Here is a 115,343-nt window from a genome sequence, read left to right as displayed (position 1 = left end):
GCTGGCCCACACCGCGTCGCTGACCTCCACGATCGCCGCCAAGGACAAGGTGATCGGCGAGGTGGTCGACAACCTCAATGCCGTCCTCAAGACCGTCAACGACCGCGGTGACCGTCTGTCCACGTTGGTCACAACTACGCAGCAGCTGGTCAGCGGCCTCGCCAAGGACCGCAAGCCGATCGGCGACGCGATCAGCGCGCTCGCGGACCTCACCGATGCCACGTCGGGATTGCTGGGCCAGGCACGTGAACCGCTGCGCAAGGACCTCGACGGGCTGCGCAAGCTGTCGGCGAACCTGACCGAGAACTCCGACGTGCTGGACGGCTTCCTCAAGCGCCTGCCGATGAAGTACGAGAACCTGGGACGGATCGCCTCCTACGGCTCTTGGTTCAACTTCTTCCTGTGCTCGGCGGACGCACCCGGCGTGCAACCCGCGCCCGGCGGTCCTCCGGTCGGCATTCCCCTGACCGCCGCGAGGTGTGGCGGATGAGACGCCGCGATCCTGTTGTCGTAGGCGCGATCGGGCTCGTCCTGATCGTCGCGGCGATGCTCGTCGCGTTCTTCGCTGAGGGGATCTTCGGTGGATCGAGGCACACTGCGGAGTTCACGGAGTCCGCGGGCCTCAAAGCGGACGATGAGGTCCGGGTTTCCGGGCTGCGCGTGGGAAGAGTGGTCGCGGTCGAGCTGGCAGGGGACCGCGTGCGGGTGATCTTCCGTGCTGGCGATGTCCGCCTCGGCGACCGGACTGCGGCGTCGATCCGGATCAAGAACCTGCTCGGGCAGAAGTACCTCGCGGTCGAGCCACGCGGCGAGGGCGTTCTCGCCGGACCGATTCCCCGTGATCGTACGTACTCGCCCTACGACGTGACCGAGGCGTTCTCCGGGCTGTCGAAGACGGTTAACCAGCTCGACACCAAGCAGCTCGCGAACGGTTTCCGGGCGCTGTCCGAGGCGTTCAAGGACACCCCGGAGGAGGTGCGAAAGGCCCTCGCCGGACTGTCCGCGCTGGCCACGACGATCTCTTCGCGTGACGCGCAGCTGGCGACTTTGCTGAGCAACACCGAACGGATCACCCGCACGCTCGCCGACCGCGACGGCGAGGTCGAGCGGTTGCTGAAGGACGGCAACCTGTTGCTGGCCGAGATCAGCAAGCGCAGGCAGGCGATCCGCGCTCTGCTGACCGGAGTGCGGGCGATGTCGAAGGAGCTGTCCGGGTTCGTCGACGACAACACGAAGCAGCTCGGACCTGCTTTGCAGGAGCTGGAGAAGCTCGCGGATGTGTTGCAGCGCAACCAGAACAACCTCGACAAAGGACTGTCGCTGTCCGGGCCGTTCTATCGGTTGATCGCCAACGCCACCGGTAACGGCAGGTGGATCGACAGCTATGTGTGCGGGCTCGTCCAGGCCCAGAACGGTTGTGTCCCACCGAAACCCACGGGAGGCACGCGATGAGGCGAATCCTGGTTCTCTCCGTCGTGGTCCTCCTCGTCGCGGCCACAGGAGCCTTGTGGGTGCTCAGTCCGCCGAGCACCCGGATCACCGCGTACTTCAGCGCAGCGGTCGGGGTGCACGAAGGAACGGACGTGCGCGTTCTCGGCGTCAAGGTCGGCAAAGTGCTCTCCGTCCACCCAGAACCGCAGCAGGTCAAGGTGATTCTCGTGGTGGACCACGATGTCGAGCTGCCCGCCGACGCGCATGGGGTCGTCGTGACGCCGACCGTGGTCAGCGATCGCTATGTCCAGTTGACGCCCGCGTACACCGGCGGGCCTCGCATAGCGCACGGCGCGGTGATTCCTGTGGAGCGCACTGCGACGCCGGTGGAGCTCGACCAGCTCTACGCGAGCCTGGACCGGATGACCACGGACCTCGGGCCGGGTGGAGCGAACAAGGACGGCGCGCTGTCGGAGCTGCTGGACACCGGTGCGGCCAACCTCAAGGGCAACGGAGCCGCGATGAACGAGATGATCAGCAAGCTCGGTCAGGCGGCGAAGACGCTGAACGACTCGCAGAAGGACCTGTTCGGCACGGTGAGCCACCTCCAGAAGTTCACGTCGATGCTTGCCCGCAACGACAGCCAGGTGCGGGCGGCCGAACGCCAACTCGCTGAGGTCACCGGGTTTCTGGCAGCTGACAAGGAAGATCTCGGTGCCGCGTTGGCCGAGCTCCCCGGCGCGCTGGCGAAGGTCCAGGGCTTCATCAAGGACAACCGGGTCCGCATCAAGTCCTCTGTGGACAAGCTGGCCGAGATCACGAAGGTGCTGGTGGCGCAGAAAGCGTCTCTGGCTGAAGCGCTCGACAGCGCGCCGCTCGCGGTGACCAACTTGATGAACGCCTACGACCCTGCGCGCAAGGTCCTGGACGGCCGGGTCAACATCAACGAGTTGTCTCCGTTGTTCCCGTTGCCGCCGGTAGGGGAGACGCGATGAGGAGAACACCGGCGTTGCTGGCAGTCCTGTTGCTGACCGCAGGATGCGTTGGCGCATATGACATTCCGCTTCCTGGTGGGGCAGACGTCGGCAGCAAGCCGTATCGGGTCACCGCGCAGTTCCGGGATGTGCTCGACCTCGTGCCACAGGCTGCGGTGAAGGTGAACGACGTCGCGGTCGGCCGGGTGGAGAGCATCGACCTCGCCGAGAACGAGTGGACCGCCGATGTGCGCCTCGTGCTCAACGGTGATGTGCGGCTGCCCGCCAACGCGGTGGCACAGCTGCGGCAGACCAGTTTGCTGGGCGAGAAGTACGTTGAGCTGGCCCACCCGAAGGAAGCACCGACCGGCACGCTCGCAGACGGAGCGGTGGTCCCCGTTGAGCGCAGCGGTCGCAACCCGGAGGTCGAAGAGGTCTTCGGCGCACTGGCGATGGTGCTCAACGGCGGCGGCGTGGCTCAGCTGAGGGACATCACCAGAGAGCTGAACGCGGCGCTCGGCGGGAACGAGAAGGAGGTCCGCTCGCTTCTGTCCACTGTGGAGTCATTCGTGCGCGGCCTCGACCAGAACCGAGGCAAGATCACCGCCGCGCTGGAAGGCGTGAGGAAGCTCTCCGCGACCCTGGACGCACGGCGCGAGCCGATCGGTGTCGCGCTGGACAAGCTGGAACCGGGCCTCAAAGTCTTCGCTGAGCAACGGGAATCGTTGACCACGATGGTGAAGGCGCTCGACCGGCTCTCCGGCGTCGCGGTCCGGACGATCAACGCGAGCAAGGACGACATGGTGGCCGGGTTGCGTGCACTCGAACCCACGCTGCGCAAGCTCGCCGAGTCCGGGCAGAAGCTCCCGCAGGCCCTCGAAGTGCTGCTGACCTACCCGTTCCCCGACTCCGCACTGGACGCGATCAAGGGCGATTACCTCAACGTCTTCCTGACCCTGGTGGTGCCGCGATGAGGACCAAGATCACGGCCTTCGTGCTGATCGCGCTGCTCGGCATCAGCTACGTCGGCGCGCGCTACGCCGGGCTGTTCGGGAGCAGCGGCTATGTGGTCCACGTGCGGCTCGCGGACTCGGGCGGGCTGTTCACCAACGCCGAGGTCACCTATCGCGGCGTGGCGGTCGGACGGGTCGGGCCGATGCGGCTCATCGCCGGAGGCGTCGAGGCGGACCTGGACATCCGGCCGGACACGCCGCCGATCCCCAGCGATGTGGCCGCGGTGGTGGCCAACCGATCCGCCGTGGGGGAGCAGTACATCGACTTGCGCCCCAAGGCTTCCGTCGGGCCGTTCCTCGCGGCGGGCTGGGTGATCACGGACACCAGTACGCCGAAGCCCGTCGAAGCACTTCTGACCAATTTGGACAGTTTCGTGCGGTCCGTGCCGAATGAGTCGCTGCGCACGGTGATCGATGAGCTGGGCACGGCTTTCCAGGGCTCCGCGACGAACTTGCAGGCCCTGCTCGACGCTGCGGGTGGCTTCACCGGCGCGGCCATCGAGAACCTGCCGCAGACCACGAGGCTGCTCATCGACGCGCCGACCGTGCTGCAAACGCAGATAGAGGAGAGCGAAGCGCTGAAGTCCTTCAGCGCCAATGCAAAGCTCTTCGCCCAGCAGCTGCGCTCCTCGGACGGTGATCTCCGCAAGCTGATCACCGCGGCGCCATTGGTGTCCGAGCAGGTCAGCGCGGTGATCAAGGAGAGCGGCCCCGGGCTCGGCACACTGATCGGCAACCTGCTGACCACCTCGGAGCTGTTGCTGGTGCGGCAGAACGGACTGGAGCAGCTGCTGGTCAAGGTTCCGCAGGCGGCGGCTGCCGGGTCCACTGTGGTCGGTGATGACGGACTCCACTTAGGACTCGCGGTCACGTTCTTCTCGCCGCTGCCCTGTGTCGCGGGCTATCAGGGCACGGAGTACCGCAATGGCCTGGACATCACGCCAGGCAAGCCGCTCAACACTGCGGCGAGCTGCAAAGCCCCGGCGAGCAGCGGTACCAATGTGCGCGGTGCGCAGAACGCGCCGAAGGGGGCGAGATGAGGGTCCTCATCGTGGTTCTGCTGCTCCTCGCCGGTTGCGCCGCGCCGGAGCCTCGCGAAGACGTGCTGCGAGCCGGGCAACGCGCGCTGGCGGTGTTCAACACGCTCGACCACCGCAACCTGGGCGAGGGACTGCGGCGCTGGCTGGACGAATCCACGGACGGGCTGCACGAGGAGTTCCGCCGGATCGACAAGGAACGGATCCGCCGGGCGGCGACGATCACCGAAGGCCGAGCGACCGACACAGCGCTGCTCCACCTGGACGATCGCACGGCCAAGCTGATCGCGGCCGTCGAGGTCACGGTCACCCCGGCAGACGGTGCGCCGGTCACCAAACGCGGCCGCTACCAGGCTGATCTCCGGCGTACACCCGCCGGTTGGAAGGCGTCCGCAGTCGCGCCCGTGCCGATCTCCGCCGACCAGGTGATCACCCATGAGGGCACCGACGAGATCGTGGAGGCGATGACGACGCTGTTCTCCCATCGCTTCGACGAGCCCGACCGCGGTCGGGACCTGTTGCGCGGCAAGGCGATTGAACAGCACAGGCGGATGTTCGAGCAAATCCGGGCACAGCGGCTCGTACTGGCGTCGAAGGTCGTGCGCGCCGGAGTCCGCGTGCGCGAAGGAGATCGCGCGGTCCTGCTGGTTTTCCTGGACCAGGCGCTGGAGCGCGCCGGTCAGACGAGCCTGGCCGCCGCCCAGGTCACGGTCACCACCGAACGCATCGACGGAAGGTGGCGCGTCACCGACCTGCAACCCCGATGAGGAGACCACAATGCGACGAGTCATCACGGTGCTCGCCACCGTGCCCCTGCTGCTCGGACTGCTCGGCACAGGCCCGGCCGCGGCCGCTGTCAAGATCGACTACGAGGTGACCGGGACCGACACCATCAAGAAGACCGGCTCCGCGCTGCACCTCGGCCCCGGCAGGCTGAACACGGAACTGGAGGCGTCGACCGGCTCGATCACCGGCACGTTGAGCCTGCCGCCGGTGCGCACCACGTTCACCGCGCTCGGATTCCTCCCCGTCGCGGCGAAGGTCGAGTTCCTCACCGTCGGCCAGACCACCGGCAAGATCGTCGCGGGCGTGGTCACCTCGCGCTCGGAGCTGCGGGTGAGGCTCAGCGACGTCACCGTGGGCGGAATCCCCGCGCTCGTCGGGGATTCCTGCCAGAGCCGCACGCCGATGGTGGTGGCGCTGACCTCCGAGCCCGGCTTCAACCCGATCCGCGGCGGCAAGCTCTCCGGTACGCACGAGCTTCCGCCGTTCGGCGGCTGCTTCCTCGCCGAACCGCTCATCAACCTCCTCGTGCCCGGCCCGGACAACGTGCTTTCGTTGGAACTGAAGCGAATCACCGGTTAGGCGGCTGGTTCCGGCGGCACTGGTGGAAATAACCTTCCCATGCCGCCGTCGTCGAGACTCCTTCACCGTTGGAAGGCAGCCGTGACAAGGTTGATCGACGCGGGCAGCCCGTGGGCCAAGCTGCCGAGCGAACTCGCACCCCTGATGCGCGCCCAGGTACCCGGTGTCACCGAGCAGATCCTCAGCCGGATCCAGGAGGAGATACCCGAGTACTCCAGGCCGCTGGACGGGCCGTTCGGGCACGCGATCACCAACGGCATCGAGCACGCGCTGATCCAGTTCGTGCACCGCGTCGCCGACCCGCGGACCCCGCTCGACCCGTGCGCGGAGATGTACCGGCGGCTCGGCTGCGGCGAGTTCCGCGAGGGCCGCAGCCTGGACACGTTGCAGGCCGCCTACCGGCTCGGCGCGCGGATCGCCTGGCGCAGCATGTCGGAGTTCGGCGAGCAGGTGCAGCTGTCCACCGCGACCATGCGGGCGCTCGGCGAGGCCGTTTTCGAGCACATCGACGACCTCGCCGCGCTCGCCGTCGAGGGCTACCTCGCGGCGCAGGCGAAGGCCAGCGGTTCGCGGGAACGCCGCCGCCGCAGGCTGTTGGAGCTGATCCTGGCGGAGCCGCCGACGCCCCGGCAGGTGATCTCGGAGCTGGCCGACGCGGTCGACTGGCCGCTGCCCGCGCGCGTGCACGTGGTCGCGCTGGACCCGTCCGGGGTACCCGAACCGTGGCTGGACGGCCCGATCCTCGCCGACCTGGAGGGTCCGGCGCCGCACCTGCTCGTGCCCGAGGGGATCGACTTCGACGAGCACCTCGGCGAGCTCCTGCGCGGCGGGCGTGCCGCTGTCGGGCCGCTCGCGGGGCTGGAGGAGGCGGCGGAGTCGCTGCGCTGGGCGCGGCGCGCGTTGCAGCTGGTCCGCGACGGGGTGCTGCCGGACGAGCCGATCCTGCGCTGTTCGGACCACCTGGCCAGCCTGTGGTTGGTGAGCGAGGCTTTCCTGCGCGACGCGCTGATCCGGAAGCGGCTGGCGCCCCTCGATCCCTTGACGCCTCGGCAATGGGAACGCCTGGCCGAGACGCTGCTCGCGTGGCTGGAGACCCGCAGCGGCGCGCCCGGCGTGGCGTCCCGGCTCGGCATCCACCCGCAGACCGTGCGCTACCGGTTGCACCAGCTGGAGGACCTGTTCGGGTCTGCGCTCAACGATCCCGGCGCGCGTTTCGAACTGGAAGTGGCGTTGCGCGCAGACCGGCTGGCCCGCGGTGACAAGGACATATAGTCGTCTCACGTGGACCTGCTAGCTGATCAGACCCCGCTCCCGGACGTCATCGACGAACGGCTGCGCGCGCAGTTGACCTTCGTGATCGAAGTGGACCGGCTCAAGACGATCCTGCGCCAGTCACCGTTGGCCGCCGCCGATCGCCGCGAGAACGACGCCGAGCACTCGTGGCACCTCGCGCTGATGGTGGTGCTGCTCGCGGAGCACTCCGATTCGCCGATCGACGTCGGGCACACCGTGAAGCTGGTGCTGCTGCACGATCTCGTCGAGATCTACGCGGGGGACACGCCGCTGTACTCGGATTCCTCTGACCAGCAGGAGCGAGAGGAGGCCGCCGCCGATCGGCTCTTCGGCCTGCTGCCCGCGGACCAGGCCGCATCGATGCGGGCGCTGTGGGACGAGTTCGAGGCTCGGGCCACCCCGGAGGCGCGGTTCGCGAAGGCCATGGATCGCCTGCAGCCGTTGCTGTTGAACTGGATGGCTCGCGGTGGCACGTGGAAGTCCCCCGGCGTCACCGCCGACACCGTGCGTTCCCGGAAGGCCGTGATCGGCGAGGCGTCCTCCGCGCTGTGGACTGCCGGTCAGGCGCTCATCGACGAGGGTGAGCGTCGCGGTTGGTCCGCCCCCGGCTCTGCCCCAACCCCCACCCCAACCTGACGCTTTTCCCGTTTCGTACTCATAGCGGGAAAGAGAGCGCTCCCAAATCCCGCTAAGAGTACGAAACGGGGTTCTTTAGACGGCCTCAGCCCGGGGGTGGGGGAAGGTCACGAGAAGGCGCATTGGGCTCAGTGTAAGGGATTCGGTGTGTGCTGTGCGCTCATCGCGGCCGTGCGGTTTGACTGAAAATTTAGTCAGGATTAGGGTTCGGGTGTGTTGTGACGGCGGTTCGTGAAGTCCGGGCTGATGGCGGCGGGTGGGTTGGTGCTGACGGAGGAGGGGCAGCCGCACAAGCGGACCTGGATGGCCTTCGGGCCCAGCGAGCGGGTCTGGGGTGCGCGCCTGCTGCCGCGGGTGCGGGAGGACCTGGCCAGGATCGCCACCACCATCGCGCGTGGTCGGCCGTTGCGGGTGGAGACCCTCGATGGGCCGGAAGTGTTGCGCGCCAACGACCCCGAGTTCGGTGATCCCAAGACCGATCCGGCCACCCGCGCCACCCTGGAGCGGCTGTTCCCCGGCAGGGAGGTCGTGCAGATCAACATCGACGCCCTCGCCGCGGGCGGCGGCGGAATCCACTGCACCACCCAGCAGGAGCCGGTCGACTGATGTCGAAGCGCCGAACCCAGATCCTGCGGGCCGCCGTCCGCGTCATCGCCCAGGACGGCGTCCGCGGGCTGCGCGTGGACAAGCTCGCCACCGAGGCGGGCGTGTCGACCGCGCTCATCTACTACCACTTCAAAGATCGTTCGGGCGTACTGCACAGCGCACTCGACCACATCAACCACAACGCATTGAGCTACACCGCGATCACCCTCGCCGCCGACCCCCTGGAACAACTCCAGGAAATGCTGCTGCTCGAACTCCAGGACACCGACGACGTTCGGGAGAACAGCATCGCCTGGGGCGAACTCCGGGCCAGCGCGGTGTTCGACCACGACCTGCGCGAGGCGTTGCGCGCCACCACGCGCCAGCGGAACGCCGATGTCGAAGCGCTGCTCCACCAGGCAGGCGTCACCGACGACCCGGCGCTCACCGCCGAACACCTCACCGTTCTCGTCGAAGGACTCAGCGAACGCTGGCACAGCGGCTCGATCACGGTGGAGCGCGCTCGCGAAATCCTCACCCGGGCCGTGCGGACTCTCGCGGGTCAATAGCAGAGGGCGACGGCGTTCGACTGTTCTTTTCCGGGTAGCGGAAGGCGCACTGCTGAAAAATTTCTTTCCCGATATTCACGTCGTCTTTACGCTCGGTCGAACAACGTTTCGGGAATGTTCATCCCTGCTCAGTTCCCGCTGACTTCCGCACAACGGGATATCTGGGTTGCCAGTTCGCTGTTCCCGCATCTCCCGCAGTACAACGTGTTCATCCGCGACAGGTTCACCGGTGCGCTGGACGTCGATGTGCTGGCGGAGTGCATGGCTGCGGCGGCGCGGCGCAACGACGTCTTCCGGTTGCGGTTCGGCGAGGTGGACGGTGTCCCGTGCCAGTGGCTGGCCGACGAGGACCAGGTCACGGTGCGGCGCGTGGACTTGTCCGGGCACCGCGATCCCGCCGCCGCGGTGGCCGGGTGGATGCGGGACTCGTTCGCGGCCGTCTACGACCTCGCGGCGGGTCCGGTCCACGACCTGGTCCTGCTCAAGGAGAGCGAAACGGTCACGCACGCCTATGTTCAGGCGCATCACATTATTTCGGATGCATGGGGACTGCATCTGTTTATTTCACAGGTGCGTGCGGACTATGCGCGGCGGGTGAGTGCGAGTGCGGTCGAAGAGTTCGTGTCGCCGTCGTTCCTGGATGCGATAGCCGAGGACGAGCGCTATCGGCGTTCGAACGAGTACGCGGATGCCAAAGCGTTCTTCGGTGAAGTCCTCGCCAAGACGAATCCGGTGTTGTTCGCCAGAAAAGCGCCGGTCGGCGCGCGTTCGATGGCACGGCACGAGTTCACCGTGGAGCGGGCGCTGATCAGCAAGGGCAAGGAAGCGGGCGTTTCGCCGTTCGTGCTCTTCGCGGCCGCGGTCGCCCTCTACCTGGGGCGGGTGCACCAATCCGAAGAAGTGTCGTTGGGTGTGCTGGTGCTGAACAGGCCCGGCCCGATGGCGAAGCGGACGGTCGGGCAGTTCGCGAACGCCCTGCCGCTGCGGGTGGTGACGGCTCCGCACGTGGCGGCGGGTGAGTTGCTCGCCGAGGTCCGCGGGGCGACCAGGGCTCTGCTGCGGCACCAGCGCCTGCCGCTCAGCGAAGCGCTGCGTGAGCTGCCTCGGGCGGGGAACGCGCCGCAGCTGTTCGACACGGTGATCTCGTATCTGCGCTGGCCCAGCGCCGCGCCGACGCCCGGCGTGCGGCGGGAGACCGTTGCGCAGGCGCGGGCCCACGACCAGAACGCGCTGTCGATCTGGATCTACGAGCTGGACGATACGAGCGATCTCCTGGTGAGCATCGAATACGCCCAGGACATCTTCGACATCGACTTCCCCATCGAGTCCGCCGCCGAACACATCGTCACCGCGCTGCGTGCCTTGGTGGACGAGCCGGGACAGCGCCTCGCCGATGTGCCGCTGCTGTCCGAGGCCGAGCACGAAGCCCTGGTCCACGGCCGAAACGCCACCGAGGCGGAGTTCCCGGCCGACAAGACCTTGCCCGAGCTGTTCGCCGAACAGGTGGCGCGCACCCCGCACGAGGTGGCGGTGATCGGCCCGGATGAGGACGAAGTCACCTTCGCGGAGCTGGACGCGCGGGCGAACGGGATCGCGAAAGCGTTGCGGGATAACGGGATTTCACCCGGAGACCGAGTGGTCGTGCTCAGCAAGCGCGGGATTGACCTCATGGTCGCGATCCTCGGCACGCTGAAGGCCGGTGGAGCCTACGTGCCGATCGATCCGGGCTATCCCGCCGAGCGCGTCCGTTTCATGATCGAGGACAGTGGCGCGAAGGTCGTGCTCCTGGGAACCCGTGTGGCCGAGCCGGAAGTTGCCGTACCGGTGTGGGAAATCGCCGCTGTGCAAGAGAATCGGGAGCCGGTCGAGCCTGTCGCGGGTTCGGGTGATCTCGCGTACGTGATCTACACATCGGGCTCGACGGGGCGACCCAAGGGCGTCATGGTCGAGCACCGATCGGTGGTGAACCGGCTGTGGTGGATGCAGCGGACCTACCCGATCGGTCAGTCGGATGTGTTGCTGCAGAAGACATCCATCTCGTTCGACGTGTCAGTGTGGGAGTTGTTCTGGTGGACCTTCACCGGCGCTCGCCTCGCGCTGCCGCCTACTGGAGCGGAGCGCGATCCACGGGAGATCCTGCGCGCGATCGAGCGGAACCGGGTCACGGTGGTGCACTTCGTTCCGTCGATGCTCGGGCCGTTCCTCGATGTGCTGGAGAGCTCGCCGGGCGCGGCGGAAACGTTGCGACTGGTGGTGTGCAGCGGTGAGGAACTGCCGCCCGCGCGGGTCGCCCAGTTCTCGGCAGTGCTCGGGTCCCGGGCGCGCTTGGCGAACCTGTACGGGCCGACCGAGGCGACGGTGGACGTCTCGTTCTACGACTGCCCGCCGGGAAGCCCCGCGCGGGTGCCGATCGGGCGGCCGATCGACAACACGCGCCTGTACGTGCTCGGCGCGCACGGTGGGCCGCAAACGATGGGCGCTCCTGGCGAGCTGTGCATCGGCGGTGTCGGTGTCGCCCGTGGGTACTTGGGGCGGCCGGAGTTGACGGCGGAGAAGTTCGTCGACGACCCGTTCGTCCCTGGCGCGCGGATGTATCGGACCGGCGATCTCGCACGGTGGCTGGCTGACGGCAGCTTGGAGTACCTGGGACGGATGGACGGCCAGGTCAAGATCCGGGGGAACCGGGTGGAACTCGGTGAGGTCCGCGCGCGGCTCGCCGTGGTGCCCGGAGTCCGGGACGCCATCGTGGTCGCTCGGACGTCGGAGACGCACGGGCGTCATCTGGTGGGCTACTACGTCAGCGACGCCGAGCTGGACGTGCGGGCGGCGCTGGTGACGTCGTTGCCGGAGTTCATGATTCCCGCGTACTTCGTGCGGATCGATGAGATCCCGTTGTCCCCGAACGGCAAAGCAGATGCTCGGCGACTGCCGGAGCCCGTGGTGGACCGCGCGGCCGGTGTGGCTCCGCGCGACGCGGTGGAAGCCGAGCTGGTCGCGATCATCGCGCAGGTTCTCGGCCTGGAATCCGTTGGCGTGCACGACAACTACTTCGCGCTCGGTGGCGATTCGATCCTGTTGCTGCGGATCAGGGCGTTGGCCGAGCAGCGTGGCGTGCGGTTCGCGTTGACCGATGTGCTGGCCAATCCGACTGTGGCGCAGCTGGCCGAGCGATCTCGTTCCGCCACAACAGAATTCGATCCGCTGGTGCCCTTCTGCACGCGAGGCGGTCGCACGCCGGTCTTCCTCGTGCATCCCGTTGGCGGGCAAGTCCTGTGCTACAGGACGCTCGCGGAACAGTTGGCGCTCCTGGACATTCCGGTCTACGCGCTTCAGTCCGGTTCGGAACCGCCCGTCTCGGTGCCGGAGATGGCCGCGCGGTACGTCGCGGCGATCAAGCGGGTTCGCCCCGAAGGGCCTTACCTGCTTGGCGGGTGGTCGTTCGGCGGACTCGTCGCGGCGGAGATGGCTCGGCAGTTGCCCGATGTCGCACAGGTGTTCGCCATCGACTCCGCCGTCTCGGGACACGAGGTGGATGACGATGTGCTGCTGGCGTACTTCCTCTGGGAGTTAACGGGAATCGAGCGTGACGCCGTGACGCTCGACGACGTCGCCGAGCACGCGATCAACGCGCGCGTGTTCCCCGAGGAGACCGCGCACGACGAGGTTCGCCGCCTGTTCCACATGTTCACCGCGAACCGGCGGGCGCTGACGAGCTACCGGCCCGGAGTCATCGACCAGGACGTGACCCTGTTGCGCGCCACGGCTTCCCCACAGCGATTCGCACAGTCGGACGCCACCTACGGCTGGGCGGAATGGACCACCGGGCGGGTCGAGGTGATCGACGTGCCCGCCGACCATCTGACGATCATCGAAGAACCCCACGTCGGCGTTGTGGCAAAGCACCTCGCCGAACTCGTAGATCTCGTAAAGGACTGACCACGTGAGAAAGACCATGGGGCGCGGCGCCGTACTGGCCGGGCTCGGTGTCCACCTGCCACCGGGCGTGGTGACCAACGACATGCTCGCCGAGGCCCTGGACACCTCCGACGAATGGATCAGGACGCGCACCGGAATCCGGCAGCGGCACATCGCCGATCCCGGTGTCGGCACCGGTGATCTCGCGGTCGAGGCGGGCAGGCGCGCACTCGCGTCCGCCGGTTTGTCCACTGTGGACGCCGTGCTGCTCGCGACGACCACGCCCGACCAGTCGTGCCCGGCGACCGCGCCTCAGGTGGCCGACCGACTAGGGCTGCGCGGTTGCCCCGCCTACGACGTTTCCGCGGCGTGCAGCGGATTTCTCTACCTCCTGACGACCGGTGCCGCGCTGATCTCCTCCGGGCTGTTCGAGACCGTGCTGCTGATCGGCGCCGACACGTTCTCCACCACCCTCGACCCCACCGACCGCACCACCAGGGCGCTCATCGGCGACGGCGCGGGCGCGGTGGTGCTGCGCGCCGGGCGCGAGGGCGAGGACGGCGCGCTGCTGGGCTTCGACCTCGGCAGCGACGGCAGCCAGGTGGACCTGCTGGTCGTTCCGCCGCGCGGCCACTTCCAGATGCGGGGCAAGCAGGTCTTCACCAACGCCGTGATCCGGATGACGGAGTCCGTTGAGCGCGTCCTGTCCGGCCTCGGCTGGTCCGTCGAGTCCGTCAACCACCTGGTGCCGCACCAGGCCAACGCCCGCATCCTCGCCGCCGTGGCCGACCAGCTCGGGCTCGACCCGGCCAGGACGATCACCAACATCGGCGACGTCGGCAACACCGTGGCCGCGTCCATCCCGCTCGCCCTCGCCCACGGGGTGCGCGAGGAACGGCTGCGCCCCGGTGACCGCGTCGTGCTCACCGGGTTCGGCGCGGGCCTCACCTGGGGCGCCATCGCGCTCACCTGGCCCGGCATCAGCATCACCGCCTGAGCCAGCATCCCGTCTGAGAAGGAGAAAACACCGTGGACGCCACCATCAAGACCGTGTTCCTGAACATGATCAGCGACCAGTGCGAGGTTCCCGCCGAGGACCTCACACCCGCGACCGCCCTGGAGGAGCTCGGGTTCGACTCGCTGGTCATCGTCGAGCTCACGATGAAGCTGCGCAAGGAGTTCGGCATCGTCCCCGATGACGACGACCTCACCTTCGCCGAGACCGTCGGTGACCTCCTGGACGCCGTCTCCAAAGCCGCCGTCTCCAAAGCCGAGGCCCAGCAGTGACCGATGTGCTCGCCGAGGTGCGCGAGTTCGTCCGCACCGACGCCGACTTCCGATCCAGCGGCCTGGCGAACTGGTGGCTGCCCAAGGACGTCGGCGGTCACGGAGTGTCCCTTGAGGACAGTGTCGAGATCGCCGCGACGCTGGCCTACCGCGACGCGGGACTCGCGTTCACCTCGCTGGTGTCGACCATCGGCACCAGCCTGATCTCGCTCTACGGCGACGCGCGGTTCCGCTCGGCCAGCCTGGGCGAGTTGGCGCGCAACGGCGGGTACTGCGCGACCCTCGGCAGTGAGCTCGCCGCGGGCAGCGAGCTGGAGCGCATGGGCACCACCGCGGTCAAGCGCGGCGACGACCTCGTCCTCAACGGAGACAAGATGTTCTCCACCAACGCCGCGGAGGCCGACTTCCTCGTGGTGTTCGCCAAAGCCGAGGGGGACGTGCCCTACGTGGCGGCGGCGTTGCCCCGCTCGACACCGGGTGTCGTCATCGGGCGGCGGTGGAACACGTTGGGGCTGAACACCTCGCCGGTCTACCAAGTGTCCTTTGTGGACTGTGTCGTACCCTCGGTGCTTGCAGGACACGGGTTGCGGTTGCTGGAGGTCGGGCTCAACGCCAGCCGGGTGCTGATCGCCGCGACCGCGCTCGGCATGGCGCGTCGCATCCGGGACCTCTGCATGTCGTACGCGAAGACCAAGCAGCTGAAGGGATCGGTGCTGGCGCGGAATCCCGTGTTCGCGGCGAAGCTCGCTCAGATGGAAGTCGGTATCTTGGCGATGCGTGGCGTTTGTTTGGAGGCCGCACGGGAGTATGACGCGGTCATGGCTGGGGACGATCCGGCTGGGGAGTTCGTGCGGCGAGGAGCTTTGAAGTCGGCTTTGCTGGCGAAGGTTTTTTGTGGGCAGACTGGGTGGGGGATCGCGTCTGTGGGGTCGGAGTGTTTTGGGGGGATGGGGTATACGGATGCGAGTGCTATTGGGGGGTTGATGAGGGATATGCGGTATGTGGCTATTGTGGAGGGTGGGGAGGATGTGATGTTGGAGTTGATTTACAAGCGGTTTGTTGTGCCTGAGGGGAGGAGGGGGTGAGGTTGTTTGTGGCTTCCTGCTGGATTTCCGGCGGGGCTGGGCTTCCAGCGTGGGTCGCTGGACTTCCAGCCCGCGTCGGTACCAGCGGTGGGGTCGGCTTGACCTGGGGCCCCTTGCGCGTGCCCTTGGGCCTCCCGGGGGCACGGGATGAAACCCCGGCCCTCGCGACAAGCGTATGGCACGCGCACCCCAGGTAAAGCCGACCCATTTCCAGCCCACCCTCACCTTTTCGCTGGGGTTACGTTTTCGGGCTTTCGGGCGCCTGGCAATTCACCCTGTAGGGCCATGATCGTCTATTTTTCTGCGATAGAATGGGGATATGTTCCCTGTAGATCCCGACCACTATTTGAGGGTCATGTTCACCGCGATGGGGAAAGCTGCGGCGGACTTCGCGGTCGCGTTGATCGACTACGTGTCTCGGCTTGAGTTGTGTGATCGTGAGTTCGCCGAAGAAATCCTCATGCGACTACTCGCCATCTCCAAGACCAAAGCCGCCCGGCTATTGCAACGCGCAGAGGATTTGACCGGTCGCCCGGTGGTGTTGCGGGCGCTGGCCGAAGGCCGCGTCGACGAGGGGAAAGCGTTGATGATCGTCGACCTCCTCAGCACTCTCTCGGCTGTGCACGCAGCGATCGCCGAGCAGGACTTCCTCGCCTTCGCTGAAACCCACAACTACACCGCGACTCGCAGGCATGCGGTGCGGTTCATCACCAAGCTCGACCCCAAGGCCGCCGAACGCCGCCACAAGGAGAAGCGGAAGCAGAGGTTGGTGGAGAAGATCCCTCAAGACGACGGCATGTGCCTACTCCGGATGTTCTTCCCGGCCTTGCAGGCGTCCCTGATCTATGACCGGATCGACCGCATCGCCAGAGCCCTACCCAAGGATCACCGGACGTTGGATCAGAAACGGGCCGATGTCACCATGGATCTGTTGATGGGCAAGGAAACCGGCGCACCCCAAGGCCAGGTCACCGTCTACCTCACCATGCCAATCGGTTCGTTCCTCGGTCTCGACAACGAGCCCGCCATGCTCCACGGATACGGACCGTTGCCTGCGAAGATCGCCAGGGATGTGGCAGCGAACGGGATCTGGAAGCGCATCCTCACCGACCCGGTCACCGGCATCGCCGAGGACGTCACCACCTACCGACCGTCAGCGAAGCAGCGGGAGCTGATCCACGCCCGCTACCCCACCTGCACCGCCATCGGCTGCAACCGACCCGCACACCGCTGCGACCTGGACCACTGCTGCCCCTTCGACGGCACCAACACCACCATCGACAACCTCCGGCCGAAGTGCCGCAGGCACCACCGGATGAAGCACGAATCCAACTGGAGCTGCGAGAACCTGCCCGATGGTCGGCATGTGTGGACGACACCGAACGGGAAGACCGCCGAGACAGAAGCAGAGCCGATCGCGGAACCGGCACCGTTCTAGACGCGCGGGAAGCGAGGAGAGACCCAGGTCACTTCCGGGGCTGTCACATCGTGGTGAGCCGTCTCGTCATACCTGTGTACCCACCAAGAACAACGCTAGGGAGTGCACCAATGGACGCTCGGCTGAACCTCTTCGGCAACGCGGTCGCGGGGAAGTTCCTGAAGCACATCGTCGCCTCGGGCAAGGCGGTCTCGGACTCGGCGTTGCCCGCCGCGACGCAGGAGCTGGTGAAGATCCGCGCCAGCCAGATCAACGGGTGCGGCTTCTGCACCGACATGCACACCAAGGAAGCGACGCACGCGGGGGAGACCTCGGTGCGCCTCAACCTGATCGCGGCCTGGCGTGAGGCCACGGTGTTCACCGAGGCGGAGCGCGCGGCGCTGGAACTGACCGAACAGGGCACCCGGATCGCGGACGCGGCCGGTGGTGTCACGGACGAGGCTTGGGCCAACGCCGCCAAGCACTACGACGAGGACCAGCTCGCCGCGCTGGTGTCGCTGATCGCCCTCATCAACGCCTTCAACCGGGTCAACGTCCTCGTGCAGCAGCCCGCAGGTGGTTACGAGGTCGGCCAGTTCGGCTAGCCCGGGTAGGGTTGACCGCATGAGGTCGCACAGCTGCCCCGCACCCTCGGAGATCACTCCGGAGCGGGTGTTCCACGCGCTGAGCGACCCGGTCCGGCTGGAGATCGTCAGGGACCTGGCCAGGCTCGGCGCGGCCACCTGCGCCGAGGTCACCTACGACCGGCCGAAGTCGAGCATGTCGCACCACTTCCGGGTGTTGCGCGAAGCGGGGCTGGTGCACAGCAGGGGCGAAGGCGTGCACCTCATCAACTCCCTGCGGCGCGAGGACCTCGACGAGCGCTTCCCGGGGTTGCTCGACGCGGTCCTCGGCGCCATCGGCTGACCGGAAGAAATCAGGAAGCGTCGTAGCGCGCCAGCCAGTGCGCGTACTGCGCGGGCAGGGTCGTCGCGGCCGGAGCCTCGACACCCAGCTCGCGCGCGGCGCGGAACGGCCAGTGCGGATCGGCGAGCAGCGCGGTGCCGATCGCGACGAGGTCGACCTGCTCGTTGGCGACGAGATCGTTGGCCTGGCGGGGAGTCCGGATCTTCCAGCTGGTCGAGGTGGGCAGCTCGGCCTCCTTCCGCACGCGCTCCGCGTACGGCGCGAGCAGAGCCGGGCCCCACGGGATCTCAGCGTCCACAGTGGAGAATCCCATGCTGACGTCGACGAGGTCGAGGCCGTCCGCCTTCATCAGGCGGATGGTCTCGATGGCGTCGACGAGCGTCTCCTCGTCGTGGCCGTCGAACTCGATCACCCCCAGGCGGGCGGTGAGCGGCCGGTCCTCTGGCCACACCGCACGCACCGCGCGCAGCGTCTCGACCAGGAACCGGCTCCGGTTCTCCAGGCTGCCGCCGTACTCGTCGGTGCGGTGGTTGGCGTGCCGGGACAGGAAACTCTGCCCGAGGTAGCCGTGGGCGAAGTGCAGGTTCAACCACTCGAAGCCGAGCTCACGGGCCCGTTCGGCGGCGGAGACGAAGTCGGCGCGGACCCTGGCGATGTCCTCGACGGTCATCTCCCGCGGCACCTTGCCGAGGCCGCCGCCGAACGCGATCGCGGACGGCGACAGCGTCGGCCAACCACGCGGGTCGTTATCGGGGATGTGGTCATCGCCCTCCCACGGGCGGTTGGCGCTGGCCTTGCGCCCGGCGTGGGCGAGCTGGATACCGGCGACGGCACCGGCGGACCTGATCAGGCCGACCATCGGCGCCAGGGCCTCGGCCTGCGCGTCGTTCCACAGCCCGAGGTCCCCGGGGGAGATCCGGCCCTCGGGCGAGACGGCGGTCGCCTCCACGGTGACCAGCCCGGCCCCGCCCCTGGCCAGCCCGGCCAGGTGGGCGCGGTGCCACTCGTCGGCCACCCCGTCCACCGCCGAGTACTGGCACATCGGCGAGACGGTGATCCGGTTCCGCAGCGTGACGCCCTTGAGCGAGAACGGGTCGAACAGCGTCGGCACGAGAATCCCCTTTGTTCGAGAGTTCTCGTACATTAGAACAAGAGGGGCTCAGGCGCCAGCGACCAGTTCCAGGTACCTCCCGCGCACGCCGCCGAGGCCGGTGATAACGGCTCCGTCGCAGGTCAGCTCGCCGACGTAGCCGCCACCGGCGGAGTCCCACAGCATCAGGCCGCAGTCCATGCCCTCGCCCAGCGGCGCCGAGGGCAGATCCAGCAACCGCGCTCCCAGCAGGTCGGGCGCGAGCCGCGAACCGAAGCCCTGGAGAGCGAACTGGACGCCGAACACGGGATGCCGCCCAGGAGCGCGCGGCGGTGCGACATCGGCGGGCAGCGCCTCGAACGGCAGGCGGCCGTGATCCATCGCGTTGACCCGCTCCCGGTGCACGACACCCACGGGATCACCGGAATCGAGCTGCAAGCGCAGCAACAGCAGGTCTCGTGCGCCGCTCACGGTCAGCTCGTCTTCGGCATGCCAGCGATGAGCGACGGGCACGGCAACCGTCATGTCCGTGGCGCCGGTGGCCTCCGCCAACACCTGTCCGAAGGCCGCGAGCAGCACGGTGAACGGGGTCGTCCCGGCGGCGGCGGCCCGAGCGCGGACGGTGCGCGCCAACTCGGGCGGCACGGTGACGGGAACGCTTTCCGGCTTGCCGGGAGTGGATAGCAAGGGCAGCCCAACGGAGTCAGCCAGCCGTTGACGCCAATAGCGTTGAGCCGCTTGGGCTTCCGGGCTGGCGAGGTAGGCGCGCTCGCGGCGGACCTGGTGTTGCGCGGACGGTGGCTGGGGGAGTGACGCGCCCTTGTAGAGCGGGCCCAGCTCCTCCATCAGCAGTGCCAACGACATGCCGTCGACCGCGGTGCCGTGCACGGTCAGCGTGAGCACGTGGTCATCCGAGAGCGCGGCGGTGAGCAGCGGCGGGCGGCTCGCGTGCGGGCGCGGCGGCTGCGAGCCCGGTACGAGCGGGACCGGGCACGGCGGATGGATCAGACGGGCGAAGCCGTGCAGCCGGACGTAGGCCGTGCGGAGCACCTCGTGCCGCGCGACCAGTTCGGTCAGGGCGGCTTCGAGCGCGGCGCGATCAGGGGGACCGTGCAACGCGAACGACAACGTCCGGACCCCGGCGGGAGCCTCGGCGAAGCGCTCGTCGACGCGGCCGCGCTCGATCAACAACGCCGGAGCGAGCCGTTTTCCGCCTTCCAGCAAGGAAATCAGCTCAGCTCGCGCGGCGCGCAGGACCGTGCGCGCGGAGTCGGTGAAGACCCCGGGCGGCGCGAGGAAGCACAGCTCGCCGTCCTCGGTCCACAGCTCGACCCCGCGGTCGACCAGCTCGCCGACTGCGGTCAGGTCAGACACGGCCCGCCTGCATGGTGTCGTCGTCCACTCGGTGTCCGTCCGCGGTCAGGGCGTGCGCCAGGTCGCTCGCCAAGGTCGCCACGCTCGCACCGTCGAGCACCTGGCGCAACGCCAGCGACACCCCGAACCGGGTGGAGATCACGTTCCGCAGCTGCGTCGCCATGATCGAGTCGACGCCGACCGCGGTCAACGGCTCCTCCTCACCGAGGTCGTTGCTGGTCACGCCGACCACGCGGGTCAGGGAGGCCCACACCTCCGGGACGATTCGCAGCCGCGCGTCCTCGGTCGACATGCCCCGCACGCCGTCGAACACCGCACCGGTGACTTCGCGCCCGAGGACCGCGAGCACTTCGGGACGCGTGCGCCGCATCTCCACGTCCTCGGCGCATCCCACCAGCTCGCCGTCGGCCGCGAACACCTCGACCCGGCCGCGCAGCCCGGCGGAGTCCCTGTGCGTGATCTCCGCGCGTGCCCACAGCCGCCCGGCACTGCCCGCCGCCACGTCGAGGGAACCCATGCGCATGAACAACATCAGGCCCTCAGCGGCGGGCACCATCGCGTTGAACAGCTGCATGCACGCGTCGAGCACGCCGATCTCGAAGCCGGTCGCCGACGACGGATCGGGCTCCGAGTGGAGCCGGGCGAGGACCACGCGGTCGGACACGTGCCAGAGCCTGTCGATCAGCGCCACGCTCGGGCCGAGGTCGAGGCGGCGTTCGTCGCGCATCGCCTGGTAGAACTCCGAACCCGGGCGCGAGTCGCCGTCGAGCTCGGCCAGGTCGAGCCGCCCGGCCAAGGGCGCTCCACGAGAGGCGGAAGCGCGGGCGTGCTCGCACCAGTCACCGGCCTGCGCGTACACGCGGACCTCGGAGCCGTCGACGATCGTGTGCACCGTCCGCTCCTCGGAGACGACCAGGGCTTCGCTGATTTCCAAGTCCACCAAGCGAGAACCACCGGTCGCAGCCATGGCCAGCTCCGCGTAGACGCCCACGTGCACGAGCCCCGCGCTGTCGGCCATGTCCTGCGGCGCGAGCACAGTCTCGTACTGGGTCTGCGGCAGCGGCGAGGAAACCTTGCGCCCCAACAAGCCGTGGGTTGAACTCTGCGGACGCGCGGCGCGGTGCAGCCCGTCGAGCCACAGCTTGCGGCGCTCGAAAGGATAGGTCGGCAGGGCACACGGCCGCCCCTTGCCGGGAGTGGTGACGCCGACGCCCATGGCGTACAAGGAACCGAGGCTGCTCAGCAGCTGACGAGTGTCGGATTGCTTGCGCTTCAACGATGACAGCCATGTCACGGCGTTGGGCGCGCCGCGCTGACCGAGATCGGTGAGCGTGCTGTCCGCTCCGATCTCCACGAAACACGTGATTCCGTTGTCCAGCAACGCCTGCACGCCGTCCCAGTACCGCACCGGCTCACGCATGTGCCGACGCCAGCGGTGGGAATCGGTCAGCTCGCCGGGGGCGGCGACCGCGCCGGTGAGGTTGCTCGCGAAGGGCAGCACGGGGTTGGTGATCGCGACCTGCTCGGCGACCGCCTCGAACCGGTCCAACACGGGGTCGAGCAGCCGCGAGTGGAACGCGTGCGACACGGGCAGCCGCCGCGACGTGATTCCCAGGCGCCCCAACACCGAAGCCAGTTCGGTGATCGCGTCCACGGTTCCGGAGAGCACGATCTCGGCGGGGCCGTTGCGCGCGGCGACCTCCACCCGGCCGATCAGGTGCTCGATCTCGTCGGGGGCCGCGAACACCGCGAGCATCGCGCCCTCGTCGGCGGGTAGCTCCGCCATCAGCCTGCCGCGCTCCACGCACAACCGCAGTCCCTCGCGCCAGCTCATCGCACCCGCCGCGCAGGCGGCGGCGTACTCGCCGAGGCTGTGCCCGGCCACGGCCGCCGGAGTGACACCGAAAGAGGCCCACAAACGGGTCAAAGCGGCCTGAATGGCGAACAACGCGGGCTGGGCCACGGCCGTGTCGCTGATCGGCGAACCGTCGTTGTCGGTGCTCGACGGGTAGAGCAGGGCGATCAGCGAACCTCCGGACGCGGCGTCGATCTCCTCGATGGCCTCGCGGAAAACGGGCCGCGTCTCGAACAGCTCGCGGCCCATGCCGACCGACGCCGTTCCCTGACCGGAGTACAGGAAAGCCACAGACGGAGCCGCATCGCGCGGAACCCGCTGAACCGAACCGCCGCCCGAGGCGACTTCAGCCAGCAACGCAGCCATTTCCGCCGCATCGGAAGCCACGACAGAGGTGCGCCAGGCCAAGCGCGCCCGGCCGGTGTTCGCGGTGTGGCACACATCGGCCAGCGGAGCTGAGGGGCCACGCAGGTAATCCGCATAGCGTCCGGCGAGCGCCCGCAGCGCGGACTCCGTGCTCGCCGACACGGTCAGAACCTGTTCTGAAGCAACAGAAACCGTCTCCTCGGGAGCGGCAGCCTCCACCAGGACATGCACATTGGTACCGCTGAAGCCGAAAGCGCTCACGCCCGCGACACGACGCCCCGTCCATTCCACAGTGGACAGTGGAATGTCCGCGTCCAGAGCGGGGTTCAGCTCGCGAACCGGCTGGCCCGGCACGACGCCGTGCTGAACGCACAGCACAGCCTTGATCAACCCGGCAACGCCCGCCGCCGCCTCCGCGTGCCCGATGACGGCCTTCGCCGAGCCCAGTAGCGGCGAGCCGAGCACCGAAGTCACCGCGGCGACCTCGATCGGATCGCCGACAGCGGTGCCGGTGCCGTGGCACTCGACGTAGCCGACGTCCTCGGGCGCGAGCCGCGCGTCCGCGAGCGCGGCCGTGATCACCTCGGACTGCGCGCGCCCGCTCGGCACCGTGATCCCGTTGGAGCGCCCGTCCTGGTTGACCGCGCTGCCGCGGATCACCGCGAGCACGGTGTCCCCGGCGGCCTCGGCGTCGGAGAGCCGCTTGAGCACGACCATCCCGCAGCCCTCGGCGCGACCGTAGCCGTCCGCGTCCGCCTCGAACGTGCGGCTGCGGCCGTCGGAGGAGAGAGCGCCCATCTTGTCGAGGACCGCGGTCAGCTCCGGCAGCAGCACCAGGTTCGCGCCACCGGCCAGCGCGAGGTCGGACTCGCCGCCGCGCAGCTGCCGCACGGCGTGGTGCACCGCGAGCAGCGACGAGGAGCACGCCGATTCCACGGCCAGCGCCGGGCCGCGCAGGTCGAGCAGGTAGGACAGCCGCCCAGGGGCCATGCTGAGCATGTTGCCGGTGAACGCGTACGGGCTCAGCCGCTCGGGGTCGGCCTGGAACTGCCGGTGCAGGTAATCGGGGCTGATCAGGCCGAGGTAGACGGCGGTGTCGCTCCCGGCGAGCCGGTCGGGCGCCTGGCCCGCGCGCTCCAGCGCCTCCCAGGCGACTTCGAGGAACAGCCGGTGCTGCGGGTCCATCGCCGCGGCCTCGGTCGGGGTGAGCCCGAAGAACGCCGCGTCGAAACCGTCGACGTCGTCGAGCAGCAGGCCCTCGCCCGCCCGGCCGGAGCGCACCGGCTCGCCGTCGAGGAGGGCCGTCCAGTAGGACTCGGGGGTGGTGATCCCGCCGGGGAACCGGCAGGCCATGCCGACGACCGCGATCGGCTCGTGCGCGTGCGCCATGCTGATCCGTTCTGGGGGTGTGGGTTGGGATGGTCGGGGTGCTCTGCGACCCGAGTCGCAAATGTTTTTCGCGATTTCGGGTGCGGCACTCGCTCGGCTTCCGGAGTGAAACGGTAGCGCCCGTGTGTCCGCTCCGACAGTGCAGGTTACGGACAATGGCGCAGGTCACAGGGAAACCTCAACGGCGTGTGAAGCCCTTATTACGGTTTGCCCGGAAGGCCCTTTCCGCTTGACCGATCAAGCGGTGGCGGTGTTACCTTCCTTTTGGCTTCCGGCGAAGGTTTTGTTCCGCCCGGGTCCGGCCCTGCCTCAAAGACTGAGCGGGCTGGGCGTGCGATCCCCTGTCATGTACCTGGAGCGACGTAGCTCACTCCTGCTGTGAGGAAGAGAATGTCCCTGACCGTTCCCGAGATCACCGAGCTGCTGCTTGCCCGTGGCGAGGCGCAGGACCAGCTGTTTTCCGAGGCCCGTCGCTGTCGCGCCGCCGCGCGCGGCGACGCGGCGGTGCTGCGCGGTGTTGTCGAGGTCACCAATCTCTGCCGGGTCAACTGCGACTACTGCCCGATGCGGCGCGATAACACGGTGTCGAACTCGATCTATGTGCTCGATGTCGATCAGATCGTCGAGCGGGCACGGGAGATCCACGCCGCCGGGATCGATGTCGTCTTCCTTCAGGCGGGCGAGATCCCGAAGACCACGAAGATCGTCGGCGAGGCCATTCCGCGCATTCGCGAACTCTTTGACGACAAGGTTGAGATCTTGCTCAACCTCGGTAACAAGAAGCGCTCCGAGTACGCCTATCTGAAGGACCAGGGCGCGACGAGCTACATCCTGAAGCACGAGACGAGCGATCCCGCGCTTTACGCGAAACTCCGTCACGAAACCTTCGCGTCCCGCATGCGGTGCATGGAGGACCTGCTCGACCTCGGGTACAAGGTCGGCACCGGCGCGATGGTCGGGCTGCCCGGCCAGAGCCTGGAGAGCATCGCCGAGGACATCCTGCTGGCCAAGCGGCTCGGCGTGCACATGTCCAGCATCGCGCCGTTCATCCCGGCCCCGGGCACGCCGCTGGAGAACCACGGCTACGGCGATGTCGACGTGGCGCTGAACGCGATCGCCGTGATGCGGATCGTGCAGCCGAACTGGCTGATCCCGTCGGTCAGCGCGCTGGCCAAGACGCGGGAGGACGGGCAGCTGCGCGGATTCCAGGCGGGCGCCAACGTCATGACGATCAACTTCTCCGACCCGAAGCACGCCGGGAAGTACCTCATCTACGGCAAGGACCGCTTCGTCGTCCGGCGCGAGCACGCCACCCGCGCGCTCACCGGCTCCGGGATGTCGGTCACCGGTTCGCTGTTCCTGCGCGAGCTGACAGGTGCGTCATGAGGGCCGACAAGACCGCGATCGTCATGGACGACCAGCGGATGACCTACGGCGAGCTGGACGAGCAGGTCACGCGCATGGCGCACCTGCTGCGGTCCGCGCTCGGCGAGGGTGAGCGCGTCGCCGTGCTGCTCGACACCTGCCCGGAGTACCTGGTCACCTGCCTCGCGGCGGAGCTGGCCGGGGTGGACTTCACGCCGGTGAACGTGCACCTGACCCCGGACGAGGCCGCCTACATCGTCAACGACAGCGACGCTCACGTCGTCGTGACCTCGGTCGGCGCCGCCGGTCTGGCCAGCATGCTGGTCGACCTCACGCCGTCCGTCCGCAGGCGCCTGGTGGTCGGCGGTGCGCTGGCCGGCCACCAGGACTTCGGCCACGCCCTCGCGGCCCAGCCCACCGAGCCGCTGCCCGCGTGCGAGCCGGGTCGCGTGGTCGTCTACACATCGGGAACCACGGGGCGCCCCAAGGGAATCCACGCCGAGCGGCCGACGACGGGCGGGCCCGGCGACTGGTTCGTGCCGATGATGACCGAGCTGCTCGACGGCGACCAGGACAGCGTCAGCCTCACCCCGGGGCCGTTGCACCACGGCGCCCCGCTGCGGTGGTCGCGCGCCACGCTGAAGCTCGGCGCCACGCTCGTGCTGCTGTCCCGGTTCGACCGGCGCGGGCTGCTGGAGACGATCCAGCGGCACCGCGTCACGCACCTCCAGCTCGTCCCCGCGATGATGCAGCGGGTCCTCAAGCTCTCGCCCGAGGCGCGCGCGGCCTACGACGTGTCCAGCCTGCGCGCCGTGATGCACACCGCCGCGCCGTGCCCGCCGCAGGTCCGCGCCGAGTGGATCTCCTGGGTCGGGGAGAAGGTCTGGGACGTCTACACCAGCTCGGAGGGCTTCGGCCGGGCGATCATCAGCGCCCGGGAGACCGCGACGCGGCCCGGTTCGGTCGGCCGCCCGATCGGCTGCGAGATCCACGCGTGCGACGAGGCGGGCAACGAGCTGCCGCCCGGCCGGACCGGGGTGCTGTGGTTCTCCGGGCTCGGTGGGGCGCCGACGCCGAACCGCGTCAGCTACCACAAGGCGCCGGAGAAGACCGCTGCCCTGTACAACCAGCGCGGCTGGGCCACGGTCGGCGATATCGGCCACGTGGACGAGGAAGGCTACGTCTACCTCACCGACCGCAGGGCCGACACCGTGATCATCAACGGCGTCAACGTGTATCCGCGCGAGGCCGAGGACGCGTTGCTCGCGCACCCGGCCGTCGCGGACGTCGCGGTGATCGGCGTGCCGGACTCGATGATGGGCGAGCGACTGCTCGCGGTCGTCGAACCGGTCGACTCGGCGGTGCCGGGCTCCGACCTGGCCGCGGAGCTGATCTCCTTCTGCCGCACCAAGATCGCCGCGTTCAAGTGCCCGAGGAACGTCGAGTTCGTCGACGATCTGCCGCGCGGGGCCGAAGGAAAGCTCCGCCGCCGTCAGGTCCGCGACGCCCACCGCGCCAAAGGTGCTCTCTCCATGGTGATAAGCCGTGACGAGGCGTGCGGCCTCCGCAAGCGCAAGAGGTCGTTCGCGAAGTGATGTTCCTGGGGCAGGTCAAGGACAAGGTCGTCGAACTGCTCGCCGACGGCCGTTTCGGGGAGGCCCGCGAGCTGGCGTTGCGGGCCCGTGGCGCCTACCCCAAGCAGCGCGCGCTGACCGAGATCTGGGTCGCGGAGACGTTGTGCCGCACCGGGGACGAGGACGCCGCGCTCGCCGTGCTGCGGGACGCGCTGGACGAGGGCGTGTGGTGGTGGCACGAGCTCTTGATGATCAACCCGCCGCTGCGCTCGATCCAGGGGCGCCCGGAGTTCGCCGAGATCGTGCGGCGGTCGGAGGGATGCCGCGACCGGGCTCCGCGCGAGACGACGCCCATCGTGTTCGAACCGGAGGGAAAGCCGCGCGGAGTGCTGGTCGCGCTGCACGCCCGAGCCGACCGCCATGTTGGCTTCGCGCGCCGGTGGAAACCCTTCAGCACGGCCGGGTTCCGCGTCGTGGTGCCGCAGAGCAGCGAAGTGTCCACTTCGGACGGTGACCTCGGCTGGATCGACGACGGGCTCGCCCGCGGCCAGGTCGCCGAGCTGTGCGCGGGCGTCGCGGACGGACTGCCGCTCGTGCTCGCGGGGTATTCCCAGGGCGCTCGGTTCGCCGCGGAGTGGAGCCTGAGCGGCGTGATCCCCGAGGCCACCGGGTTCATCGCGCTGTGCCCGCCCGAGCACAACATGCCAGTGGTCACCGACGCCGCGCGGCCCTCACGCGGCGTCGTGCTCACCGGCGAGCACGACGACGACCGCCCCGCGGCGGAGCGCTTCGCCGCCGAGTTGGCCCGGCACGGTTTCGATGTGAAGCTCGACGTCATGGCGGAGACCGGGCACACCTACCCGAAGGACTTCGCCGACCGGATTCACGGTGCGCTGGCGCACGTGTGCGTGAGCAGGACGTGAACCAGGAACTCCTCCTGCGCCATCGGAATCTCGTGACCGACGCCGGGCAACGGGATGAACCGCGCGTCCGGGATCAGCCGCGCGGTCTCCTCGCCGTGGGCGAACGGGACGACCGGGTCGTCCGTGCCGTGCAGGACCAGCGTCGGCAGGCTGAGCCCGGGGAGCAGGTGGAAGCGCTCGCGGGACCGCGCGATCGCCAGGACCTGGTTCAGCGTGCCGTCCTTCTCGGAGCGGTCCAGCCCCGCCTCGACCCACTTCCGCAGCGCGACCTCGTCCAGCTTCGTCGCGCTCCCGGCGCACACCTCAACCAGCCCGACGGCGACGTCGACCCGCTCCGCCCTCGTGGTCGGCGGGTTCGCGGCCACTCGGTCGAAGAACTCGACCACCTTCGCGTTCCTGCCCGGCAAGCTCTTCCAGTCGAAGCTGACCGGGTCGAGGACGTCCGGGGTGGACATCCAGGAGGTCAGCGACAGCATCCGGTCCGGGTGTTCGATCGCCATCTCCTGGCCGATCATGCCGCCCATGGAGAGTCCGATCACGTGCGCGCGCTCGATGCCCAGCGCGTCCAGCACCCCGATCGCGTCGGCGGCCAGATCGCCGACCGTGTAGGGCGATGTGGCGAAGTCCACGCTGTCGGACAGACCGACGTCGCGGTTGTCGAAGCGCACGACGCGCCGCCCGCCCGCGGCCAGCGCCTCGCAGAAGGAGTCCGGCCACGCGGTGCCCTGGCCGCCGTGGCCCATCACCAGCAGCACGGCGGGGTCGGCCGGGTCCCCGAAGTCCTCGCACCACAGGGTGAGACCGTTGCTCGTGATCATGTGCTCCATGTGGCCAGTGTGCGGGCGGGAACGCCCTGGCCGCCGCCTACTCGGCCCCTAGGGGCAGCGGGCACACACGCATGTGTGGCCGGGTGTGTGGCGCGGCGGACCAAGATGCCGCGTTCGGGGAACAAACCTGGGGGCAGGTAGATATGTTGCGCATCCATTTCGAAGCGGACGACCTCGCGCGCGTGCGAGTGCTCGACGCGCCCGACCCGCTGTGGGAGACGCTGCTCAGCGTCCACATGCTGCAGAAGAGCGACGGTGAGATCCCGTTCGGCCAGTGGCGGTCCAGGGTGCGCAGCCAGGCCACCCCGTCCGTGCGGCTGCTCACCACGCTGGCGCCCGCGCGCGGGTACTCCGCGGACTTCCTCACGCCCACCGTCGGGGCGAAGGACCTGACCACCGCGCTGGACCGGCTGCTCAACACCTCGGGGCGGTTCCTGCACGAGGACGTCTCCGAACTGGCATCGGAGCAGCCGCTGCCGACGCCGGTCAAGCGCCTGGCGACCGGTGACTCGGAGGTGCTGGGCCTGCTCGACCGCACCGTGCGGCACTACTTCTCCTACGCGCTCCAGCCGTACTGGAACACCATGACCGCGCAGATCAACGCCGACCGGCAGACCCGGTTCCAGGCGATGCTGGGCTCCGGCGTCGAGGGCGTGCTCAACCACCTGCACCCCAGCGTGCGGTGGCGGTCCCCGACGCTGGAGGTCGACTACCCCGTCGAGCAGGACCTGCACCTCGGCGGGCGCGGCCTGACCCTGGTGCCGTCGTTCTTCTGCTGGAAGACCCCGGTCACGCTCAAGGACGCCAACCGGGACCCGGTGCTGGTCTACCCGGTCGAGCGCACCCCCGGCTGGTCGGACCCGGCGCTGCGGAAGATGTCGGGCACCCGGTCCCTGGTCGCGCTGCTGGGCAAGACCCGCGCCGTGGTGCTGGAGGCCATCGCCGCCCGGCCCGGGGTGAGCACGACCGAGCTGGCCGTGCGCCTGGCCATCTCGCCAGCGGGCGCCAGCCAGCACGCCACCGTGCTGCGCGACGCGGGCCTGATCGTCACGCAGCGCCGCGGCGGGTCGGCGTTGCACAGCATCACCGGCTGCGGCCTGTCCTTGCTGGAAGCCGCGTCACGCTAAGCTCGGGCTGTGCTCCTCGACCCCGCGCCCACCCACCCGTCGGCCGCAGTGGTCCAAACCAATCCCGTTTCGTACTCATAGCGGGATTTGGGAGCGCTCTCTTCCCGGCTATGAGTACGAAACGGGCGAAAGAGGGCTGGGCGGGGGCGGGCTTAGGGTGGGGGGATGAGTGCAGCCATGTCCCGTTATGAGCGCGTCGAGTCCCACGACGGTCAGAACTTCGACGCGTACTGCGCCGTTCCGGCCACCACGCCCGCCGCGGGGATCCTGCTGTTCCAGGAGATCTTCGGGATCAACGACAACATGCGCGGTCTGGCGGAGCAGCTGGCCGGGCAGGGCTACGTGGTGCTCGTCCCGGACGTGTTCTGGCGGGTGCAGCGGCGGTTCGAGAGCAAGGACGAGTCCGGGCTCGCCGAGGGGATGAACCTGTCGCAGCAGCTCGACCACGCCTTGGTGGCCGAGGACATCACCTCGACCTTCGCGCACCTCCTGGCGATGCCGGAGTGCGACGGGAAGGTCGGCGGGGTCGGGTTCTGCCTCGGCGGGACGTTGGCGTACCTGTTCGCGACGCAGTCCCGTGTGGATGGTCGCGGGCCGAACGCCGTGGTGTCCTACTACGGTTCGGCGATCAGCGATGTCGCGGCGGGCAGCGAGAAGGTCGACTTCCCGATGCTGTTCCACTACGGCGCCAACGACCCCTACATCCCCCAGGAGCGGGTGGACGAGGTCGAGGCCGCCTTCGCGGGGCACGCGGACGTCGAGGTGCTGCGCTACGACGCGGGCCACGCGTTCTCCAACTGGGACGCGCCGTCCCTCTACGACAAGCCCGCCGCCGACCTGGCGTGGAGCCGGACCCTGGAGTTCTTCGCCAAGCACCTGTGAACGCTGTGCGTGGGGTTTGTAGCGGTTTGCGACCGTTTTGGGTGGGGTCGGGGGTACTTGAAGACACCCGTACTCGCGGGGCGGAGTGCTGACGCGGTCATGGGGGCGGTGACTTGTGCATGATGGAGGGCGTGGACGGACAGACGGTGTTCCAGCCCTGGGTCAAGCCTGCCGAGGTCTACGCGCGCGGGCGTGATCTGCGCGGGGACGTTCGGCCGAAGCTGCACGACCACGACGCGCTCGGTGCCGGTCGGCCGACGGCGGTGGAGTTCGTCCGCGCCACCAACGCGCCACGGCTGCCGGAGCTGACGCCGCTGCGCGTGGGGCGGATGCTGGCCTCGCCGTTCGCGTTCTTCCGCGGATCGGCCGGGCTGATGGCCGCCGACCTCGCGGGCACACCGGCCAGCGGGGTGACCGCGCAGATCTGCGGTGACGCGCACGCGGCGAACTTCGGGCTCTTCGGCACCAACGAGGGCCGGATCATCATGGACATCAACGACTTCGACGAGACCGTGCCCGGTCCGTGGGAGTGGGACCTCAAGCGGCTCGCGGCGAGCCTCGTCCTCGCCGGGCGCGAGGGCGGGGTGTCCGAGGACGGCTGCGCGAGGGCCGCCGAGGACGCCGTGCGCGCGTACCGCGGGACCATGGCGCGGCTGGCCGAGATGCCGTTCCTGGAGGCGTGGAACGCGCTCGCCGACGCCGCCACGATCAGCACGCTGAAGGCGGACGAACTGCTTGACGACTTCGAGAAGGCGTCGAAGAAGGCGCGGAAGAACACCAGCGCCAAGGTCGCGGCGAAGTGGACCGCGGACGGTGGCTTCGTCGAGGACCTGCCGGTGCTGCGGCACGTCACCAGCGAGACCGCGCGGATGGTCGCGGACGGATTGTCGGACTACGTGGGCACACTGCGCGAGTCGCGGCGCGGGCTGATCACCCGCTACGCGATCGCCGATATCGCGTTCCGCGTTGTCGGCACCGGGAGCGTCGGACTGCGCAACTACCTGGTCCTGTTGCACGGCAACGAAAACGACGCTCTGGTGCTCCAGGTGAAGCAGGTGACACCGTCAAGCCTTGAGCGGTACCTGGACGTGCCGCCGCACGCGCACGAGGGCAAGCGCGTCGTGGACGGCGCCCGCCTGGTCCAGGCCGAGTCCGATCTCCTGCTCGGATGGACCACAGTGGACGGTCGGCACTACATCGTGCGCCAGTTCCGCAACATGAAGGGCGACATCGACCCGACCGCGCTGCGCGAGGACCACCTCGACGACTACGGCAGGCTCGCGGGCGCGTTGCTGGCGCGGGCCCACTGCCGCTCCGCCGACCCCCGCGTGCTCGCGGGCTACTGCGGGGAGGACGCCGAACTCGACGAGGCCGTTGGCGGCTACGCGGTCCGCTACGCCGACGCCGTCGAAGCCGACCACGCGGAGCTGGTGGCCGCCGTGCGGCGCGGTGAACTCGACGCCGAGATCGAGGACCGCGACTGAGTCAGCTGTCGGCGAGGTGGTCCTGGAACGTCGCGTGCCGGAACTGGTACGTCGAGCCGACCGCCCGCAGCAGGTGCCGCTCCCGGCTGTCTTCGAGGAACCGCATCAGGCGCGGCGGCGTGCGGTAGCGCACCGCGAACCAGACCTGGGTCACGGTCGTCATCCAGGCGCGCCCGAGGATGACGCCGATGACCAGCCCGTGGCACACCCCGCCGACCAGGACGTCCGCGAGCGTGCCGATCCCCTCGCCACCGAAGCCGTACACGGGTGCCTGGTAAGCCAGCCCCGCGTTGATCCCGCTGATGACACCGCTCGCGACCCCCACCACCGACCACAGCCGGAAATCGCCGCGCCACGACTGGACGGGGTCGGCCGGGTGCGTGCTCGCCGAGGCGGGGTCGTCGACGAACGCGCCGGTCGACCAGAGCACGGGCGTGACGATGAGCAGGCACGCGAGCAGGCCGTTGAGCCCGAACCCGAGGGCGGTCGACAGGTCGTGGACACCGCGGACCAGGTAGGCGACGGTGCCGAACGCGCCGTCCGCGAGCCCGAAGGCGAGCCCGAGCAGAACCGCCGATCGCACCCGGCGCGCGGAGGTCAGACCGCGACCGACGTTGAGCGATTTCATCGCGGCTGCGCCCCGGTTCCTGGCGGTGACGCCGTAAGCGACCGCGAACGTCAACCCGAACGTGGACACGCTCAGCGCCCAGCCGCCGAGGACGAGACCGAGCACCAGTGACACGCCGACCCCGGACGCCGCGGCCGTGACCACTCCGCGTCGGCGCTGGGTGAGGTTGAAGGCGAGCGCCACCGCGAGACTGGCCGGTGCTCCGAGGATGAGCGCGAACCAGTACGTGCTCCTGAACCAGACGCCAGGCCAGGTCTGGAATCCGCTCAGCAGCAGGCCGGCCGTGCCGAAGACGAGCCCGCTGAGCAGCATTCCGCCGAGCACGCTCAGCGCGATGCGCCGCCAGGCGGGCAGCCACGACGCGACGGTCCACCACGTGAGGTCGCGGTTGTCGTCCTGAGCGCGGAGACAACGCGCGATGTGGGTGAGCGTGCGGCGCGCGGTGTCCACTGTGTACGGAGCGGGTGGTCTTCCCGGACGCGACGTGTAGGCGGCGGGAACGGTGTGCTCCAACAGGTGCCGGGAGATGGCGTCCACGTCGCGGAAGCGGTCGGTGTCCATGAGCTCGTCGACCGGACCGGGCGCGGCCGAGGAGCCGTAGACGTCGCGGACCAGGGTGACGCGCAGCGGACTGGTCAGCGCCTGGGCCAACGGGCTGTCCGGCTGGTCGGTCAGGGTGTCGGCGAGGTCCCGCCACGCGCGCGGCGGGCGATCGGTGAAGGGCCGCAGCAGGTAGCGGGCCGCCTCCGCCGCCGCGAGCGGTCGCAGTTCGACGGCGACGGCGCTGGTCAGCGTGTGGCGCCGCGCGGAGTCGGCCAGCTCGGCCGTGCGCGAGAGCAGGACCAGCCGGAACGTGGCCTGTTCGCTGAGCGCCTGGAGCGCGGGGGCGCGGGCGGCCTCGGGCATCTCGTCCAGGCCGTCGAGGAACACCGCGACCCGGCCCCGCTCCACCAGGCTCCTGGCGAAGCGGCCTCCTCGCCGCCCGCGCAGCAGCGGGGTCTGTTCGCTGAGCTTGGCGCTGATCCAGTCGGAGACCGGGGTGGTGACCGGGTCCCAGTCCCGCAGCGTGAACAGCGTCGGGACGGGAACGCGCCGCCGCGCCTCGGGGTGGCCCGCTCGCGTTGCCGCAGCGCGTCGAGCAGGAGCAGCACCGCGGCCGAGCTCTTGCCGGAGCCCGGGCCGCCGACGATGACCAGCCGTCCCGAGACGAGCCCGCCGTAGACCTTGAGCAGGCCCGCGCGGTCGCCGTGCCGGAGCTGGCCGGGGGTGAGCCGCTTCGTGCCGGGCAGCGGCTCGAAGGAGGAGCCGTCGGAGCGGACCGCGGTGGCGTCGGCGACCGGACCGACGACGGGTTCGCCGCAGCGCCGCCACTCCACCGCCATCGGCGACGGCTCGCGGAGCAACCGGTCGGTCGCCGCCTTGGCCCACTGCGCGGACATCGTCTCGGCCAGCCGGTCGGCGATCTCGTCCAACTCGTCCAGCCTGTCCAGCTCGTCGGCGGGTGGCCCGGCGGGCCGGTGCCGCTGGTCGGCCCGCGCCGCGCGCCAGAGCACCGCCGCGCGCACGCCCTCCTCCGCACCGCCACCCAGGGCCCGCGCCAGCCGCTCGGCCTGCTCCTCGTCGGCGGGCAGCGCCTTGCCGGTCAGGATGACGTTGATCCGGTCACGGCTGTCCAGCCCGAGCTGCTTCGCCCGGCCCGCCTCGATGATCTCGGCTAGGGACGGCAGCCGGTGCGCCGCGTGGATCTCGTCGTAGTGCTCCAGCAGGGCGCGGTGCGCGCCTTCCGCGGGCCACCAGGTGCGGGTGATCGGACGGCCCCTGCCCACGACGCCCTCCAGATTTGTCCGCTCGGTGTCCGGTGATCACCGCTCTCCAAGATCTATCACAGCAGGTGGCGGGCCGGGTGACGTCCTGTCGGCAGCCGAGCGGACGTCTTGCCCCGCGGTGCGCCGGTTCACTCGGAGCCCTCATCCACTCAAGGGGGATCGCTGGGGTGAACGACGACCGGAGCTGGCTGATCCTGGCCGCGGTGGCGCGGGCGATCCTGCCCCTCGGCTGGGGCGCGGTGTCCGGCTGCGTCCAGCCGCCGGTCACCGCGCAACCGACTGAGGTTCGGGTTCTCGCCGACCCCGGAGTGGCGAACTCTTCCTGATTCGCCATAGAAGTTCTTCTTGTGCGGCAATGCGCAGTGAAATCGAACGTCGATCGATTCGTGCTATACCCGCTTTCCGGCCGCTGATGGCGGGCGTCGAACACACCGACTCGTGGGCCCTACATCGTGGAACCCGCGGACGGGCTGCGCAACGGCATGGACACCGTGCCGGAGTGCTCGCGCCGGGCACGGGCCTTTCCCCTGTGGGCCCCAGCTCGCCCGCCGCTTCGCCGACGGGCTCCGGGCGCGTGGCGCGCGGATCGGCAACGAGGTCGTGCTCAACCAGGTGCTCGTGCGGTTCGGCGGGACCGTGTGGCGGGGCCGCCGGTGGATGCGGATCTCGGTGTCGAACTGGTCCACCGCCGAGGCCGACGTCGACCGCTCGGTTGAGGCGGTCCTGCACGCCGCCGCCCGGCACGCGTAACCGGCCCGACCCGTTCAAGTGGCCAGCGCGGAGGTTTGGACGCCGATTGTGTGAGACTAGTGTTTCCGATACCTCTATTATAAAATGTGTTGAATCTTCAGTTCGAGCTTTCTGCCAATGTTCACCCGTCGGTCTTCCGTTATTCGGTGGAATGGGGTGGACTCCTGGTACCCGTTTCCGGGTGTTTTAGGAGGTGGCTCGATGCGATTCAACGTGCTCGGGGCGCTCGAAGTGGTCAGTGGCCGTTCCACTGTTTCGCTGAAGGGGATGCGGCAGCGCGCCGTCCTCGGGTTCCTGCTCTTGCACGCGAACGAGGCGGTCCCGCTGAGCAGGCTGGTCAAGGCGCTCTGGCCGGACGAGGTGCCGGCCAGCGGGCGCAAGATGGTGCAGAACGCCGTTTCCGGGCTGCGCTTCGCGCTGGCGCCGAAGAAGGATTCGTCGAGCTTTCCTGTGCTGCTCACCCGGTCGCCCGGTTATGTGTTGCGGATCGACCCCGTTCACATTGATCTGTTCCGTTTCCAGGAATTTGCAAACATTGGCAGGGCGGCGCTGGAGAATGATCCGGACCGGGCGGCCCGGGTATTGCGCGAGGCAGCGGCGCTGTGGCGCGGCCCGGCGCTGGCCGATCTGGTCGAGGCGGGTGTGGCCTGGCCGGAGCTGGAACAGCTGGAGGATGCGCGGGTCTCCGTCATGGAGGACCGCTTCGAGGCCGAGCTGTCCACCGGCAAGCACGCGGAGGTACTGGGCGAGCTGGAGGCGCTCTTCGAGGCCGAGCCGCACCGCGAACGCCTGTGCGGGCAGCTGATGACCGCGTTGTACCGCTGTGGCAGGCACGTCGAAGCCCTCCAGGTCTACCGGCGCACGCGGTCCGCGCTGATCGAGGGCCTCGGGCTCGAACCAGGTCGTGAGCTGCGGGACCTGGAGCAGGCGATCCTGGTGCACGACGTGGCGCTGCGGCTGCCCGCGCGCGACGGCGGCACGGCGTCGGCGGTGCCCAAGCTGGTGCTCGCCGAGATGCGTCCGGCCGAGAACATGGCCGAGCGCCGGTTGGTCAGCGTGCTGGCGGTCGCGGCTGTGCAGCGGGCCGACGCCGACCCCGAGGACGTCGGCCGCGCATCGCTGGACGTCACCGCGGCCGTGCACGCCGAGGTCGAACGAGCGGGCGGGGTCGTGTTCGGCTCCGCCGGGTCGATCGTGCTGGCGGCCTTCGGGGTGCCCCGCACCCACTGCGACGACCCCGCGCGGGCGGTGCGCACGGCGCTGGCCATCAAGGACCGGCTCACTCGCGAGCGGCGCGCCGATCTCCGCATCGCCGTCACCACCGGTGAAGCGCTGGTCGGGAACCAGTCCTTGGTGGGAGCGGTCGTGGACACCGGCGTACTGCGGATCTCGGCCGTGCGAGGCGGTTCGGTCTGGATGTGCGACGCGACCGCGGAGGCGGTGCGCGAACAGCCGGTGCCGGGCGCGCTGCCCTTTCTCGACCGCGAGCACGATCTCGACCAGCTCCGTGGCGTGCTGAGCCGGACCGTGCGCAGCCGCCGCCCGCACCTGGTCACCGTGCTGGGCGAGGCAGGTATGGGAAAGGACCGCCTGATCGGTGAGTTCGCCAGGTCCCTCGCGTCGGCCGATGTGGGTGCCCGCCTGCTGACGGTCGAGCTTCCGCGCCTCAGCGAGCAGGGCTTTCCTCATGCGCTCGCCCAGCTGGTGCGGGGCTGCGCGGGCATCGTCGGCACCGATTCGGTTGTCCAGGCCCGGACCAAGCTCGTGGCGACCGTGCGCGAGCTGGTCGGCGCCGGCGGCCTCGCCGACCGGATGATCGACGGACTGCTGGCGCCCGCGGTGTTCCACACCGGGACGCCCACGTGGGCCGGCGGTGGCGAAAGCGTGGCGATGCTGCGACGCCTGGTCAGAGAACTCGCCGCCCATGCCCCGCTGGTCGTGGTCATGCCCGATCTGCATCGCGCGGACGACCGGCTGCTGGACTTCGTGAGCGGCCTCGTCCGCGACGTGGGTTCGGTGCCGTTGCTGGTGATCGCGACGGCTCGGCCCGAACTGCCGCAACGGCGGCCGGGGTGGTCCGACGGCGGTCGCGACAGCACGACGATGACGCTGGCGCCGCTGTCGGACGAGGCGATGACGACGGTGCTGGACTCGATGCTGGACGGCCGGTGGACGCCCGAACGCCGTGCGGCGCTGGCGGTCCGGCTCGGGGGAAACCCGCTGTTCGCGATCGAGTACGCGCGGGCGATCCGCAACGGCGGCGAAGTGGCGCTGCCGAGCGTCGTCCGCAGAACGGTGGCGGCGCGGGTCGACACGTTGCCCCCGGCCGACAAAGCCGTGCTGCGGGACGCCGCGGTGCTCGGCGACACCGTGCGGGCCTCCGGAGTCGCGGAGGTCGGCGGGCGCGGGGCCGACGAGGTGGCGCTGAGCCTGGAACGCCTGGAACGACAGGAGTTCCTGCGCCGGGCCAGGACTCGCGCCATCAACGGTGAGCTGGTCTACGTCTTCAGCCCGGAGCTGGTCCGCGACGTGGTCCGGGCCCAGCTCCCCAAGGCCGGGCAGCCGCACCAGCAGCACCGTCATCGCCCGGCCACGCGGACCGCCGAGGCCGTGGCCGCGGTCTGAACCCTCTTCCGAGAAACGCCGAGAAGGCAGGTGGACAGTGAACGACGATCGATCCCGTTTGCCGTCGGACAACCGCGGACGGCCCCGCATCACCTTCATCTACCCGTCGCGCCCGCGGATCGTCGCCACCACTCTGGAGAGCTCGGTCGCGCGGCTGCGCCGGCTGTCGCCGGACCGCGAGTGGTTCCTGTGGAAGGAGATGCCGACCCAGGGCGTCGAGATCTTCCCGCACATCGCCGAGGAGATCGCGGGCTCGGCCACCGTCGTCGCCGAGGTGACCTCGTTCAACACCAACGTCCTCTTCGAGATCGGCTACGCGCTCGGCCGCGGGGTCGCCGTGGTGCCGATCCGGGACGGCACCTTCGACGTGAACGGGGCGAGCTGCCTGAAGATGGTCGGCTGGCTCAACTCTTTGGGCTGTGTCGAGTTCCGCAACTCCGACGAGCTGGTCGCGAAGCTGCGCGACAGCGTCCCGGTGGCGCGTCCGCTGCCGCCGGTCCGGGAGGCTGCGCCGGGACGGCGGCCGGAGCTGATCCTGCTGGACAGCCCGCACGCCGTCGAGGGACGGGTCCAACTGGGCCGGGCGCTGCGGCGGGCCGATGTCACCGCGGAGTCACTCGATCACGTCTCTTCGCTGAGGTCGCTGTTGACGAAGGTCGCGGACAGCTGCGGCGTCGCGGTGCACATGATCGACGAACGACGCGCGGGCGCGCACGAGCACAACGCGCGCTGCGTGTTCCTGGCCGGCGTGGCCACGGGTGCCGGGTTGCCCACCCTGCTGCTCCAGGAGGGGAGGCGGTGGCATCCGGTCGACTACAGCGACCTCGTTCTCGAGTACGACAACCCCTTCCTGGTGCCGGAGCTGATCTCGCCGTTCCTGCGGGCCGTCGCGGACCTCCGCCGCGAGCCCGTCGTCGACGAGGCCACCGAGAGCAGAGCCGAGGACCTCAAGGACTTCTTCCTGGTGGACGAGGACCCCGCGGAAGGCGCACTGCAAACGCAGCTCGCCGCGCACCTGGGGGTCAGCACGGCGGACCTGCCGCGCATGTGGACCGCGTTCTCCGACTCCTCCGTGGCCGGTGAGCCGATCTTCACCTTCCTGCGCAACCGGTGCCTGCCCGGCCGGAGCACCGCCTCCTCGATCATCCGGGAGACCGCGATGCGGGCGGTCGCCGACGGCCGCGAACGCATGCTGGAGACCGATTTCCTGGCGGCCGAGCGATCGGTCTCCCGGGCGGTTCTGCGCGAGTTCTCGACGTCCTGGAGCACGGAGAGCAGTTCGGCGGACGTCCAGGCGTTCGTCAACTCGCTCAACGGCTCCGACAGCATGGTCAGCCCGAGGGCCGTGGTCGAGCGCGCCGCCTCCCTCGGGGCGCCGGAGGCCGCGACCGTGGCGCTGCTCGTGCGCGCCGCCGCCGATGGCGCACTGTTCGTGTGGGACTGGCGATCCGCGAGCAGCGTCGAGGAAGCACGGCAGGTCGACGTCGAGAGCCGGAGCCCCGGCGACTGGTTGCTTGACCCGGGCTGGGTCGTGTCCGTGCACCCGGCCCTGTGGAGCGCGCTCGCGGTGCGCCGGGAAAAGGCTGGAATCGCCGCTCCGATCTGGTCGATCGGCTAGCGAGTCATGGGAGGAATGAGATGACCACACGGGTCTCGCACGTCCAAGAGGCGTGGCAGAGCGTCACCGGCCGCTCGATCGACGTCGACACCGACATCTTCGACGTCGGGGCCTCCTCGGTGTCCGTCGCGCACTTCATCGCCGTCGTGGCGAAGCGGCACGGAGTCTTCCTCACCTACGAGGAGGTGATGCGCAGCCGCACGGTGCGGAAGATGGAAGAGATCTTCCTGGAGCGGGTCGGCGACACGTCGTCGCCGAACGCGAGTCCCGGCCACATCGCGGCGAAAGGGCCGCGTTCCGAGGCGCGGACGTCGCTGCTGCAACGCCGGCGGCTGCAACGTGATCAGCGCGAGCTGCGGCGTTCCGGGCGCCGTTCGATCAAGCACGTGTCCAACATGTACGTCGCATCGGGCTCGCTGGAGCTGGCTCACGTCAGAACCGCGATGGAGGCGCTCAGCGCGCGTCACGACGTCTTGCGTTCCGCTTTTCCCTCACCGAACAAGGTGCGCGTCCTCGAGTCCGTCGAGGTCGAGCTGATCGAGACAGTTCTGCCGGACGCGCGGGACGTCAGTGACCCGGTGGCCCGCGAGGTGATCCACGAGCTCCGGACCCGCCCGTTCGCGCTCGACCGGGGGCCGTGCTGGCGGATCGGCGTCGTCCGGTTCGCGCAGGGGACGAGCGCCCTCGTGTTCGTCCTCGACCACCTGCTGGCCGACGGCCTGTCGACGAACCTGTTCGAGCAGGAGTTCGCCGCCGCGTACAACGACCTCGCGGCCGGGCGGACGCCGGACACCGATCGGCGGGAGCCCACCTTCTACGACTGGTCGGACTGGCAGTGGGAGCTGATCGACAACGGTGAGCACAAGGACCTGCTGACCGAGTGGCGTGATCATCTCGACCCCGCCGCGCCGCTGCCCGCTCTGGTTCCCTCGGGGGAGTACGACGCGCCGTGCCCGGCCGAGGTCGTCGACGAGGAATGGCACGAGGTCGTTCCCCGGGACGTGATCGGCCCCGCGCTCGCGCACGCCGTCCAAGCCGCGGAGGCGACGCCGTACTCCTGTGTGCTCGCCGCCTACGTCAAGGCGCTGGCCGAGAGCATCGGGTTCCTCGGCGGGGCGGTGAACAGCGTGCTGGTGTCGGTGGCCAACCGGCCGTATCCGCAGTCGTTCGACATCGTGGGGTGGCTCGCGAACACCTCGCTCGTGCGCTGCGGCGCCGCAGCGGACGTGCCTTACCTTGAGCTGGTGCGGCGGGTGCAGCAGGAGGTGCGTGCCTTGGCGCGCCGTGGTTCGCTGCCGTTCTGGGCCCTGACCGAGGAGCTGGAGCCGAGCCGTCATCTCGACGGTTACGCCCGGCCCAGTGCCTACTTCGACATGTTCGACAACCGGCTGGAGAGGGACTTCCGGCTCGACGGGCTCGCGGTGGAGCACGCCGACGAGCTCTACGTCTATCCGGCTCCCGGGTTCTGCTTGCAGGCCATCGTCACCCATGCCGGAGATCTCTCGCTGCACGCGCGTTCCCAGTTCGGCGACGCGACGCGCTCCGGTGTGGCGGACGTCGTCCCGGCCATGGTGCGAATCCTGACCGCGGTAAAGGGAAGCTAGCTGCCGGCCCGGTGTCGCGGCGAAGGAACGGGACGCGTCGCCTCGTCCGGGCCCGCCGGGATGAGCTCGAAGTTCGCGCGCAGCGAGCTGAGCCGGTGCACGAGGTGGTCGGGCCCCGCGACGCAGATCGTAGTGATTCCCCGCTCCAGCAACGTCTTCGTCACCCGGCCCCAGTGGACCGGCCGGGTCACCGAGTCCACCAGCGTGGATCGCATCCGATCCGCGGTCTCGATGAGGGCGCCGTCCAGGTCGGAGATCGTCGGAATTCTTGGCGCGCCAATGCTGAACCGTGCGTAGACAGTGTTTCGGTAGTGTTCCCGCAACGGTTCGAGAACATGGGAGTGCACGGCGGGCTGAAACGTGGTCAGCGCATAACCGCCATGCGCGCGAATTTCCTTCTTGAACGACTCCAAGCAGTTTTCGTGCATGCTGACCAGATGGACGTCGTGGTCGAAGTAGCCGGAGATCTCCTGCCATTCGCCGCGTTCGGTCATCTTGCCGAGCACGTCGTTCAGCGCCTCTTCCGGTGTGCGGACGATGAGCTGGCTGACGCTGGTCGTCGCCGCGCTCGGCCCGGCGGCGAAGTGGTCCAGCTCCTCCCGGGCCAGTTCGGCGGTGAGCCGGATGACGTCCTCGAAGGGCAGGGCCCCGGAGTAGGCGGCCAGCGCCCGCCCGCCGAAGCTCGGGCCGACGCAGATCTCCGGGGTGATGCCGAGCGCCGCCTCCGCCCAGTCGGCCGCCGCGAGTGAGTTGATCACGAACGCGACCTGGGAGATCTCGGTGTAGCCGTCCTCCGTGCGCTGGAAGGCGCTGAGCACGGGGTAGCCGAGCGCCGCACTGGCCAGTGCCACGCGGCGCCGGGCGAACGGGTTGATCGCCATGAACCGGCCGACCTCGGCGAAGCTCGTCGGCCCGATCATCGGGAACGCGATCGCCACACGCTGTTCAGTCATCGGACTACCTTTCCGGCACATTTCGCAGAAGCGAACACTAAAGAGCTGTGTGCTTCCGGGCAACCGTCTCCATCCATTCCTCGTCCATTGCCGATTCATTTCGTCCCGCTTTCGTGGTTCCGTGGCGGTGGAGCGTTCGAGGACGGTTGATGGAATTACCTGAAGTACGCTCGCGGGCACGTTTTCGGTGAACTTGTGCTGATTGGAGGAGTGCGGGATGAGCGAGTTCGGTGACCTTTCCGCCGACGGACCCACGCGGGTGCTGGACCTCGTGCTCGCCACGACGGCCGCCGTGCTCCGCGACCTGGCCCGGAACGCGCCGCCGAGCATCGACGCCGACCGGCCGTTCCGTGAGCTGGGGTTCGACTCGATGGCCTCGGTCGAGCTGCACGCCAGGCTGTGCGCCGCGACCGGCCTGGCCCTGCCGGTCACGATCGTGTTCGACCACCCGTCCCCGGCGCTGCTGGCCCGCCATCTGCACACCGGCTCGGCAGAGGAGTTCGCCGAGCCCGAGCCCGCGCATGCCGGCGCGGACGCCGACATCGCGGTCGTGGGCATCGGCTGTCGTTTCCCCGGGGGCGCGAACTCTCCCGAGCAGCTCTGGCGCCTGGTATCCGCCGAGATCGACGCCATCACCGGGTTCCCGGCCGATCGTGGCTGGGACCTGGACGACCTGTACGACCCCGATCCGGACAAGACCGGCAAGAGCTACGTCCGGGCGGGCGGATTCCTGCGCGAGGCGGCGCTGTTCGACGCGGAGTTCTTCGGCATCTCCCCGCGCGAGGCGACCGCGATGGACCCGCAGCAGCGACTGGTGCTGGAGGTGGCCTGGGAGGCCGTGGAACGGGCCGGGATCGACCCGATCTCGTTGCGGGGCAGTCGTTGCGGCGTGTTCATCGGGGTGAGCCACCAGGACTACGGCCCGCCGCTGCCCGAGTCGCCGGAAGGCTTCGAGGGACACCTGATGACCGGCACCTCGGAGTCGGTGGTGGCGGGTCGCGTCGCCTACGCGTTCGGCCTGGAGGGGCCCGCGCTGAGCGTGGACACCGCGTGCTCCGGTTCGCTGGTGGCGCTGCACGTCGCCGCCCAGTCGCTGCGTTCGCGGGAATGCGACCTCGCGCTGACCGGCGGCGTCGCGGTGATCAGCTCGCCGGGCGCGTTCACCACCTTCTCCCGGCAGCGGGGGCTGGCGCCGGACGGCCGGTGCAAGCCCTTCGCCGACGCGGCCGACGGCACCGGCTGGGGTGAGGGCGCCGGGATTTTCGTCGTCGAGCGGCTGTCCGACGCGCGCCGCAACGGCCATCCGGTGCTGGCGATCGTCCGGGGCACCGCGGTCAACTCCGACGGTGCCTCCAGCGGCCTCACCGCCCCGAACGGGCTGGCCCAGCAGCGGGTGATCCGGCAGGCGCTCGCCAACGCCCGTCTGTCCACTTCGGACATCGACGTGGTGGAGGCGCACGGCACCGGCACCAGGCTGGGCGACCCGATCGAGGCGCAGGCGCTGCTGGCGACCTACGGGCGGGACCGTCCGGCGCCGCTGTGGCTGGGCTCGATCAAGTCCAACATCGGGCACACCCAGGCCGCGGCGGGCGCGGCGGGCATGATCAAGATGATCATGGCGATGCGCGGCGGGGTGCTGCCGAGGACGCTCAACGTGGACCGGCCGAGCACGTACGTGGACTGGTCCGCCGGGGAGGTCGCCCTGCTGACCGAAGCGCGGCCTTGGCCCGAGACCGATCGCCCGCGCCGGGCCGCGGTCTCCTCCTTCGGCATCTCCGGCACGAACGCCCACGTGATCCTGGAACACGTCGCCGGTTCGGAGCCGGAGCGACCGTCGGCCGCGACCGCGGTCACTCCGTGGCTGGTGTCGGGAAGGACCGAGGAGGCGGTGCGGGAACAGGCCGCGCGGTTGCGGTCCTTCGTGACCGCCGATCCCGCGTTGCGGCCGATCGACGTCGGGTTCTCGCTGGCGACCTCGCGCGCGGCACTGCGCCACCGGGCCGGCGTGGTCGGGCGGAACCGGGAGGAACTGCTCGCCGGACTGGACGCGGTGGCGGCGGGCGATACCGAGATCACGGTCGCCGGGGGTGGCCGGAGCGCGTTCCTGTTCACCGGCCAGGGCGCTCAGCGTCCGTCGATGGGACTCGAGCTGTATCGGCGGTTCCCCGTCTTCGCCGGCGCCGTCCACGAGGCGTGCGGGTATCTTGATCTCCAGCTCGACCGGCCGTTGCTGGAAGTGCTTTTCGCACAAGGGGACTCGCTGCTCGATCAGACCGCGTACGCGCAGCCCGCGCTGTTCGCCATGGAGGTCGGGCTGTTCCGCCTCCTGGAGTCCTGGGACGTGCGGCCGGACTTCGTCTGCGGTCACTCCGTCGGCGAGATCGCCGCGGCCCACGTGGCCGGGGTGTTCTCGCTGGAGGATGCGGCGATGCTGGTCGCCGCCCGCGGCCGGTTGATGCAGGAGCTGCCCGCGGGTGGGGCGATGGTGTCCCTGTCGGCCACCGAGGAGGAGGCGCGAACCCTGCTGCTCGGGCACGAGGACCGGGCGAGCATCGCCGCGATCAACGGGCCTTCCTCGGTGGTGATCTCGGGCGCGGAGGACGTGGTGCTCGCGATCGCGTCGCGCCGGCAGGAGAAGGGCGGCAAGGCCACCCGGCTCAACGTCAGTCATGCGTTCCACTCGCCGCTGATGGCGGACATGCTGGCCGAGTTCGACACCGTCGCCAACCTCGTGAAGTTCTCCCCGCCGCGCATTCCGATCATGTCCTGCATGACCGGTGAACTCGCCACGGCGGAGCAGATCTGCTCGCCGGAGTACTGGCTGCGGCACGTCAGCGCGACCGTGCGCTTCTGCGACGGCATTCGTGGCCTGGCCGCGCAGAACGTCACCACGTTCCTCGAACTGGGGCCGGACGGTGTGCTGTCCGCGATGGGCCGGGACTGCCTCCCAGCCGAGGCCGACGTGGTGTTCCGCCCGGCAACGCGCAAGGGGCGCGCGGAGGAGCCGGAGCTGGTCGCGGCGGTGCTGCGGGCTCAGGAACGCGGGTCCACAGTGGACTGGACAGCGTTCTTCGGTGACGACGCGTTCCTGGTCGATCTGCCCACGTATGCCTTTCAGCACCAGCATTTCTGGCTCACCGGCTCGGCCGCGGCGGGCAGTCTCCCCGCTGCGGGGCTCGGTGCGGCCGGGCACGCGCTGCTCGGCGCGACGGTGCCGCTCGCCGGCGCTCAGGGCTTCCTGCTCACCGGGCAGATCTCCCTGGCGACGCACGCGTGGCTGGCTGATCACGTTGTGCTGGACCGAATCGTGGTGCCGGGCGCGGTGCTGGTCGAGCTGGCCGTGCGCGCCGCCGACGAAGCGGGCTGCGCGCAGCTGGAGGAGCTGACCCTGCATGCTCCGCTGACGCTGCCGGAGACGGGCGCGGTCCAGCTCCAGCTCCGGGTCGGCCCGGCCGACGAGTCCGGCAGGCGTTCGCTGCACCTGCACTCCCGCGAACAGGGCGTTCAGGACTGGGCCCAGCACGCCACCGGAGCACTGGCACCGAACGCGGTCGCGCCTTCGTTCACGCCGACCGAGTGGCCGCCCACGGGTGCTCAAGAGCTGTCCCTGGAGAGCTTGTACGACAGCCTTACCGGGGACGGGCTCGTCTACGGCGGGCTCTTCCGCGGGCTGCGTTCCGCTTGGCGCCATGGAGATGACGTCTTCGCCGAGGTCGCACTCCCGGAGCAGTTGCGCGGGAGCGTGTCCGGTTTCGGCCTGCACCCCGTGCTCCTCGACTCCGCACTGCACCCGACGAGCTTGACCGGGGCGTTGCTGCCGTTCGCGTGGAACGGCGTCTCCCTGCACGCCTCCGGCGCGACGTCACTGCGGGTTCGCGTGCGGCCCAGCGGCACCGGCGCGGTGTCGCTGGAGATCGCCGACGGTGCCGGAGCGCCGGTGATGTCGGTGAGGTCATTGGTACTGCGAGAGACTTCCGCCGAGCGGCTCCAGACGAGAACCGGCCGGAACCCACTGTTCCGCATCGAGTGGACGCCGTTGCCGGTCTCGGCCGCCACCGCGTCCGACATCGTGCTGATCGAGGCGGGCACGGACGGCGCACGCGATCCGGTCGACGCCGCGCACACGACCGTCAAGGAGGTCATGCGGACCGTCCAAGACTTCCTTGCCGACGAGCGTTCCACAGACACGAAGCTGGTCGTGCGCACGACGGGCGCGGTCGCCCTGGAGTCCGATGTGGACATTTCCGACCTCGCCGGTGCAGCGGTGTGGGGCCTGCTGCGCGTCGCACAGGCGGAGCACCCGGGCCGGTTCGTGCTCGTGGACGGCAGTGGTCCCGGTGAGCTGGTCGCCTCCGCGGTCGCTTCCGGGGAGCCGCAGCTCGCGCTCCGCGACGGCGAGGTCTTCGTGCCGCGCCTGGCATCGGCCACGGCCGGTGGGATGTCACTGCCGTCGGCCGGTGCTTGGCGGCTGGGGATGTCGGGCAAGGGGACCCTCGACCACCTGCGTCTGGAACCTGCCCCTGACGCGATGGAACCGTTGTCCCCCAAACAGGTCAGGGTCTCCGTGCGCGCGGCGGGGCTGAACTTCCGCGATGTGCTCAACGTGCTGGGCATGTATCCCGGGGATGCCGGTGCGCTCGGCAACGAGGCCGCCGGGGTGGTGATCGAGGTCGGCTCCGAGGTCGCCGACCTGGCGGTCGGGGACCGGGTCATGGGCTTGGCGCCCGGCGGCATCGGGTCGGTCGCGGTCATCGATCGGCCGCTGCTCACCAGGGTGCCCGCCGAGTGGTCCTTCGAAGAGGCCGCGTCGGTGCCGATGGTGTTCCTCACCGCCTACTACGCGCTCAGGGATCTCGGTGAGCTGACCGCGGGTGAGTCGGTGCTGATCCACGCCGCGGCCGGGGGCGTCGGCATGGCGGCCGTCCAGATCGCCCAGTACCTCGGAACGGAGGTCTTCGGTACGGCCAGCCAAGGGAAACAGGACGTGCTGCGCGCGGCCGGGCTGGACGACGCGCACATCGCCTCCTCCCGCACCGTCGACTTCGAGCGGACCTTCATGTCCACTTCGGACGGTCGCGGCGTCGATGTCGTGCTGAACGCCCTCGCCGGCGAGTTCGTCGACGCGTCGCTGCGGCTGCTGCCCCGTGGCGGCCGGTTCCTGGAGATGGGCAAGACCGACATCCGCTCGCGGGATGAGCTGCCTGCCGGCATCGAGTACCGGGCTTTCGACCTGGTGGAAGCCGCTCAGGACCGCGTCGCGGGCATGTGGGCCGAGCTGGTCGAGCTGTTCGAACAAGGCGTCCTGCGACCGTTGCCCATCACCACGTGGGAGGTGCGCAGCGCCCCCGAGGCCTTCCGTTTTGTCAGCCAGGCCAAGCACATCGGCAAGGTCGTGCTCACCATCGACAAGCCGCTGGACCCGGCGGGGACCGTGTTGGTCACCGGTGGCACCGGAGGACTGGGGAGCATCGTCGCGAAGCACCTGGTCGCTGGGCGCGGTGTGCGGAACCTGCTGCTGACCAGTCGGCGCGGGCCCGGAGCACCGGGCACGGCCGAGCTTGTCGCGGAACTCGCCGAACTCGGCGCCAGTGCCACCGTCCTCGCCTGTGACGCCGCCGATCGGGCGGAGCTTTCCGCTGTGCTGCGGGCGATTCCCGCCGAGCATCCGCTGACGGGGGTGGTCCACGCCGCCGGTGTGCTCGACGACGGGGTGATCACCGCATTGACCCCGGAACGGGTCGATCGGGTGCTCCGGCCGAAGATCGACGCCGCGTGGCACCTGCACGAGCTGACCGAAGGCTTCGACCTGTCACTGTTCGTGCTGTTCTCCTCGGCGGCCGGGTTGCTCGGGAGCCCCGGCCAGGCCAACTACGCCGCGGCGAACGGCTTTCTGGACGCACTCGCGCAGCATCGCCGCGCGCGCGGTCTCGTCGGTCAGTCGCTGGCCTGGGGGCTGTGGGCCGAAGGCATGGGCAGCGCGCTGACCGAAGCCGATCTGGCCAGGACGAGCGAGTCCGGGGTCGCCGTGCTCACCGCCGAGGAGGGGACCGAGCTTTTCGATCTGGCACACGCCGTGGGCGAGGCCGTGGCCGTCCCGGTCAAGCTGGACATCCCGCGGCTGCGCGCGCTTTCCCCGTTGCTGCACGGACTGGCCCGCCCCGCCCGGCCCACCGCTCGTCCTACCGCCCGGGACGCCGAGGTCCAGGGCCTCTCGCTCAGCCGAGAACTTTCCGCGCTGGCCGGGCCCGAGCAGGACCGGTCGCTGCTGGACCTGGTGCGGACGCACGTCTCCGTCGTGCTCGGGCACCTCACGCCGGCGAACGTGACGGCCGACCGGGGCTTCCTGGACATCGGGTTCGACTCGTTGACGGCGGTCGAGCTGCGCAACCGCCTGAGCACCGCGACAGGGCTGCGCCTGCCGTCGACGCTGCTGTTCGACTACCCCACACCGATCGCGCTGGTCGGTTACCTCCGTGCGGAACTGCTCGACGGCTCGGCCGATCCGCGGCCGCCGGAGCCCGCCGGTGACCCGCGGCCCGCGGACGAGCCGATCGCGATCGTGGCGATGAGCTGCCGGTACCCCGGCGGGGTCGGCTCGCCGGAGGACCTGTGGCGCCTGGTCACCGCGGGCGAGCACGCGATCTCGGGGTTCCCGGCCGATCGCGGCTGGGACCTGGAGTCGTTGTTCCACCCCGATCCGGACCGGCCGGGCACCTCCTACGTCAGCGCGGGCGGTTTCCTGCACGACGCCGGGGAGTTCGACGCCGGCTTCTTCGGCATCTCGCCACGGGAAGCGCTGGCCATGGACCCGCAGCAGCGGGTGCTGCTGGAGGTCTGCTGGGAGGCGATGGAGCGGGCCGGGATCGACCCGGCCTCGTTGCGCGGCAGCTCGACCGGTGTGTTCGCCGGGGTCTCCTACAGCGACTACTCCTCGGGTCCGGCCGGTGCCCCCACGGACGTCGAGGGCTTCCTCGCCACGGGCACCTCCAGCAGCGTTCTCTCCGGCCGGGTGTCCTACACGTTCGGCTTGGAAGGGCCCGCGATCTCCGTCGACACCGCCTGCTCGTCGTCGTTGGTGGCACTGCACCTCGCCGCGCGGTCGCTGCTGACGGGTGAGTGTTCGCTCGCGCTGGCGGGTGGCGTCACGGTCATGTCCAACCCGCACTCGTTCGTCGTGTTCAGCAGGCAGCGCGGGCTGGCCCCGGACGGCCACTGCAAGGCGTTCTCCGCGACGGCGGACGGCACGGCGTGGGGGGAGGGGGCCGGAATGCTGGTGCTGGAACGCCTTTCCGACGCCGAGCGCAACGGTCACCCGGTCCTCGCCGTCCTTCGTGGCAGCGCGGTGAACCAGGACGGCGCGTCGAGCGGCCTGACCGCCCCGAACGGCCCGTCGCAGCAACGAGTGATCAAGCAGGCGCTGGCGAGCGCGCGGCTCATCCCGCGGGAGGTCGACGCCGTCGAGGCGCACGGCACCGGGACGAGGCTGGGCGACCCGATCGAGGCGCAGGCGTTGCTGGCGACCTACGGACAGGATCGTTCGACGCCGTTGTGGCTGGGCTCGGTGAAGTCCAACATCGGCCACACCCAGGCCGCGTCCGGGGTGGCGGGCGTGATCAAGATGGTGCAGGCCATGCGGCACGGCGTGCTGCCGAAGAGCCTGCACATCACCGAGCCGTCCCCGCAGGTCGACTGGTCCACCGGCGCGGTCTCGCTGTTGACCGAGGCCGTGGGCTGGCCGGAGACGGGCCGCCCGCGCCGCGCCGGTGTCTCCTCCTTCGGCATCTCCGGCACCAACGCCCACGTGATCATCGAGCAGGCTCCGGCCCAGGACGCGGTGCCGGAGAGCGAGGTCGACGCGGTGCCCTGGGTGCTCTCGGGCAGGACCGCGAACGCGTTGCGGGAACAGGCGCGGAAGCTTCTGTCCTTTGTGGACGGTGATGCGGCGGTGCGCCTCGCCGACGTCGGGTACTCGCTGGCCACCGGGCGCGCGTTGTTCGACCACCGCGCGGTCGTCCTGGGCGCCGATCCGCTCGCTGGGGTTCGCGCGCTCGCGGCCGGTGACGCCGCCCCGGGAGTTGTGCGCGGGCAGGCGGGCGATGGTCGGCTCGCCGTGCTGTTCACCGGCCAGGGATCGCAGCGCCTGGCCATGGGACGCGGGCTATACGAGGCGCATCCGGTGTTCGCGAGCGCCTTCGACGAGGTCTGCGCGCACCTGCCGGGCACCCGCGAGATCGTCTTCGGCGTCGACGCCGACGCGCTGAACCAGACCGGCAACGCCCAGCCCGCGCTCTTCGCCGTCGAGGTCGCGCTGTACCGGCTCCTCGAATCCTTCGGTGTACGACCGGATTTCGTGGCCGGGCACTCCATCGGCGAGCTGGCCGCCGCGCACGTCGCGGGGCTGTGGTCGCTGCCGGACGCGGCCCGCGTGGTGTCGGCCCGGGCCCGGTTGATGCAGGAGCTGCCCACCGGCGGCGCGATGATCGTGGTCCAGGCGAGCGAGGACGAGGTCCTGCCGCACCTCACCGCGCGCGTGGGCATCGGCGCGGTCAACGGCCCGGCCTCGGTGGTGGTCTCGGGGGACGAGGCCGCGGCCGTGCGGATCGCCGAGCACTTCCGGGAGAGGGGCCGCGGAACCAAGCGGCTCAGCGTCTCGCACGCCTTCCACTCGGTGCTCATGGACGACATGCTCGCGGAGTTCGGGGAGTTCGTCGGCGGGGTCGCCGCATCGGCTCCGACCATCCCGATCGTGTCCACCCTGACCGGGACGGCCGCCACCTTCGCCGAACTGTCCTCCGCGGACCATTGGGTGCGGCAGGTACGCGAGCCGGTACGCTTCGCGCGGGCGGTCGGCACCCTGGAAGCCGCCGGTGTCACCAAGTTCGTCGAAGCGGGGCCGGACGGTGCGCTCACGGCGGCCGTCGCGGACTGCGTCGCCGAACCGGCCCTGCTCACCGCCACCCTGCGCAAGGACCGCGAAGACGCGCAGACCTTCGCGAACGCCTTGGCGGAGCTGCACGTCCACGACGGTTCCGTCGACTGGACCCCGATGCTCGCCGGGGCGCGCAGAACCGACCTGCCCACCTACGCCTTCGAGCGCAGCCACTACTGGTTGACCGCCCGTGCGGGCGCCGACTTCGGTCCGGGAGTCCTCGAACACCCGTTGCTGCGCGCGGGCGTGCCCCTGGCGGACAGCGACGGTTTCCTGTTCACCGGGCGGATTTCGCTGGCCACGCACTCCTGGCTGGCCGACCACGTGATCATGGGCGCGGTCCTGATGCCCGGCGCCGGACTCGCGGAGTTGGCGATCCGGGCCGGTGACGAGGTCGGATGCGGTGTCGTCGAGGAACTCGTGCTGCACACGCCGATGGTGCTGCCCGAGAAGGGCTCGGTGGCCGTGCAGCTCACGGTCGGTGGCCCGGGGGAGGACGGGCGCCGTTCGGTGTCGATCCACTCGCGAGGCGGCTCGGAGCCGTGGACCCAGCACGGCGCCGGTGTGCTCGCCCCGGCTCGTCCGGCCCCGGTCGCCGACCTGGCGCAGTGGCCGCCGACGGGCGCCGCACCCGTTGCGGTGGAAGGGTTGTATGAAGACCTGGCGGACTCCGGATTCGACTACGGCCCGGCTTTCCGAGGTCTCGTGGCGGCTTGGCGCCGTGACGAGGAGATCTTCACCGAGCTGGTGTTGCCGGAGGGGGAGGGCTTCGGGATCCACCCGGCCTTGCTGGACGCGGCTTTGCACGGCATGTTCCTGGGCGCCGAGCGGCAGGGCGCGATCCCGTTCGAGTGGAACGGGGTGGCGCTGTACGCCACCGGCGCGCGAAAACTGCGGGCGCGGCTGACGCCGGTCGGCACCGGCGCCATGAGCCTCGTCGCGGTCGACGACGACGGCGCTGTGGTGATCTCGGTGGATTCGCTTGCCATGCGGGCGGTTTCGGCCGAGCAGCTGGCCGTGCGGCGAACGGAGTCGCTGTTCCGGCTGAGTTGGTCGCCGATCCCCGCGGGCACGCCCGTGCCGTGGGTGCACCACGACGACGTCTCAGCCGAAGCGCCTCCGGTGGTGGTGCTGCCGGTCGACGCGGTGAGCGACGGCGAGGTGGTGGCCGCGACGCATCGGGAGACGGCCAGAGTGCTTGCCGTTCTTCAGGATTGGCTGATGCGGGAGAACTCGAAGCTGGTCGTGCTCACAACCGGCGAGGACCTCGTCGGTGCGGCGGTGCGGGGCCTGGTGCGATCGGCACAGTCGGAGGCTCCTGGCCGATTCGTGCTTGTACACAGCCACAACGCCGATGGCGACCTCGATGTGCTCGGCGCTGTGCTCGGTGCTGTGCTCGGTTCCGGTGAGCCAGAGGTGATCATTCGCGACGGTGAGCCCTTCGCACCACGCCTCGCCGCGGAGCCGACACCGCGCCATGAGGACACCGCGCCGCTGAACCCGGACGGCACCGTGGTGATCACGGGCGGCACCGGCTGGCTGGGCGTCCGGCTCGCGAAGCACCTGGTATCCGCGCACGGCGTGCGCAACCTGTTGCTGCTCAGCCGTCGTGGGCCCGCGGCAGCGGAAGCGGCCGAGCTCGCCGAGCTGGGCGCGAGCGTGACGATCACGGCATGCGATGTGGCCGATCGCGAGGACCTCGCCAAAGCCCTTGCCGGGCACGCGATCACCGGTGTCGTGCATGCCGCGGGCGTTCTCGACGACGGCCTGATCGGTTCGCTCACCCCGGAACGGCTGGCGAAGGTCCTGCGGCCCAAGGTCGACGCCGCCTGGCACCTGCACGAGCTGACCAAGGACCTCGACCTGGGGATGTTCGTGCTGTTCTCCTCCGCGGCGGGCCTGTTCGGCAACGCGGGCCAGGGGAGCTACGCGGCGGCCAACGCCTTCCTGAACGCGTTGGCCGAACACCGCCGCGCGCGCGGACTCGTGGCGCAGTCGCAGGCATGGGGCCGCTGGGCGGAAGGCATGACGGCAGGGCTCGACCAGTCCCACAAGGACAGGATGAGCCGGAGTGGCTTCGGCGCGTTGACCGAGAACGAGGGGATGGAGCTGTTCGACGCCGCGCGCGCCTCCGATGCCACGATCGCCGTTCCGATCAAGATGGACCTGGCCGGAATGCGTTCGAACGGCCCGGTACCGCCGCTGCTGCGTGGGCTGGTCCGCACGCCGAACCGGCGCATGGCGCGCAGCAACACCGACGAGGACCAGGGTTCGGCGTTGCGGCAACGCCTGGCAGGGATGGCCGGGAGCGCCCGGGAACGCCACCTCGTCGAGCTTGTCCGCGCCCAGACGGCGATCGTGCTCGGGCACCCCTCCGCGGCGGCGGTGGACGCCGGCAAGGGTTTCTCGGAGATGGGCCTGGACTCGCTGACGAGCGTCGAGCTGCGCAACGCTCTCCGCGCCGCCACCGGCCTTCGCCTGCCGTCGTCGCTGACCTTCGACCACCCGACACCCGCCGAGCTGGCCGCGTACCTGGGCGCCGAGCTGACCCCGGCCGCTACCCCAGCCGGGGTGTCGGTCGCTGACGCGATCTCCCGGCTCACCAAGGTGCTCTCGGCGGTCGGTCCGGCCGAGCGCGAAGGCATCGACGCCGGGATGCGCAGGCTGTTCTCCCTGTGGAACGAACGGACAGCGCCGACCGGCACCGACGAGTCCGACCAGGACCTGACCGCGGCGACCGCGGAAGACATCTTCGCCCTCATCGACGATGAGCTCGGGCAGTGAGGAATTGGGGCGCACGTGGCGACCGAAGAGCAGTACCTCGACTATCTGAAGCGGCTGACCGCGGAGCTGCGCGAGACCCGGCGCCGCCTGGACGACGCGCGGCAGCGGGACTTCGAGCCGATCGCGATCGTCGGCATGGGTTGCCGCTACCCCGGCGGCGTCCGGTCCCCGGAGGACCTGTGGCGCCTGGTCGCCGACGGCACCGACGCGATCTCGGAGTTCCCGGCCGACCGGGACTGGGACGTGGAGTCGCTGTACCACCCGGATCCCGACCACCGGGGCACTTCCTACGTGCGGCACGGCGGGTTCCTGCACGACGCCGCGGACTTCGACCCGGCGCCCTTCGGCATCCCCCCGCACGAGGCGCAGGCGATCGACCCGCAGCAACGGTTGCTGCTGGAGGTCACCTGGGAGGTCTTCGAGCGCGCCGGCCTCGACCCGATGTCGTTGAAGGGCAGCGAGATCGGCGTGTTCACCGGGATCTTCTACAACGACTACGCCTCAAGGCTCTCGCGGGCACCGGAGGGGTTCGAGGGCATGCTCGGCGCCGCGAGCACCGGAAGCGTCGCCTCCGGCCGCGTCGCGTACACCTTCGGCCTGAAGGGACCCGTGGCTTCCATCGACGCGGCGTGCGCCTCCTCGCTTGTCGCGATCCACCTCGCCATGCGCGCGCTGCGCTCCGGTGAGTGCCCGCTCGCGTTGGCGGGCGGGGTCACGGTGATGGCCACGCCGGGCCCGTTCGTCGAGTCCTCCCGGCAGCGCGGGCTGGCCACGGACGGCCGGTGCAAGGCGTTCTCCGCCTCCGCCGATGGCATGGGCTGGGGCGAAGGTGCCGGCATGGTGCTGCTGGAGCGACTGTCCGACGCACGGCGTAACGGGCACGAGGTGCTCGCGGTGATCCGCGGCAGCGCGGTGAACCACGATGGCGCGAGCAGTTCCCTTTTCGCACCGAACGGGCCGTCGCAACAGCGGTTGATCCGGCAGGCATTGACCAGCGCTGGACTGTCCACATCAGACATCGACGTGGTCGAAGCGCACGGTACCGGCACGGTGCTCGGCGATTCCATTGAGGCGCAGGCGTTGCTGGCGACCTACGGGCAGGACCGTTCGGCACCGCTGTGGCTTGGTTCGGTGAAGTCCAACATCAGTCACACCCAGGCGGCGGCGGGCGTGGCGGGCGTGATCAAGACTGTGCAGGCCATGCGGTACGGCGTGCTGCCGAAGACGCTGCACGCCACGGCTCCTTCCGAGCTGGTCGACTGGTCCTCCGGTGCGGTCTCGGTGCTGACCGAGCCGATCGCCTGGCCGGATACGGGAAAGCCGCGCCGCGCTGCCGTTTCGGCCTTCGCGGTCAGCGGAACCAACGCCCACGTGATCCTTGAAGGGGCCGAGCCCGGGGATCGCCGAGCCCTTGCGGCCGGCGGCGCGGACCGGGTGCTGCCGTACGTGTTGTCCGGTCAGACCGAGGACGCGCTGCGCGCACAGGCGACGAAGCTGGCGTCGCTGACGGAGAGCGACCCGGCCGACCTCGCGTTCTCGCTAGCGACAACGCGTGCTTCGCTGAGGCATCGCGCCGTGGTCGTCGCCTCGAACCGCGATCAGGTGCGCGCCGGGCTCCAGCTCCTCGCGGCGGGCGAAACCGGTGCGGATGTCGTGCGCGACGAGATAACCCAAGGCGCGCTTGCGTTCCTGATCAGCGGGCAGACGAGTTCGACCGTGGGGCGCGAACTCTGTGCGACGTTCCCGGTCTTCGCCTCGGCCTTCACCGAGGTCCGCGCGCACCTGCCGGAGGACACCGGGTTCGCGGTCGAGGTCGCGCTGTACCGGCTGCTGGAGTCCTGGGGTGTGCGGCCGGACTTCCTGCTCGGCCACTCGAAGGGAGAACTGGCCGCCGCGCACGTGGCGGGTGTCTGGTCGTTGGAAGACGCGGCGAAGCTCGTCCTCGCCCGCGAGAACCTGGCGCGGGCGTTGCCCCGCAACGGCGTGATGATCACCGTCCAGGCCACCGAGTCCGAGGTCGTCGCGCAGCTCGCCGATGGCGTCGGCATCGCCGCGATCAACGGCCCCGACGCGGTGGTGATCGCCGGCGATGACGCCGCCACGCGACGCGTCGCCGAGCACTTCGCCGCTCTGGGACGGAAAACGGAGCCGCTCCGGGTCACCCACGCCTTCCACTCGGTGATGGTCGACGGGATGCTGGCGGAGTTCGGCGCGGTCGCTCGCAGCGTTTCCTATGCCGAGCCGACAACGCAGATCGTCTCGGCCGTCACCGGTGAGATGGCGACGGCGGCGCAGCTCATGTCGCCGGCGTACTGGGTGCGACAGCTTCGGGACACGGTCCTGTTCGCCGACGGCGTTCAGGCTCTGGAAGCGGAAGGTGTCACGAAGTTCGTCCACATCGGACACGGCGATGTGCTGTCCCGGGCCGCCGCGGACAGCGTGACCGTGAACGCCACGTTCGTCCCGGTCCTGCGTGAGGACTGCGCCGAGGTGCACTCGGCGACTCTCGCGATTGCGTTGCTGCACAACAACGGTGTCGCCATCGACTGGCCCGCGTTCTTCGACGGGACCGGCGCGCGTCGGGTCGATCTGCCGACGTATCCCTTCCAGCGCGCGCGTTTCTGGCTGCGTGATCCTGCCGTCTAGTTCAACTCACGACAGCGGACGGTCGAACTTCCCTGGCACGGCCGACCCGGATCGCCAGGAGCACGCCCAGCGCGGAAAGGGCACTGCCGGCCCCGACCGCGACGGCCGGACCGGACAGGTCGAGCAGGTATCCGGACAGCGGCGACGCGAGTGCTCCCGCCGCGGTGGCCGCCGTGGCCTGCCAGCCGAACGCCTCGGCCAGCCTGCCCTCCGGCACCAGGTCACCGAGCCAGGCGTTCCCGGTCGCGATGGCCGGCGCCACGGCCAGCCCGGTGATCGCCAGCAACCCGCCGAGCAACCACGGCGACGGGTCCAGCAACGGCGGCATGACGAGCGCGATGCCGATCATGCCCGCGGTGAACAGCCCGGCGCGGCGGGCCAGGCTCGGCTCCCCCTTGAGCGCGCCCGCCGTCAGGCCACCGACCAACGAGCCGATCCCCAGCACCGTCACCATCACCCCGGCCAGCGCGGGAGTGCCGCGTTCACCGGCCCAGCTGATGATCGCGACGTCGGTGACCGTGAACGCGCCGAGCATGACCGTGGCGTTTCCGAGCAGCGGCACCACTCCCGGGCTGCGCAGGATCGAGGTCTTCGCGCGGTGGCTGGCCTGCGCGGACTCCTGGGCGGGCAGGCCGTGGCCGGACCGGTGCACGGCCCAGGCGAACCCGGACACGCCGACCGCCGAGATCGCCGCACCGAGCACCAAGGCGACCCGCCCACCGCCCACCGCGGCGGTGATCGCCATCAGCGAGGGCCCGACCAGGTAGGAGAACTCCTGGAAGATGGCCTCGACCGAGAACACCGCGTCGCGCTTGTCGCGATCCACCGCCCTGGTGCACACCGCCCGCGCGATCTGGCCGACCGGTGGCATGAACAGGCCCGTCACCACCGCGATGACCGGCGCGATCGGCCACCAGGTCCCGGGCAAGGCCGCGAGCGCGAGCAGTCCCGCGGTGTGCGGAATCCCGCTCAGCACAAGCAGTCTTGACGCCGATCCGCGGTCGGCGGCCCGGCCGCGCAACGGTCCCGCGATGCCCTGCCCGAGAGTGACCGCGCCGACCACGAGCCCCGCGCTGAAGTAGGAGCCGGTCCACTCCACCGTGAGGAACGTGATCGCGATCGAGACACCCGTCATGTGCAGGCGGCCAAGGACCGACCAGCCCAGCAGCGCCCGAAGATGCGGTATCCCGGCGAGTTCCCGGTAGCGGCTGATCACCCCCATAGTGTTGCCGCGCACCGTGTTCGTGACAACGCGGCGAACGGCGCACGCGCACACCGGCGATCCACTGGCGCGGATGTGTGAAACTGGGCAGGTGCGGAAGGATCTCGCGGCAGCCCTGGAGCGCGTCGGCCACGCCTTCGCGTCGTACCCGCGGCGCGCGGTGCTCGACGGGTGCCCGCATTGCGCGGGCGAGACGCCGGTCGACGAGCACGACCTCTTCTCGCTGTCGATCCGGCTCGGCAACACCGTCGGTGACCGGGACGACGTGAAGAGCCTGCTGCCGGTGCTGTTCCGGTCCTTGGTCGAGGCGGACGACCTCGATCCGGGCATCGTGCTGGGCAAGCTCGCGCACGAGGAATGGCGCACCTGGCCCCCGGCCGAGCAGCAGGCCGTCGATCAGTACCTCGACGCGGTGTGGCTCGCGCTGCTGAGCGATTTCCCTTCGCGGACAGGCGTTTTCGGCGGCGCGGCGGACTTTCTGGACGCTGTCGCGCACACCGGCGAAGGCATCGAGCGGTTCCTCACCGCCTGGGACGCCACGGGCGGGGTCGCGGCGGATCGGCAGCTCGCCTCGCTGGTCAACGACTTCGCCTTCCGCGCTCGTCGGCAGAACGAAGCGCTCGCCGCGTGGTTGTGCCGCGAGTCCACTCGGGACCGGTTGTTGGCGGCGTTCGAGCGCGACTGCGACAGCCCGTGGGCGGACGAGCTGGCCGACGCCCACGACCAGATCAGCCGTTAGCCCAGCAACGCCTCCACTGCGACGGCCGTCTCCGGATGACGGCCGACCAGCTCGGCGCCCGTCGGTGTTCCGGCCAGCCCGAGCAGGCTCGCCACCGCGTCGCAGGTCGCGGGGTGGGCGGCGAGCAGCGTGGCGCGCTGCGCGGACCGGCGCGCGGACCGGTTCACCAGGGGGGCGGGCTGCGCCAGCCACGGCGGCACCCACTCGTCCAGCGCCGCGAGCCGTCCGGGAAAGATCCGCCCGGCCTCCCGGATGAGCAGCGGGGCCAGCTCGTCACCACCGGAGCGCAGCGTGCTGATCAGCGTCGGCAGCCAGGGCAGCAGCACCGGGTCGGGCAGCGTCCGGAACGCGGTGGACACCGCCTCCACGACGAAGTCGGCCAGTCCCGGAACCGCCTCCAGCGCGTGCACGAAGCCGCTGAGGTAGCGCGGATACGCGGGCAACACCAACGGATTGCCGAGCAGCTCGGCACACCGCGCCCGCAGCTCCGCACGGGAAAGCGTGCCGAGGTGCACCTGCGCGCCCCACAAAAGCGCCACCTTCTGCGGCTCCCGAGGGTGCGACTGCGCGAACGCCAACTCCAGCTGCGTGCGATCGCATCCCAGTGACAGCGCCAAATTCTCCATGCTGAACAGGAAGCCGAGCATCGCCGCCACCTGGTGCACGGTCGCGTCCTCGTCGGCGAACGCGGTCGGCAGCAGCGTGCAGTAGTGCGCGTAACCGGCCTTGACGAAGGACTCGATCCATTGGGGCAGAACGGGTTCGTTCGTCCGGTAGTACGCGAGCAACCGCCGCGCCCGCCGCAGCACCTCCGGGGCGCCGTCGACGCTGCGTTCGGTGGAGAGCACTTCCAGGGCCCGCGTGCCCAGCTCGTCGGCGAGGCGTTGACCGCGCAGGTACAGCGTCGCGTCCTCGACCGCCTTCAGAACGGTCGCGGCGGTCGCCTGCGGGTCGTACGCGGTGCGGCGGAGTCGTTGCTCCAGCACCTGTTCGATGCTGACGCCCTCGTAGCCGAGCTCGATCAGCGCCCGTTGGTGAGTGCCGAGCGCCAGGTCCCACGACTCCTGGATCGGCCGTTCACCGAGCCGCCGTTCGCCCATGATCGGCCGCGCCGCGCCGTGCGGCATCAGGTACCGCAGCACCCACAGCACGTCGGAGCACGCCTTCAGCTCCGGCTCGGCGGTGATGTCCAGCAGTGCCCGCCGCACCCCGCGCTGGTCGAGCTTGAGGTTCAGCGGCGCGAGCCGGTCGTGCACGTCGCGGGCCAGCGGCGGCAGCGCGTCGTAGCCGACCCGGCCGATCCGGTCGCCGCCCATCATGATCTCCACGATGCGGCCGACGTCGCGGCGGCCGGGGACGCCGTCCTTCTCGATGCAGGTGATCGCCGCGTCCTGGAAGTCGTACGGCGTCGGCTTCGCCCGGTCACGCATCCCGGCCAGCAGGATCGAGGTCTCGTAGACCGCGATCGCGTCGGCGGTGGAGGCGAGGTAGCCGTTGCGCCGCGCGGCCCGCACGATCTCCACCGACCAGCCCAGCAACTCGGCCTCGTCCAGCCGGTCGAGGACCGGGGGCCGTCGCAGGAAGCCGGAGAGCTTGTCGCCCGGCTCGGTCGCCGGTGCGGGCGCGGGCAGCTTCGGGGGTTTCTTCGCCCCTGCCTGCCCGGCGAGCCGGAACGGTTGGACGCGCGTGCGCTTGACGTTCTTCGCCCACTCCGTCGCGGCGATCGACACCGAGCCGGAGGCGAGCCCGAACTGCGCCTCGATCGCCGCGTGGCTGGACGGGATCAGGCCGTACTGCCACGTGCTCGCGCTCCGCGGGCTGATCTCGAAGGTGTCGCTGCCGCGAACGCCGAACTCCGCGACCCGGCTGACCGCGTGGAACGCGCCACAGACGTAGAGCGCGTCGGTGGCGTCAATCCCTTGCGCGGCAAGGTGTTCACGCATCCGGGTCCACATGTAGCGCTCGCGGTCCTCATCCATCCGCACGCGCCGCGGGTCTCCCGGGGCGAGCCGCCGGAACAGGCTGCCGATCAACAGCATCACCTGCCGGTAGGTGTCGTGGTCGCTGTCGCCGAGCGGCAGCTCGACGTACTGGTGCCACCACTCCGACCAGTGCCGCACGCGGCCGTGGTGCAGCAGGTGCTCCTCCAGCTCGGCGAACCGCGGCCGCAGGTCGCCGATCTCCACCCCGACCGCGTCGCCGTGCAGTGCCGATTCTTCTTCTGCGTCAACAGGGTTCTGCTTGGGTCCGTCCCACTGGAACACGTGGTCGGAGGACCGGTCGACGAGGACCAGTTCGACGCCGGGAGTGTCCAGCGCGTACGCGATCGCCTGGTACTCGGCCGACGCCTCGGTGATCGGCGCGACCACCGACAGCGGCGCCCACTCGGCCGGGAACCCGTCGACCTCGGTCGCGAACGCCTGCACCGCAACGGGAAGACGGCAGTTGCGCAGTTCGGTCAACAGCGGAGCCATGTCCTCGCACAGCTCCAGGTAGACGACCTTCGGCTGCTTCTGCCGCAGCCGCCGCGCCATCGCCACGGCCGAGGCGGGGGAGTGGTGGCAGACCGGGAAGATCTCCAGCGGCTCCCGCTCGGCGTGGTCGACGTCGTCCACGATGCCCAGGAGGATGCCCTCCAGCGCGTCGGGCCCGTCGGCGAGCGCCGCCGCGGCCTCCCGCAGCTGGGCGCGCAGCGCGTCGAAACTCATGACAGGGTGGCGATCGCGTCGCGCCCGCCGTCCAGGAACTCCGGCCAGGCCCCGCCCTCCTCCTTGCTGCGCGGCTCGACCACGCCGTGCAGGTACTTGTTGAGGATCGCCAGGTCCTCCGGTTCGCGCCGGGCCAGCGAGCCGACGAGCGAGGACGCGAGCGCGCGGGCGGTCAGCGTGCGATCACCGAAGAAGTCCCCGTGCAGGATCGCGTCCTCCAGCACACCGATCTGTTCGGCGGTGGACAGCGCGGACTCCAGCTTCTCGTCGTCGCTGCCCGCAGCGGCCGCCGAGGCGCGCAGATCGCCGAAGCTGCGCAACAGCACGTCCAGCAGCGTCGGCGGCACGTCCAGCTCGATCTGGTGGCGGCGCAGCAGTTCCTCGGTGCGGAAGCGGACGATCTCCGCCTCGGCCTTCTTGTTCGTCACCACCGGGACGCGGACGAAGTTGAAGCGCCGCTTCAGCGCGGAGGACAGGTCGTTGACCCCGCGGTCGCGGCTGTTCGCCGTGGCGATCACGGAGAAGCCGGGCTTGGCGAAGACGATGTTGTCCCTGTCCGGGTTGTCACTGTCCAGCTCCGGCACGGAGATGTACTTCTCGGACAGGATGGAGATCAGCGCGTCCTGCACGTCGGAGGTGGAGCGGGTCAGCTCCTCGAACCGGCCGATCGTCCCGGTCTCCATCGCGGTCATGATCGGCGACGGGATCATCGACTCCCGCGACTGGCCCTTGGCGATCACCATGGACACGTTCCACGAGTACTTGATGTGGTCCTCGGTGGTGCCCGCGGTGCCCTGCACGACCAGCGTGGAGTTGCGGGAGATCGCCGCGGCCAGCAGCTCGGCCAGCCAGCTCTTGCCGGTCCCCGGGTCACCGATGAGCAGCAGGCCGCGGTCGGAGGCCAGCGTGACGATGGAGCGCTCGACGAAACTCCGGTCGCCGAACCACTTCTGCGGGATCTCCCGGTCGAGGCCGTCGGAGCGCTCCGAGCCCAGGACGAACAGCCGCACCATCTTCGGGGACAGCCGCCAGGCGAACGGCTTGGGGTTGTCGTCGATGGACTCCAGCCAGTCCAGCTCCTCGGCGTACTTGAGCTCGGCGGGGGCGCGCAACAGGTCGGACATGTCGGCCTTTCTCAGGTGAGCAACGTCTTGAGTTCGTGGACGAGCTTGTCGATCTGGCCGGAGATCACCGGGGTGCCCAGGGCCTTGAACCGCTCCCGGAACCAGGGGTTGACCTCCTGGCGGCCGGAGCTGGTCACCGAGCCGACCGGGATGAACTTGACCCCGGAGCGGTGCACCGCCTCGATGCCCTCGAACAGCGGCTGCGAGCGGTCGAACTCGTAGAAGTCCGAGATCCACACCATCACGGTGTTCCGCGGCTCGGTGATCTTCGGGCGTGCCATGGCCATGGCGACCGGGCCGTCGTTGCCGCCGCCGAGGTTGGTGCGCAACAGGGTCTCGAACGGATCGCGCACCCACGGCGTGAGGTCCAGCGCCCGGGTGTCGTAGGCGATCAGGTGCACGTCCACCCTGGGCAGCCCGGCGAAGATCGATGCCAGGATGGTGCAGTTCACCATCGAGTCGACCATCGAACCCGACTGGTCGACGACCACGATCAGCCGCTGCGGCGTGGTCTTGCGGGAGGTGTGCCGGTAGTAGAGGCGGTCGACGTAGAGCCGCTCCTCCTCCGGGCTCCAGTTGGTGAGGTTCTTCCAGATCGTGCGGTCGAGGTCGAGGTTGCGGAACACGCGCTTGGGCGGGACGGAGCGGTCCAGTTCGCCCACGCTCGCCTTCGCCACCTGCGTGCGCAGCACCTCGGCGACCTCGTCGACGAAGCGGCGGATCAGGTTCTTGGCGTTGGTCAGCGCCACACCGGAGAGATTGTCCTTGTCCCGCAACAGTTGTTCGATCAGCGACATGCTCGGGGTGAGCTGCGCGGCGAGCGAGGGGTCGGCCAGCACCTCGCGCAGCCGCATGCGCTTGACGAGGTCGGCCTCCAGGGAACCGAGGTCCAGCCCGGGGGAGGAGCCGCGACCGGCGCGCAGGTCCCCCGGCTCGTGGCCGAGCGCGCGCTCCAGCCAGCCCGCGTCGGCCTGCCAGCGCGCCAGCTGCCCCGCCGTGACCGAGCCGGAACCGGCGGTGAAGACGTTCAGCAGCACCTTCGACACCAGCGCGGCGCGGCGTACTTCCGTTGCGCGGTCCCGGTTCTCGTCGGGGTCCGGGGTCATCAGGTCGTCGAGCTCGGCGGCCAGTTCGGGGTGCCGCTGCACCACCGAGTCCACCGACACCTGCGGGTCCAGCAGGGTGGACGGCAGCCCGATGTCCTCGACGACGGCGAGGCTCGACGACTCCAGCGCCGCCTGTTCCTCGTGGTCGAAGAGCCGGGCCAGCAGCCGCCAGTACAGGACCTGGCGGCGGTTGTCGTGATGGGTCATCTCCGCAGCAACCTTCCGGCCCGCTCGCGCAGCAGGGCCGCGGCGTCGGTGGCGGCTTTCTCCGCCTTGGCACCGGCTTTGTCGGTCGTGCCCCCGGCCCACGCGCCGGCGTGGACGGCGACCGCCTTCTTCCGCACGGTGGTCTCGACGGCGAGCGGCTGGACGCTGAACACCCCGGCGTCCCAGCGGAGCAGGCCGATGCAGGCGCTCGACGCCGCCACCGCCTCCGGGGTGAGCGGTCCGGCGACCGGCACGCGATCGGTGTCCACGGCCAGGTTCTGACCGGCCAGCGTGAATGTGTCCTTTGTGGACGAATAGCCTTCGAGGAAGACGGGCACGGCGATGCGCGCCGGGTGCCGGTCGAGTGCGGCCGTGACCGGAGTCGTCGCCGTGGGCAGTGCGACCCTGGCGGTGGTGAAGGCGTCCGCGGGCTCGCCCTGGCGCGCCTGCTCGTCGTTCCAGATGAGGTCGCCCTCCGCGGTGATCGGCATCTGGGTCAGCGTCATCGAGCGCCCCTCGCTGATCGCCGCCAGCAGCGACATGTGCGGGCGGAGCAGCTGCCAGATGCCCGCCCCGAGGATCGTGTCCGGCTTGGGTACCGAGACGCTCGCCCGCACCAGCCGGGGCGTGCTCCCGTCCTCGGGCTCGAACACCGCGTGGACCTGGGCCTGCGCGGCGGTGGGGTGTTCGTGCACGTCGACGCCGAGCGGCAGCAGGCGCCCCGTGGCCGTCGCGGTCGGCGACACGTCTGCGGCACCCGGCTGCGTCAGCAGCATCGCGCGCGACCACAGGTCCGCCCAGCGGCGCTCCGGCACGCGGTCCAGGGACGCGCCGGGGCAGGACGCCGCGAGTTCGGCCACGAAACCGTCGAGAAGCGTTGCCAGACGGCGTAATCCGGGCTCCTTCAGCATCGCGGAGATCACCTGGTCCGCTCCGGAGACCACGTCGTGGTCGATGCCCCGCCACCCCGACCGCGCCAGGTCGGCGAGCCAGGATCGTGCCGCGGCAAGCAGATTCACCGCCGACCGGTCACCGACGACCTGGGGCGGCTCCTCGCCGCGAGCCCTCCCGGTCGCTTCCTCGACGCGGAGCACCAGCGCGTCGTGCACGGAGCCGAGCAGCGCGGTGCGGGCGGCGGCCAGCGCGACGAAGTGCTCCTCACCCGCGGCTCCGGCGGCGGCTTTCTCAGCGGCCTCGGCGACCCGCGCGGCCAGCGGTGTGCCCGCGACGGCGTCCGCGAGTTCGAACAGGCCGTCGGCTTGGGGACGGAGGAGCCCGGCGACGAGCGCCCGGTCGAACGCATCGACCACACCGAGGGCTTCGTCAAGTCCCGCAACGGTTTCAACGAGCAGGTCGGCGCGCATCACACCACCGCCCTGGTCGGCGGGAACCACTGCATTTCCGGCAGCGGCGCCGTTGTCGGGGCGAGTTCGAGGTAGGCGAGGTGGTGCAGGAACCGGCTGAAGACCGGTGCCGCCGCCGTGTTTCCGCCCTGCGCAGGGCTCGTCAGGTCCATCGCGGCGGTGATGCTCTGCGCGTCCTCGCCGTCGACTTTCAGGTAACGCCCGACGCGCTCGGCGCCGTACTGCACCACCGCTTCGCTGATCAGCGACCGGATGTGCTTGCAGAACGCGCCGTACGCTCCGCCGCAGGGGCGATTGTTGTTGGTACTGCACGCGAACTCGTAGTTGCCCGCCGCGACCGACGAGACGTAGACGCGTTCGACGTCCGAGCCGCTGGACACCACGCCTTGCAGGCGCCCGTCGGCCAGCTCGACGAACGGGACCTTCGCGAGCTTGCGCGGTCGTGCGGGCGGGATGACCCGCGCCGTGCTCGACCTCTCCCGATGTTCTGACAACACACCATCTCCCGTGCACCGGCTTCCACGCCTTGTCGGTGGAACGCCGGTGACAGTACGGGCGACCCCTGACAACGCCGTTCAAGATCACGTCGGCGCTGGTGGGACGGGTGTGCAGTCGGATGCCCGCGAGTCGAACGCGGTGACTCCTGATCCCAAATCAGGTGGGGTCGCCATGCCCCTCGCACCCGGGAGGGCCTGGAGCGCCCGAGGCGCGCTCCGGCCCAGCACCCCCGCCAGGACTCGAACCTGGGACCTCCGCGTTCGTAGCGCGGCGCTCTGTCCAGCTGAGCTACGGGGGTAGAGCACCGATGGAGGGATTCGAACCCCCGGGAAACGGCTTTGGAGGCCGCTCCGCTTCCGAAAGCTCATCGGCAGGAAAAGGAATTCCGGGCGTGCTCAATAGAGAAAGCCGCCCGGATCGGTTTCCCGATGGGCGGCTCCCGTGTCATGACCAGGTCAGGTCATGGTGGGGAGTAGGCGCAGGTCAGAGGCCAGAGCGCGGACGGTCGCCAGTCGCGCTGCCCTCGCTCCCGCATGCCAGTCATGTCCGCTCCTCGGTTCGGTTCGTTGATTTCATCTTGGCCCACGGTTCCGGGCGCGTCAATCATTTATCTCCCTATTCGGGGACAACACGGTTCTGGACATGCCGTTGTCGGACTGGGACGCGGTCGTGGCCACTCACCTGCGGGGAAGCTTCCTCGCTCGGTGATGACAACCGGGCCAACCACGTCGCCGCGAAGGCCGGTCTGGAAGGGCGGATGACGGCGGTGAGCGCCGCCCGGGCGGGCAGAACGGTGGAACAACACCTTGTGGCACAAGCGAAGCCCATCCCGCGCGGCCGCGTCGGCACGCCACACGACATCGCCCGCGCCGTCCTACGTTCGAGCCCTTCGGAGTTCCAAGGGGGAGAACATGAAGCACGTCATCGTCGCCGGGGTCGCGGTACTCGGTGCGCTGGTCGCGCCCGGCGCCGCAGGGGCAGCACCCGTTCCCGCCGCACAGCTGACGATCGAGTCCTACTGCGGCGGCACCGGGGTCATCAACGACCAGTCCCGCCAGATGGCATTCCACATGATCTTCACCGGTTCGGGGCCGGGCAGTCGCACGTACAACGCCCACTACCTCAGTGGCCAGTTCTTCAAAACCACGCACAATCCCTGCTAGGCACGATCTAGTCCTCCGAACACTCCGCACACCAAGTAAACTCAGCCCATGCACTCCACCCGCCCGTCCACCCCATCCCCGGCGCGCGTGGTCTAGAGAACCCCGTTTCGTACTCATAACGGGAAAAAGAGCGCTCCAAAATCCCGACAAGAGTACGAAACGGGCGCTTTGGGCTGCGCTGCTGATGTTCCGTGGGTGTCACGATCGCTACTGACCACGCGCACGACACAGCCTGGTCAGAACGGTGCGGGTTCGGCGATGGGTTCCAGTTCGGTTTCGTAGACGTCCCCGCTGGGCGTGGTCCACATGTGCCGTCCGTCCGGCAGGTTCTCGCAGCGCCAGGTCGACTCGTGCTTCATGCGGTGGTGATGACGACACTTCGGCCGGAGGTTCTTCACCGTCGTGTTGGTCCCGTCGTAGCGGCAGCAATGGTCCAAGTCGCAACGGTGCGCGGGCTGCTGACACCCGATGGCCGTGCACCTGGGGAACCGGGCCGCGATGAGTTCCCGCTGCTTCGCGGTCGGCCGGTACACATCACTGACCTCCTCCGCCATCCCCGTCACCGGGTCAGTCAGGATGCGCTTCCAGATCCCACCAGCGACGACATCCCGCGCGACCTCCGCCGGGAGCGGCCCGTACCCATGCAGCATCGCCGGGTCATCGTTCATGCCGATGACACTCGTGACGGGCATCGTGAGGTAGACCCGTACTTCGCCTTGGGGAGCGCCGGTGTCCTTGCCCAGCAACACATCCATCGCGACGTCGGCGCGCTTCTGGTCCAGGGTCCGGTCATCCTTGGGCAGAGCGCGGGCGATCCTGTCGATCCGGTCATAGATCAACACACCCTCCAACGCGGGCACCACGAACCGGAGCGAGGACATGCCATCGTCAAGGTCACGTTTCTCCACCACGCGTTCCTTGGTGGCCTTCTTGTGGCGACGCAGGGCGGCGTCGGGGTCCAGCTTGTGGATCATCGTCTGGGCGTGCCGCCGCACCGAGGTGTAGGTGCGGGTCTGCGCGTACGCCAGCAGATCCTCCTCGACGATCGCCTTGTGGATCTCGGAGAGGACGCTGATCTGGTCCAGGATCAGTAGGGCCTTCCCTTCGTCGATCCGGCCTTCGGCCATCGCCTGCAAGACAGCCGGACGCTCAGTCAACTCGAAGCCGCGCGACAGCATCCGATCGGCTTTCCGACGCGACATCGCCAACCGGGGACCGACCTCTGAACCCATGTACTGGTAATCCCATTCCGGGACCTGATCCATGTACTTCCGGCACGCGGAGGCGAGAGCGGCATCCTCGACCCCATCAAGATATTTCCCAAGGGGCATAACCACATTCTATCGCAAACAAATAGTCGATCATGGCTTTAAAGCGTGAATTCCCAGGCGCCCCAAGCGAATCCGCAAGCCAGGCACCAGCCGCTCAGCGAGGTGGAAGCGCGAGCGCGATGACGCGACTTGGCTCAGTGGCGCTGAAGTTGTTGTCGCTGACCAACAACAGGCTCCGCTCGCCGGCGGACAGGCGCGGACCCCACGTCATGCCCTCGAAGTTGTCGAGCGCGGCCAAACCACGGAGGTCGACGAGGAGCTTCTTGCGCACGGGCCGCACCGCGTGCCCGGCGAGCGCGGGAATGTCCTTGACGTCGGTCGCGCCCAGGGTGTCGATTTCGTAGACGCGGATGTCGTAACCGTGACCGGTCGCGTAGGACCGTTGCAGCACAAGGAAACGAGTGGCGGAGACGGCGAGGATCTCGGCGACGCCGGTGAGTCCGCCGATCCGGCCGGGCGGGCCGGTGGGGGTGGCGAAGAGCGGATCGAGCGCATAGGCGTACTGGGCCAGAACGTGGCCACCACGGGTTTGCAGGGTCATCCGGGTCAACGCGCCCTGCGTCGGCGTGGGGACCGCGCCGTCCTGCCCGAGCGGACCTTCGAGCGCGCTGGCGATCAGGGCACCGCCCATCGTGTAGCTCAAGGACTCCAGGGTCTGGTTGCCGCGCGGACCGATGCCCGGCGTGGAGCTGAAGCGCTCGTTCTCCGGCAGGGGAAGCTGGTCGAGGTAGCCGCCGTCGGGGCGAGCACGCCGGATCGAGGGATTGAGCGGGTGCACGCCTTCCTGGGCCCACGTGATGGCCCCGGAACGGGGATCGAACCGGATCGCTTCGGGATTGACCGGCCCCAGGTCGTCGCACGCGTGCTCGCAGCGCGCCGGATAGGTCTGTCCATCCATGCGGCGCAGAGGATGTGCCGCGATGAGGCGAACGCCCTGAGCGTCGATGTTCGCAGTGTAGAAACGCGCGGGTCCGTGTTCGGAGCGGTCATCGCTGATCAACACGTACTGGCCGGTGCGGGGATCGCGGTCGATTCCCGACAGCCCGCCGACTGTCGTCCCGGAGACCTGGACGCCCGCGGGCACCAGGTGTTCACCGAGCAACCGCGCCGGGCCGCGTTCGTGTGCCGCCGCTGAAACAGACGAACCCAGAAGTGCCGCGACAACGAGAGCTGTACGTCGCATCATGGCCGAATCGGCCCGATTCGCTTGTACCGCCCGTGAATCCAGTCGTTCATCTCCGAGTAGTACCACCGCGAGAAGCGCCGATCAGAGGGGCCGCCCGCGAGGCAGCTCTCCCAGCCGGGCACCGCGAAGTCGGTCACCATCCGATACGACGGGGCGAACGTCGTCAACCGCCCGGCGGAGCGGTAGATCTGCCCCTGGTGCGGGGTGGCGCGCCCACCGACCAGGGTGACCGGGCCGCGGTCGAACCCGGCCAGTCGCGGCAGTTTTCCACCGAACAGCATGTGGCTCAGTACAACGCCGCGCCGCTGGCCCCACGGCACTGGCCTTCCGGTCAGCGCCGCGGAGGCCGCCGCCGCGAACACCTCTTCCCGGGTCTTCCCGCCGAACCAGGGCGAGCGCTCGGAGAGCAGGACGCGGTCGAAGTTCGCGTAGAAGTCGGTGAGGATTCCGGTCTGCGCAAGGAGGAAGTCGACCGTCTCAGCGCCGAGGACGGGACCGAACACCAGCTCGACGAGCTTCGCGTAGAACCGCTCGAAGGCTTCGGCGCCTTCGGAACGGGCGTCGTACTCGAAGTTCCAGTCACCGATCGCCCGGCCGTCCGCCGTGTCGGGCAGGAACGGCCGCGCGATCTCCACGAAACGCTGTGCCTGCTTGGAGTACACGTCGTGCTGGATGCGCTTCATGTCCTCTGCGTCGAGCTGGTCGGCCGTGCCCAGCAGCTCGCTGATCCGGTCCGCGCGGTAGGAGGCCATGGGCGCGTTGATGGGGGAGACCACGCCCAGGTGGTTGAGGTCGTCGTTGGCGGTGACGATGAAGCCGCTCTCCGGGTTCTCCACCCGAGGCAGGTCCGCCGACGCGTGGAAGCCCTGCCAGTCGTTGCGGGAATCCCACCCCGGCAAGGGAATCAAGCCGCTCAGGCCGGGACGGCGGACGGGAATTCGGCCGGACATCTGGTAGCCGATGCCGCCCGAGGAGTCGGCGAGGACGAAGTTGAACGACACTTCGAGATCGCCGAGGTGCCGCATCCCCTCCGCGACGGTTTTCGCGTTCCACAGTGCGAACATCGCCTCGATGGACCGCGCGCCGCCGTGCGCGCCCGCCCACCGCGTGGCCAGCTGGTACTCACCGTCCTCCGGGGCACCGTCGAGCACGCCGTGGTTATCGGTGTCCCAGAACGTGACTGTGAGGGGCTCTTTTCCTTTGCGCCGCACCACTTCGACGCGCTGGCGCAACGGAGCCCACTGCTTCTCGCGGAGCACGCTGCCGTCCTTGACGCGCTCCACCCAAGAGTCAGTGGCGTCGGCGAAGCTGTACGTGGCGCCCCACGCCAGATCGTTGGTACGGGCCAGAAGCAGCCCGCACAGCCCGGGAATCGTCGCGCTGACCGCGTAGCGCTCGGGGGTCTCGACGACGACCTCGTACCACACGGCGGGCAGCCGGTTGATCTCCAGATGCGGGTCGTTGGCCAGCAGCGGCTGCCCGGACCGGGTGCGCCGCCCCGCCACCACCCAGTTGTTGGAGGACATCAGCCGCGTGTGCGAGGCGAGCGTCCGCACGGCGTCGGGCACGAGCCGGTCGGTGAGCCGCGTCTTCTTCAGCAGCTCCGGGTCGAGCCCGGCCAGCTGCCCCGGGAACAGGGCCTCCAGGTGCTCGGCGCCGACACCGGCGTGCACGCACTCGACGATCCAGCGCTCCAGCTCGCCCTGCGACTGGGCCAGGGTGACGTAGCCGATCATCCGCGAGACGAGCACGATGTCCTCGATCGTCCACGGCTCCGGCCGGTACCCGAGGACGCGCAGCTCCCACGGCACCGACCGGGACAGCACCAGGTTCACGCCGACCACGTAGGCGTCGAGCCGGTCCCGCGCGTCCGCGCTCAGCCCGGCGGTCTCCCGCTTCAGGTCGCTGTGCCAGTTCATCTTGCGGAAGAACAGGTCCACGTCGACCAGCTTCGGGTCGAGCAGCTCCGCGCACCGCCCGCGGGCGAGGATGCGCGTCATGAGCATCTGGAGCGCCCGGTCGGTGGCGTGCGCGATGCCCAGCCCCCGGTAGATCCCCAGCTCGCCGTCGGCCTTCACGGTGATCACGCCGCGCTCGCCGCGGTGCAGCGAGACCAGGTGATCGGAGTGGATCTCGCGGCTCATCGGATCGACCTCAGGCTCGTGACGATGTGGTGCAACTGCGATTCGGGGACCTCGTCGGCAACACCGCGGTCGGTGGAGATCACCAAGGTCGCCGCGATCCGGCCGGTGCGCACCACGACGGTCCGGATGTCGCCCTTCGCGGGAGTGCACGAGTTCGGCTGGGGAACGGTCGCGCGCGCCGTCGCCTGCGTCAGCTCCAGGTCGTTGGCGGTGAAGGTGACCGGCGCGTCCACCGTGACGGCGGGCGCCTGCCCCGAAGCCCGGAACGCGAGCTCGGCCCAGCGCTTGGCGGAGTTCGTGGCCTCGGAGACCAGGGGCCCCGGGTCCAGCTTGGACAGGCCGACCATGCCGCGCATGCCGTCGGCCTTGCCGTTCGCGTCGACACAGTGGCCCTCGCGGTACGTCGCGACCGCTCGCGCGGCGACCAGGTCGCCGCTGTCCTCGTTCTGGAAGCCGATGGCCGTCTCGGTGGCGAGGACCTTCCAGCCGGGTGGCACGTCGTAGGCGAGACCGTGGCCCTCCGAGATCACCGCCGTCCACCCCGCGACGACCGGGAGCAGCGCGGACGGCCGGATCGTCGGGGTCGGAGCCGGAGCCGCCTGGCCCGGGATGGTCGTCGTGCACCCCGTCGCCGCCAGCAGCACGAGTGCGAGCGCGGCCAGGTGATCGTGCGGCTTCGCCATGCGCCGTACCGTAGTGCCCCGCACGATGTTTGACTCTGACACCGTGTCATGGGCTGAGGTCTGATCGTCATGTTGAGCATCGGAGAACTCGCCGACCGCACCGGGGTCTCGGTCCGGATGCTGCGCCACTACGACGCCCTCGGACTGGTGGTCCCGGAGCGGGTCGACCCCGCGACGGCCTACCGCTGGTACTCGGCGTCGCAGGTCGGCCGGGTGAACAGCCTCGTCGCGCTGAAGCGGCTGGGTTTCACCCTGGACCAGTGCCGCGCCGCCCTGGACGACCAGGTCGGAGCCGAGCGGCTGACCGCGATGTTGCGCCTGCGCCAGGAAGAGCTCGAGGCGCGGATCGAGGCGGACTCGCGCAGGCTCGCCGAGGTGCGGCGGCGGCTCCGGGCCATCGAGGAAGGACAGGCCATGACCGACGACACGCTGTGCTTGGGGCCGTTGCCCGCGCTACGCCTGGCCGGGCTGAGCGCCGAGGTCAACGACACCAGCGAGATCAGCGCGATGATCGACCACCTGGAGTCCCGGCTGACCGCGGCCGGGCCCACGATCCGCACCTTCTACGGGCGCCCGGACGGCTCCAAGATCGAGGTGGTGGTCGGCGTCCGGCTCGCTCCTGAAGCCCGCCCCGGACCCGGGCTGGAGCTGGTGGAGCTGCCCGGCGAGCCTCGAGGAGCGATCGTCACGCACACGCGGTCCGAAGAGGACACCAGCGATCCGTGGCTCACCGTCGACGTCGCGCTGGGCGATCGCGGCCTGGAGTCCTACGGCCGCTACCGCCAGATCCCGTTGGGGGACCGAGTCGTCGAACTTCACTGCCCCGTGCGCGAGATCGGCTGCAATGCGCCCCACAGCGCGCCGAGGCAGACATCGCGCAGCTCCTCGCGCGAGTAAGCCTGGTTGGCCAGCCAGTCCACGCACAGCGTGCGAACGAACACCAGCCAGCTCGTCAGCACGGCTGACACGACCTCCCTTGCCGAGTCGTCGAAGCCCGCGACGTCGAGTACGCGTTGCCGCAACGTGGCCAGCTCGTCGTCGATGATCGCCTGGATGACCAGGTCGCCCGCGAGCACCCGGTTCGCGGCGAGGACGGAGTGCCGGTTGGCGGCGAAGTACTCGATGTGCGCGTCGAGGGCGGCCGTGACCTGAGCGGTGAGGGGGAGGTCGGGGTCGAACTCCGACGCCGCCAGCAACCGGTCGGCGGCCTGCTGGTAGATCGCGGCGAACAGGTCGCGCTTGTTCGGGAAGTAGCGGTACAGCAGCGCGCGCGAGATCCCGGCGGCCCCGGCGATGTCCTCCATGAGGACGTCCTCGTAGGGCTGCGCCGCGAACAGCTTCGCGCCGACGTCGAGCAGTTCGGCGCGGCGCTCGGCCGGGTCGAGCCTGCGGCGTGTGGTCACACCCGCACTGTAGTTGACATGTGTCTACTAGTGGCGTCACTGTTAGTAGACACATGTCAACTAAGGCGGTGGGTCGAGTGGTCAAGCTCCTCAGGTGGCTGTCGTGGGCCATGGGCCTCGCGTGCGTGGCGATCGGGGTCTACCACCTCGCGCTCGGGATCGACTCGGTGCCGGGCGAGGCCGCCGCCGGGGCCACTGTGGACAGTCGGGAACGCTTCTACAACGCCATTTTCCTCGGCTACGGGCTCGCCTGGATCTGGGCGGTCCGGCAGTCGCCGATCCCGTCGAAGGCCGTGCGCTGGCTCGCCGGGATCATGCTCCTCGGCGGGGTCGGCCGGGTCCTGTCGATGCTCGTCCACGGCCAGCCGCACTGGTTCCAGGTCCCGTTGACCGCGATCGAGCTGGTCCTGCCACCGGTCTACTTCTGGCTGGCCACCGCCGACGAGCGCCGGAACGTCGCGCGGTAGTGGCTCGGGCGCCGTCCCGTGTGCTTCGCGAAGAGCGCGGCGAAGGTCCCGGCGTCCCGGTAACCGACCGCGGCGGCGATGCCCGCGACCGTGCGATCCGTCGTCTCCAAGAGGTGGCGTGCGCGCCGGATGCGTGCTGCCTGAAGGTACTCGAGCGGGCTTTGCCCCGTCTCGTCGGCGAAGCGCCGCAGCAACGTCCGCGTGCTGACCGCGAAGGTCTCCGCGAGTGCACCGAGGTCGTAGCGCGAGGCTAGTTCTGGTCGAGCTGCCGCATGACCCTGCGGGAGAACTCGTTGCCAGGCTGAGGAAGCAGCCGCGCGTCGACGTAGGGCGTCTGGGACGATCGCGCGTCGTCGAGGAGCGCGATGCGGGCAGTCGTCCGAGCCACGCCGGCGCCGCTGTGTTCGTGGATCAGTTGGAGCGCGAAGTCGTACATGGCACTGAGCGCCGCCGTCGTCGTCACACCGGTGTCGGTGACGACCAGGTGCTCGGCCCGCACATCGGTGTCCGGACAGCGTTGAGCCAACTCATCGGCGAACAGCCACGCCGTCGTCGCACGCCGCTGGTGCAGGAGCCCGGCCGCAGCGAGCAGGAACGCGCCGACGCAGATCGAGACGACCGCGTTGCCCGTGGCCGCGTGCGCGCGGATCGCCGCGACCTCGGGGGAGAGCGCCGCGAGCCTCGCGTCCACGTCGATGCCCGGCACCACCTCAAACCCTGGCACCACAAGGACATCCACGTCGCGCAGCGCGGAGACTGCCAGCGCCACACCGCCCGAGGCGATGACGCGGCGCCGCGGAGACACGATCGCCACCTCGTAGCCGGCGTGGTCCGGACCCGCGACGTGCCCGGCGATCGTCAACAGGTCGGGAACGCCGAACACCTCGGACGCGAAACAGCCCGGATAGGCCAGGACACCTACGCGCAGTGCACCCACGTTGGCGAGATTACCCTGCTATACGGCGATCCCGCCCATGGCTCGCGCGCGCATCGCGGACCACGCTGTCGGCATGAGAAACCTTGACGACCCGATCACCGACTTCAGCCATCGGGCCGTGGACGTGGACGGAGTGGTGAAGACGGTGTACGTGGCGGGCTCCGGACCGGCCGTGGTGCTGATGCCGGAGATGCCCGGCATCAGCCCCGATGTCCTTCGGCTGGCGCGGTGGGTGCGCGACGCGGGCTTCACCGTCCACGTCCCCTCGCTCTTCGGCGTCGACGGCGCCTACCCCACGGCGGACGGCGGCATGGAGATCGCCAAGCGCGCGTGCGTCAGCGCTGAGTTCCGCGCGTTCGCCGGAGGCGGCACGAGCCCCGTCACGGCGTGGCTGCGGGGTCTCGCACGCTTGGCGCACAAGGAATGCGGCGGTCCGGGAGTCGGCGCCATCGGGCTGTGCTTCACCGGAAACTTCGCCCTCACCATGACGTTGGAGCCCGCCGTCATCGCTCCGGTGGTCAACCACCCGTCACTGCCGTTGGACGACCCCGCCGGGCTTGAGATCAGCGACGAGGACGCGCGCGCGGTCCGTGACCGCATCGCGCGCGACGGCCTGAAGGTTCTCGCTTACCGCTTCGAAAACGACCGCTGGTGCACCGGGCAGCGCTTCGCCGCCTACCAAGCACTTCTCGGTGATGCGTTCGACGGCCGCGTCCTCCCGGACAGCGCCGGGAACACCAATCCGCCCCCGTTCGCCCGCGAGGTCGTCGGCACTCCGCACAGCGTCGTCACCGCACATCTCGTTGATGCGCAAGGACATCCCACTGTGCAGGCGCGCGACGAGATCCTCGCCTTCCTCAAGGACCGCCTGCACTAGCCCCGCACACCACGTACACTCTGCCCATGCGTCCCACCCGCCCCCAGACCCAACGTGAGGCGGCCGCAACCTAGAGATCTCCCGTTTCGTACTCATAACGGGGAAGAGAGCGCTCCCAAATCCCGGCAAGAGTACGAAACGGAAAAAGGACGCTGGGTCAGGCGCGGGGTGGCACTACCGATTTGCCGCCGCCGCGGTGGCGACGGCCGCGGCGAAGGCGGCCATGCCCTTGGCGTTGGGGTGCAACGGGGCCGCGACGTTCACCGGGATCAGACCTTCGAGGTACCGGTCCCACGGCGCGGCGCAGATGTCGTGCCCGACCGACACCGCGGCGAAGTCCACGAAGCGCATGCCGCGGGCGCCCGCCAGCTCCCGCGCCGTGGAGCTGATCCTGTCCATGGTGCTTTGCAGGTAGTCGGCATCGCGCGCCCACACCGGCTGGACGGGATGGCAACCGCCGGGCCGGAGGTAGGTCCCGTAGCCGGTCACCAGGACCTTGGCCTTGGGCGCCCGGCGCCGGATCTCGTCGAGCGCGGCGCCGAACACCGGCCCCCACGCGTCGACCGAGGCGGCGATCGGGTCGGTGCCGCCCGCCCTGATCCGGTCCGAGCACGACACCCCGACCGGCTCCGGCAACGCGTTGACGCACGACAGCGCCCGGTCGAAGAGCCCGGAGTCGTTCGCCCCGATCGTCACCGACACGAGCCCGGTCGTCGCCGAGAGCGCGTCCAGCTGCGGAGCGGGGGCGTTCTTGCTCGGACTGGTCAGATCGGCCGTGACCGCGCCGGAACAGGTGACGTCGGTCAACCGCGCGCCGAGGGTCTTCGCCGCGATCGCGGGGTAGTTGTGGTCGGACCGCCTGCACGCCGCGTCGACCTGGAGCGGGATCCACGGCCCGGCCGCCGCCGAGTCACCCAGCGCCACGTACTCCAGCTGTTCGGCCGCCCGCGCGGGAACGGCCGTCCCCAGCACCAGCACGACGAGCCCGGTCCACAAAACGATCTTCACCTGCACATCGTGCGGGGCGCGGATCGGCCGCGCCCCCGAAAACCGGCGAGACCACCCTCACGGGACCCTCTGAGCGCGGATCGCGCTCAGAGGGCTTCACCGTCAGTGCTTGGTCAGGAATGTGCCAAGCGTGGCCCACCCGGTACCGAAGTGGGTGTACGGGGCGAGGCTGGTCCGCCCGTCGGCGCTGGTGTTGCGCCACGCGAGCAGGGCGTCTCCGGCGCGGCCGAGGATGTCGGTCTTGCCGTCCCCGTCCCAATCACCCAACAGGTGCCCGGAGACGTTCGACCACCCGTCGGAGACGTGATAGCTCCCGCCGCGGGTGAGGTTCCCTGGTGTGCTGGTGTTGGGGGTGACCCAGAAATGGTGACCCGTGGCCCGGTCGAACCCGCCGATATCGGGTTTGCCGTCCCCGGTGAAATCCGCCACTACCAGGACACCGATGGCGTTCCACCCCGACCCCAGACGCGACAACGGCGCGAACGACGGACGACCACCACTACCGGTGTTGCGCCAGGCGACCAGGTCATCCCCGCCCCGACCCAGCAGATCGGCCTTCCCGTCACCGTCGTAATCGGCCACCAGGTAGGTGTCGATGGTGTGCCAGCCGTTGCTGACATGGATACTCGGCCCCCGACCCGGGACCCCCGGACGGGAGTTGTTCGGCACCACCCAGAACTGGTCACGACTGCCGGTGTTCCAGCCCCCGACATCGACGAACCCGTCCCCGGTGAAGTCCGCGAACACCAACCGCTCCAACGCATTCCACCCCGCGCTCAGGTGCACAAACCGCCCAAACGACGGCTTCCCCGGGATGCTGGTGTTCAGCCACACCAACAGGTCATCCCCCGACCGGCCCAGGATGTCGAGCTTCCCGTCACCATCCCAATCAGCCAGATGATGCTCAAACACCCCCTGCCACCCATCACTGACATGCACACTCAGCCCCCGCGACAAACTCCCCGGAGTACTGGTGTTCGGCACAAACCACAAACTCTCCCGACTACCGGTGTTGAGCCCCAACACATCCGGCTTCCCATCACCATCGATGTCAGCGACATGCCGAGCGACCTTCACCGTCGCAGACGGCGGGAGCGGACGCGCGAACAGGGCTCCGGCGATGATCACGGCGTCGTTCGCCTCGACCGCGTAGCGGTGCCGGTACTGCGCCGCAGGCCGCTGGACATCGGCGGCGACGTCGCCGATCGATGCGGTGTTCCACGACTCGTTGGGGTAGAAGTCGTCCATGACGGCGAGGAACTTGCTCGTCGCCCACACCGGATCGGTCCGTTGGGGGAAGCTCCCCCAGGAAGCCCGCTGCTGGTAGAGCCCGACCGAGTCGCGGTCGCCGTGGTCGAGGTTGGCCATGCTCGTCTCCACGATGATCGTGGAAATGGCGATGGCGGCGGCCTTTTCGTTGTAACCGCGGTCCACCACCGTCTGGACCACCGCACGGGCGCAGGACATGTTGTAGGCGTTCAAATGCCCCCGCATCTTGGTGGACAGGCGCGGGTTCAGGTCGCGGGCGGTCTCGGTGTCCCTCGCACTGGGACCGCCGGCGACACAGGGCAACGACGCCATCTTGGCGACGTCGTGCGGCCACAGTTCGACGAGGTCCCGTAAAGGTTCCCCGTTCGCTGGTGGCGCGAAAAGGGTGAGGACCGTCGTCACGACGGCCCCCACCAAGGTTTTGGTGATCGCAGGGTTCATTTCCTTCTCCGTTCCCTGATCAGGGATCAGGTCGGAGTCAGGATTCGCGGTCGACCTATAGATTCTCTGGAGTTCTGACCTGCGTGAGCGCGGCGGTCCACGGCAGCCACCGGGGGTCCGCGCCCGCCATCGGGTTCCACGTCATGTTGGAGCACGTGTAGCCCACCGCATGCCCGCTCTCCGGATCGGCGAAGGCGAGCCGACCGCCCGCGCCGGAGTGGCCGAAAGAGGTGCTGCCCAGCATCGGCTCACCGGGCCGGGCCAGCTCATAACCGAGCCCGAACCGCTGCGGGAACGGCATGCGCATCAGGTTGAGCGGCGCGGGCGCGGACAGCGAGTCCGTCTGTGGGGTCCGCGCCCGCCGCGCAGACTCCTCGCTCAGCAGGCGCACTCCGTCGACCTCACCGATGGTGGCCGCGTACATGCGCGCGAGCGAGTGCGCGTCGCCTACGGCGTTCATCGAGGGGATCTCGGCCGCGCGGCCCTCGCGGGTGTTCAGCAGCGGCACGCACTCCCCGGCGAACGCGTATCCCCTTATAAGGGAGCGCACGGCCCGAGTGCTGAGCTTCAAAGAGGGGATTTCGAGGTCCGGCGCGGTGGAGAACTGCGGGACCACGCGATGCTCCTGCTCTTCGGGCAGGCCGATCCACAGGTCCAGTTCGAGCGGTTCGCCCACCTCCGTGCGGAAGAACTCGCCCACGGAGCGGCCTGCGACGCGTCGCACGACTTCACCGACGAGGTAGCCGTAGGACATCGCATGGTAGGCGCAGGCACTGCCGGGTTCCCACGCAGGCATGGCCGCGCCCAACGCCTTGATGCACGTTTCCCAGTCCAACGCGTCGGCCGCGACGAGCCCCGACTCCTTCGGGAAGGACGGTAGGCCCGCGGTGTGCGTGAGCAGGTGTCGCACGGTGACCGCCTTGGCCGTGAACTCCGGCCAGTAGCGCGTGACGGGCTCGTCCACGTCAAGCAGTCCCCGTTCGACCAGCATCTGCGCGCACGTCGCGACGATGCCCTTGGTGCACGACATGAGGATGCCGATCCGGTTCTCCTCGCCGGTCCACAGATCCACGACGAGTTCACCGTGCCGGTAGACGGCGAGCTGTGCCTGGCCCTCATCGTGCGCCTGTGCGGCCGCGAATGCCTCACGCACGTTCTCGTAGCCATGGGCAACTGATCCATTCACACGCGTCGTCACGCCTCCGAGGTTATCGGACCACTGGTCTGTTATCAAGAGACCGGCGGTCTGATACCCTTCGGAGGTGGTCGACTTCCAGCGCGCGAGACGCCCTGAGCAGGTGAAACAGCGGCGCGAAGCGATTCTGGACACGGCGGCGGAGATGCTCGCCGAGCGCCCGCTGGCCGAGATCAGCCTGCGCGAGCTGAGCGACCGGGTCGGGCTGGCGAAGTCGAACGTGCTGCGCTACTTCGACAGTCGGGAAGCGGTCTTCCTGGAGCTCCTCGACCGCCTGTGGATCACGTGGCTGGACGAGCTGGAACCGGTGCTGGAGCGGGAGAAGCCGCACCCCGAAGCGGTGGCGACGGCGGTCGCGCTCTCGCTCGCGCGGCACGCGCTGCTGTGCGAGCTGATCAGCTCGATGGCCGGGGTGCTCGAACGCAACATCACCGTGGAGTACGCGCGCGTGTTCAAGCGCAACGCCTCTCGTAACGCCGACCGGCTGGCCGCCATGGTGCGGCGGCATTTCCCGGCGCTGGGGGAGACCGGGACCGCGCACTTCGCGGGCGCGGTGTTCGTGATCGTCGCCGGGCTGTGGCCCTACGCGCGGCCGACCGAGGCGGTGGCGCAGGTGCTGGCGGAGATGGGCTCGCCGACCTCGCCGGAGCACTTCGTCTTTGCCCTGCGCGAGGGCCTGTGCAACCAGCTGGTCGGGCTCCTCACCCGCTCGGGCTGACCAGCGACTGGAGCGCGGGCGCGTAGAGATCGGCGATCCGCTCGGCGTCGGCGGTCGCGGCGGGTCCTTCACGGTCGATGGCGAGCGCCGCGCCGAGCCCGATCAGCTGTGCGACGAACAGCTCCGCGCGCAACGGCACGTCCTCACCGGTGAGCCGGGCGGCGACCTGGCGTACGACCTGCGTGCGGAAGCGTTCGCGCAACATGGCTCGTTCGTCGCCGCTGCCCACCGCGAACACCACGCGCAGCAACAAGTCCGCGTTGTTCTCCTGGCGGTACTGGACGAGCGCGCGCACGGCGCACCGCCCTAGCTCTTCGTTCGGCGCGTCCAGCAACGCGGCCGCCGCACCGGTGAAGTCGGCGACCTCGTCGAACAGGGACTCCTTGCCACCGAAGTGCTTCACGATCAGCGACGCGCTCACACCGGCGTCGGCGGCGATGCCCCGCAGCGTCACGGCCGCGTAGGGGTGACGCGCGAACGCACGGCGCGCGGCGAGCAGAATGGCTTGGCGACCGCTGTCCGTCATGCCGCAGCACCCACCAGTACGCGGTCCTCCACCTGCGCCGGGCGCGGAGCCGGGATCAGCAGTGTGAGCCCGAGCGCCACCAGTGCGCTCGCCCCCGCGACCACGAACACCGTGAGGTAGGCGCTCAGCGTGGGACCGTGGACCGTCACCAAGGACGCGAGCACGGTGGCCACCACGGCGCTGCACATGGCCTGACCGATGGAGCGCATGAGTGTGTTGAGCCCATTGGCGGCGGCGGTCTCCGTCACCGGGACAGCATGCATGATCAGCGCGGGCAGGGCCGAGTACGCCATCGCCGTCCCGGCGGCCACCACCGTCGCGCCGATGACGATCGCGATCAGGCTCTCGCTGGTGAACAGCCGGACCGCGTAGCCGGTGGCCATCACGCCCGTGGCGACCAAGAGGGTGAAACGGGGGCCGCGCGCCGCGGACACGCGCGCGGAGACCGGCGACAGCAGCATCATCGCGAAGCCGCTCGGCAACAGGCACAGTCCGCTCACCACGATCGACGCGCCGAGGCCGTAGCCGGTGGAGACCGGTTCCTGCACGAGCTGGGCCGTGGCAAGTGTGTTGGCGTAGAAGGAGAAACCGACCAGCAACGCGGCGAGGTTGGTGAACAGCACCGCGGGGCGCGCGGAGACCCTGAGGTCAACCATGGGCGTTCTCGCGCGCAGCTGGTGGACTGTCCACAACGGCAGGATGAGCACCGCCGCGGCGAGGAACCCGAGGGTCGTGGGCGATCCCCATCCCCACGCGCTGCCCTTGGACACCGGGACCAACAAGCACCCCAGGAACGCGCTCAGCCCCAACGCGCCCACGAGGTCGAAGCGGCCGTTGGTGCGTATTGGTGACTCCGGGACAACGAGCACAACGGCGGTCAGAGCCACCACGCCGAGCACGACGCAGAGCCAGAACAGCGTGTGCCAGTCAGCGTGCTCTACGACCAGAGTGGCCAAGGGAATCCCGAACGCCGCACCGATTCCGAGCGTCGCGCTCATCATGGCGATCGCCGCGACCACGCGCTCCCGTGGCAGTTCGTCGCGCAGCATGCTGACCCCGAGCGGCACCACCGCGAGCGCGGTGCCTTGTAAGCCGCGCCCCACGATGAGCACCGTGAGGCTGGAGCTGACCGCGCACAGCACCGAGCCGATGGTCATGGACCCCAGCGCCAGCAGCAGCACACGTCGTTTGCCGTACATGTCCCCGGCGCGACCGAGGAGCGGCGTGAAGACCGCACCCGTCAGCAGCGTCACGGTGAGCAGCCAGCTCACATCGGTCGGCGTGCCACCGGTGAGCGCGGGCAGCCTGGGGAGCAGGGGGATGACGATCGTCTGCGTCACCGCCATGAGCACTCCGCAGGAGGCGAGCGCGGTCAGGATCAGGCGCGGACGGCGGGCGGTCGGCATGGGCCTCCTCCGGAGGTGAACAACTGTTCACCCAGTAAACGCTTGTTCACCTCGAGGCTCAAGCCGTCGACCGGTGCGCATCGTCACTGTCAGGGGGTCGTGCTTCAGTCGGGGCCATGAGCGAGAAAGAGACTCTTGTGCTCGGTGCGACCGGGTCGACGGGGCGGAGGGTGGCGGCGCTGCTGCGCGAGGCGGGACGGCCGGTGCGGGCGGCCTCGCGCTCTGGGGAGGTGCGGTTCGACTGGGCCGACCAGGACACGTGGGAGCCCGCGGTCGCAGGCGCGGGCGCGATGTACCTGATGGCCCCGCACGAGCTGCCCGTGGACCCGGAGTTCGTCCGGTGCGCCGTCGACGGCGGTGTGCGGCGGCTGGTGTTGTTGTCCAGCATGGCGATCGAGGTCATGGGCGACGAGCGGCTGATGGCCGCCGAGCGCACCGTCCGCGAGTCCGGCGCGGAGTGGACCATCGTGCGGCCCGACTGGTTCAACCAGAACTTCGACGAGGGCGTCTTCGCCGGGGCGATCGCGGCGGGGGAGCTGGCGGTGCCGGTCGGTGACCTGCGGCAGGCGTTCGTGGACGCCGACGACATCGCGGCGGTCGCGGCCACCGCGCTGCTCCACGACGGTCACGCCGGGAAGAGCTACGACGTGACCGGCCCGGAGGCGCTGTCCTTCCCCGAGGCGCTCGCGCTGATCGGCGCGGCGACCGGCCGGGAGATCCGCTTCCGCGGGGAGGATGAGGACTACGTCGCCGCGATGACCGGCTTCGGCGTGCCGCGCGAGCAGGCGCTGGCCGACCTGCCCGGCTTCGCGGCGCTGCGGGCCCGGGGCGACGACACGCCCACCGACGTCGTCCGCGGGGTGACCGGCCGCGCCCCCAAGCCCTTCCGCGCCTACGCGGCCCAGGCCGACTTTCCGGGCTAGGGCTTCTTTTCGTTTGCTGGCAAGGATTTTCGCTTGCGCAGCAGGCGTTTGACGAGTCTTCCCCCTCGCCGTGGAGGTCAAGCGGCGGGCGGGGTGGACCGCGTCACCGGGGCGCGGCCGGTCTACGGTGTACGCGTGAGTGAGCTGCCCACGGTGCGCCGGATCGAGAACGCCGCCCGCGCGATCCTCGTGGACGAGGGCGCCGAAGCGGTGACCATGCGTCGCGTCGCCGCGGCCGCGGGGATCACGCCGATGGCCACCTACCGGCACTACCCGAACCGGGAGGCGTTGCTGCGCGCGGTCGCCGACGCCGCCATCGCCGAGGTCGCGCGGGGCTGGGGGCAGCGCCCGCACACCGACCTGCTGTCGCGGATGTTCGGGCTGCTCGACGACTTCCTGGACTTCGCGCTGGGCATGCCGAACCTCTACACCTTCCTGCTCACCGACCGCAGGGAAGGGGCGCGGCGGTTCCCGGACGACTTCGCCTCCGGGGCCTCGCCGACGTTCACTCCGCTGCTGGAGCTGGTGCGCCGGGCCATGGCGGAGGGCCTGCTGCGCGAGGACGACCCGCTGGAGGTCACCGTCACCGTCACCTCCCACTCCCAGGGCCTGGTGCAGCTCTACCTCGGCGGCCGGATGGGCATGTCCGAGGCGGAGTTCCGGGCGCTGTGCAGGCGGACGACCGAGCGGATACTGCGCGGGCTGGCCGCCGATCGCGGCGGAATCGGCATTTGATTCTTTGCCCGGGCCGCCGGTCCGGGGGTGTCAACCGGGGATCAGATCCCTTGCGGGAACTCACTCGAACGCAGTGATCGGCACCGGCCGCACCCGCCACGTCGAACCACGAGCGCGCACGTGGCGGACCACGCCCGCCCCGGCCCGAGGGGTCAATGCGGCTTCGAATTTCTCAGGCGCATTCCCAGAAACCATTGACCATAAGTCGCTTGTTTATCGCTTGTGTCATTGTCCACCGCGGGGATTACTCCGTTCGGACGCTGCCGGTCGACATTTCTTCGGTGCACTCTGACCGGCGACGCGCGAGCAGGCACCAGGTTTCCGCTAATCAAAGTCCCGTGCAAGCAGTTTGCCGCGCAAGGAAAAGGCGGGCGTCAGCCGCCGGAATGGGGGCGATTCCATGGAACCGATTTACCTTTCCGAAATGCTCCGGGCGCTGGCCGCCGTGCACGGCGTTCCCGGTGCCCAGCTCGCGGTGCACCGCGACGGTGCCACCCTGCACGCGACCGCGGGAGCGGGCGTGCACGAGGACACCCCGTTCGCCTTCGGAGCGGTGACCAAGACGGTGACCGCCACAGTCGCGATGCAGCTGGTCGGCGACGGCGATCTGCTGCTGGACCTGCCCGTCGCGGGTTACCTGCCGGACCTGACCGGCAGCCCGATGGGCGGTCTTCGCCGCATCACGCTGCGCCACCTCCTCGGGCACGTGAGCGGGCTGGTCGCCGACCACGAACCGCTGGACCCCCGCGACGAGTCGCTGCGCCGCTACGTGGAGGCCATCGGCGACGCCGAGTGCCTCGCGGTGCCCGGGTCGGTCTTCTCCTACTCCAGCACCGGCTACGTCCTGGTCGGCAGGCTGATCGAGATGGCGACGGGGCTGAGCTGGTGGGAGGCCGTGCGGGCGTTCCTCGCCGAACCGCTCGGGCTCGGCCTGACCCGGCTGGACGACCCTCGGCTGGCCGTGCCGCACCTGGTCTGCTCCGGCCGGGCCACCCCGGCGCGGCCCCAGCTCGCGGCGAGCTTGGCGCCCGCGGCCGGGCTGGCCGGGACGGCCGCCGACCTGATCGCGCTGGCGCGGTCGCAGGCGGGCGCCGGACCGGCGGAGGTGCTGGAGCCGGAGGTCTGCGAGCTGCTCCGCGAGCCCGTCGAACCGGTCCCGTTCGGCCTGGCAAGCGCGTGGGGCCTGGGCTGCGCGCTCTACGACGGGCCGCGGGGACGCCTGGCCGGACACGACGGGACGCTGGCGGGTTCCACCTGCTCGGTCCGCTACGACCCGCTGACCGGCGACGCGATCGCGCTCACCACCAACGGCAGCAGCGGTACGGCGCTGTGGGCCGACCTGCTCACCGAGCTGGCCGGACAGGGCTTCGCCGTGCGGGAGGACGAGCAACCGCCACCATGCGACGGGCTCACCCCCGATCCGACGCCTTACACCGGCGACTACGTCAACGGCGCCACCCGGTTCCGGGTCCGCGAGGTGCACACCGGCGACCTGCTCGTCGAGGACGGCACCGGGTTCGCGGTCACCCTGCTGCTGCACGCCGACGGGGTCTTCACCGTGCGCCACCTCGACGCCGAGCGCGGCACGAACTACGGGCGCTTCCTCCGCGACGCGCGCGGTCAGGTGGAGTCCGTGCAGATCAGCGGCAGGCTCGCCCGGCGGGTGGCGACCGCCCCGCACCGGATGTCGGTGGGAGCGTGAGCGCCCCGGCCGCAGCGTCGGCAGCGTCGGCCGCTTCGTCGACGGAGCCGCAGCGGATCCGCTTCGGTGTCCAGGACATCGCCAGGGTGCGCATCCTGGCCACGCTCGGGCCGACCGCGGAGGCGGTCTTCGCGCTGGACGCGCTGAGCCGGTCCAAGCGTGGCGACCGGTTCGGCGCGTGGGGCCAGAAGGTGGTCGCCGCGCTCGGCCCGCGTTGGGGCCAGGTGTGCGCGCTGGTCGACGCCGTCCGGCCGATCCCGGACCTGTTGTGGCTGATCAACCCGTCTGGCGGGGGGACAGCGCCGACCCGGGTCGGCGGGGTGTCCGCCGCCGAGGCCGCGTCGGTGGTGCGGACGTTCGCCCGGCTCGTGGTGGAGCCGCACTGGAACCGCATGCGGCTGTTCCTCGACGCCGAGCGCGACGCCCGCGGCCGGATCGCCGCGGCCGGGGGCAGCGACCGGCTGCTGGGCACGCTGCACCCGCATCTGCGCTGGTCCTCGCCAGTGCTGGAGACCAGGGCCGAGGGCTGCGAGGAGGTCCGGCTGGACGGCCAGGGCCTGGCGTTGGTGCCATCGGTGTTCCTGCACGACCGGGTCGCCGTGCTGGCGGGCTCCGAGTGCGGGTCGGGCTCGCCGATGCTGGTCTTCCCCGCCGTGCGAGACGCCACGGCGGCCGCCTCGCTGTGGGGCGGGGACACCGGCGAGGAGGAGGCGCTCGGCGCGCTGGTCGGGCGGACCCGCTCCCTGGTGCTCCAGGAGCTGACGGAGAGCAGGACCGCCACCGAGCTGGCCCAGCGGCTGGGCATCTCCAATGCCAGGGTCAGCCAGCACACGGGAGTTCTGCGGCAGGCCGGTCTGATCAATACGTTGCGTTACCGGAACACGGTGCTGCATTCCCTCACCGCACTCGGCACGGCATTGTTGGGTGGAAAGGCATTCGATATGGCCGAATGTGCTCCGATATTGTCGGCGCGGGCAACGGGCGACTGATTTCCTCCGATCAGGCGGCGGCGTTGTACTCGGTGACGCGTTCCTGGCCGGTGAGGGCGCGGATCGCGCTCATGACCTCGTCGGTGGTCCTCCTCCGCTCGCGCGCGGTGTTCTCCCGGCCGGAGAAGTCCAGCGGCTGTCCGAAGTGGACGGTCACCCGGTGCGGGCGGGGGAGGCGGGCGCCGACCGGCTGGAGCCGTTCGGTGCCTCGGAGCCCCACCGGGACCACGGGCGCGCCGGTGGACAGCGCCAGCCAGGCGACCCCGGCGCGGCCCCGGTAGAGCCTGCCGTCGAGGGAGCGCGTGCCCTCCGGGTAGATGGCGAAAGCGTTGCCTTCGGCGATGATCCGCCGCGAGGTCTCCAGGGACGCCCGCGCCGAGTGGTAGGTGCCGCGCTCGACCGGGACCGCCCCGAGCGCGCGGAACAGGCGGCGCACCAGCCGCCCGCGCAGGCCCTTGCCGGTGAAGTACTCGGCCTTCGCCAGGAAGACCACGCGGCGCGGCGCCACCAGCGCGATCACCACACTGTCCACAAAGGACAGGTGGTTGGCGGCGATGACGAGCGGGCCGGTACTCGGCACGTTCTCGGTTCCGAGCACGCGCGGGCGGTAGACCAGCCGGAACAGGAGCGAGATCGTCCTCACGGGCACACCATCACCTGACCGGCCCAGGACAGGCCGCCGCCGAAGGAGAACAGCAGCACGGGCGAACCGGAGGGCACCTCGCCCGACTCCACGAGCTTGGACAGCGCGAGCGGGATCGAGGCGGCCGAGGTGTTGCCGGAGCCGACGACGTCGCGCGCGACGACGGCGTCGATGATGCCGAGCTTGTCGACGAGCGCGTCGATGATCCGCAGGTTCGCCTGGTGGGTGACCACGGCGCCGAGGTCGGCGGGCGAGACCCCGGCGCGCTCGCACGTCCGCCGTGCCGCGGAGACGAGCTCGGTGGTCGCCCAGCGGAAGACCTCGCGCCCCTCCTGGCGGAAGAACGGGCGCCAGTCACCGCCGATCCGCACCGCGTGCCCCCGCGTCGGGTCGGAGCCCCAGACGACCGGGCCGATGCCATCCGGGCCGTCGGAGCCGGTGATCACCGCCGCGCCCGCGCCGTCCCCGAGCAGCACGCACGTCGACCGGTCGGTCCAGTCGGTGATGTCGGACATCTTCTCCGCGCCGATGACCAGCGCCGCGCGGGCGGCCCCCGCGCGGATCGCGTGGTCGGCCGTGGCCAGCGCGGTGCTGAAGCCCGCGCAGCCGTTGTTGACGTCGAAGACGGCGGCGGCGGGGACGTCCAGCCGCCCGGCGACCTGGGCGGCGATGGACGGGCAGCGGTCGACTGCGGAGCAGGTCGCGACCACCACCATGCCGATCTCCCCCGGGGCGAGGCCGGACTGGGCCAGCGCCTTCGCGGCGGCGCGCGCGGCGAGGTCGGTCACCGACTCCTCGCGGGCGATGTGCCTGGTCACGATGCCGGTGCGCTTGCGGATCCACTCGTCGGTGGTGTCGACGAGGACGGTCAGGTCGTCGTTGGTCAGGACGCGGTCCGGCTGGTGGTGGCCGAGCGCGGTGACGCGGGGAACGGGCATGCGCGGCAGCTTAGCGTCCGATCGGTCGGACGCTAAATGTGGCGGAGGTGGCTAGAGTGAGCGGCGTGAGTCCGCGGAGATCGGCGACCGAAGCCCGGCACACCCGCTCGGTGATCCTCGACCGGGGGGTGGAGGTGGCCTCGGTCGAGGGCCTTGAGGGCCTGACCATCGGCAGGCTCGCGGCCGATCTGGGCATGAGCAAGTCCGGACTGCTCGGCCACTTCGGCTCGAAGGAGGTCCTCCAGCTCGCGGTGATCGACACCGCCGCCGGGATCTTCGGCCAGGAGGTGCCCGGCCGGGTCACCGGCGTCGAGTCCGGCCTGCCCCGGCTGCGCGCCCTCTGCTCCGCGTGGGTGTCCTACCTGGAGCGCGGCGTGTTCCCCGGCGGCTGCTTCTTCACCGCCGCGGTCGCGGAGTTCGACGACCGCGAGGGGCCCGTGCGTGACGCCATCGCCGGGATGGTCGCGGTGTGGCGACGCGACCTGATGATCCAGATCAGGCTCGCGACGAGTGTCGGCGAACTGCCCGCGGACACCGACGCCGACCAGCTGATGTTCGAGCTGTACGGCGTGCTGCTCAGCCTCAACCACTCGCTGCGGCTGGACCGCGACAACAAGGCCGGGGACCGGGCGCGCCGGGCGATCGCCCGCCTGCTCGGTGGCTGATCACCCCTCGGGCAACGGGAGCAGCGCGGGCTGCACGGGGTCGTGCTCGCGCGGGTCGTCCGGCAGCGCGAGCTGTTCCGGGGCCGGTGCCGACCGGCGCAGTTCCGCGAGCGAGGGCAGCTCCACGGATTCTCCGCGCGCGGAGAGCTCCGCGGCGGCGCGGGCCGCCTGGGTGGCGGTGAGCGCGTCGCCGAGCCCGGCCCGCTGCGCGCTGCGCAGCACCAGCCGCATCAGGTCGATCGCGGAGATCCGCCGCAACCCCGAGCGCTCGTAGAACACATGCGGCCCAACGACATCCGGTCGCTCGGCGCGCCACGCGTCGAGATAGCCGACCACCGCCGCGGGTAACGGCAGCCAGTGCTCACCGTCGTGCATGCCGCGCCGCGAGAGATCGGCCAGCGTGCGCGTGGTGATGCGCTCCGGCCGCCACTGGGTGACCACGAGCAGGCCGGTCAGCGCGGCACCGAGGCTGCCGCCGAGCCACGGATCGCGGTGCGCCTCGGTGACCAGCGCCCGCAACGCGTCGGCGTCGGCGCCCTGGGCGGGATTGCGCGGGTGTGGTGAGTAGGCCGCCGCCGGATCGAGCGCGCGGGCCTGCTGGACGGGGTTGGCTTCGAGCAGCCCGGTCCGCACGCAGTGGGTGAAGAAGGAGCTCCACGCGGTCGCCTTGGTGGCGATGGTGTTGTGCCGCCGCAACGGGTGCGCGCGGTGGTCGAGGTCGTGGCGGTGCCCGGTCAGGGTGTGCGCGTACGCGATCACGTCCTCGGCGCGGGTGGCGAGCAGGCCGCGGCCGCGGTGGCCCAGCAGCCAGCCCGCGAGGCGGCCGAGGTCGCGGCGGTAGCGGGCCCGCGTGTGCTCCGACGGAATGGTCGCCAGCCAGGCGCTCACCAGCCGCGACACAGCCGCGCTGGTCATGATCGGTGCCGTCCTTGCCTTGTCCATGCCGCGATGGTGACACCACCCCCTGACAACCCGGCCCTGACAAACCCCCGACAACCGGCCTCCCGACAACCCGGCCCCCGACAACCCGGCCCCCTGACACCAGGCCCGCCCCACCGCCCCCCGGATACACTCCGTCCGTGCGCACTTCCCGCCCGAACCCCCCTCGATCGGCCCCAGTGGTCCAAACCAATCCCGTTTCGTACTCATAACGGGATTTGGGAGCGCTCTCTTTCCCGCTAGGAGTACGAAACGGGAAAGGCGGTGCTCGGCGGCGTGTTCGGTGCGCGCGGGCACCCGGCTGGCCTAGCGTGTGCGGCAACAAGGACACGAGGAGGACCCGGTGGCGGCGAGCAAGCAGCTGAAGCGCGTGTTGATCATGTTGCTGGGTGGGGCGCTGGTGCTGGTCGGCATCGTCCTGCTGGTGCTGCCGGGGCCGGGCCTGCTGCTGGTGCTGGCCGGACTGGTCACCCTGGCCGCCGAGTTCCCCTCGCTGGAGAAGTACGTGGACCCGGTGCGGGACCGGGCGATGAAGGGCATGGAGGCGGCGGTGTCCTCGCCGCTGAACGTGGCCGGGTCGGTGCTGGCCGGGCTGGGGCTGATCGGCCTCGGCGTGGTCTGGGGCCTGCGGTTGTTCCCGTGGCTGCCGCTGCCCGGCTGGGCCACCGGGTCGAGCCTGATCATCTCCGGCGTCATCCTCTTCGGCCTGCTGGGGTACAGCTACTACCGGGTGAGCCAGCGTCGGCGCTCGGGTGCGGGCCAGGGGTCGTAGGCTGGACCATCGCGCTCCGCGATCGCACGGGAGGCCCAGTGTCACAGTTGCCACTGAGAGTCAGTTCGGAGACCGCTGCCGTGCTGCACGAGGCCCACCACACGATCACAGCGCGGTTCGCTTATGACCGGTACGGCCTCTACGAGTACGTGCGCTCGGTGGCGGAGCGGATCGCGCGCGTGGACGCGTTCCACGTCGGCCTGCTGCACGGGACGAACCGGATTCGCTTCGTCTACGGCCACGAGGACCCGGTGTCCCGCGCGTACCCGCCGAACGGACAGGTGGCGTGGGTCGTCCGGCACAAGCAGACCTACCGGGTCTCCTACGACAACGGCGCCGCGTTGCGCGCGGAGGGCGATGCCGTCGACGTGGTCACCGTGCCGCTGTTCCGGCGGGACCGCACGGGCGGACGCCGGTTGTTCGGCATGCTGTCGATGTACTGCTCTGTGCCCGACGCCTTCGATGACGACGCCGTGCACGCCTTCGAGTGGCTGGCCGGGCTCGTCGCACGGGTGCTCGCGCGGCATCAGGAAGACCTGGAAGCGCTGCGATTACTCCCCGGCGAGACCCCCGGCCTCGCGTCGTCGTCGACACGCGATCCCGTCGTGGAGTACCTGGCGTCGCGGGTGGCCTCGCTGCGCCGCACCGCGGAGGACGTGCTCGTCGGCGGTGAGATGACCCTGGCGGCCGCACACCTGCAACAGGTCGTCACCTCGTGCGCGGAGATCCAGTCGGAGCTGGCGGAGATGTCGTTGCGCGCCGACGACGGCCCGGAACAGCGCTTCCTCGCGCTCACCCCGGCGGAACAGCGGGTCGCGCTGCTCGTCGCGGACGGCCTCAACAACCAGCGCCTGGCCCAGGAACTCGGCATCAGCGCGAACACCGTGAAGACCCACCTCAAGAACATCCTGCGCAAGTACGCCATGGACCGCGCCCAGGTCGCCGAAGACGTCCAGCGCCACCTGGTCCGCTAACCCGCCCCCTCCCAGCCGGGTTCCCCCGTCTTCAAGTACCGCGCACCCCCGCCCCACCCGTCTTCAACCGCCCCCAACCCCCCGGCACCGTCGAGGTTGGGTGCGGTTATTGGTCGTGGGAGAAGGGGTTGGGGGTACTTGAAGACTCACAGGGTGACGGGGTGGTGCAGCAGGGAGAGGACGCGTTGTGCCTCGCGGCCGCGGTTCTGCGCGGTGAAGGACTCCACAGCGCGCTCCCACGCGTCCTTGGCCTCGCGATGCCGACCGAGCGCGGTGTAGGTCTCGCCGATGTGCTCCAGGACATCGGCCTCCACGTAGAGGTTCCCCAACCGCACCGACAGGTTCCGCGCCTGCTGGAAGTAGGTCAGCGCCTCCGCGTACCGGTGGGCGTCGTAGGCGAGCATGCCGAGCCCTTCGAGCGCGCCCGCCTCGCCACCGCGGTCCCCGTGCGCTCGGTAGAGCGCCAGAGCCTCCTCGCAGTGCCACCGCGCCTCCTCGTGCCTGCCACCTAACTTGATCAGGCACCAGCCCACCGCGATGTGCCCCTGCGCGTGCAGCGCGGGCTTGCCGAGTCCTTGGTACACAAGCAAAGCAGCCTCGGCGTGGGCCAGCCCGCGCTCGTGGTCACCGTGCCGGTCGCACGTCGAGACCAGGCTGTAGTGGATGTGCGCCACCACCTCCGGCTCCTCGGCGAGCTCCAGTGCCTGCTCGACGAGGCGCAGCGCGGTGTCGTGCTCGTCGATCCGGGCGTAGGCGTCGGAGGCCGAGCGCAGGCACAGCACCCGCGCGTCCACGTCGCCGACGGCCTCCGCCGAGCGCAGGCCCGCCGACCACAGCGCGATCCGTTCGGACTGCAGGCCGCGGCGCCAGAAGTAGGTGTCCATCGCGCGGGCGATCTGCCAGACCCTGTTGTGCCACAAGAACTCCGCCGCGAGGGTTTGGGCGGCGGCGGCGTTCTGGTGCTCGGTGTCCATCCACTCCATCGCCGACTCGATGTCGTCGAAGGCGGCCGGGACGCAACCGGGCACGGGCGGCTCCATCGTGATCGGCGCCCGGCGCGGGAACAGCGTCCGCTCGACCGCGTAGGCGGAGTGGGCGTGGAAGTCGACCCAGCGACGCAACGCGTCCTCGGGCGAACCGGTGACGATCTCCTTGGCGTACAAGCGGATCAGATCGTGCATCCGGTATCTGTCCGAAGTGGACCTGGTGACCAGGTTGGCGTTCTCCAGCTCGTCGAGCGCCGCCGTGTCCGAGCCGGTGAGCGCGGCGACGGCGCTCCTGCCGATCTCCCGGCCAGGGACGAGGCCGAGCAGCCCGAACAGTTCGGTCGCCGCGGCGGAGAGCCCGCGCAGCGACCAGGAGAACACCGCGCGCAGGTCCACCCGGCTGTCGCCGATCCGCAGCCCGTCCAGCCGGGACCGGTCCTTGCGCAGGCTCCTGGCCAGCTCCGCGAGGCCGAGCCACGGGGAGGTGGCCACCCGCGCGGCGACGACGCCCAGCGCCAGCGGCAGCCCGGCGCAGAGCGCGATCAGCTCGTCGGCCGCCTCGGGCTCGGCGGCCAGCCGGTCCTCGCCCAGCCGCGAGGCCAGCAGCTCCCTGGCGTCGCCGGGGTCGAGGGCGTCGAGGGTGAGCAACCGTGCGCCGGGCAGCCCGCTCATCCGGTCGCGGCTGGTCACCACGACGGTGCACTCGCCGTCCCCGGGCAGCAGCCGGTCGATCTGCTCGACGTTGTGCGCGTTGTCCAGCACCACCAACGCGTTCCGGTCGGCGAGCAGGTCCCGGTAGAGCGCGACGCGGTCGGTGAACTCCTCCGGCAGCGTGTCGGGCGGGACGCCGAGCGCGTCGAGGAACCCGCGCAGCGCCACGTCCGGCCGGACCGGCTCGTGGTCGGGGTCGAAACCCCGCAGGTCCACGTAGAGCTGGCCGTCGGGGAACCGGTTCGGGTCCAGGTGCGCCCAGTGCAGCGCCAGCGAGGTCTTGCCGGTCCCGCCCGCACCGCTGATCACCGTCAGCGTGCCTCTGTCCAATGTGGTCAGTTCGGCGCGGCGCCCGGTGAACGTGCCCGGCGCGGACGGGAGCTGGTGCGGGACCGCCGCCCTCGGCACCGCGCCGGGGGAGTGGGCGGCGAGCTCGGGGGCGGAGGCGAGGATCCGGGCGTGCAGCTCGCGCAGCCGCGAACCGGGATCGGTGCCCAGCTGCACGGCGAGACCGCGGTGGATCCGCTCGTACTCCTGGAGCGCGTCCGCGCGGCGGTCGTTGCGGTAGAGCGCCAGCATCAGCTGCTCGCACAGGCGCTCGTCGAGCGGGTGTTCCACGGTCAGCTCGGTCAGCTCGGCGATCAGCTCCGCGTGCCGCCCGCACTCCAGCAGCGCGTCGATCCGCTCCACCTGCGCGGCCAGCCGCTCCTTGTGCAGCGTCACCCGCACCGCGTCCGCCCACTCCGTGTCGAAGCCGGCGAGCGCGTCGCCCCGCCACAGCTCCAGCGCGTGCCGCAGCAGCACGGCGCGGCCCGCCGGATCGGCCTTCCTGCGGGCTTTCGCCGCGCGGGCGCGGAACTCGTGCAGGTCGATGTTGGCCAGGTCGGTGCTCAGCGTGTAGCCGCCGGGCTGGCGGGTCAGGGTGGCCTCACCGGTGGGCGCGAGCACCCCGCGCAACCGGGAGACGTAGGTGTGCAGCGTCGAGCGCACCCCGGCGGGCGGACCGGCCCCCCAGACGCGCGTGACCAGCTGGTCCTGGGGGATGACCCGGTTGGCGTCCACCAGCAGCGCGGCCAGCACGCAGCGCTGCCGGGGGGAGCCGGTGTCGACCGGCTCCCCGTCGGCGCGCACGTGGAGATCGCCGAGTATCCCCAATTCCAGGGTCACATCGCCTGGATAACGGCTTTACCGGAGCATTTCAAGCCACCTATCAGGAACCTGACCCGCCCGTGTAGCGGCGCAGGTGCGTCGCGGTGAGGGTGCTCCCGTCCGCGACCAGTTCGGCCGGGGTGCCGGTGAACACCACCCGGCCGCCGTCCTGGCCCGCGCCCGGCCCGAGGTCGATGATCCAGTCGGCGTGCGCCATCACGGCCTGGTGGTGCTCGATCACCACCACCGTGTTGTCGTCGTCGACCAGTTGGTCCAGCAGCCCGAGCAGCTGGTCCACGTCGGCCAGGTGCAGGCCGGTGGTGGGCTCGTCGAGGACGTAGGTGGCGGCCTTCTCCGCCATCCGGATCGCCAGCTTCAGCCGCTGCCGCTCACCGCCGGAGAGCGTGGTCAGCGGCTGGCCGAGGCCGAGGTAGCCCAGCCCGACGTCGTTGAGCCGGTCCAGGATCGCCCTCGGGGCCCTGGTGGTGAAGAACTCCCTGGCCTCGGCGACCCGCATGGCAAGGACCTCGCTGATGTCCTTGCCATGCAGCTTGTGCGTGAGCACCTCGGGGGTGAACCGCTTGCCCTCGCACTTCTCGCAGACCGTGGCCACCCCGGCCATCATCGCCAGGTCGGTGTAGACCAGCCCGATGCCCTTGCAGTTCTGGCAGGCGCCCTCGGAGTTGGCGCTGAACAACGCCGCCTTCACCCCGTTGGCCTTGGCGAAGGCGGCCCGGATCGGGTCGAGCAGCCCGGTGTAGGTGGCCGGGTTGCTGCGCCGCGACCCGCGGATCGCCGACTGGTCGACCACCACCACGTCGTCGCGGCCGGACAGCGAGCCGTGGATCAGCGAGCTCTTGCCGGAGCCCGCGACACCGGTCACCACGGTCAGCACGCCGAGCGGGATGTCCACGCTGACGTCCTTCAGGTTGTGCAGCGAGGCCCCGGTGATCGACAGCTGTCCGCGCGGCGCGCGCACCTGGTCGCGCAGGCGCGCGCGGTGGTCGAGGTGCCGCCCGGTGAGCGTGCCCGAGGCGCGCAGCCCCGCCACGTCGCCGGTGTAGCAGATGTGCCCGCCGTTGATCCCCGCGCCGGGGCCGAGGTCCACCACGTGGTCGGCGATCTCGACGACCTCCGGCTTGTGCTCCACCACGAGCACGGTGTTTCCCTTGTCCCGCAACAACAGCAGCAGGTTGTTCATCCGCTGGATGTCGTGCGGGTGCAGGCCGACCGTGGGCTCGTCGAAGACGTAGGTGACGTCGGAGAGGCTGGAGCCCAGGTGCCGCACCATCTTCACCCGCTGCGCCTCGCCGCCGGAGAGCGTGCCCGACTCGCGGTCCAGGCTGAGGTAGCCGAGGCCGATCTCCACCAGCGAATCGAGCGTGTGCCGCAGGTTCTCGACCAACGGACCGGCGCCGTCGATCTTGCTCACGAACTCCGCGAGGTCGCTGATCTGCATCGACGCGCACTCGGCGATGTTCCGGCCGTCGATCAGCGACGACAGCGCCGCCGGGTTGAGCCGGGCGCCATCGCAGGAACCGCAGGTGGCGAAGGCGACCGCGCGGTCCACGAAGGACCGGATGTGCGGCTGCATCGCCTCGCGGTCCTTCGACAGGAACAGCCGCTGCACCTTCGCGGCCAGTCCCTCGTAGGTGACGTTGGTGTTGCCGAGCTTGACCTTGTGCGAGGTCCGGTGCAGGAAGTCGTCCCACTCCGTCGGCGAGTAGTCCTTGAGCTTCTTGTCCGGATCGAGCAGGCCCGACTGGAAGTAGGTCTGCACGTACCAGTTGTCGACGGTGAAGCCGGGCACGGTGATCGCGCCCTCGCGCAGCGACAGTTCGCGGTCGACGAGCTGGTCCACGTCGATGGTGGAGACCCGGCCGAGGCCCTCGCACTCCGGGCACATGCCCTCGGGGTTGTTGAAGCTGAAGGCGTGCGCGCCGCCGACGCCCGGCGTGCCGAGGCGGCTGAAAGCGATGCGCAGCAACGTGTACGCGTCGGTCGCGGTGCCCACGGTCGAGCGGGAGTTGGCGCCCATCCGCTCCTGGTCCACCACGATCGCCGCGCTCAGGTTGTGCAGCGCGTCCACGTCCGGCCTGCCCGCGCTGGGCATGAAGGACTGGATGAACGCGGTGTAGGTTTCGTTGATCAGGCGCCGCGACTCGGCCGCGATCGTGCCGAAGACCAGCGAGGACTTGCCCGAGCCGGATACGCCGGTGAAGACGGTGAGCCGGCGCTTGGGGATGTCGAGCGACACATCGGCCAGGTTGTTCTCCCTGGCCCCGCGAACCTGGATGACGTCGTGGCTGTCGGCTGCCGTGCGCAGGACAGGCTCCTCTCGGCAGAGATTTCCTTAGGGTGTAAACTGAGGCTACTTTATGGTGTAAGGAGTTTGCAAATGGTGGTGTACGCGGCGCAGGGCGACGCCCGCCGCTCGATGGGGCTGCTGTGGCGCTCCGGCGCCGGGGACCACTCGCGCCCAGGCCCGCGACCAGCGCTTTCGGTCGAGATGATCGTCGAGGCGGGGATCGCGATCGCCGACGCTGACGGCATGCCGGGCCTGTCGATGCGCGCGGTCGGCGAGCGCCTCGGTCGCACCGCCATGGCGCTCTACACCTACGTGGCGAACAAGAACGAGCTGGTCGACCTCATGTACGACCGCACGCTCGGCGAGCTGCCGACCGACTACTCCGGCCACCGGGAGTGGCGCGCCGCGGTGACCGCGTGGGCGTGGGACACCTGGGACTTCCACCTCCGGCACCCGTGGCTGCTCCAGGTGTCCCAGGCGCGTTCGGTGCTGGGCCCCAACGAGTTCCAGTCCGTGGAGACGCTCGCGGTGATCCTCGCCCGCCTGGAACTGCCCGCGAAGGAGGTGCGGCGCCTCATCGGCACGCTGACCACCTACGTCCGCGGCGCGGTGCGGCTGGTCGCGGAGGCCCGCGCGGCGCAGGCCGAGACCGGCGTCTCCGACGACGAGTGGTGGCTGACCCGGTCGGCCCTGCTCCAGGAGCTCGCGCCGGACTTCGGCGAGCGCTACCCGGCGCTGACGAAGATGGAGTCCGAGCGGGCCTTCCAGCTGGAGGACGAGACCGTGCCGTACCTCGAACAGGAGGCGCGCGAGACCTTCCGATCAGGGCTGGCCACCGTGCTCGACGGCATCGAGGTCGCGGTCCGCCGAGCCCGAATCGCCTGATCCGCCGTAGTCGGGGCGTCTTCAAGTCCTACGAACCCCCCAAACGATCACCGAAAACCGCCCCCAACCCTCTGCGGGGTTGGGGGCGGTTAAAGACCGGTGGGGAGGGGGTCCGGGGTACTTGAAGACGCCCCAACCCGAGGCGGAGTGATCAGTAGCGGCCGAAGACGAGGTTGCCCCGCGCGTCGTTGTCGTCGCCCGCCCAGAACTCGAACCACAGATCGGCGAACTCCGCGCGGGAGAGCCGTCCGTCCCCGTCGGAGTCCAGCAGCGCGAAGATCTCCGAGGTGTCCGCGTGCGAGCCGGTCCAGCCCGTGATCATCTCGCCGTACTCGGCGGCGGAGACCTCGCCGTCGCCGTCCCGGTCCACGGCGTCGAACATCGCGTTCGCGGTACCCGCCACGGCCTCGCGCATCGACGACAGCCGCACGGCGACGGCCAGCACGTCCGCCAGCGTCACGGTCTCGCCCTCCGGGTCGGCCGCCGCGAGCAGCGTCGCCCACCAGCCCATCATCACTGCGGTGAGCAGCGCGTGCGCGTCGCTGCCGGGCTCGGCGCCGCGCAGCGCGGTCCAGCGGTCGGTGAGCGCGCGGAAGTCCGCTTCGGTGAGGAGTCCGTCGGAGTCGGCGTCCATGGCGGAGAACACCCGGGCGATCTTGCGTCGTTGCAGGTCGCTGGCCATGCGTGATCCTCTCTGCTGCCGGAGCTGTCGAGGGTGCGCCCGCGCCGTGGCACAGGCAACTGGCCGGACGGGTGGCATCGCCGGTCACGCTCGGTGGTCGGGCATCTCGTCTAGGCTGGCCGCCATGACGGCGCCGCTGGCCCTGGCGGGCATCGCCCCCGCCGACGTGGCCTTCCAGGAACAGCTGACCGACGGCTTCTACAACACGCTCTACCGGTTGGAGATGGTCGACGGGGCGCGGCAGGTGCTCAAGGTCGAGCCGTCCCCGAACCAGCCGCGGCTGGACTACGAGATCGCCCTGCTGGCCACCGAGGAGCTGTTCCTCCGCGTCGCCGAGACCGGCGGCGTCCCGGTGCCCAGGGTGATCCGCGGCGACGAGGGCTACCTGCTCATGGAGGAGGTCCCCGGCCAGACCTGGCACAGCCTGCGCGCGGAGCTGGCCGAGGCGGACCAGGCCCGGCTGCGCGCCGAGCTCGGCCGGGTGGTCGCCGACCTGCACCGGCTGACCGGGCGGCGGTTCGGCTACTCGCAGCGCGGGCTGGCGAGCACCTGGCGGGAGGCGTTCCTCGGGATGGTCGACGCGGTGCTGGCCGACGCGGCGCGTTTCGGCGTGCAGCTGCCGGAGATCCGGTCCCGGGTCACGGCCGCGGCACCGCTGCTCGACGACGTGGTCACCCCCGCGCTGGTGCACTTCGACCTGTGGCCGGGCAACATCATGCTCGACGCGCCCCGGGGGACCCTGCACATCAGTGCGCTGATCGACGGCGAGCGCTCGTTCTGGGGCGACCCGCTGGCGGACATGGCCTCGCTGGCGCTGTTCGGCGACATCGAACAGGACGAGGCGTTCCTGACCGGCTACCGCCAGGCCGGGGGAGTGCTGGTCTTCGACGACACCACCCGCGCCCGCATCGCGCTGTACCAGGTCTACCTCTACGCGATCATGCTCGTGGAGGCCGTGCCGAGGAAGCGCGCGGCCGCGGCGCAGACCGGCGAAGCGCTGGACCGCGCGCTGGCCGCCCTGGGCTGATCAGGCGTCCTGACCTGGGAGCCGGGGCTGGGCGGACCCCCGGAAACCGCCCAGCCCCAGCGGCATCAGGGCGCGCCGACCTCGATGTTGGTGAGGCCGCGACCGGCGTTGCGGACCTTGTTGTCGGAGTGCACGACGGCGGGTTTCGCGCACTTGTTCTGGTTGGTCACGTTGATGGCCCACCCCTTGGCCCCGCCGAGATCGGAGTCGTTGGCGCGGAAGACGGTGCCGCAGCCGGTCCCGTCGACGACGGTGTGCGTCTGGTAGCCGTCCACCAGCGCGCCCGAGCCGTCGAAGGTGCCGCGGTTGCCCTCGACCAGGTAGCCGTCGCCCTTCACGTCCACCCAGGAGTCGGCGTAGTTCTGACCGCTGATCCCGTGCCCGTCGAAGGAGTTCCCGCGGATGACCCCGCCCGCAGTGCCCTCCTTGACGTCCACGTGCTCGGCGGTGACACCGGGGCCGATGGTGTTCTCCAGCGCCTGGTTGCGGTCGCTGCGGTCGGGCCCCTTGCCGCCGTTCTCACCGAACTTCTTCCAGTTGCTCTTGGCCGAGCCGAAGTAGATCCCCTCACCGAACTGCGGTTTCCCGCGGCCGGTGTCCCGGATCGTCGAGCGCCGGATCACGTTGTCGGAGCTGGAGGTCCGGAAGTGCACCGCCTCTTCGTCCACTGTGGACAGATGGAGGCCGTCGAGCACGACGTGGTGCGAGCGGTCCAGCACGACGCCCTTCGCCGAGCGCCGCACCGAGAAACCGTTGAGCCTCCAGTGCGCCGCGCCGTTGAGGTGCAACCCGTAGCCGCCCCCGTTGGACAGCACGGCTTCCCTCGGTCCGGTGAGCGTGATCGGCGCGGCCGCGCTACCGGCGGCGGTGATCACGAACTCGCCCTCGTAGGCGCCGGGAGCGAGCGTGATCGTGGCGCCGGGTTTGGCGTTTGCCAGGGCTTTGGCGAGTTCCTGCGGTGTGCCAACGGTGATGTCCGTGGTTGGGTCCACGGGCGCGGCGATCGCCGGAACGGCCAGGGCTGTCGCTACCAGCGACGCCGCGAGCAGGGCCGCCGGGCGGCTCCAGGTGGTCATGACGGCAAGGTAGAGACGAGCGCCGGGAGGGCTCCCGAGATGCAGTACGGTGCCTGGCACAGCGCGTGATGGGGGAGACACCGGTGCGTTCGGGGACGCTCATTGCCGGCCGGTACCGGCTCGACGAGCCGATCGGCGCGGGCGGCATGGGCATGGTCTGGCGCGCCACCGACGAGCAGGAGGGCCGCGAGGTCGCGCTGAAGCAGGCGACCACCGAGGACCGGACCCGCCGCCTGCTGCGCCGCGAGGCGGCGATCGCGGCCCAGCTCGACCACCCCAGCATCGTCACCTTCCTCGGCGAGGTCCAGGACGGCGACGAGTGGTGGCTCGTCATGGAGTACGTGCCGTCGAGCAGCCTCGGCACCCTGGTCCACGCCGAGGGCGCGATGCCCCCGGCCCGGGTCGCGCGGCTCGGCGTGCAGATCGCGGACGCGCTGGCCGCGGTGCACGCCAAGGGCGTGGTGCACCGCGACGTCAAACCCAGCAACGTCCTCGTCGCCGCCGACGACGTGGCCAAGCTGACCGACTTCGGCATCTCCCGGGCGCTCGGCACCGAGACGACCTGGACACACACCGGCCTCGTCGGCGGCACGCCCGCCTTCCTCGCCCCCGAGGTCGCCAACGGCGAGGAGCCCACGGCCGCCTCCGACGTCTTCTCCCTGGGCGCGACCCTGTTCACCGCGGTGGAGGGCCGCCCGCCCTTCGGGGACGCGGAGAACCCGCTCGCGCTGCTGCGCCGGGTGGCCACGGCCCCGATCCCGCTCGCGGACAACGCCGGGCCGCTCTCGCCCGTGCTCGTGGAGCTGATGCGGCGTGATCCGGCGGCCCGGCCCGACGCCAGGACCGCGCGCCGCCTGCTCCAGGACGTCGTCGACGAGCGCCGCACCGGGCCCGCCGCGTGGAAGCGCTGGGCGCTGATCGCGATCGTCGTGCTCGCGGCGGCGGTGACCGTGCCGGTCCTCTGGTCCAAGGCGCCCGCGCTCGGTGCGGGTGACCAGACCACCGCCGACCCGTGCGCGCTGTTCGACCTCGACGCGATCCGGCGGTTCGGCACAGCCGACCTGGACGTGGCGTACTCCGGGTTCCCCCGCTGCGACGTGCTCGTCCGCGGCGAGGGGAACAGCTACGTCGACCTGTCGGTGGAGCTCAAGCCGCTGCTGGGCGCACCGCCCGGTCCCGCGGAGCAGATCGGGCCGATCACCGTGGTCCAGGGGCGCAACGAGAGCAAGGTCTGTGACCGGACGGTGGTGCTGCCGGACAACGTCGGTGTCGTCGTGGAAGCCGACCACGACGGAGACGGCCGCGTGCCGCCCGATCTCTGCGTCATGGCCGACGAGGCCGCCCGCCACGTGGCCACCCTCGCCGGACAGGCCCCGCTGCCGCGCCGGAACGCGCCCTTCCCGGCCCGGTCGCTGGCGCGCCTGGACGCCTGCCTGCTGCTGCCGGGGGACGCGCTCGCGCGGGTCCCCGGCGTGGACCCGGCGGTGCGCAAGGCCGGTTTCGGGAACTGGGACTGCACCTGGCGGAGCAGGACCAGGAACATGGGCGTGGAGCTGTACTTCGACCGGGGCAACAACTCGTTCAACGAGCAGCGTGACGGCCGGTTCGCCTTGGTCGGCGGCTTCGCCACCTACACCGAGCCGGGCGGCACGGGCGACGACGCGGGCTGCGACGTGCGCGTCGTCGACCACACCTACTCCCTGCCAACCGGAAAGACGAAGGCCGAGACCGTGGTGATCGCCGTGGGCGGGGGAGGCGAGACCGCCGAGCGGCACTGCGGTGTCGCGGCCGACCTGGCCAAGGCGCTCGTGCCGGTCCTCGCGGCGAGACGATGACGGAGGTACCCGCAGAAGTGGAACCGGACAAGGACGACGACGTCCGCAAACTGTCCTCCGCGCACGACAGCCTCGCCTTCGGCGTGTCCTCCGCGGCACCGCCGGGCACGCTCTACGCCCTGGCCACGCTCGGCGGCGTCTCGGTGCGGCCGAAGGACGAGCGCAAGGTCCTCTTCGGCCGCAACCGCGAGGATGTGCACGTCTGCGTCGGCGGGGACGACACCAAGGTCAGCCGGGTGCACGGGGAACTGGTGTACGGCGGAAAGCTGTGGCAGGTGGTCACCACCGGCAAGCTGCCGATCCGGCTGCCCGGTTCCCGGATGCTGTTCCGGGGCGAGGAGCCGATCCCGCTCGGCGAGGGCTACACCCCGCTGTTCGTCCGAGGGTCCAGCGGCCGCGAGCACCTGCTGGAGATCTACGTGGTCGGGGCGGACGGGCAGCGCCCGGTGTCCCGGCACCGCGACGTCACCCAGCCGCCTAAGACCTGGCGGTTGAGCCAGGCCGAGCGACTGGCCCTGGTCGTGCTGGGGCAGCGCTACCTGCTGCACGAGGCGCGCCCGCAGCCGCTGGCCTGGCGGCAGGCCGCCGACCAGCTCGCGGAGCTGAAACCGGACGACGGCTGGACCGCCAAGCGCGTCGAGCACCTGGTCGTCGCCGTCCGCACCCGCCTGTCCAGGGGCGGCGTGCCCGGCCTCACCCGCGAGGAGGTCGGCGAGCCGGTCGGCAACTCGCTCAACGACAACCTGCTGCGCGAGTTGATGCTGTCCACCACGCTCGTGCCGCCGGACCTGGCCGTGCTCGACGGCGACGACTTCTAACCCACGTACGCAAGCGATCACCCACGACCGCGACACCCCGCACACCCCTCCCCCGAAACATCAGCTGGGCAGCCCAAAATCCCGTTTCGTACTCAAAACGGGTTTTTGGAGCGCTCTTTTTCCCGTTATGAGTACGAAACGGGGTTCTCTAGACGGCGCCCGCGGGGGTTGGGGTGTGCGGGCGGGTGGGGTGCATGGGCTGAGTTTACTTGGTGGGCGGAGTGCGGGCGGGTTTGCGGGACAAGGGTTAGGCGGCCTTCCCGAAGTCGACCGGTAGGGCGGTCAACCGGCTGCCTTGGATGCCGCCGAGGCCGACCTGGCGCAGCTCGGAGTACGGGACGGCGAGCCGCGCGTGCGGGAAGTCGGTCCGCAGCACCGAGAGCACCGCCCGCAGTTCGAGCTGGGCGAGCTGCGCCCCGATGCAGAAGTGCGGCCCGGCGCCGAACGTGAGCTCCGGTCCGGGCCGGGCGTTCACGCCCTGGATGTCCACCAGCACCGGAGCTCCGACGGGCAGCCGGGTCCCGGCCAGCTCCACCTCGGCGGTGGCGAAGCGCCACAGCGAGAACGGCGCAGGCGGGTGCTCCCGCAGGGTCTCGCGCACCGGGTCCTCGGTGGGGTCGCCGAGGACCCGGGCGATCAGGAAGCCCAGTGCCGTGTCGGTGGTGATCTGACCGGCGAAGATCAGCGAGAACAGGTGGTAGTACTCGTCGTCCGGGGGCGCGACGCGGCTGGTCCTGGCGATCTCGACGAGCCTGCAGAGTGCCGCGCCCTGCTGTCGCGGGTCGAGTATCGCGAGGCACGCGTCGGCGGCCTCGTCGACGTGGTCGAGCGGGATGCCGAGCAGGTCCAGCACCACGGTGAGCGGGTAGCGGACCGTGAAGCCCGCCATCAGGTCCACGACGCCTTCGCAGCGGCCGAGCAGGTCGCGGGCGATCTCGTGCACGCGGTCGGAGTGCTCGCGGACGTGCCGGGCGTTGATCAGCGGGGCGTGCGCGCGCCGCAGCGCCGTGTGCTCCGGGCCGTCGGTCGTGGTCAGCGCGGGCTGCTCGGCCGCGGTCGGCTCCAGCCCGATCCAGCCGGGCGGGGCGAGGGCGGTGTCCTTGGCGAGGTCGGGGTGGGTGAAGACGGTCCTGGCCAGCTCCTCCTCGGTCACGATCCACACCGATCCGCCCTCGGGCGCCGCGACCTCGACGATCGGTCCGGCGGCGCGGAGGGCGGCGCGGGCGGGGTCGGGTTCGGTGAGGCCGCGGGGGATGACGGCGAACGGGTCCGGCCCGGAGTACATGTAGACTCCTGTCTTCGCGATGAAGTAGCTTCACCATGAAGCTACTTCCCCTTCGGGCGCGATGTCAACGACGGGGAGACGGGCATGGACGAGGCCGAGGGGATCCTGGACGGGCTGCGGACGTTCGGTGCGATCTACACCGAGCTCACCAACCGGTTCGCCGCCTGGCTCGGCCTGCACGCCACCGACGCGGCGGCCCTCGTGGAGATCCTCTACGCCGAGGACAAGGGCGCGCCGCTGTCGCCGACCGCGCTCAGCCAGCGCCTGTCGCTGACCACGGGCGCCACGGCGAACCTGTTGAACCGCCTGGAAAAGCTCGGGCACGTCGTGCGCACGCGCGAGGAGACCGATCGGCGCAAGGTGACGGTGCGGAGCGCGAAGACCATCGAGGCACCCGCGCGGGAGTTCTTCGGGCCGTTCAGTGAGCGGTTCGCCGCGGCGGCCGGGCGCTTCTCCCCGGCCGAGCTCAAGCGGTTCGAGGAGTTCCTGGGGGAGTTGCGCGGGGAGATGAACTCGTTGCTGGAGTCCGGTTTCTACTCGCGCTGAACCCGGTCAGGCGGTGTTGATGTGCAGCACCGCGTCAGCGCCGTCGAGGAGCGCCTGGTCGATCGGGAAGTAGCCCTTCATCGGGTCGATGGCGGCGCGCTTGCGTCCTGAAGCGACCTCCGTCGTCAGACCCCAGGTGGGAAATCGGCTCTGCAGAAGGCTTTCGTAGGTGCCCGCCTCCGGCTCCGGGAGTTCGATGGTCCCGCTGCTGCCCAGGCTGCCGACGATCACGCTGTATCGCTTGCCCAGCAAGGAATCCACGATGGCGCCCGCCGAGAGCCAGGTCCCCAGGCTCCGCTTGAGGTGGAGGTTGTGCGAGAAGACCAGCGTCGGGCCGCGTCCGGCCTCGATGCTTCGGATGTCAAGGAGGTTCTGCGCCATGAGCGCGTCCCGCGTGGCCGCCAGGAGTGGGTACCGCTCGGCCCGGTCCAGTCGCCGCGCGCACTGCTTGTGGTAGCGCAGCAGGTCGAGTCCGGCGGAGAGGTGCGTCTTGACCTTGATCCACTCGTCGCGCGCCATCTCCGGTGCGCGCGCGTAGAGCGTGATGAGCATGTCGTCGGCGATCACCCGCAGTTTCCCGGCCTCCGCGGTGGCGCCGACCGACATGGCCGGGTCCATGACCGCTTCCGTGCGGCTCCACCGTTCGTCCTCGCCGAACAGGCCCGCGAAGTCCAGGTCGAGCTTCAGGTGATCGCGGGCGTGTTCGAGGTAGCAGCGCGGGCTGGGCGCGCTCATGGTCTCCATCGGAGCATCGAAGCCGTGGAACGACAGGCGTTCCTCCACAGGCCGGTTCTCGTTGTACTCGCGCATCCAGGCGACCAGGCGCCTGTTGCCGTCCAGCTCGCCGAAGTCGTGGGAGAAGCCCTCGCGCATCACCGAGTCGAGCGTTCCCGCGCCCTCCCGGACGAAGTCGTTCACGGCGAGCGCGGCCACCCGGTCGGTCTCCATGGCGAACGACCGGAAGCCGTGCTCGACCAGCCGCGGGAAGAGCTCGTTGCGCAGCCGCGCGAACGCTGGTTCCTGGTGGGTGGGCTCGCCCAAGCCCAGCAGCTCACACGACGCGGGCACGAAGGCGCTGATGTCCTGACTCATGAGGCTCAAGCGTATCGTTGAAAGTTCGAGGAAGACTTTCATTGGATGACTCTCGCTGTGCTGAGGTAAAGTCTCAAACCAGTGATAACCCTACGGCCGACCGACCTCGCGCGTGAGCACCACATCTCGACCCAGGCGGTCCGCAACTACGAGCGCGACGGCTTCATCCCGGCCGCCGCGCGAACCCCGAGCGGCTACCGCGTCTACACCGAGGTGCACGCGGCGGCGCTGCGCGCTTTCCTCGCGCTGGTCCCGGCCTACGGCCACTCGGCGAGCGGGCAGATCATGAACGCCGTCCACTCCGACGAGATCGACCAGGCACTGACGATCATCGACCGCGGTCACGGACAGCTGCTCCGCGACCGCGAAACCCTTGCCGCCGTGCGGAAAGCCGTCTCGGAGGTGGCCGAGGTCTCCCCCAGTCGCTCCGGTGTCCGAACCATCGGCGAACTCGCGCACCGGCTCGGCGTGACCCCGGCGACGGTGCGCAACTGGGAGGACGTCGGCATCCTCACCCCCGCGCGCGATCCCGCCACCGGGTACCGCGTCTTCCGCGCCGACGACGTCCGCGACGCCGAGCTCGCCCACCTCCTCAGGCGCGGGGGCTATCCGCTGGACCGTGTGTCCACTGTGGTCCAACAGATCCGGTCGGCCGGAGGCACCGAGGCGCTGACCCGCGCTTTGCGGGAATGGCAAGGAAAACTGACCGCTCGCGGGCTCGCGATGCTCACCGCGGCGACCCGGCTCGACCAGTACCTCAACCTCACCGGCCGCTGACCGCCCTGACGCCGCGGTCGCCGTGTGAGAGTTGCAGAACGCAAATCGACTACGGTCAGTTACCCGGCGATTTCCGTCCGTTCTCCGCTACCCGCGGGTTCCGGATGGGAGGACGGGGTGGGGGAAGGCGGGGTAAAGCGAGCGCTGGCCGGGGTGAAAGGGCAGGTCAGCGCCGAGGGGAGCGGGGTAAAGGGGGTGCGGAAGCGGGGGGTATTCCCCGGTCCTTCAGGAGGCGAACCTGGATCACATGCACCGGCAGCAGCAGAACGTGGGAGCGACCACCGTTTGTGGCGATGAACTCGGCGTGACCGGGGCGAGCCGGAACGGCAACGGGACAACCCACGCCAAGCCGCGCTGCCACGCGTGCGGGCAGCCGGTGGGGTTCTGGGCGACCGACAAGCTGACCGGGCTGCTGGACCGCTGGGGCTGGGACGAGCAGGCGCCGCGCGCGCTGGCCGGTTCCGCCGAGCGCGGCAGGGGCGCGGCGCTGCTGGTGATCGACTTCGACCACTTCAAGCAGGTCAACGACTTGCACGGGCACCTGGCCGGGGACGCGGTGCTGACCGCGATGGGCAAGGTGCTGGTGGAGAGCACGCGCGCGGGCGATGTGGTGAGCAGGCTCGGCGGCGACGAGTTCGCGGTGCTGATGCCCGACACCTCGCTCCACGAGGCGGTGGCGGTCGCCGAGCGCGTCGGTGCCGCCGTGCGCGGGCTGAGCGTGCTGATCCCCTTGGGGGTCAACGGAACCGCCATCGGACGGCACAGCGCCTCGATCGGCCTCGCCACCACCGGCGAGCACGAGGGCGACCTGCGGGACCTGCTGCTGCGCGCCGACTCGGCGCTGCTGGCCGCCAAGCGGCAGGGGCGGGACCAGGTCCGGATCGCCGACTAGCCCCGGTCGGCGATCCGGACTCTCTGCCTCAGCTCGGCGGCAGCTTCCCCGGGTTGAGCAGGCCCTCGGGGTCGAAGCGCTGGGCCGCCTCGCGGATCTCGTTGAGATTGTCGTTGTGCAGCAACCACGTGTGCGGGTCGTGCACCTCGACACCGACCGCGTTCAGGCCCTCGATGCCCGCGTAGAGCGCGTCCGCGCCGTCGAAACGGCACAGCAGCATGCCCACGAGCCCACGGCCGTCCACACCGGCGGTGCGGTCGACGCGGAAACCATCAAGGTGCAGCAGGGTTTCCGGCAGCACGGCGCGCACTTCGTCCGGGCGCGTGGTGAGCGCCTCGCCGTGCACCTGGAGGTGGCACAGCTCCGGACGGGCTTTGCGGGCGCGGTGCGTGACGTGGTTGAAGGACAAGGAAGCCAGGTACGCCGCGCCCTTGTCCCGCACCGCCTCGACGGTGCCGCCGTGGCAGGTCACGGTCCGGCTCGCCGACGTGGTGCTCGACCGGTCGATGACGGCGCGGACGCTGAACCGCCCCGCCGGGATGGCCTTGTCCTTCGGGTAGGTCTCCAGCACCCCGGGCTCGTCCACGGAGAGGATGCGCGGCGCCGGGTCGAGCCGCAGCAGCTCGTGGGCCGCGGCGAGAGCGGCCTCCTCCTCGGCGAAGGAGGCGAAGAGCCCGATCCAGTCCCGCTTCGGCACCAGGGTCACCGTCGCGGTCGCGATCACGCCGGTCACCCCGTAGGCGTGGATGTGCGGGGCGCACTGTCCACTGTCGACAGTGATCAGCGAACCCTCGTCGGTGCACGGGGCGATGTCCATGCTGTGCACGTACTCGTCCCAGGTGAACCCGTTCTCGATCGAGCCGGTCCCGCCGGAGCCGCCCGCGATGAACCCCGCGATGGCGCTGCCCACGGTGGACGGCATGATCGCGATCTCCTGGCCCTCGCGCCGCGCCGCCGCCTCGATCGCGGCCAGCGACACCCCGGCCTCGGCCCGGATCCAGCCGGGGCCGATGTCCAGGACGCGCGCGCAGCGGCTGGTGTCGACCACCAGCCCGTCGCGCAGCGGGATGCCCTGCCCGTAGTTGCCGGTGCCCTGGCCGCGCGGGGTCACCGGGACGCGGTGCCGGTGCGCCAGCCGCACGGTGCCCGCGATCTGCTCGGGGGTGCCCGGGTAGGCCACCACGTCGGCGAGCCCCGCGGGCAGCTTGGCGGACAGGATCGGGGACATGTGCGCCCAGTCGGTGGAGGCGACGCGGCGCGCGGTCGGGTCCACCGACACCGCCTCCGGGCCTAAGAGGTCCTCCAGGTCCCCGATGAGCGCCGCGAGATCGGTCACGGCCGCGCTCACGGGGTCAGGCCGATGGCCGGGTCGATGAACTCGTTGGTCGCGATGTCCTCGACGGTCAGGTTCTGCCGCATGGGCTTGCGCTGAGCGGCCGCGATCGGCGAGACCACGTCGATGATCCGCTTGACCCGGTCGGCCTGGAAGTCGCCGAGGGTGGCGTTGGGCCCGTTGCCGACGATCTTCAGCTTCTGCTGCTGCTCGGTGCTGAACGCCGCCTGCTCGGCGGTGTAGGAGACGCCGACGCGGTACTTGCGGTCCAGTTCGACGATGAGCTTGTTCACCGGCTCCGGCGCGCGCAGGTAGTCGACCTGCGCCCGCTGGATCATCGGCACCAGCTTCTTCAGGCAGGGCGCCAGCTCGGCCTTGCGGTTGGAGCGGATGGACAGCGCCTCGGGGTAGAGCGGGAAGCCCGCCTCGTGCAGCAGCTGGAACTTCACCGGCTTGCGCCACTGCGCGAGCTGCTTCTCGTAGAGGAAGGGCTCCATCGTGGCGAAGCCCTGCTGGGCGACCGCGCCGCCCGCCGCGACGAACGCGGCGGGGGAACCGTCGTAGCTGCCGTCGACCTGGCTCGGCTTGAGGATGCCCGAGCCTGTCAGGTAGTCCATCAGCGTCGCCGAGGAGTAGTAGAGCACCTTGGCGTCGGAGCGCCCGATGTCGGCGATGGTGTTCCAGGTGGGGTGCTTCCGCGGGTCCCACATGATCATGTGCGGGCCGATGTCCAGCGGGGCCACCACCGCGGTCGTCGGCTGGGTCCCGGACAGCATCACGGCCTCGTCGGTGTTGATCTGCCCGAGGGTGATCGCCGGGTCCTGGTACATCAGCGAGGTCGCGGTCTGGAAGCCGATCGCCGGACCGCCCGCGCGGATCTCCAGCTTCACCCCGGTGTCGGCGCCGCCGGTGACCAGGCGCCCGGTCACCCGCTTGCGGTCGGCGTCGACGGTCGGGTTCGGGCCCAGCAGCTGGTAGCTCGCGCCGTGCTCGGCCTCGGGGATCCAGTCGGTCTGGAGCACGACGGTCTCCGGGCAGACGCCCTTGAGCACCTGGTCGCCCGTTGCCGAGGACAGCTGCGCGGGCGCTTTGTCCGGCGTGCCGCCGCAGGCCGAGAGCGCCAGCGCGGCCACGAACCCGCCCGCTGCCAGCCTCAGCGTTGTGCCCCTGTACATCCGACTCCTCACGTTCGCGGTCACGAGACCGCCGCGGGATCGCGCACCGACTCGTGCCACGACCCCACCACTCGTCTTGCCAGAAATCCGAAGAACCAGAACACGGCGATGCCCAGCGCCGAGGCCAGCAGCACCGCGGCGAACATCTGCTCCGACTGCAACCGCGAGCGGTAGAGGTCGATGAGGATGCCGATGCCGGGCTCGCCCTGTTTGAAGAAGAAGTCACCGACGACCGCGCCGATCACCGACAGCCCAGCGGAGATCCGCAGCCCGGTGAAGATCGCCGGGAGCGCTGCGGGGAACTGGAGCTTCCACAGCCGCGTCCACCGCCCGGCGCCGTGCAGCGCGAACAGGTCCAGCTGCGCGCTGTTCACCGAGCGCAGCCCGAACAGCGTGTTCGCGATCAGCGGGAACAGCGCGATCAGCACGCACACCAGCACCCTGCTGCCGAAGCCGAAGCCGAACCAGAAGCCGAACAGCGGCACCAGGGCCAGGACCGGGATCGTCTGGAGCAGCACCGCGTACGGGTAGAGCGAGCGCTCGACCCACTTGGCCTGGCTCATCGCCACCGCGAGCCCCACCCCGACCACGAAGGCGATGACCAGCCCGCTCATGGCCACCTGGGCGGAGAGCGCGAGCGCGGTGAGCAGCTCGGCCAGGTTGTCCGGATCGCCGAAGCCGATCGCCAGCACGTCGTGCGGCAGCGGCATCAGGAACCGCTCCTCCTCGCTGAGCAGCAGCAGGCTCGCGGCGTACCAGAGCCCGGTCGCGGCGAGCAGGACCAGCACCGGCGGGGCGAAGCGGCGGATCACCCGGCACCTCCGCGCAGGCAGGCCGAGATCTTCCCGGCGAGGTGGGTGAAGTCGTCCTCGAAGCGCAGTTCCGGGGACCGGGGATGGCCGAAGGGCACCGCGAAGTCGCCGATCACCCGCCCGGGGCGGTCGGAGAGCACGAGCACGCGGGTGGAGAGGTAGACCGCCTCGGTCACCGAGTGCGTCACCATCAGCCCGGCGAAACCGCGGAGCCTGAACAGCCGCAACAGCTCGTCGCCAAGGCGCTGCCGGGTGATCTCGTCGAGCGCGCCGAAAGGCTCGTCGAAGAGGAACAGCTCCGGATCCACCGTGAGCGAGCGGGCCAGCGACACCCGCATCCGCATCCCGCCGGAGAGCTGGCCCGGCCGGTGCCCGGCGAAGTCGGAGAGCCCCACCAGTTCGATGGCCTCGTCGGCGCGCTCGCGGCGTTCCCGCTTCGACAGGTGCCGCAGCTCCGCGAGAAGCTCCACATTGGACTGAACGGTGCGCCACGGCAGCAGCGTCGGGTCCTGGAAGACGTAGCCGACGCGGTCGGTCTCCCGGCGCACCGTGCCCTCGCTGGCCGTGCTGAGCCCGGCCGCGATGCGCAGCAGGCTCGTCTTGCCGCAGCCCGAGGGGCCGACGACGCTGACGAACTCGCCGGGAGCGACGTCGAAGTCGATGTCGGCGAGTGCGGTGGTGCCGTCCGCGAACCGCTTGCCGACACCGGTGAAGCCGAGCATGGTCACGTGCTTTCTCCGGGTCCAGAGAAGGGCTGCACAGAAGGGAATTCGCGGGTCAGCCTGGTGCGGCTGACCACGCGACCCCGGTGGATCACGACCCGGTCGGCGCTCGCCCCGGCGACGGCCTCGGCGACGCTGGCCGCGCGGATCGCCAGCAGCTCGGCCGGAAACCCTTGGCGCACCTGGACTTCCGGGAGGCCCATCGCGGCGCGCGCACCGGAGCTGACCGCGTCGTAGGCGACGACCGGGTTCAGGTGGCCCGCCGAGACGAGCAGCGCCGCGGCCTCCAGCGGGTCGCCGCGGCCGATCGGGTTGAACGGGTCCTGGACGTTGTCGCCGCCGCCCGCGATCGTCGCCCCGGCGGCCAGCAGCTCGCGCAGCGCGGTCAGACCGCGCGGCGGAGCACCGGTGTGCTCACGGCTTTGCAGGCCGAGATTGGTCTGTGGCAAGCAGATCACCGCGATGCCCGCGGCGGCGACGCTTTCCGCCACGCGCGTGGCGACCTCCGGCGGTTGCATGCCCAGGCTCACGCAGTGGCTGGCGGCCGCCCCGTGCGCGAACCCGGTGGAGCGCACCAGTTCCGCGAAGTACTCCAGGTAGAGCACGTCGGGATCGGTGGTCTCGTCGGTGTGCAGGTCCACCGGCACGCCGAACTCGTCCGCGATCGCCAGGCACACCCGGTGGCACTCCTCGGGATCCGGGTCCGCGTAAGGGAAAGCGCCGATGGCGTCCGCGCCCATCTCGATCGCGGTCCGCATCAGCGCGCGGTTGCCCGCCCCGGCCTCGCCGCTCAGCGGCACGTCGACGAACGCGACGAGCTGGAGGTCCAGCCGGTGGCGCAGCGACTCCCGCACCTCCAGCAGCGCCTTCAGGCAGCGCAGGTCCGCGACCCCGCCGACGTCGACGTGGCTGCGGATCGCGGTGGCCCCGCTGGCCAGCGACATCAGCGCCGCCTCGGTCGCCCGCCGGACGATGTCCTCGTGCTCCATGGACGGGCTGAACCCGCGCCACAGCTGGATCGCGGTCAGCAGGTCCCCCGCCGGGTTCTCCACCCGCGCGGTGGTCAGCGCCTTGTCCAGGTGGGCGTGCGGCTCGGCGGGCGCGGGCAGCAGCAGGTAGCCGCCCAGGTCCAGCTCGTCGGGCCCGGCCGCCAGCGACCCCGCAGGGCCGACCTCGGCGATCCGGTCGCCCCGGAGGCCGACGTCGACCACCTCACCGTCGGCCAACCGCACGCCGCGCAGCAGCAGGCTCGTCTCCACGCGCGTGGACTCCTCAGTCGTCATTTCCGGTCTGTCGTCATTTCCGGGTCGTCGTGTTCCGCGGGGACAGTCCCAAGTGGACCAACCGCTCGTCGAACTGCTTCACGTCGGGGGAGTGGGCCCAGGGCTGGAGGCTGCGGCGGACGTCGAACATCCACTCGCCGACCCGGACCGAGCTGTGCCCCGCGGCGATCTCGGCGATCTCCTCGAGCACCCGCACGGCCTCGGGGATCTCCTTCTGCAGCACCAGCGCCTTCGCCCGGTCGATCAACCGGAACCCGCGGTTGCGCACCAGGTCCGGCGCGGTCAGCTCCAGCGCGCTCTCCGAAGCCTGGAGCGCGCGCTTGGACTGGTTGAGCCGCACCCACGACCCGGCCTGGAAGCCGACGGTGAAGCCGCGGTCGACGAAGTACAGGTACTCGGGGTCGTCGTCGGCGAGCCGGTCCGGCAGCAGGCTCTCCATCCGGTTCAGCGCCCGGCTGGTGGCGACCTCCTGGCCGTCGGTGGAGTAGCCCCAGGCCGCGATCTGCTCGGTGTAGGTGGCCAGCAGCGCGCTGCCGGACTGGGCGGCCCAGCCGCGCGCGGCGAAGACGTGGTCCAGCGCCTTGGGGATCTGCTCGCGGAAGATCGCCATGTGGGCCAGGCAGCAGTGGATGAAGGTGATCGTCCGGATGTCCTTGATCTCCTGCGCGGCGGCCAGGCCCTCCCGGAAGTAGCGGTCCGCCGCCGGGTACCGGCCCACGTCGTAGAGCAGCCAGCCCGCCAGCTGCGAGAGCTCCGCGTAGACCTGGACCAGGTCCCGTTCCAGCCCCGAGCGGGACACGGTGCCCAGCATCTCGCCGACCACCGAGCGGTACCGCAGCACCGCCTTGAGCACCGGCTCCGGGCCCTTGGAGTCGTCGAGGTGGCGGCACATCCCGGTGACGTTCTTGAAGATCTCGATGGTGGTGGCGTCCGGCCGGTGCGGCGAGAACGTGGCGTTGGCCAGGCGCTCCCGCTCCTCCGGCCGCAGCCTGCGGACCACCGGCAGCCCGGAGACCCCGCCGAAGACCTGGGCCAGCCGGAACAGCGTCTCCTGGCGCCCGGGGTCGGGCTCGGTCCTGGTGACCGCGCGGAACAGCTCGAAGGACTCGTCGCGGGTCGGGACCAGCAGCTGGTCCAGCCCGTTGGGCTGCGCCGGGGTCGGCAGGACCAGGTCGTCGGTCAGCCGCCGCTCGGGGGACTCGGTGGGCGCGGGCGGCAGCGGTGCCGGGCGGGGCCGGTGCTGGTCGAGGTGGCCGTAGTCTGCGGCGTCGACCCGGGCCTGGTCCTCGGCGCTGTAGCTGGCGTAGGTGGCGTCGGTGACCAGGTCGCGCGCGGCGGCGCAGTACATCCTGGCCAGTACGGGCAACACCCACACCGAGGGCCGACGCCCGCCGTCCGGCCACATCTCGTAGTCGTAGAGGCGCTGCACGCGCAGGGTGGCGGTGGCGGCGGGGTCGAGCCGGTTGAACTCGTCCACCACGTGCGCGGCGCTGCGGTTGTGGGCCAGGCGGTACAGCCGCAACGGGCTCGACGGAATGTCGAATGCGAGCACGTCGACGATCTGCGCCCAGGAAAAGCCTTTCTCGCGGAGCTCGCGAGCGCGGAGCTGGGCGCGCGTGGTGTCGCCGTTGTTCGGGCTAGCCGCGACCATCAGAACCGACACCTCCCGCTCCTTCCGGCCGTGGCTGTGCCCCATCTCGTGGAGGCACATCCTGTCGGCAGGGGACCCGTCTCGGCCACGACGCGGTCGGCTCACCGGGAAATTGGGGTAATCCACGCCACCCGTTGCGGAGAAGGCACAGGTCAGCGCCGCGGGAACGGGGGTACGCCGCCGGTGATCGTCGGGGGTATGCCGCCGGGCGCCCGCACGCCATCCTGGTGGTGAGCGTCGTCACCCTGGACCCGCCCGCGGGGTCGAGCAGCACCGCCGAAGACCCGCTCGCGGGGTCGAGCATCACGATGGACGGATACATGTGGTTGAACTCTTGCCTTTTCGGCTCACCCGGTTTTCGGCCGATCATGACGATACCCGTCCAGGGGTGCCGTGTCTTTCCTCCGGTGGTCGGCTGATCGGTCATGGCTGACCACACGGGTTTGCTCGTCTTCTGCCTGGCAATTGTCGCCGTGGTCGGTTCGTCCGAATGGTGGCATCGGAAATTTGAGAGAAGGACCGGGCTGCACTGCCTGTTGTGCGGCGCACTTCGACTTCTTGAAAATGTGCTCCTCGGGACCGGGCACTCCACCAGGTGGGCGCGGCGCGCCGACTCCGCCCCCGACGACGTGTGGCACGCCGTGACCAACGCCGGTCAGCGCTACGCGCGGATGTGCTGCGGCGCCTCGTTGCACGACGTGGACGTCGACGTGGTGGCCCGCCGTCCGCGCGGGCGCAAGTGCTCGCGCTGCTCCGAACGGGTCACGACGAGCGGACGGCGCTAGGCCCGGGCGTAGCGGGCCAGGCGCTGGGCCAGCCGCGCGCGCCCGGTCGTCGTCGGGAAGACCGGTTCGGCGGAGCCCGCTTCGCGCCCGGCCACCACGTCGGCGACGAAGCGGGCGACGACGGCGGGTGCCGGGGCCACGTGCTCGCTGCCGAGGTGCGCCAGCACGGCGCTCGGTTCGCCGGGACCGGGCTCCACGGCGACGGCCCACCCGTGCCCCTCGCTCCACACCAGCATCAGGTCCCTCGTGGGGCGCTCGCGTGAGCGGTGGGGCAGGCCGAGGTAGGCCGTCGCCGTGTCGCTGATCTCGAAGGAGGTCGCCTCGGCCGGAATCCCGACCGCGTCGGCGACGGCGTTCA

91 protein-coding genes, 2 tRNA genes and 1 pseudogene (2 of these 94 cut by a window edge) are annotated in these 115,343 nt (G+C 70.1%); 52 read left to right on the top strand and 42 right to left on the bottom strand.

Features of this window, described 5'->3' with window-relative positions; all coding sequences use genetic code 11:
- The 18 genes from NLX83_RS31795 to NLX83_RS31710 all read left to right on the top strand — a co-directional run.
- Positions 1-490, top strand: the end of a protein-coding gene (locus tag NLX83_RS31795) for an MCE family protein (protein ID WP_254238918.1). 530 nt of this gene lie to the left of the window's left edge; the window shows 490 of its 1,020 coding nt (coding positions 531-1,020); its start codon lies off the left edge, out of view; its stop codon occupies positions 488-490.
- The gene (locus tag NLX83_RS31790) at positions 487-1,452 is read left to right on the top strand and encodes an MCE family protein (RefSeq protein WP_254238917.1); all 966 of its coding nucleotides are present in this window, start codon (positions 487-489) and stop codon (positions 1,450-1,452) included. Before NLX83_RS31795 ends, NLX83_RS31790 begins: the two co-directional genes overlap by 4 nt.
- Positions 1,449-2,426, top strand: coding sequence for an MCE family protein (locus NLX83_RS31785; protein WP_254238916.1), 978 nt, complete (start codon positions 1,449-1,451; stop codon positions 2,424-2,426). Before NLX83_RS31790 ends, NLX83_RS31785 begins: the two co-directional genes overlap by 4 nt.
- Positions 2,423-3,379: an MCE family protein gene (locus NLX83_RS31780; RefSeq protein WP_254238915.1), complete on the top strand. Its 957-nt coding sequence runs from the start codon at positions 2,423-2,425 to the stop codon at positions 3,377-3,379. The genes NLX83_RS31785 and NLX83_RS31780 overlap by 4 nt, the downstream gene beginning before the upstream one ends.
- Positions 3,376-4,458: an MCE family protein gene (locus NLX83_RS31775; protein ID WP_254238914.1), complete on the top strand. Its 1,083-nt coding sequence runs from the start codon at positions 3,376-3,378 to the stop codon at positions 4,456-4,458. The genes NLX83_RS31780 and NLX83_RS31775 overlap by 4 nt, the downstream gene beginning before the upstream one ends.
- Positions 4,455-5,222, top strand: coding sequence for a hypothetical protein (locus NLX83_RS31770; RefSeq protein ID WP_254238913.1), 768 nt, complete (start codon positions 4,455-4,457; stop codon positions 5,220-5,222). Before NLX83_RS31775 ends, NLX83_RS31770 begins: the two co-directional genes overlap by 4 nt.
- Before the next feature lie 10 nt (positions 5,223-5,232).
- Positions 5,233-5,820, top strand: a complete 588-nt coding sequence (locus NLX83_RS31765; RefSeq protein ID WP_254238912.1) for a hypothetical protein — start codon at positions 5,233-5,235, stop codon at positions 5,818-5,820.
- A gap of 81 nt (positions 5,821-5,901) precedes the next feature.
- Positions 5,902-7,092 carry a helix-turn-helix domain-containing protein gene (locus tag NLX83_RS31760; RefSeq protein WP_254238911.1) on the top strand — a complete coding sequence of 397 codons (1,191 nt, stop codon included), beginning with the start codon at positions 5,902-5,904 and terminating at the stop codon, positions 7,090-7,092.
- 9 nt (positions 7,093-7,101) lie between these two features.
- A complete protein-coding gene (locus NLX83_RS31755) occupies positions 7,102-7,749 on the top strand; it encodes an HD domain-containing protein (protein WP_254238910.1) in 648 nt (215 codons plus the stop codon).
- 264 nt (positions 7,750-8,013) lie between these two features.
- Positions 8,014-8,355, top strand: coding sequence for an agmatine deiminase family protein (locus NLX83_RS31750; RefSeq protein ID WP_254238909.1), 342 nt, complete (start codon positions 8,014-8,016; stop codon positions 8,353-8,355).
- Positions 8,355-8,903: a TetR/AcrR family transcriptional regulator gene (locus NLX83_RS31745; RefSeq protein ID WP_254238908.1), complete on the top strand. Its 549-nt coding sequence runs from the start codon at positions 8,355-8,357 to the stop codon at positions 8,901-8,903. Before NLX83_RS31750 ends, NLX83_RS31745 begins: the two co-directional genes overlap by 1 nt.
- Positions 8,904-9,017: 114 nt before the next feature.
- The gene (locus tag NLX83_RS31740) at positions 9,018-12,839 is read left to right on the top strand and encodes a non-ribosomal peptide synthetase (protein ID WP_254238907.1); all 3,822 of its coding nucleotides are present in this window, start codon (positions 9,018-9,020) and stop codon (positions 12,837-12,839) included.
- Between the two features lie 4 nt (positions 12,840-12,843).
- A complete protein-coding gene (locus NLX83_RS31735; protein ID WP_308209414.1) occupies positions 12,844-13,815 on the top strand; it encodes a beta-ketoacyl-ACP synthase III in 972 nt (323 codons plus the stop codon).
- Between the two features lie 32 nt (positions 13,816-13,847).
- The gene (locus NLX83_RS31730; RefSeq protein ID WP_254238906.1) at positions 13,848-14,105 is read left to right on the top strand and encodes an acyl carrier protein; all 258 of its coding nucleotides are present in this window, start codon (positions 13,848-13,850) and stop codon (positions 14,103-14,105) included.
- On the top strand, positions 14,102-15,190 hold the full coding sequence (locus NLX83_RS31725; RefSeq protein WP_254238905.1) for an acyl-CoA dehydrogenase family protein: 1,089 nt from the start codon (positions 14,102-14,104) through the stop codon (positions 15,188-15,190). The genes NLX83_RS31730 and NLX83_RS31725 overlap by 4 nt, the downstream gene beginning before the upstream one ends.
- Before the next feature lie 319 nt (positions 15,191-15,509).
- Positions 15,510-16,628, top strand: a complete 1,119-nt coding sequence (locus tag NLX83_RS31720) for an HNH endonuclease signature motif containing protein (protein WP_254238904.1) — start codon at positions 15,510-15,512, stop codon at positions 16,626-16,628.
- Positions 16,629-16,738: 110 nt separating this feature from the next.
- Positions 16,739-17,212, top strand: a complete 474-nt coding sequence (locus NLX83_RS31715) for a carboxymuconolactone decarboxylase family protein (protein ID WP_254238903.1) — start codon at positions 16,739-16,741, stop codon at positions 17,210-17,212.
- A 19-nt stretch (positions 17,213-17,231) separates the two neighbouring features.
- Positions 17,232-17,534 carry an ArsR/SmtB family transcription factor gene (locus NLX83_RS31710; RefSeq protein ID WP_254238902.1) on the top strand — a complete coding sequence of 101 codons (303 nt, stop codon included), beginning with the start codon at positions 17,232-17,234 and terminating at the stop codon, positions 17,532-17,534.
- Positions 17,535-17,544: 10 nt separating this feature from the next.
- On the opposite strand, the gene NLX83_RS31705 is transcribed toward NLX83_RS31710, so the two are convergent.
- From NLX83_RS31705 to NLX83_RS31695, 3 genes are read right to left on the bottom strand one after another with little or no spacing between them, the layout of a single operon-like run.
- Positions 17,545-18,645: an NADH:flavin oxidoreductase/NADH oxidase gene (locus tag NLX83_RS31705; protein WP_254238901.1), complete on the bottom strand. Its 1,101-nt coding sequence runs from the start codon at positions 18,643-18,645 to the stop codon at positions 17,545-17,547.
- Between the two features lie 48 nt (positions 18,646-18,693).
- Positions 18,694-19,998 (bottom strand): condensation domain-containing protein, encoded by a 1,305-nt coding sequence (locus NLX83_RS31700; RefSeq protein WP_254238900.1) that lies wholly within the window; start codon positions 19,996-19,998, stop codon positions 18,694-18,696.
- The gene (locus NLX83_RS31695) at positions 19,991-23,608 is read right to left on the bottom strand and encodes a type I polyketide synthase (RefSeq protein ID WP_254238899.1); all 3,618 of its coding nucleotides are present in this window, start codon (positions 23,606-23,608) and stop codon (positions 19,991-19,993) included. Before NLX83_RS31695 ends, NLX83_RS31700 begins: the two co-directional genes overlap by 8 nt.
- A gap of 390 nt (positions 23,609-23,998) precedes the next feature.
- Between NLX83_RS31695 and NLX83_RS31690 the strand changes: the two genes are divergently transcribed.
- From NLX83_RS31690 to NLX83_RS31680, 3 genes are read left to right on the top strand one after another with little or no spacing between them, the layout of a single operon-like run.
- Entirely contained in the window at positions 23,999-24,994 is a 996-nt protein-coding gene (locus NLX83_RS31690) for a biotin synthase BioB (protein ID WP_254238898.1), read from the top strand.
- On the top strand, positions 24,991-26,568 hold the full coding sequence (locus tag NLX83_RS31685; RefSeq protein ID WP_254238897.1) for an AMP-binding protein: 1,578 nt from the start codon (positions 24,991-24,993) through the stop codon (positions 26,566-26,568). Before NLX83_RS31690 ends, NLX83_RS31685 begins: the two co-directional genes overlap by 4 nt.
- A complete protein-coding gene (locus NLX83_RS31680) occupies positions 26,568-27,470 on the top strand; it encodes an alpha/beta hydrolase (RefSeq protein WP_254238896.1) in 903 nt (300 codons plus the stop codon). The genes NLX83_RS31685 and NLX83_RS31680 overlap by 1 nt, the downstream gene beginning before the upstream one ends.
- On the opposite strand, the gene NLX83_RS31675 is transcribed toward NLX83_RS31680, so the two are convergent.
- Positions 27,431-28,297 (bottom strand): alpha/beta fold hydrolase, encoded by an 867-nt coding sequence (locus tag NLX83_RS31675; protein WP_254238895.1) that lies wholly within the window; start codon positions 28,295-28,297, stop codon positions 27,431-27,433. The two genes, NLX83_RS31680 and NLX83_RS31675, sit on opposite strands and share 40 nt — an antisense overlap.
- A gap of 143 nt (positions 28,298-28,440) precedes the next feature.
- Here NLX83_RS31675 and NLX83_RS31670 point away from each other — a divergent pair, with 143 nt between their 5' ends.
- The 3 genes from NLX83_RS31670 to NLX83_RS31660 all read left to right on the top strand — a co-directional run bounded on the left by NLX83_RS31670 (position 28,441) and on the right by NLX83_RS31660 (position 31,790).
- Positions 28,441-29,424 carry an ArsR/SmtB family transcription factor gene (locus NLX83_RS31670; RefSeq protein WP_254238894.1) on the top strand — a complete coding sequence of 328 codons (984 nt, stop codon included), beginning with the start codon at positions 28,441-28,443 and terminating at the stop codon, positions 29,422-29,424.
- Positions 29,425-29,589: 165 nt separating this feature from the next.
- On the top strand, positions 29,590-30,306 hold the full coding sequence (locus tag NLX83_RS31665) for a dienelactone hydrolase family protein (RefSeq protein WP_254238893.1): 717 nt from the start codon (positions 29,590-29,592) through the stop codon (positions 30,304-30,306).
- 122 nt (positions 30,307-30,428) lie between these two features.
- Positions 30,429-31,790 (top strand): DUF2252 domain-containing protein, encoded by a 1,362-nt coding sequence (locus tag NLX83_RS31660; protein ID WP_374118834.1) that lies wholly within the window; start codon positions 30,429-30,431, stop codon positions 31,788-31,790.
- Position 31,791: 1 nt separating this feature from the next.
- Here the strand turns inward: NLX83_RS31660 and NLX83_RS31655 are convergent, their stop codons facing one another.
- Positions 31,792-33,369: a hypothetical protein gene (locus tag NLX83_RS31655; protein ID WP_254238891.1), complete on the bottom strand. Its 1,578-nt coding sequence runs from the start codon at positions 33,367-33,369 to the stop codon at positions 31,792-31,794.
- A 1,042-nt stretch (positions 33,370-34,411) separates the two neighbouring features.
- On the opposite strand from NLX83_RS31655, the gene NLX83_RS31650 reads away from it, so the two are divergent.
- From NLX83_RS31650 to NLX83_RS31630, 5 genes are all read left to right on the top strand, one after another.
- Positions 34,412-34,570, top strand: a complete 159-nt coding sequence (locus NLX83_RS31650) for a hypothetical protein (protein WP_254238890.1) — start codon at positions 34,412-34,414, stop codon at positions 34,568-34,570.
- Between the two features lie 112 nt (positions 34,571-34,682).
- Entirely contained in the window at positions 34,683-34,994 is a 312-nt protein-coding gene (locus NLX83_RS31645) for a hypothetical protein (RefSeq protein ID WP_308209413.1), read from the top strand.
- A 201-nt stretch (positions 34,995-35,195) separates the two neighbouring features.
- Complete coding sequence (locus NLX83_RS31640) at positions 35,196-37,619, top strand: BTAD domain-containing putative transcriptional regulator (protein ID WP_254238889.1); 2,424 nt, start codon at positions 35,196-35,198, stop codon at positions 37,617-37,619.
- A gap of 37 nt (positions 37,620-37,656) precedes the next feature.
- Positions 37,657-39,237: a hypothetical protein gene (locus NLX83_RS31635; RefSeq protein WP_254238888.1), complete on the top strand. Its 1,581-nt coding sequence runs from the start codon at positions 37,657-37,659 to the stop codon at positions 39,235-39,237.
- 20 nt (positions 39,238-39,257) lie between these two features.
- Positions 39,258-40,841 (top strand): condensation domain-containing protein, encoded by a 1,584-nt coding sequence (locus NLX83_RS31630; protein WP_254238887.1) that lies wholly within the window; start codon positions 39,258-39,260, stop codon positions 40,839-40,841.
- On the opposite strand, the gene NLX83_RS31625 is transcribed toward NLX83_RS31630, so the two are convergent.
- Positions 40,838-41,794, bottom strand: a complete 957-nt coding sequence (locus NLX83_RS31625) for an ACP S-malonyltransferase (RefSeq protein ID WP_254238886.1) — start codon at positions 41,792-41,794, stop codon at positions 40,838-40,840. The two genes, NLX83_RS31630 and NLX83_RS31625, sit on opposite strands and share 4 nt — an antisense overlap.
- Positions 41,795-42,011: 217 nt before the next feature.
- On the opposite strand from NLX83_RS31625, the gene NLX83_RS31620 reads away from it, so the two are divergent.
- Both NLX83_RS31620 and NLX83_RS31615 read left to right on the top strand, forming a co-directional pair.
- On the top strand, positions 42,012-53,507 hold the full coding sequence (locus NLX83_RS31620) for a type I polyketide synthase (protein ID WP_254238885.1): 11,496 nt from the start codon (positions 42,012-42,014) through the stop codon (positions 53,505-53,507).
- Between the two features lie 15 nt (positions 53,508-53,522).
- Positions 53,523-56,153, top strand: a pseudogene (locus NLX83_RS31615) (type I polyketide synthase); the annotation flags it as partial.
- A gap of 1 nt (position 56,154) precedes the next feature.
- On the opposite strand, the gene NLX83_RS31610 reads toward NLX83_RS31615, so the two are convergent.
- Positions 56,155-57,369 (bottom strand): MFS transporter, encoded by a 1,215-nt coding sequence (locus tag NLX83_RS31610; protein WP_254238883.1) that lies wholly within the window; start codon positions 57,367-57,369, stop codon positions 56,155-56,157.
- A gap of 97 nt (positions 57,370-57,466) precedes the next feature.
- Between NLX83_RS31610 and NLX83_RS31605 the strand changes: the two genes are divergently transcribed.
- Complete coding sequence (locus NLX83_RS31605; protein ID WP_254238882.1) at positions 57,467-58,114, top strand: hypothetical protein; 648 nt, start codon at positions 57,467-57,469, stop codon at positions 58,112-58,114.
- Here the strand turns inward: NLX83_RS31605 and NLX83_RS31600 are convergent.
- The 7 genes from NLX83_RS31600 to NLX83_RS31570 all read right to left on the bottom strand — a co-directional run bounded on the left by NLX83_RS31600 (position 58,111) and on the right by NLX83_RS31570 (position 65,493).
- Positions 58,111-60,822 (bottom strand): DUF5682 family protein, encoded by a 2,712-nt coding sequence (locus NLX83_RS31600; RefSeq protein ID WP_254238881.1) that lies wholly within the window; start codon positions 60,820-60,822, stop codon positions 58,111-58,113. The genes NLX83_RS31605 and NLX83_RS31600 overlap by 4 nt on opposite strands.
- The gene (locus NLX83_RS31595) at positions 60,819-61,946 is read right to left on the bottom strand and encodes an ATP-binding protein (RefSeq protein ID WP_254238880.1); all 1,128 of its coding nucleotides are present in this window, start codon (positions 61,944-61,946) and stop codon (positions 60,819-60,821) included. Before NLX83_RS31595 ends, NLX83_RS31600 begins: the two co-directional genes overlap by 4 nt.
- A gap of 11 nt (positions 61,947-61,957) precedes the next feature.
- Positions 61,958-63,259 carry a VWA domain-containing protein gene (locus NLX83_RS31590; RefSeq protein ID WP_254238879.1) on the bottom strand — a complete coding sequence of 434 codons (1,302 nt, stop codon included), beginning with the start codon at positions 63,257-63,259 and terminating at the stop codon, positions 61,958-61,960.
- Positions 63,256-64,623 carry a hypothetical protein gene (locus NLX83_RS31585; RefSeq protein ID WP_254238878.1) on the bottom strand — a complete coding sequence of 456 codons (1,368 nt, stop codon included), beginning with the start codon at positions 64,621-64,623 and terminating at the stop codon, positions 63,256-63,258. Before NLX83_RS31585 ends, NLX83_RS31590 begins: the two co-directional genes overlap by 4 nt.
- Positions 64,623-65,120 (bottom strand): hypothetical protein, encoded by a 498-nt coding sequence (locus tag NLX83_RS31580; RefSeq protein ID WP_254238877.1) that lies wholly within the window; start codon positions 65,118-65,120, stop codon positions 64,623-64,625. Before NLX83_RS31580 ends, NLX83_RS31585 begins: the two co-directional genes overlap by 1 nt.
- A gap of 225 nt (positions 65,121-65,345) precedes the next feature.
- Positions 65,346-65,419: transfer RNA gene (locus NLX83_RS31575), tRNA-Arg, on the bottom strand.
- A 4-nt stretch (positions 65,420-65,423) separates the two neighbouring features.
- A tRNA-Trp gene (locus NLX83_RS31570) sits at positions 65,424-65,493 on the bottom strand.
- 539 nt (positions 65,494-66,032) lie between these two features.
- Here NLX83_RS31570 and NLX83_RS31565 point away from each other — a divergent pair.
- On the top strand, positions 66,033-66,284 hold the full coding sequence (locus tag NLX83_RS31565; protein WP_254238876.1) for a hypothetical protein: 252 nt from the start codon (positions 66,033-66,035) through the stop codon (positions 66,282-66,284).
- Between the two features lie 236 nt (positions 66,285-66,520).
- On the opposite strand, the gene NLX83_RS31560 is transcribed toward NLX83_RS31565, so the two are convergent.
- From NLX83_RS31560 to NLX83_RS31545, 4 genes are all read right to left on the bottom strand, one after another.
- On the bottom strand, positions 66,521-67,516 hold the full coding sequence (locus tag NLX83_RS31560) for an HNH endonuclease signature motif containing protein (protein ID WP_256564754.1): 996 nt from the start codon (positions 67,514-67,516) through the stop codon (positions 66,521-66,523).
- A gap of 193 nt (positions 67,517-67,709) precedes the next feature.
- Positions 67,710-68,798 (bottom strand): esterase-like activity of phytase family protein, encoded by a 1,089-nt coding sequence (locus NLX83_RS31555; RefSeq protein ID WP_308209412.1) that lies wholly within the window; start codon positions 68,796-68,798, stop codon positions 67,710-67,712.
- Positions 68,798-70,945, bottom strand: a complete 2,148-nt coding sequence (locus tag NLX83_RS31550; RefSeq protein WP_254238873.1) for a penicillin acylase family protein — start codon at positions 70,943-70,945, stop codon at positions 68,798-68,800. Before NLX83_RS31550 ends, NLX83_RS31555 begins: the two co-directional genes overlap by 1 nt.
- Complete coding sequence (locus NLX83_RS31545; protein ID WP_254238872.1) at positions 70,942-71,628, bottom strand: hypothetical protein; 687 nt, start codon at positions 71,626-71,628, stop codon at positions 70,942-70,944. Before NLX83_RS31545 ends, NLX83_RS31550 begins: the two co-directional genes overlap by 4 nt.
- 69 nt (positions 71,629-71,697) lie before the next feature.
- Here NLX83_RS31545 and NLX83_RS31540 point away from each other — a divergent pair, with 69 nt between their 5' ends.
- The gene (locus NLX83_RS31540) at positions 71,698-72,525 is read left to right on the top strand and encodes a MerR family transcriptional regulator (protein ID WP_254238871.1); all 828 of its coding nucleotides are present in this window, start codon (positions 71,698-71,700) and stop codon (positions 72,523-72,525) included.
- On the opposite strand, the gene NLX83_RS31535 is transcribed toward NLX83_RS31540, so the two are convergent.
- On the bottom strand, positions 72,444-73,031 hold the full coding sequence (locus NLX83_RS31535; protein ID WP_254238870.1) for a TetR/AcrR family transcriptional regulator: 588 nt from the start codon (positions 73,029-73,031) through the stop codon (positions 72,444-72,446). The two genes, NLX83_RS31540 and NLX83_RS31535, sit on opposite strands and share 82 nt — an antisense overlap.
- 77 nt (positions 73,032-73,108) lie before the next feature.
- Between NLX83_RS31535 and NLX83_RS31530 the strand changes: the two genes are divergently transcribed.
- A complete protein-coding gene (locus tag NLX83_RS31530; protein WP_254238869.1) occupies positions 73,109-73,498 on the top strand; it encodes a DUF4345 domain-containing protein in 390 nt (129 codons plus the stop codon).
- Here NLX83_RS31530 and NLX83_RS31525 read toward each other — a convergent pair.
- Together NLX83_RS31525 and NLX83_RS31520 are read right to left on the bottom strand one after the other, a co-directional pair.
- Complete coding sequence (locus NLX83_RS31525; RefSeq protein ID WP_254238868.1) at positions 73,450-73,692, bottom strand: helix-turn-helix domain-containing protein; 243 nt, start codon at positions 73,690-73,692, stop codon at positions 73,450-73,452. The genes NLX83_RS31530 and NLX83_RS31525 overlap by 49 nt on opposite strands.
- A 56-nt stretch (positions 73,693-73,748) precedes the next feature.
- Positions 73,749-74,435, bottom strand: coding sequence for a DJ-1/PfpI family protein (locus NLX83_RS31520; RefSeq protein ID WP_254238867.1), 687 nt, complete (start codon positions 74,433-74,435; stop codon positions 73,749-73,751).
- A gap of 73 nt (positions 74,436-74,508) precedes the next feature.
- On the opposite strand from NLX83_RS31520, the gene NLX83_RS31515 reads away from it, so the two are divergent.
- The gene (locus NLX83_RS31515; RefSeq protein ID WP_254238866.1) at positions 74,509-75,312 is read left to right on the top strand and encodes a dienelactone hydrolase family protein; all 804 of its coding nucleotides are present in this window, start codon (positions 74,509-74,511) and stop codon (positions 75,310-75,312) included.
- Positions 75,313-75,486: 174 nt separating this feature from the next.
- Here the strand turns inward: NLX83_RS31515 and NLX83_RS31510 are convergent, their stop codons facing one another.
- The 3 genes from NLX83_RS31510 to NLX83_RS31500 form a co-directional block, all read right to left on the bottom strand.
- Positions 75,487-76,320 (bottom strand): SGNH/GDSL hydrolase family protein, encoded by an 834-nt coding sequence (locus tag NLX83_RS31510; protein ID WP_254238865.1) that lies wholly within the window; start codon positions 76,318-76,320, stop codon positions 75,487-75,489.
- A 102-nt stretch (positions 76,321-76,422) separates the two neighbouring features.
- Complete coding sequence (locus tag NLX83_RS31505; protein ID WP_254238864.1) at positions 76,423-78,030, bottom strand: FG-GAP repeat domain-containing protein; 1,608 nt, start codon at positions 78,028-78,030, stop codon at positions 76,423-76,425.
- 55 nt (positions 78,031-78,085) lie between these two features.
- On the bottom strand, positions 78,086-79,228 hold the full coding sequence (locus NLX83_RS31500; RefSeq protein ID WP_254238863.1) for a serine hydrolase domain-containing protein: 1,143 nt from the start codon (positions 79,226-79,228) through the stop codon (positions 78,086-78,088).
- A 64-nt stretch (positions 79,229-79,292) separates the two neighbouring features.
- Here NLX83_RS31500 and NLX83_RS31495 point away from each other — a divergent pair, with 64 nt between their 5' ends.
- Positions 79,293-79,943 (top strand): TetR/AcrR family transcriptional regulator, encoded by a 651-nt coding sequence (locus NLX83_RS31495; protein ID WP_254238862.1) that lies wholly within the window; start codon positions 79,293-79,295, stop codon positions 79,941-79,943.
- Here the strand turns inward: NLX83_RS31495 and NLX83_RS31490 are convergent.
- Positions 79,927-80,469 (bottom strand): TetR/AcrR family transcriptional regulator, encoded by a 543-nt coding sequence (locus tag NLX83_RS31490; protein ID WP_254238861.1) that lies wholly within the window; start codon positions 80,467-80,469, stop codon positions 79,927-79,929. The genes NLX83_RS31495 and NLX83_RS31490 overlap by 17 nt on opposite strands.
- Entirely contained in the window at positions 80,466-81,875 is a 1,410-nt protein-coding gene (locus NLX83_RS31485) for an MFS transporter (RefSeq protein ID WP_254238860.1), read from the bottom strand. Before NLX83_RS31485 ends, NLX83_RS31490 begins: the two co-directional genes overlap by 4 nt.
- Before the next feature lie 116 nt (positions 81,876-81,991).
- On the opposite strand from NLX83_RS31485, the gene NLX83_RS31480 reads away from it, so the two are divergent.
- The 4 genes from NLX83_RS31480 (at position 81,992) to NLX83_RS42095 (ending at position 86,224) form a co-directional block, all read left to right on the top strand.
- Positions 81,992-82,798, top strand: coding sequence for an NAD(P)H-binding protein (locus tag NLX83_RS31480; RefSeq protein ID WP_254238859.1), 807 nt, complete (start codon positions 81,992-81,994; stop codon positions 82,796-82,798).
- Positions 82,799-82,933: 135 nt separating this feature from the next.
- Positions 82,934-83,533, top strand: coding sequence for a TetR/AcrR family transcriptional regulator (locus tag NLX83_RS31475; protein WP_254238858.1), 600 nt, complete (start codon positions 82,934-82,936; stop codon positions 83,531-83,533).
- Positions 83,534-83,957: 424 nt separating this feature from the next.
- Positions 83,958-85,235 (top strand): serine hydrolase domain-containing protein, encoded by a 1,278-nt coding sequence (locus NLX83_RS31470; RefSeq protein WP_254238857.1) that lies wholly within the window; start codon positions 83,958-83,960, stop codon positions 85,233-85,235.
- Positions 85,232-86,224 carry an ArsR/SmtB family transcription factor gene (locus NLX83_RS42095; RefSeq protein ID WP_254238856.1) on the top strand — a complete coding sequence of 331 codons (993 nt, stop codon included), beginning with the start codon at positions 85,232-85,234 and terminating at the stop codon, positions 86,222-86,224. Before NLX83_RS31470 ends, NLX83_RS42095 begins: the two co-directional genes overlap by 4 nt.
- A 10-nt stretch (positions 86,225-86,234) precedes the next feature.
- On the opposite strand, the gene NLX83_RS31460 is transcribed toward NLX83_RS42095, so the two are convergent.
- Together NLX83_RS31460 and NLX83_RS31455 are read right to left on the bottom strand one after the other, a co-directional pair.
- Entirely contained in the window at positions 86,235-86,867 is a 633-nt protein-coding gene (locus tag NLX83_RS31460) for a lysophospholipid acyltransferase family protein (protein WP_254238855.1), read from the bottom strand.
- Positions 86,864-87,805, bottom strand: coding sequence for a beta-ketoacyl-ACP synthase III (locus NLX83_RS31455; protein WP_254238854.1), 942 nt, complete (start codon positions 87,803-87,805; stop codon positions 86,864-86,866). Before NLX83_RS31455 ends, NLX83_RS31460 begins: the two co-directional genes overlap by 4 nt.
- Positions 87,806-87,870: 65 nt before the next feature.
- Between NLX83_RS31455 and NLX83_RS31450 the strand changes: the two genes are divergently transcribed.
- Entirely contained in the window at positions 87,871-88,470 is a 600-nt protein-coding gene (locus NLX83_RS31450; RefSeq protein ID WP_254238853.1) for a TetR/AcrR family transcriptional regulator, read from the top strand.
- Here NLX83_RS31450 and NLX83_RS31445 read toward each other — a convergent pair whose 3' ends face one another.
- The gene (locus NLX83_RS31445; RefSeq protein ID WP_254238852.1) at positions 88,471-89,412 is read right to left on the bottom strand and encodes a hypothetical protein; all 942 of its coding nucleotides are present in this window, start codon (positions 89,410-89,412) and stop codon (positions 88,471-88,473) included.
- Between the two features lie 340 nt (positions 89,413-89,752).
- Between NLX83_RS31445 and NLX83_RS31440 the strand changes: the two genes are divergently transcribed.
- The gene (locus NLX83_RS31440) at positions 89,753-90,181 is read left to right on the top strand and encodes a PGPGW domain-containing protein (RefSeq protein WP_254238851.1); all 429 of its coding nucleotides are present in this window, start codon (positions 89,753-89,755) and stop codon (positions 90,179-90,181) included.
- Positions 90,182-90,219: 38 nt separating this feature from the next.
- Positions 90,220-91,155, top strand: a complete 936-nt coding sequence (locus NLX83_RS31435; protein ID WP_254238850.1) for a LuxR C-terminal-related transcriptional regulator — start codon at positions 90,220-90,222, stop codon at positions 91,153-91,155.
- 146 nt (positions 91,156-91,301) lie between these two features.
- Here NLX83_RS31435 and NLX83_RS31430 read toward each other — a convergent pair whose 3' ends face one another.
- Positions 91,302-94,019: an AfsR/SARP family transcriptional regulator gene (locus NLX83_RS31430; protein WP_254238849.1), complete on the bottom strand. Its 2,718-nt coding sequence runs from the start codon at positions 94,017-94,019 to the stop codon at positions 91,302-91,304.
- A 43-nt stretch (positions 94,020-94,062) separates the two neighbouring features.
- Complete coding sequence (locus NLX83_RS31425; RefSeq protein ID WP_254238978.1) at positions 94,063-96,327, bottom strand: ATP-binding cassette domain-containing protein; 2,265 nt, start codon at positions 96,325-96,327, stop codon at positions 94,063-94,065.
- 72 nt (positions 96,328-96,399) lie between these two features.
- On the opposite strand from NLX83_RS31425, the gene NLX83_RS31420 reads away from it, so the two are divergent.
- Positions 96,400-97,194, top strand: a complete 795-nt coding sequence (locus NLX83_RS31420) for a TetR/AcrR family transcriptional regulator C-terminal domain-containing protein (RefSeq protein WP_254238848.1) — start codon at positions 96,400-96,402, stop codon at positions 97,192-97,194.
- Positions 97,195-97,345: 151 nt separating this feature from the next.
- On the opposite strand, the gene NLX83_RS31415 is transcribed toward NLX83_RS31420, so the two are convergent.
- Positions 97,346-97,876, bottom strand: a complete 531-nt coding sequence (locus tag NLX83_RS31415) for an EF-hand domain-containing protein (protein WP_254238847.1) — start codon at positions 97,874-97,876, stop codon at positions 97,346-97,348.
- 124 nt (positions 97,877-98,000) lie between these two features.
- Here NLX83_RS31415 and NLX83_RS31410 point away from each other — a divergent pair, with 124 nt between their 5' ends.
- The gene (locus NLX83_RS31410; RefSeq protein ID WP_254238846.1) at positions 98,001-98,903 is read left to right on the top strand and encodes a phosphotransferase family protein; all 903 of its coding nucleotides are present in this window, start codon (positions 98,001-98,003) and stop codon (positions 98,901-98,903) included.
- Between the two features lie 65 nt (positions 98,904-98,968).
- Here the strand turns inward: NLX83_RS31410 and NLX83_RS31405 are convergent, their stop codons facing one another.
- Positions 98,969-99,979 carry a hypothetical protein gene (locus NLX83_RS31405; RefSeq protein ID WP_254238845.1) on the bottom strand — a complete coding sequence of 337 codons (1,011 nt, stop codon included), beginning with the start codon at positions 99,977-99,979 and terminating at the stop codon, positions 98,969-98,971.
- 83 nt (positions 99,980-100,062) lie between these two features.
- Here NLX83_RS31405 and NLX83_RS31400 point away from each other — a divergent pair, with 83 nt between their 5' ends.
- Both NLX83_RS31400 and NLX83_RS31395 read left to right on the top strand, forming a co-directional pair.
- A complete protein-coding gene (locus NLX83_RS31400; protein ID WP_254238844.1) occupies positions 100,063-101,814 on the top strand; it encodes a serine/threonine-protein kinase in 1,752 nt (583 codons plus the stop codon).
- Positions 101,811-102,632, top strand: a complete 822-nt coding sequence (locus NLX83_RS31395; RefSeq protein ID WP_254238843.1) for an FHA domain-containing protein — start codon at positions 101,811-101,813, stop codon at positions 102,630-102,632. Before NLX83_RS31400 ends, NLX83_RS31395 begins: the two co-directional genes overlap by 4 nt.
- Before the next feature lie 247 nt (positions 102,633-102,879).
- Here the strand turns inward: NLX83_RS31395 and NLX83_RS31390 are convergent, their stop codons facing one another.
- Entirely contained in the window at positions 102,880-103,917 is a 1,038-nt protein-coding gene (locus NLX83_RS31390; RefSeq protein WP_254238842.1) for a cytochrome P450, read from the bottom strand.
- Positions 103,918-104,001: 84 nt separating this feature from the next.
- Here NLX83_RS31390 and NLX83_RS31385 point away from each other — a divergent pair, with 84 nt between their 5' ends.
- Entirely contained in the window at positions 104,002-104,463 is a 462-nt protein-coding gene (locus NLX83_RS31385; RefSeq protein ID WP_254238841.1) for a MarR family winged helix-turn-helix transcriptional regulator, read from the top strand.
- Positions 104,464-104,469: 6 nt separating this feature from the next.
- Here the strand turns inward: NLX83_RS31385 and NLX83_RS31380 are convergent, their stop codons facing one another.
- Positions 104,470-105,555: an erythromycin esterase family protein gene (locus tag NLX83_RS31380; protein ID WP_254238840.1), complete on the bottom strand. Its 1,086-nt coding sequence runs from the start codon at positions 105,553-105,555 to the stop codon at positions 104,470-104,472.
- A gap of 81 nt (positions 105,556-105,636) precedes the next feature.
- Between NLX83_RS31380 and NLX83_RS31375 the strand changes: the two genes are divergently transcribed.
- Positions 105,637-106,332, top strand: a complete 696-nt coding sequence (locus NLX83_RS31375) for a TioE family transcriptional regulator (protein ID WP_254238839.1) — start codon at positions 105,637-105,639, stop codon at positions 106,330-106,332.
- Between the two features lie 247 nt (positions 106,333-106,579).
- A complete protein-coding gene (locus tag NLX83_RS31370; protein WP_254238838.1) occupies positions 106,580-107,224 on the top strand; it encodes a GGDEF domain-containing protein in 645 nt (214 codons plus the stop codon).
- Positions 107,225-107,252: 28 nt separating this feature from the next.
- On the opposite strand, the gene NLX83_RS31365 is transcribed toward NLX83_RS31370, so the two are convergent.
- From NLX83_RS31365 to NLX83_RS31340, 6 genes are read right to left on the bottom strand one after another with little or no spacing between them, the layout of a single operon-like run.
- Positions 107,253-108,572 (bottom strand): FAD-binding oxidoreductase, encoded by a 1,320-nt coding sequence (locus NLX83_RS31365; RefSeq protein ID WP_254238837.1) that lies wholly within the window; start codon positions 108,570-108,572, stop codon positions 107,253-107,255.
- A complete protein-coding gene (locus NLX83_RS31360) occupies positions 108,569-109,732 on the bottom strand; it encodes an ABC transporter substrate-binding protein (protein ID WP_254238836.1) in 1,164 nt (387 codons plus the stop codon). The genes NLX83_RS31365 and NLX83_RS31360 overlap by 4 nt, the downstream gene beginning before the upstream one ends.
- A 20-nt stretch (positions 109,733-109,752) precedes the next feature.
- Positions 109,753-110,544 carry an ABC transporter permease gene (locus tag NLX83_RS31355; protein WP_254238835.1) on the bottom strand — a complete coding sequence of 264 codons (792 nt, stop codon included), beginning with the start codon at positions 110,542-110,544 and terminating at the stop codon, positions 109,753-109,755.
- On the bottom strand, positions 110,541-111,266 hold the full coding sequence (locus tag NLX83_RS31350) for an ABC transporter ATP-binding protein (RefSeq protein ID WP_254238977.1): 726 nt from the start codon (positions 111,264-111,266) through the stop codon (positions 110,541-110,543). The genes NLX83_RS31355 and NLX83_RS31350 overlap by 4 nt, the downstream gene beginning before the upstream one ends.
- A 2-nt stretch (positions 111,267-111,268) precedes the next feature.
- Entirely contained in the window at positions 111,269-112,549 is a 1,281-nt protein-coding gene (locus tag NLX83_RS31345) for an amidohydrolase family protein (RefSeq protein ID WP_254238834.1), read from the bottom strand.
- Positions 112,550-112,562: 13 nt separating this feature from the next.
- Positions 112,563-114,212, bottom strand: coding sequence for a hypothetical protein (locus NLX83_RS31340; protein ID WP_254238833.1), 1,650 nt, complete (start codon positions 114,210-114,212; stop codon positions 112,563-112,565).
- A 554-nt stretch (positions 114,213-114,766) separates the two neighbouring features.
- Between NLX83_RS31340 and NLX83_RS31335 the strand changes: the two genes are divergently transcribed.
- On the top strand, positions 114,767-114,985 hold the full coding sequence (locus NLX83_RS31335) for a hypothetical protein (protein WP_254238832.1): 219 nt from the start codon (positions 114,767-114,769) through the stop codon (positions 114,983-114,985).
- Here the strand turns inward: NLX83_RS31335 and NLX83_RS31330 are convergent.
- On the bottom strand, positions 114,982-115,343 hold the 3' portion of the coding sequence (locus tag NLX83_RS31330; protein WP_254238831.1) for a DUF6292 family protein. Its footprint extends 55 nt past the window's final position; 362 of the gene's 417 nt are visible here — the last part of the coding sequence; its start codon lies beyond the right edge, outside the window; it ends in the stop codon at positions 114,982-114,984. The two genes, NLX83_RS31335 and NLX83_RS31330, sit on opposite strands and share 4 nt — an antisense overlap.

Origin of the sequence: Allokutzneria sp. A3M-2-11 16 (assembly GCF_024213555.1) — a bacterium.
In the GTDB taxonomy this organism is placed as follows: Bacteria; Actinomycetota; Actinomycetes; order Mycobacteriales; family Pseudonocardiaceae; genus Allokutzneria.
This window is presented reverse-complemented; position numbering and strand designations above follow the sequence as displayed.

Bases quoted from the DNA above. Each gene is read 5' to 3' on its own strand.
- NLX83_RS31745 (WP_254238908.1), top strand. From the start codon at position 8,355: ATGTCGAAGCGCCGAACCCAGATCCTGCGGGCCGCCGTCCGCGTCATC.
- NLX83_RS31675 (WP_254238895.1), bottom strand. From the start codon at position 28,297: ATGGAGCACATGATCACGAGCAACGGTCTCACCCTGTGGTGCGAGGAC.
- NLX83_RS31790 (WP_254238917.1), top strand. From the start codon at position 487: ATGAGACGCCGCGATCCTGTTGTCGTAGGCGCGATCGGGCTCGTCCTG.
- NLX83_RS31780 (WP_254238915.1), top strand. From the start codon at position 2,423: ATGAGGAGAACACCGGCGTTGCTGGCAGTCCTGTTGCTGACCGCAGGA.
- NLX83_RS31690 (WP_254238898.1), top strand. From the start codon at position 23,999: ATGTCCCTGACCGTTCCCGAGATCACCGAGCTGCTGCTTGCCCGTGGC.
- NLX83_RS31660 (WP_374118834.1), top strand. From the start codon at position 30,429: ATGGAGGGCGTGGACGGACAGACGGTGTTCCAGCCCTGGGTCAAGCCT.
- NLX83_RS31680 (WP_254238896.1), top strand. From the start codon at position 26,568: ATGTTCCTGGGGCAGGTCAAGGACAAGGTCGTCGAACTGCTCGCCGAC.
- NLX83_RS31775 (WP_254238914.1), top strand. From the start codon at position 3,376: ATGAGGACCAAGATCACGGCCTTCGTGCTGATCGCGCTGCTCGGCATC.
- NLX83_RS31585 (WP_254238878.1), bottom strand. From the start codon at position 64,623: ATGCGCGCCGACCTGCTCGTTGAAACCGTTGCGGGACTTGACGAAGCC.
- NLX83_RS31380 (WP_254238840.1), bottom strand. From the start codon at position 105,555: ATGAGTCAGGACATCAGCGCCTTCGTGCCCGCGTCGTGTGAGCTGCTG.
- NLX83_RS31685 (WP_254238897.1), top strand. From the start codon at position 24,991: ATGAGGGCCGACAAGACCGCGATCGTCATGGACGACCAGCGGATGACC.
- NLX83_RS31550 (WP_254238873.1), bottom strand. From the start codon at position 70,945: ATGAGCCGCGAGATCCACTCCGATCACCTGGTCTCGCTGCACCGCGGC.
- NLX83_RS31600 (WP_254238881.1), bottom strand. From the start codon at position 60,822: ATGAGTTTCGACGCGCTGCGCGCCCAGCTGCGGGAGGCCGCGGCGGCG.
- NLX83_RS31625 (WP_254238886.1), bottom strand. From the start codon at position 41,794: ATGACTGAACAGCGTGTGGCGATCGCGTTCCCGATGATCGGGCCGACG.
- NLX83_RS31670 (WP_254238894.1), top strand. From the start codon at position 28,441: ATGTTGCGCATCCATTTCGAAGCGGACGACCTCGCGCGCGTGCGAGTG.
- NLX83_RS31630 (WP_254238887.1), top strand. From the start codon at position 39,258: ATGACCACACGGGTCTCGCACGTCCAAGAGGCGTGGCAGAGCGTCACC.
- NLX83_RS31710 (WP_254238902.1), top strand. From the start codon at position 17,232: ATGAGGTCGCACAGCTGCCCCGCACCCTCGGAGATCACTCCGGAGCGG.
- NLX83_RS31350 (WP_254238977.1), bottom strand. From the start codon at position 111,266: ATGCTCGGCTTCACCGGTGTCGGCAAGCGGTTCGCGGACGGCACCACC.
- NLX83_RS31395 (WP_254238843.1), top strand. From the start codon at position 101,811: ATGACGGAGGTACCCGCAGAAGTGGAACCGGACAAGGACGACGACGTC.
- NLX83_RS31770 (WP_254238913.1), top strand. From the start codon at position 4,455: ATGAGGGTCCTCATCGTGGTTCTGCTGCTCCTCGCCGGTTGCGCCGCG.
- NLX83_RS31415 (WP_254238847.1), bottom strand. From the start codon at position 97,876: ATGGCCAGCGACCTGCAACGACGCAAGATCGCCCGGGTGTTCTCCGCC.
- NLX83_RS31370 (WP_254238838.1), top strand. From the start codon at position 106,580: ATGCACCGGCAGCAGCAGAACGTGGGAGCGACCACCGTTTGTGGCGAT.
- NLX83_RS31555 (WP_308209412.1), bottom strand. From the start codon at position 68,798: ATGCGACGTACAGCTCTCGTTGTCGCGGCACTTCTGGGTTCGTCTGTT.
- NLX83_RS31505 (WP_254238864.1), bottom strand. From the start codon at position 78,030: ATGAACCCTGCGATCACCAAAACCTTGGTGGGGGCCGTCGTGACGACG.
- NLX83_RS31765 (WP_254238912.1), top strand. From the start codon at position 5,233: ATGCGACGAGTCATCACGGTGCTCGCCACCGTGCCCCTGCTGCTCGGA.
- NLX83_RS31345 (WP_254238834.1), bottom strand. From the start codon at position 112,549: ATGACGACTGAGGAGTCCACGCGCGTGGAGACGAGCCTGCTGCTGCGC.
- NLX83_RS31590 (WP_254238879.1), bottom strand. From the start codon at position 63,259: ATGACCCATCACGACAACCGCCGCCAGGTCCTGTACTGGCGGCTGCTG.
- NLX83_RS31480 (WP_254238859.1), top strand. From the start codon at position 81,992: ATGAGCGAGAAAGAGACTCTTGTGCTCGGTGCGACCGGGTCGACGGGG.
- NLX83_RS31740 (WP_254238907.1), top strand. From the start codon at position 9,018: ATGTTCATCCCTGCTCAGTTCCCGCTGACTTCCGCACAACGGGATATC.
- NLX83_RS31545 (WP_254238872.1), bottom strand. From the start codon at position 71,628: ATGGCGAAGCCGCACGATCACCTGGCCGCGCTCGCACTCGTGCTGCTG.
- NLX83_RS31640 (WP_254238889.1), top strand. From the start codon at position 35,196: ATGCGATTCAACGTGCTCGGGGCGCTCGAAGTGGTCAGTGGCCGTTCC.
- NLX83_RS31715 (WP_254238903.1), top strand. From the start codon at position 16,739: ATGGACGCTCGGCTGAACCTCTTCGGCAACGCGGTCGCGGGGAAGTTC.
- NLX83_RS31595 (WP_254238880.1), bottom strand. From the start codon at position 61,946: ATGTCCGACCTGTTGCGCGCCCCCGCCGAGCTCAAGTACGCCGAGGAG.
- NLX83_RS31390 (WP_254238842.1), bottom strand. From the start codon at position 103,917: ATGTACTCCGGGCCGGACCCGTTCGCCGTCATCCCCCGCGGCCTCACC.
- NLX83_RS31665 (WP_254238893.1), top strand. From the start codon at position 29,590: ATGAGTGCAGCCATGTCCCGTTATGAGCGCGTCGAGTCCCACGACGGT.
- NLX83_RS31785 (WP_254238916.1), top strand. From the start codon at position 1,449: ATGAGGCGAATCCTGGTTCTCTCCGTCGTGGTCCTCCTCGTCGCGGCC.
- NLX83_RS31405 (WP_254238845.1), bottom strand. From the start codon at position 99,979: ATGACCACCTGGAGCCGCCCGGCGGCCCTGCTCGCGGCGTCGCTGGTA.
- NLX83_RS31485 (WP_254238860.1), bottom strand. From the start codon at position 81,875: ATGCCGACCGCCCGCCGTCCGCGCCTGATCCTGACCGCGCTCGCCTCC.
- NLX83_RS31470 (WP_254238857.1), top strand. From the start codon at position 83,958: ATGCTCCGGGCGCTGGCCGCCGTGCACGGCGTTCCCGGTGCCCAGCTC.
- NLX83_RS31620 (WP_254238885.1), top strand. From the start codon at position 42,012: ATGAGCGAGTTCGGTGACCTTTCCGCCGACGGACCCACGCGGGTGCTG.
- NLX83_RS31385 (WP_254238841.1), top strand. From the start codon at position 104,002: ATGGACGAGGCCGAGGGGATCCTGGACGGGCTGCGGACGTTCGGTGCG.
- NLX83_RS31360 (WP_254238836.1), bottom strand. From the start codon at position 109,732: ATGTACAGGGGCACAACGCTGAGGCTGGCAGCGGGCGGGTTCGTGGCC.
- NLX83_RS31560 (WP_256564754.1), bottom strand. From the start codon at position 67,516: ATGGGTTCAGAGGTCGGTCCCCGGTTGGCGATGTCGCGTCGGAAAGCC.
- NLX83_RS31445 (WP_254238852.1), bottom strand. From the start codon at position 89,412: ATGGACAAGGCAAGGACGGCACCGATCATGACCAGCGCGGCTGTGTCG.
- NLX83_RS31420 (WP_254238848.1), top strand. From the start codon at position 96,400: ATGGTGGTGTACGCGGCGCAGGGCGACGCCCGCCGCTCGATGGGGCTG.
- NLX83_RS31540 (WP_254238871.1), top strand. From the start codon at position 71,698: ATGTTGAGCATCGGAGAACTCGCCGACCGCACCGGGGTCTCGGTCCGG.
- NLX83_RS31515 (WP_254238866.1), top strand. From the start codon at position 74,509: ATGAGAAACCTTGACGACCCGATCACCGACTTCAGCCATCGGGCCGTG.
- NLX83_RS31410 (WP_254238846.1), top strand. From the start codon at position 98,001: ATGACGGCGCCGCTGGCCCTGGCGGGCATCGCCCCCGCCGACGTGGCC.
- NLX83_RS31565 (WP_254238876.1), top strand. From the start codon at position 66,033: ATGAAGCACGTCATCGTCGCCGGGGTCGCGGTACTCGGTGCGCTGGTC.
- NLX83_RS31490 (WP_254238861.1), bottom strand. From the start codon at position 80,469: ATGACGGACAGCGGTCGCCAAGCCATTCTGCTCGCCGCGCGCCGTGCG.
- NLX83_RS31695 (WP_254238899.1), bottom strand. From the start codon at position 23,608: ATGGCGCACGCGCACGAGCCGATCGCGGTCGTCGGCATGGCCTGCCGG.
- NLX83_RS31455 (WP_254238854.1), bottom strand. From the start codon at position 87,805: ATGCCCGTTCCCCGCGTCACCGCGCTCGGCCACCACCAGCCGGACCGC.
- NLX83_RS31720 (WP_254238904.1), top strand. From the start codon at position 15,510: ATGTTCCCTGTAGATCCCGACCACTATTTGAGGGTCATGTTCACCGCG.